This window comes from Dyadobacter soli (assembly GCF_900101885.1).
Lineage (GTDB): Bacteria > Bacteroidota > Bacteroidia > Cytophagales > Spirosomataceae > Dyadobacter > Dyadobacter soli.
The window spans coordinates 227,012-338,723 of record NZ_FNAN01000011.1 but is presented as its reverse complement, the minus strand read 5'-3'; the positions used below and the strand labels follow the sequence as shown (position 1 = coordinate 338,723).

Annotated in this window: 123 protein-coding genes (2 of these 123 cut by a window edge); 59 read left to right on the top strand and 64 right to left on the bottom strand. The window is 47.9% G+C overall.

Annotation, left to right across the window (positions count from 1 at the left end; genetic code table 11):
- A protein-coding gene (locus BLQ88_RS20085; protein WP_090153758.1) for a sulfatase-like hydrolase/transferase crosses the window boundary here: on the bottom strand, positions 1-359 show its beginning. Its footprint begins 634 nt before the window's first position; 359 of the gene's 993 nt are visible here — the first part of the coding sequence; the start codon lies at positions 357-359; its stop codon lies off the left edge, out of view.
- Between the two features lie 220 nt (positions 360-579).
- Between BLQ88_RS20085 and BLQ88_RS20080 the strand changes: the two genes are divergently transcribed.
- From BLQ88_RS20080 to BLQ88_RS20065, 4 genes are all read left to right on the top strand, one after another.
- On the top strand, positions 580-1,329 hold the full coding sequence (locus BLQ88_RS20080) for a DUF6882 domain-containing protein (protein ID WP_090153756.1): 750 nt from the start codon (positions 580-582) through the stop codon (positions 1,327-1,329).
- A gap of 136 nt (positions 1,330-1,465) precedes the next feature.
- Positions 1,466-1,804 (top strand): hypothetical protein, encoded by a 339-nt coding sequence (locus tag BLQ88_RS20075; RefSeq protein ID WP_090153754.1) that lies wholly within the window; start codon positions 1,466-1,468, stop codon positions 1,802-1,804.
- A gap of 32 nt (positions 1,805-1,836) precedes the next feature.
- Positions 1,837-2,043, top strand: a complete 207-nt coding sequence (locus BLQ88_RS20070) for a DUF805 domain-containing protein (RefSeq protein WP_090153857.1) — start codon at positions 1,837-1,839, stop codon at positions 2,041-2,043.
- 14 nt (positions 2,044-2,057) lie between these two features.
- Positions 2,058-2,381 carry a DUF805 domain-containing protein gene (locus BLQ88_RS20065; protein WP_090153753.1) on the top strand — a complete coding sequence of 108 codons (324 nt, stop codon included), beginning with the start codon at positions 2,058-2,060 and terminating at the stop codon, positions 2,379-2,381.
- Between the two features lie 248 nt (positions 2,382-2,629).
- Here the strand turns inward: BLQ88_RS20065 and BLQ88_RS20060 are convergent, their stop codons facing one another.
- The 5 genes from BLQ88_RS20060 to BLQ88_RS20040 all read right to left on the bottom strand — a co-directional run bounded on the left by BLQ88_RS20060 (position 2,630) and on the right by BLQ88_RS20040 (position 10,168).
- Positions 2,630-3,739: an aminotransferase class I/II-fold pyridoxal phosphate-dependent enzyme gene (locus BLQ88_RS20060; RefSeq protein ID WP_090153751.1), complete on the bottom strand. Its 1,110-nt coding sequence runs from the start codon at positions 3,737-3,739 to the stop codon at positions 2,630-2,632.
- Entirely contained in the window at positions 3,723-5,285 is a 1,563-nt protein-coding gene (locus BLQ88_RS20055) for an ATP-binding cassette domain-containing protein (RefSeq protein ID WP_090153749.1), read from the bottom strand. Before BLQ88_RS20055 ends, BLQ88_RS20060 begins: the two co-directional genes overlap by 17 nt.
- Complete coding sequence (locus tag BLQ88_RS20050) at positions 5,285-8,278, bottom strand: hypothetical protein (RefSeq protein WP_143016888.1); 2,994 nt, start codon at positions 8,276-8,278, stop codon at positions 5,285-5,287. The genes BLQ88_RS20055 and BLQ88_RS20050 overlap by 1 nt, the downstream gene beginning before the upstream one ends.
- Before the next feature lie 3 nt (positions 8,279-8,281).
- Entirely contained in the window at positions 8,282-9,382 is a 1,101-nt protein-coding gene (locus tag BLQ88_RS20045) for an extracellular solute-binding protein (protein WP_090153745.1), read from the bottom strand.
- Positions 9,383-9,727: 345 nt separating this feature from the next.
- Positions 9,728-10,168: a hypothetical protein gene (locus BLQ88_RS20040; RefSeq protein WP_090153743.1), complete on the bottom strand. Its 441-nt coding sequence runs from the start codon at positions 10,166-10,168 to the stop codon at positions 9,728-9,730.
- An 801-nt stretch (positions 10,169-10,969) separates the two neighbouring features.
- Here BLQ88_RS20040 and BLQ88_RS20035 point away from each other — a divergent pair.
- On the top strand, positions 10,970-12,289 hold the full coding sequence (locus BLQ88_RS20035) for a site-specific integrase (RefSeq protein WP_090153741.1): 1,320 nt from the start codon (positions 10,970-10,972) through the stop codon (positions 12,287-12,289).
- 591 nt (positions 12,290-12,880) lie between these two features.
- On the opposite strand, the gene BLQ88_RS20030 is transcribed toward BLQ88_RS20035, so the two are convergent.
- Positions 12,881-13,531 carry a hypothetical protein gene (locus tag BLQ88_RS20030; protein ID WP_143016887.1) on the bottom strand — a complete coding sequence of 217 codons (651 nt, stop codon included), beginning with the start codon at positions 13,529-13,531 and terminating at the stop codon, positions 12,881-12,883.
- Between the two features lie 583 nt (positions 13,532-14,114).
- Between BLQ88_RS20030 and BLQ88_RS20025 the strand changes: the two genes are divergently transcribed.
- Entirely contained in the window at positions 14,115-15,107 is a 993-nt protein-coding gene (locus tag BLQ88_RS20025; RefSeq protein WP_090153738.1) for a nucleoside hydrolase, read from the top strand.
- 618 nt (positions 15,108-15,725) lie between these two features.
- Here BLQ88_RS20025 and BLQ88_RS37390 read toward each other — a convergent pair.
- A complete protein-coding gene (locus tag BLQ88_RS37390; RefSeq protein WP_262485708.1) occupies positions 15,726-15,857 on the bottom strand; it encodes a hypothetical protein in 132 nt (43 codons plus the stop codon).
- Positions 15,858-15,929: 72 nt separating this feature from the next.
- Entirely contained in the window at positions 15,930-16,706 is a 777-nt protein-coding gene (gene xth, locus BLQ88_RS20015) for an exodeoxyribonuclease III (RefSeq protein ID WP_090153735.1), read from the bottom strand.
- Positions 16,707-16,801: 95 nt separating this feature from the next.
- Here xth and BLQ88_RS20010 point away from each other — a divergent pair, with 95 nt between their 5' ends.
- The gene (locus BLQ88_RS20010) at positions 16,802-17,275 is read left to right on the top strand and encodes a low affinity iron permease family protein (RefSeq protein ID WP_090153733.1); all 474 of its coding nucleotides are present in this window, start codon (positions 16,802-16,804) and stop codon (positions 17,273-17,275) included.
- Between the two features lie 75 nt (positions 17,276-17,350).
- On the opposite strand, the gene BLQ88_RS37560 is transcribed toward BLQ88_RS20010, so the two are convergent.
- The 5 genes from BLQ88_RS37560 to BLQ88_RS19990 form a co-directional block, all read right to left on the bottom strand.
- Positions 17,351-17,539, bottom strand: a complete 189-nt coding sequence (locus BLQ88_RS37560; protein WP_374754764.1) for a DUF6876 family protein — start codon at positions 17,537-17,539, stop codon at positions 17,351-17,353.
- A 35-nt stretch (positions 17,540-17,574) separates the two neighbouring features.
- On the bottom strand, positions 17,575-18,150 hold the full coding sequence (locus BLQ88_RS20005) for a dihydrofolate reductase family protein (protein ID WP_090153731.1): 576 nt from the start codon (positions 18,148-18,150) through the stop codon (positions 17,575-17,577).
- A gap of 40 nt (positions 18,151-18,190) precedes the next feature.
- Positions 18,191-18,622: a YybH family protein gene (locus tag BLQ88_RS20000; RefSeq protein ID WP_176885037.1), complete on the bottom strand. Its 432-nt coding sequence runs from the start codon at positions 18,620-18,622 to the stop codon at positions 18,191-18,193.
- 37 nt (positions 18,623-18,659) lie between these two features.
- Positions 18,660-18,968 carry a hypothetical protein gene (locus BLQ88_RS19995; protein ID WP_218132931.1) on the bottom strand — a complete coding sequence of 103 codons (309 nt, stop codon included), beginning with the start codon at positions 18,966-18,968 and terminating at the stop codon, positions 18,660-18,662.
- Positions 18,969-19,274: 306 nt separating this feature from the next.
- Positions 19,275-20,213, bottom strand: coding sequence for an NAD(P)-dependent alcohol dehydrogenase (locus BLQ88_RS19990; RefSeq protein ID WP_090153727.1), 939 nt, complete (start codon positions 20,211-20,213; stop codon positions 19,275-19,277).
- A 141-nt stretch (positions 20,214-20,354) separates the two neighbouring features.
- Between BLQ88_RS19990 and BLQ88_RS19985 the strand changes: the two genes are divergently transcribed.
- Positions 20,355-20,780, top strand: a complete 426-nt coding sequence (locus BLQ88_RS19985; protein WP_090153853.1) for a response regulator — start codon at positions 20,355-20,357, stop codon at positions 20,778-20,780.
- A gap of 63 nt (positions 20,781-20,843) precedes the next feature.
- Positions 20,844-21,236, top strand: a complete 393-nt coding sequence (locus tag BLQ88_RS19980; protein WP_090153725.1) for a response regulator — start codon at positions 20,844-20,846, stop codon at positions 21,234-21,236.
- Positions 21,237-21,264: 28 nt separating this feature from the next.
- Here BLQ88_RS19980 and BLQ88_RS19975 read toward each other — a convergent pair whose 3' ends face one another.
- From BLQ88_RS19975 to BLQ88_RS19970, 3 genes are all read right to left on the bottom strand, one after another.
- The gene (locus BLQ88_RS19975) at positions 21,265-21,663 is read right to left on the bottom strand and encodes a flavodoxin family protein (RefSeq protein ID WP_229212767.1); all 399 of its coding nucleotides are present in this window, start codon (positions 21,661-21,663) and stop codon (positions 21,265-21,267) included.
- Between the two features lie 6 nt (positions 21,664-21,669).
- Positions 21,670-21,849, bottom strand: coding sequence for a flavodoxin family protein (locus tag BLQ88_RS37240; protein WP_229212766.1), 180 nt, complete (start codon positions 21,847-21,849; stop codon positions 21,670-21,672).
- Between the two features lie 69 nt (positions 21,850-21,918).
- Complete coding sequence (locus tag BLQ88_RS19970) at positions 21,919-22,485, bottom strand: cupin domain-containing protein (protein ID WP_090153724.1); 567 nt, start codon at positions 22,483-22,485, stop codon at positions 21,919-21,921.
- A 202-nt stretch (positions 22,486-22,687) separates the two neighbouring features.
- Here BLQ88_RS19970 and BLQ88_RS19965 point away from each other — a divergent pair, with 202 nt between their 5' ends.
- Genes BLQ88_RS19965 through BLQ88_RS19955 form a run of 3 tightly spaced genes read left to right on the top strand, consistent with a single transcriptional unit; the run spans position 22,688 to position 23,903 of the window.
- Positions 22,688-23,098 carry a DoxX family protein gene (locus BLQ88_RS19965; RefSeq protein WP_090153851.1) on the top strand — a complete coding sequence of 137 codons (411 nt, stop codon included), beginning with the start codon at positions 22,688-22,690 and terminating at the stop codon, positions 23,096-23,098.
- Positions 23,095-23,538 carry a VOC family protein gene (locus BLQ88_RS19960; RefSeq protein ID WP_090153722.1) on the top strand — a complete coding sequence of 148 codons (444 nt, stop codon included), beginning with the start codon at positions 23,095-23,097 and terminating at the stop codon, positions 23,536-23,538. Before BLQ88_RS19965 ends, BLQ88_RS19960 begins: the two co-directional genes overlap by 4 nt.
- On the top strand, positions 23,535-23,903 hold the full coding sequence (locus tag BLQ88_RS19955) for a TonB-dependent receptor (protein WP_143016885.1): 369 nt from the start codon (positions 23,535-23,537) through the stop codon (positions 23,901-23,903). The genes BLQ88_RS19960 and BLQ88_RS19955 overlap by 4 nt, the downstream gene beginning before the upstream one ends.
- Positions 23,904-24,307: 404 nt before the next feature.
- Here the strand turns inward: BLQ88_RS19955 and BLQ88_RS19950 are convergent, their stop codons facing one another.
- Positions 24,308-24,700: a barstar family protein gene (locus tag BLQ88_RS19950; protein ID WP_090153718.1), complete on the bottom strand. Its 393-nt coding sequence runs from the start codon at positions 24,698-24,700 to the stop codon at positions 24,308-24,310.
- A 22-nt stretch (positions 24,701-24,722) separates the two neighbouring features.
- On the bottom strand, positions 24,723-25,871 hold the full coding sequence (locus BLQ88_RS19945) for an endonuclease/exonuclease/phosphatase family protein (protein ID WP_218132930.1): 1,149 nt from the start codon (positions 25,869-25,871) through the stop codon (positions 24,723-24,725).
- Positions 25,872-26,196: 325 nt separating this feature from the next.
- On the opposite strand from BLQ88_RS19945, the gene BLQ88_RS19940 reads away from it, so the two are divergent.
- Positions 26,197-27,165: an amidohydrolase family protein gene (locus BLQ88_RS19940; RefSeq protein ID WP_090153716.1), complete on the top strand. Its 969-nt coding sequence runs from the start codon at positions 26,197-26,199 to the stop codon at positions 27,163-27,165.
- 117 nt (positions 27,166-27,282) lie between these two features.
- Here the strand turns inward: BLQ88_RS19940 and BLQ88_RS19935 are convergent, their stop codons facing one another.
- Both BLQ88_RS19935 and BLQ88_RS19930 read right to left on the bottom strand, forming a co-directional pair.
- The gene (locus tag BLQ88_RS19935) at positions 27,283-28,053 is read right to left on the bottom strand and encodes an ABC transporter permease (RefSeq protein WP_090153714.1); all 771 of its coding nucleotides are present in this window, start codon (positions 28,051-28,053) and stop codon (positions 27,283-27,285) included.
- Positions 28,053-28,961, bottom strand: coding sequence for an ABC transporter ATP-binding protein (locus BLQ88_RS19930; protein ID WP_090153712.1), 909 nt, complete (start codon positions 28,959-28,961; stop codon positions 28,053-28,055). Before BLQ88_RS19930 ends, BLQ88_RS19935 begins: the two co-directional genes overlap by 1 nt.
- Before the next feature lie 203 nt (positions 28,962-29,164).
- On the opposite strand from BLQ88_RS19930, the gene BLQ88_RS19925 reads away from it, so the two are divergent.
- The 3 genes from BLQ88_RS19925 (at position 29,165) to BLQ88_RS19915 (ending at position 31,984) form a co-directional block, all read left to right on the top strand.
- Entirely contained in the window at positions 29,165-30,205 is a 1,041-nt protein-coding gene (locus tag BLQ88_RS19925) for a sensor histidine kinase (protein WP_176885035.1), read from the top strand.
- On the top strand, positions 30,202-30,900 hold the full coding sequence (locus tag BLQ88_RS19920) for a LytR/AlgR family response regulator transcription factor (protein WP_090153709.1): 699 nt from the start codon (positions 30,202-30,204) through the stop codon (positions 30,898-30,900). The genes BLQ88_RS19925 and BLQ88_RS19920 overlap by 4 nt, the downstream gene beginning before the upstream one ends.
- Positions 30,901-31,015: 115 nt before the next feature.
- Positions 31,016-31,984, top strand: coding sequence for a serine hydrolase domain-containing protein (locus BLQ88_RS19915; RefSeq protein WP_176885034.1), 969 nt, complete (start codon positions 31,016-31,018; stop codon positions 31,982-31,984).
- A gap of 82 nt (positions 31,985-32,066) precedes the next feature.
- On the opposite strand, the gene BLQ88_RS19910 is transcribed toward BLQ88_RS19915, so the two are convergent.
- From BLQ88_RS19910 to BLQ88_RS19890, 5 genes are all read right to left on the bottom strand, one after another.
- Positions 32,067-34,442 (bottom strand): ABC transporter permease, encoded by a 2,376-nt coding sequence (locus BLQ88_RS19910; RefSeq protein ID WP_176885033.1) that lies wholly within the window; start codon positions 34,440-34,442, stop codon positions 32,067-32,069.
- A gap of 225 nt (positions 34,443-34,667) precedes the next feature.
- On the bottom strand, positions 34,668-35,444 hold the full coding sequence (locus BLQ88_RS19905; protein ID WP_090153704.1) for an ABC transporter permease: 777 nt from the start codon (positions 35,442-35,444) through the stop codon (positions 34,668-34,670).
- Between the two features lie 3 nt (positions 35,445-35,447).
- Positions 35,448-36,365, bottom strand: a complete 918-nt coding sequence (locus tag BLQ88_RS19900) for an ABC transporter ATP-binding protein (RefSeq protein ID WP_090153702.1) — start codon at positions 36,363-36,365, stop codon at positions 35,448-35,450.
- Between the two features lie 122 nt (positions 36,366-36,487).
- Positions 36,488-37,165: a LytR/AlgR family response regulator transcription factor gene (locus BLQ88_RS19895; protein WP_090153700.1), complete on the bottom strand. Its 678-nt coding sequence runs from the start codon at positions 37,163-37,165 to the stop codon at positions 36,488-36,490.
- Positions 37,158-38,201, bottom strand: a complete 1,044-nt coding sequence (locus BLQ88_RS19890) for a sensor histidine kinase (RefSeq protein WP_090153698.1) — start codon at positions 38,199-38,201, stop codon at positions 37,158-37,160. The genes BLQ88_RS19895 and BLQ88_RS19890 overlap by 8 nt, the downstream gene beginning before the upstream one ends.
- 157 nt (positions 38,202-38,358) lie before the next feature.
- Here BLQ88_RS19890 and BLQ88_RS19885 point away from each other — a divergent pair, with 157 nt between their 5' ends.
- The 4 genes from BLQ88_RS19885 to BLQ88_RS19870 are packed head-to-tail and all read left to right on the top strand — an operon-like array spanning position 38,359 to position 41,285.
- A complete protein-coding gene (locus BLQ88_RS19885; RefSeq protein WP_090153696.1) occupies positions 38,359-38,964 on the top strand; it encodes an RNA polymerase sigma factor in 606 nt (201 codons plus the stop codon).
- On the top strand, positions 38,961-39,446 hold the full coding sequence (locus tag BLQ88_RS19880; protein ID WP_090153694.1) for a hypothetical protein: 486 nt from the start codon (positions 38,961-38,963) through the stop codon (positions 39,444-39,446). The genes BLQ88_RS19885 and BLQ88_RS19880 overlap by 4 nt, the downstream gene beginning before the upstream one ends.
- A gap of 21 nt (positions 39,447-39,467) precedes the next feature.
- Entirely contained in the window at positions 39,468-39,890 is a 423-nt protein-coding gene (locus BLQ88_RS19875; RefSeq protein WP_143016884.1) for a hypothetical protein, read from the top strand.
- Positions 39,891-39,911: 21 nt separating this feature from the next.
- The gene (locus tag BLQ88_RS19870) at positions 39,912-41,285 is read left to right on the top strand and encodes a S41 family peptidase (RefSeq protein WP_090153691.1); all 1,374 of its coding nucleotides are present in this window, start codon (positions 39,912-39,914) and stop codon (positions 41,283-41,285) included.
- Positions 41,286-41,305: 20 nt separating this feature from the next.
- Here BLQ88_RS19870 and BLQ88_RS19865 read toward each other — a convergent pair whose 3' ends face one another.
- Positions 41,306-42,229 (bottom strand): hypothetical protein, encoded by a 924-nt coding sequence (locus BLQ88_RS19865; RefSeq protein ID WP_090153690.1) that lies wholly within the window; start codon positions 42,227-42,229, stop codon positions 41,306-41,308.
- Between the two features lie 303 nt (positions 42,230-42,532).
- On the opposite strand from BLQ88_RS19865, the gene ccsA reads away from it, so the two are divergent.
- The 3 genes from ccsA (at position 42,533) to BLQ88_RS36475 (ending at position 44,068) form a co-directional block, all read left to right on the top strand.
- The gene (gene ccsA, locus BLQ88_RS19860; protein WP_090153850.1) at positions 42,533-43,237 is read left to right on the top strand and encodes a cytochrome c biogenesis protein CcsA; all 705 of its coding nucleotides are present in this window, start codon (positions 42,533-42,535) and stop codon (positions 43,235-43,237) included.
- Positions 43,200-43,472 (top strand): CcmD family protein, encoded by a 273-nt coding sequence (locus tag BLQ88_RS37235; protein ID WP_310590149.1) that lies wholly within the window; start codon positions 43,200-43,202, stop codon positions 43,470-43,472. Before ccsA ends, BLQ88_RS37235 begins: the two co-directional genes overlap by 38 nt.
- Before the next feature lie 77 nt (positions 43,473-43,549).
- Positions 43,550-44,068: a DUF5982 domain-containing protein gene (locus BLQ88_RS36475; protein ID WP_143016883.1), complete on the top strand. Its 519-nt coding sequence runs from the start codon at positions 43,550-43,552 to the stop codon at positions 44,066-44,068.
- On the opposite strand, the gene mobC is transcribed toward BLQ88_RS36475, so the two are convergent.
- Genes mobC through BLQ88_RS19840 form a run of 3 tightly spaced genes read right to left on the bottom strand, consistent with a single transcriptional unit; the run spans position 43,999 to position 47,662 of the window.
- Entirely contained in the window at positions 43,999-45,993 is a 1,995-nt protein-coding gene (gene mobC, locus BLQ88_RS19850; RefSeq protein ID WP_090153686.1) for a conjugal transfer protein MobC, read from the bottom strand. The genes BLQ88_RS36475 and mobC overlap by 70 nt on opposite strands.
- Positions 45,994-46,010: 17 nt before the next feature.
- Positions 46,011-47,285: a relaxase/mobilization nuclease domain-containing protein gene (locus BLQ88_RS19845; RefSeq protein ID WP_090153684.1), complete on the bottom strand. Its 1,275-nt coding sequence runs from the start codon at positions 47,283-47,285 to the stop codon at positions 46,011-46,013.
- Positions 47,273-47,662, bottom strand: coding sequence for a plasmid mobilization protein (locus BLQ88_RS19840; protein WP_090153683.1), 390 nt, complete (start codon positions 47,660-47,662; stop codon positions 47,273-47,275). Before BLQ88_RS19840 ends, BLQ88_RS19845 begins: the two co-directional genes overlap by 13 nt.
- A 372-nt stretch (positions 47,663-48,034) precedes the next feature.
- Here BLQ88_RS19840 and BLQ88_RS19835 point away from each other — a divergent pair, with 372 nt between their 5' ends.
- The gene (locus BLQ88_RS19835; protein WP_090153681.1) at positions 48,035-48,310 is read left to right on the top strand and encodes a hypothetical protein; all 276 of its coding nucleotides are present in this window, start codon (positions 48,035-48,037) and stop codon (positions 48,308-48,310) included.
- Between the two features lie 60 nt (positions 48,311-48,370).
- Here BLQ88_RS19835 and BLQ88_RS19830 read toward each other — a convergent pair whose 3' ends face one another.
- Entirely contained in the window at positions 48,371-48,841 is a 471-nt protein-coding gene (locus BLQ88_RS19830) for a JAB domain-containing protein (protein WP_090153848.1), read from the bottom strand.
- 402 nt (positions 48,842-49,243) lie between these two features.
- Positions 49,244-50,311 carry a DUF932 domain-containing protein gene (locus BLQ88_RS19825; protein ID WP_090153679.1) on the bottom strand — a complete coding sequence of 356 codons (1,068 nt, stop codon included), beginning with the start codon at positions 50,309-50,311 and terminating at the stop codon, positions 49,244-49,246.
- Here BLQ88_RS19825 and BLQ88_RS36770 point away from each other — a divergent pair.
- From BLQ88_RS36770 to BLQ88_RS19790, 9 genes are all read left to right on the top strand, one after another.
- Positions 50,310-50,471, top strand: a complete 162-nt coding sequence (locus BLQ88_RS36770; RefSeq protein WP_176885032.1) for a hypothetical protein — start codon at positions 50,310-50,312, stop codon at positions 50,469-50,471. The genes BLQ88_RS19825 and BLQ88_RS36770 overlap by 2 nt on opposite strands.
- 240 nt (positions 50,472-50,711) lie before the next feature.
- Positions 50,712-52,952, top strand: a complete 2,241-nt coding sequence (locus BLQ88_RS19820; RefSeq protein ID WP_090153677.1) for a lantibiotic dehydratase family protein — start codon at positions 50,712-50,714, stop codon at positions 52,950-52,952.
- Entirely contained in the window at positions 52,928-53,989 is a 1,062-nt protein-coding gene (locus BLQ88_RS19815) for a sensor histidine kinase (protein WP_090153675.1), read from the top strand. The genes BLQ88_RS19820 and BLQ88_RS19815 overlap by 25 nt, the downstream gene beginning before the upstream one ends.
- 102 nt (positions 53,990-54,091) lie before the next feature.
- On the top strand, positions 54,092-54,223 hold the full coding sequence (locus tag BLQ88_RS37385) for a hypothetical protein (protein ID WP_262485707.1): 132 nt from the start codon (positions 54,092-54,094) through the stop codon (positions 54,221-54,223).
- 85 nt (positions 54,224-54,308) lie between these two features.
- Positions 54,309-55,502 carry a hypothetical protein gene (locus BLQ88_RS19810; protein ID WP_090153673.1) on the top strand — a complete coding sequence of 398 codons (1,194 nt, stop codon included), beginning with the start codon at positions 54,309-54,311 and terminating at the stop codon, positions 55,500-55,502.
- A 13-nt stretch (positions 55,503-55,515) separates the two neighbouring features.
- Positions 55,516-56,079 carry a Crp/Fnr family transcriptional regulator gene (locus BLQ88_RS19805; protein WP_143016882.1) on the top strand — a complete coding sequence of 188 codons (564 nt, stop codon included), beginning with the start codon at positions 55,516-55,518 and terminating at the stop codon, positions 56,077-56,079.
- Positions 56,080-56,209: 130 nt separating this feature from the next.
- On the top strand, positions 56,210-56,710 hold the full coding sequence (locus tag BLQ88_RS19800) for a MauE/DoxX family redox-associated membrane protein (RefSeq protein WP_176885031.1): 501 nt from the start codon (positions 56,210-56,212) through the stop codon (positions 56,708-56,710).
- Between the two features lie 38 nt (positions 56,711-56,748).
- Positions 56,749-57,060 (top strand): hypothetical protein, encoded by a 312-nt coding sequence (locus BLQ88_RS19795; RefSeq protein WP_090153668.1) that lies wholly within the window; start codon positions 56,749-56,751, stop codon positions 57,058-57,060.
- Between the two features lie 156 nt (positions 57,061-57,216).
- The gene (locus BLQ88_RS19790; RefSeq protein ID WP_143016881.1) at positions 57,217-57,699 is read left to right on the top strand and encodes a hypothetical protein; all 483 of its coding nucleotides are present in this window, start codon (positions 57,217-57,219) and stop codon (positions 57,697-57,699) included.
- Here BLQ88_RS19790 and BLQ88_RS19785 read toward each other — a convergent pair whose 3' ends face one another.
- From BLQ88_RS19785 to BLQ88_RS36765, 3 genes are all read right to left on the bottom strand, one after another.
- Entirely contained in the window at positions 57,700-58,350 is a 651-nt protein-coding gene (locus tag BLQ88_RS19785) for a phosphatase PAP2 family protein (RefSeq protein ID WP_090153664.1), read from the bottom strand.
- 351 nt (positions 58,351-58,701) lie between these two features.
- Entirely contained in the window at positions 58,702-59,289 is a 588-nt protein-coding gene (locus BLQ88_RS19780; RefSeq protein WP_090153662.1) for a hypothetical protein, read from the bottom strand.
- 9 nt (positions 59,290-59,298) lie between these two features.
- Positions 59,299-59,463 carry a hypothetical protein gene (locus BLQ88_RS36765; protein ID WP_176885030.1) on the bottom strand — a complete coding sequence of 55 codons (165 nt, stop codon included), beginning with the start codon at positions 59,461-59,463 and terminating at the stop codon, positions 59,299-59,301.
- A gap of 941 nt (positions 59,464-60,404) precedes the next feature.
- On the opposite strand from BLQ88_RS36765, the gene BLQ88_RS19775 reads away from it, so the two are divergent.
- The gene (locus BLQ88_RS19775) at positions 60,405-61,178 is read left to right on the top strand and encodes a hypothetical protein (protein ID WP_090153660.1); all 774 of its coding nucleotides are present in this window, start codon (positions 60,405-60,407) and stop codon (positions 61,176-61,178) included.
- Positions 61,179-61,473: 295 nt separating this feature from the next.
- Here BLQ88_RS19775 and BLQ88_RS19770 read toward each other — a convergent pair whose 3' ends face one another.
- The 4 genes from BLQ88_RS19770 to BLQ88_RS19755 all read right to left on the bottom strand — a co-directional run bounded on the left by BLQ88_RS19770 (position 61,474) and on the right by BLQ88_RS19755 (position 68,118).
- Complete coding sequence (locus tag BLQ88_RS19770; RefSeq protein ID WP_090153658.1) at positions 61,474-62,088, bottom strand: TetR/AcrR family transcriptional regulator; 615 nt, start codon at positions 62,086-62,088, stop codon at positions 61,474-61,476.
- Between the two features lie 101 nt (positions 62,089-62,189).
- The gene (locus tag BLQ88_RS19765) at positions 62,190-63,551 is read right to left on the bottom strand and encodes a RagB/SusD family nutrient uptake outer membrane protein (protein ID WP_090153656.1); all 1,362 of its coding nucleotides are present in this window, start codon (positions 63,549-63,551) and stop codon (positions 62,190-62,192) included.
- An 18-nt stretch (positions 63,552-63,569) separates the two neighbouring features.
- Complete coding sequence (locus BLQ88_RS19760) at positions 63,570-66,782, bottom strand: SusC/RagA family TonB-linked outer membrane protein (protein ID WP_090153654.1); 3,213 nt, start codon at positions 66,780-66,782, stop codon at positions 63,570-63,572.
- A gap of 7 nt (positions 66,783-66,789) precedes the next feature.
- Positions 66,790-68,118: a TlpA family protein disulfide reductase gene (locus BLQ88_RS19755; RefSeq protein WP_176885029.1), complete on the bottom strand. Its 1,329-nt coding sequence runs from the start codon at positions 68,116-68,118 to the stop codon at positions 66,790-66,792.
- A 494-nt stretch (positions 68,119-68,612) separates the two neighbouring features.
- Here BLQ88_RS19755 and BLQ88_RS19750 point away from each other — a divergent pair, with 494 nt between their 5' ends.
- From BLQ88_RS19750 to BLQ88_RS19670, 17 genes are all read left to right on the top strand, one after another.
- Positions 68,613-68,846, top strand: coding sequence for a helix-turn-helix domain-containing protein (locus BLQ88_RS19750; protein WP_090153651.1), 234 nt, complete (start codon positions 68,613-68,615; stop codon positions 68,844-68,846).
- 123 nt (positions 68,847-68,969) lie between these two features.
- Positions 68,970-69,236 carry a hypothetical protein gene (locus BLQ88_RS19745; RefSeq protein WP_090153649.1) on the top strand — a complete coding sequence of 89 codons (267 nt, stop codon included), beginning with the start codon at positions 68,970-68,972 and terminating at the stop codon, positions 69,234-69,236.
- A 226-nt stretch (positions 69,237-69,462) separates the two neighbouring features.
- Positions 69,463-69,948, top strand: a complete 486-nt coding sequence (locus BLQ88_RS19740; RefSeq protein ID WP_090153647.1) for a hypothetical protein — start codon at positions 69,463-69,465, stop codon at positions 69,946-69,948.
- A 139-nt stretch (positions 69,949-70,087) separates the two neighbouring features.
- Positions 70,088-70,369, top strand: coding sequence for a DUF4134 domain-containing protein (locus BLQ88_RS19735; protein WP_090153846.1), 282 nt, complete (start codon positions 70,088-70,090; stop codon positions 70,367-70,369).
- Between the two features lie 25 nt (positions 70,370-70,394).
- Complete coding sequence (locus BLQ88_RS19730; protein ID WP_090153646.1) at positions 70,395-70,745, top strand: DUF4133 domain-containing protein; 351 nt, start codon at positions 70,395-70,397, stop codon at positions 70,743-70,745.
- The gene (locus BLQ88_RS19725) at positions 70,726-73,188 is read left to right on the top strand and encodes a TraG family conjugative transposon ATPase (protein WP_090153644.1); all 2,463 of its coding nucleotides are present in this window, start codon (positions 70,726-70,728) and stop codon (positions 73,186-73,188) included. Before BLQ88_RS19730 ends, BLQ88_RS19725 begins: the two co-directional genes overlap by 20 nt.
- An 18-nt stretch (positions 73,189-73,206) precedes the next feature.
- The gene (locus BLQ88_RS19720) at positions 73,207-73,884 is read left to right on the top strand and encodes a conjugal transfer protein TraI (protein WP_090153642.1); all 678 of its coding nucleotides are present in this window, start codon (positions 73,207-73,209) and stop codon (positions 73,882-73,884) included.
- Between the two features lie 7 nt (positions 73,885-73,891).
- Positions 73,892-74,539 carry a hypothetical protein gene (locus BLQ88_RS19715; RefSeq protein WP_143016880.1) on the top strand — a complete coding sequence of 216 codons (648 nt, stop codon included), beginning with the start codon at positions 73,892-73,894 and terminating at the stop codon, positions 74,537-74,539.
- A gap of 6 nt (positions 74,540-74,545) precedes the next feature.
- Positions 74,546-75,175: a hypothetical protein gene (locus BLQ88_RS19710; protein ID WP_090153638.1), complete on the top strand. Its 630-nt coding sequence runs from the start codon at positions 74,546-74,548 to the stop codon at positions 75,173-75,175.
- Between the two features lie 13 nt (positions 75,176-75,188).
- Positions 75,189-76,289, top strand: a complete 1,101-nt coding sequence (traJ, locus tag BLQ88_RS19705; RefSeq protein WP_090153636.1) for a conjugative transposon protein TraJ — start codon at positions 75,189-75,191, stop codon at positions 76,287-76,289.
- Positions 76,290-76,292: 3 nt separating this feature from the next.
- Entirely contained in the window at positions 76,293-76,910 is a 618-nt protein-coding gene (traK, locus tag BLQ88_RS19700) for a conjugative transposon protein TraK (RefSeq protein WP_090153634.1), read from the top strand.
- 4 nt (positions 76,911-76,914) lie between these two features.
- The gene (locus tag BLQ88_RS19695) at positions 76,915-77,298 is read left to right on the top strand and encodes a hypothetical protein (protein ID WP_090153632.1); all 384 of its coding nucleotides are present in this window, start codon (positions 76,915-76,917) and stop codon (positions 77,296-77,298) included.
- Between the two features lie 2 nt (positions 77,299-77,300).
- On the top strand, positions 77,301-78,593 hold the full coding sequence (traM, locus tag BLQ88_RS19690) for a conjugative transposon protein TraM (RefSeq protein WP_090153631.1): 1,293 nt from the start codon (positions 77,301-77,303) through the stop codon (positions 78,591-78,593).
- Between the two features lie 11 nt (positions 78,594-78,604).
- On the top strand, positions 78,605-79,438 hold the full coding sequence (gene traN, locus BLQ88_RS19685) for a conjugative transposon protein TraN (protein WP_090153629.1): 834 nt from the start codon (positions 78,605-78,607) through the stop codon (positions 79,436-79,438).
- A gap of 29 nt (positions 79,439-79,467) precedes the next feature.
- On the top strand, positions 79,468-80,256 hold the full coding sequence (locus tag BLQ88_RS19680) for a hypothetical protein (protein ID WP_090153628.1): 789 nt from the start codon (positions 79,468-79,470) through the stop codon (positions 80,254-80,256).
- Between the two features lie 10 nt (positions 80,257-80,266).
- The gene (locus BLQ88_RS19675) at positions 80,267-80,560 is read left to right on the top strand and encodes a hypothetical protein (protein WP_090153626.1); all 294 of its coding nucleotides are present in this window, start codon (positions 80,267-80,269) and stop codon (positions 80,558-80,560) included.
- 14 nt (positions 80,561-80,574) lie between these two features.
- The gene (locus BLQ88_RS19670; RefSeq protein ID WP_090153624.1) at positions 80,575-80,856 is read left to right on the top strand and encodes a helix-turn-helix domain-containing protein; all 282 of its coding nucleotides are present in this window, start codon (positions 80,575-80,577) and stop codon (positions 80,854-80,856) included.
- Positions 80,857-80,990: 134 nt separating this feature from the next.
- On the opposite strand, the gene BLQ88_RS19665 is transcribed toward BLQ88_RS19670, so the two are convergent.
- Positions 80,991-81,383 carry a transposase gene (locus BLQ88_RS19665; protein ID WP_229212765.1) on the bottom strand — a complete coding sequence of 131 codons (393 nt, stop codon included), beginning with the start codon at positions 81,381-81,383 and terminating at the stop codon, positions 80,991-80,993.
- 186 nt (positions 81,384-81,569) lie between these two features.
- On the opposite strand from BLQ88_RS19665, the gene BLQ88_RS37380 reads away from it, so the two are divergent.
- From BLQ88_RS37380 to BLQ88_RS19645, 5 genes are all read left to right on the top strand, one after another.
- Complete coding sequence (locus BLQ88_RS37380; RefSeq protein ID WP_262485706.1) at positions 81,570-81,695, top strand: hypothetical protein; 126 nt, start codon at positions 81,570-81,572, stop codon at positions 81,693-81,695.
- Between the two features lie 317 nt (positions 81,696-82,012).
- Positions 82,013-82,822: an SDR family oxidoreductase gene (locus BLQ88_RS19660; protein WP_090153623.1), complete on the top strand. Its 810-nt coding sequence runs from the start codon at positions 82,013-82,015 to the stop codon at positions 82,820-82,822.
- 102 nt (positions 82,823-82,924) lie between these two features.
- Positions 82,925-84,292, top strand: a complete 1,368-nt coding sequence (locus BLQ88_RS19655; protein WP_090153620.1) for an NAD-dependent succinate-semialdehyde dehydrogenase — start codon at positions 82,925-82,927, stop codon at positions 84,290-84,292.
- A 12-nt stretch (positions 84,293-84,304) separates the two neighbouring features.
- On the top strand, positions 84,305-85,093 hold the full coding sequence (locus BLQ88_RS19650) for an SDR family oxidoreductase (protein WP_229212764.1): 789 nt from the start codon (positions 84,305-84,307) through the stop codon (positions 85,091-85,093).
- Between the two features lie 93 nt (positions 85,094-85,186).
- Positions 85,187-86,131 carry a bestrophin family protein gene (locus BLQ88_RS19645; RefSeq protein ID WP_229212763.1) on the top strand — a complete coding sequence of 315 codons (945 nt, stop codon included), beginning with the start codon at positions 85,187-85,189 and terminating at the stop codon, positions 86,129-86,131.
- Between the two features lie 66 nt (positions 86,132-86,197).
- Here BLQ88_RS19645 and BLQ88_RS19640 read toward each other — a convergent pair whose 3' ends face one another.
- From BLQ88_RS19640 to BLQ88_RS37370, 18 genes are all read right to left on the bottom strand, one after another.
- Positions 86,198-86,986 carry a DJ-1/PfpI family protein gene (locus BLQ88_RS19640; RefSeq protein ID WP_090153615.1) on the bottom strand — a complete coding sequence of 263 codons (789 nt, stop codon included), beginning with the start codon at positions 86,984-86,986 and terminating at the stop codon, positions 86,198-86,200.
- Positions 86,987-87,031: 45 nt separating this feature from the next.
- Positions 87,032-87,214 (bottom strand): antibiotic biosynthesis monooxygenase, encoded by a 183-nt coding sequence (locus BLQ88_RS37555; RefSeq protein ID WP_090153613.1) that lies wholly within the window; start codon positions 87,212-87,214, stop codon positions 87,032-87,034.
- 280 nt (positions 87,215-87,494) lie between these two features.
- Entirely contained in the window at positions 87,495-89,795 is a 2,301-nt protein-coding gene (locus tag BLQ88_RS19630) for a sensor histidine kinase (RefSeq protein ID WP_229212762.1), read from the bottom strand.
- A gap of 95 nt (positions 89,796-89,890) precedes the next feature.
- Entirely contained in the window at positions 89,891-90,340 is a 450-nt protein-coding gene (locus tag BLQ88_RS19625; protein ID WP_090153610.1) for a (2Fe-2S)-binding protein, read from the bottom strand.
- 29 nt (positions 90,341-90,369) lie between these two features.
- A complete protein-coding gene (locus tag BLQ88_RS19620; protein ID WP_090153608.1) occupies positions 90,370-92,517 on the bottom strand; it encodes a xanthine dehydrogenase family protein molybdopterin-binding subunit in 2,148 nt (715 codons plus the stop codon).
- 33 nt (positions 92,518-92,550) lie between these two features.
- Positions 92,551-93,210 (bottom strand): hypothetical protein, encoded by a 660-nt coding sequence (locus tag BLQ88_RS19615; RefSeq protein ID WP_090153844.1) that lies wholly within the window; start codon positions 93,208-93,210, stop codon positions 92,551-92,553.
- Positions 93,211-93,405: 195 nt separating this feature from the next.
- Positions 93,406-94,092, bottom strand: coding sequence for a DUF2490 domain-containing protein (locus BLQ88_RS19610; RefSeq protein ID WP_090153606.1), 687 nt, complete (start codon positions 94,090-94,092; stop codon positions 93,406-93,408).
- 6 nt (positions 94,093-94,098) lie between these two features.
- The gene (locus BLQ88_RS19605) at positions 94,099-94,731 is read right to left on the bottom strand and encodes a DUF2652 domain-containing protein (protein ID WP_090153604.1); all 633 of its coding nucleotides are present in this window, start codon (positions 94,729-94,731) and stop codon (positions 94,099-94,101) included.
- Between the two features lie 15 nt (positions 94,732-94,746).
- The gene (locus tag BLQ88_RS19600; protein WP_090153602.1) at positions 94,747-95,139 is read right to left on the bottom strand and encodes a GlcG/HbpS family heme-binding protein; all 393 of its coding nucleotides are present in this window, start codon (positions 95,137-95,139) and stop codon (positions 94,747-94,749) included.
- 3 nt (positions 95,140-95,142) lie between these two features.
- Positions 95,143-95,457 carry a putative quinol monooxygenase gene (locus BLQ88_RS19595; RefSeq protein WP_090153600.1) on the bottom strand — a complete coding sequence of 105 codons (315 nt, stop codon included), beginning with the start codon at positions 95,455-95,457 and terminating at the stop codon, positions 95,143-95,145.
- A 104-nt stretch (positions 95,458-95,561) separates the two neighbouring features.
- A complete protein-coding gene (locus BLQ88_RS19590; RefSeq protein WP_090153598.1) occupies positions 95,562-96,230 on the bottom strand; it encodes a type 1 glutamine amidotransferase domain-containing protein in 669 nt (222 codons plus the stop codon).
- Positions 96,231-96,323: 93 nt separating this feature from the next.
- On the bottom strand, positions 96,324-97,016 hold the full coding sequence (locus BLQ88_RS19585; protein WP_229212761.1) for a helix-turn-helix domain-containing protein: 693 nt from the start codon (positions 97,014-97,016) through the stop codon (positions 96,324-96,326).
- A gap of 357 nt (positions 97,017-97,373) precedes the next feature.
- Complete coding sequence (locus BLQ88_RS19580) at positions 97,374-98,735, bottom strand: sigma-54-dependent transcriptional regulator (RefSeq protein WP_090153595.1); 1,362 nt, start codon at positions 98,733-98,735, stop codon at positions 97,374-97,376.
- Positions 98,736-98,762: 27 nt separating this feature from the next.
- Positions 98,763-101,402, bottom strand: a complete 2,640-nt coding sequence (locus BLQ88_RS19575; RefSeq protein ID WP_090153593.1) for a sigma 54-interacting transcriptional regulator — start codon at positions 101,400-101,402, stop codon at positions 98,763-98,765.
- Between the two features lie 840 nt (positions 101,403-102,242).
- Complete coding sequence (locus BLQ88_RS19570) at positions 102,243-103,046, bottom strand: SDR family NAD(P)-dependent oxidoreductase (RefSeq protein ID WP_090153591.1); 804 nt, start codon at positions 103,044-103,046, stop codon at positions 102,243-102,245.
- A gap of 155 nt (positions 103,047-103,201) precedes the next feature.
- Positions 103,202-103,450, bottom strand: a complete 249-nt coding sequence (locus BLQ88_RS37230; RefSeq protein ID WP_229212770.1) for an SDR family oxidoreductase — start codon at positions 103,448-103,450, stop codon at positions 103,202-103,204.
- Positions 103,410-103,703: an SDR family NAD(P)-dependent oxidoreductase gene (locus BLQ88_RS37375; RefSeq protein ID WP_262485712.1), complete on the bottom strand. Its 294-nt coding sequence runs from the start codon at positions 103,701-103,703 to the stop codon at positions 103,410-103,412. The genes BLQ88_RS37230 and BLQ88_RS37375 overlap by 41 nt, the downstream gene beginning before the upstream one ends.
- On the bottom strand, positions 103,633-103,947 hold the full coding sequence (locus BLQ88_RS37370; protein ID WP_262485705.1) for an SDR family oxidoreductase: 315 nt from the start codon (positions 103,945-103,947) through the stop codon (positions 103,633-103,635). Before BLQ88_RS37370 ends, BLQ88_RS37375 begins: the two co-directional genes overlap by 71 nt.
- Positions 103,948-104,053: 106 nt before the next feature.
- On the opposite strand from BLQ88_RS37370, the gene BLQ88_RS19560 reads away from it, so the two are divergent.
- Positions 104,054-104,395, top strand: a complete 342-nt coding sequence (locus tag BLQ88_RS19560; protein WP_090153590.1) for a winged helix-turn-helix transcriptional regulator — start codon at positions 104,054-104,056, stop codon at positions 104,393-104,395.
- Between the two features lie 85 nt (positions 104,396-104,480).
- On the opposite strand, the gene BLQ88_RS19555 is transcribed toward BLQ88_RS19560, so the two are convergent.
- The 6 genes from BLQ88_RS19555 to BLQ88_RS19530 form a co-directional block, all read right to left on the bottom strand.
- Positions 104,481-105,179 carry an NADPH-dependent F420 reductase gene (locus tag BLQ88_RS19555; RefSeq protein ID WP_090153588.1) on the bottom strand — a complete coding sequence of 233 codons (699 nt, stop codon included), beginning with the start codon at positions 105,177-105,179 and terminating at the stop codon, positions 104,481-104,483.
- Between the two features lie 188 nt (positions 105,180-105,367).
- Positions 105,368-106,294, bottom strand: coding sequence for a helix-turn-helix domain-containing protein (locus tag BLQ88_RS19550; protein ID WP_090153586.1), 927 nt, complete (start codon positions 106,292-106,294; stop codon positions 105,368-105,370).
- Positions 106,295-106,645: 351 nt separating this feature from the next.
- On the bottom strand, positions 106,646-107,203 hold the full coding sequence (locus BLQ88_RS19545) for a GNAT family N-acetyltransferase (protein ID WP_218132929.1): 558 nt from the start codon (positions 107,201-107,203) through the stop codon (positions 106,646-106,648).
- Between the two features lie 155 nt (positions 107,204-107,358).
- The gene (locus tag BLQ88_RS19540) at positions 107,359-108,258 is read right to left on the bottom strand and encodes an aminoglycoside 6-adenylyltransferase (RefSeq protein WP_090153842.1); all 900 of its coding nucleotides are present in this window, start codon (positions 108,256-108,258) and stop codon (positions 107,359-107,361) included.
- Positions 108,259-108,450: 192 nt separating this feature from the next.
- Complete coding sequence (locus tag BLQ88_RS19535) at positions 108,451-109,305, bottom strand: aminoglycoside 6-adenylyltransferase (protein ID WP_090153582.1); 855 nt, start codon at positions 109,303-109,305, stop codon at positions 108,451-108,453.
- 185 nt (positions 109,306-109,490) lie between these two features.
- Entirely contained in the window at positions 109,491-109,985 is a 495-nt protein-coding gene (locus BLQ88_RS19530) for an SRPBCC family protein (RefSeq protein ID WP_090153581.1), read from the bottom strand.
- A 131-nt stretch (positions 109,986-110,116) separates the two neighbouring features.
- Here BLQ88_RS19530 and BLQ88_RS19525 point away from each other — a divergent pair, with 131 nt between their 5' ends.
- Positions 110,117-111,091, top strand: coding sequence for a GlxA family transcriptional regulator (locus BLQ88_RS19525; RefSeq protein WP_090153579.1), 975 nt, complete (start codon positions 110,117-110,119; stop codon positions 111,089-111,091).
- Between the two features lie 7 nt (positions 111,092-111,098).
- On the top strand, positions 111,099-111,712 hold the 5' portion of the coding sequence (locus BLQ88_RS19520; protein WP_090153578.1) for a multidrug effflux MFS transporter. It continues 562 nt past the right edge of the window; the window shows 614 of its 1,176 coding nt (coding positions 1-614); it begins with the start codon at positions 111,099-111,101; its stop codon lies off the right edge, out of view.

Genomic DNA, 111,712 nt, shown 5'->3' with positions numbered 1-111,712 from the left:
TGCCTCACGGTGTCGTTATCGGGCCAGTAGGCGGGCACACGGTCGATGTCACCAAGCTTCTTGTTGCCCTTTGAAGAGCCGCTGCCGAATTCATAAGCGCGGTGCGGCTCATGGCCGCCATACCAGAAGCAGAACGGCTCGCCGGCTTTCCGCTCTTTCAGAAATGCTTCCAGGTTACCCGCATAGTCGACCGGTGAAATGGCGCTGGTAGGCGCTTTCAGTTTGAGGGAATTATAATGCTTGCCGGTCAGCAGCCTGGGCACGCCATCTTTTTCACCTGCATTTCCAGGCCACCAGCCCTGCTTCGCCACAGTAGTAAACTTTTCCAACTTCAGTTCGTCGGCCAATAGATACTCCAAAACGTTGACCGCCTGTTAAGGCAATCTCATCTGGCCGCGCAAATGCCCTAAAATCATGGATAAGAGAGTTCAATAAATATTCCTGCAACAAACGAGTATCAGAGAGGTTGATGCCTATATTTGTTTCTTGCCATGCCTTACCGTTTTCATGGACTTGTCCGCTTATTTAAGATTGGTTCACCGGCAGTTCACGTTTTAGGAAACCAGAATTTTAGTGATAATGGATTATGACTCATTTGCAAAAGAATGTATCGTTAAGTTAACGGCTTTGCAGAAACAACTTAGTGACGAATTTGATCTTAACGGGTATGCAAACTGGTTTTACAATCAAGCTACTGGATTGCTGACCTTTTCCACCGGCGAAATAGAGCTCAATTTCAGATTCTTCGAGGTTGGAAGCTTCTCTCACAAGTCAGGTACCTGGATGTGGTCATGGCACAACGAAAACACGTTAGGAAATGCCAAAGAAACAACTACGCAAGTTAAGGATTTTGGAACCGTGCATAATTTTGCCAAATTAACCGAGGGCTGTTTCTCAAGCGATGAATTTGAGGCCTGGGAGTTCACCGCTATTGCAGCCAAACTAACAAATGCAATTGGTGGTTACAGGCCCGTCAACGACGAAGGATTGAAGATCTTTCTGGTAATAACAGAATTTGTTGACAATGAAACTGCTAAAAGCATCAAGGACAAGTACATAGAATGTGGCGATCACGAATACAGAAGAGTGGCGTTTGTGTGCCAGCATCTGAATTTCACTACCAGAGTTGGTTTCGAAGAATCCTTTGAAACCTATGAAGGAATGGAGCTATCGGATGAAGATGACTTTCAGGCATGGTGCAACGAATGTGAGGTTGTAAGAGTTGCCGAAGACGGCTGGAACGATAATGCAATGGAATTTGCAAAAATTAGAGTAGTTTGTGAAGGATGCTATTTCAAAATGAAGACACTGAACCTCGAATCCGAATAGAAATCCGTTCACGGTTTCTACTCCGACACAGCTGCATAGGGTTAACGCAAAAAAATAGCTTTCCCACTTCTCAAAGAATCTTAGAGTTATGATTGAAGCTGAAAATTTATAGCTAATTCAAATCTCGTCTTTAAGTATGGACTCTAGAAATATTTTCATTTTAAGCAATACTTATCTGAGACAAGTCGCCTGGCAAAGGCAGGACGGGGAAGATTGGGTATACGTTGGGGCAGGAAATGATTTCGATTTGCTCAAAGCATGTGAAATCATACGTTCTACGGTAACTGGAAATAAGATTTTTTACGTCACCAGTTGGCATCAGTCGAAGGTTGTTATCCTGGATCATTTAATTTCATCGCCGAAGTCTAGTCTCGAAGGCCTTGATTTTCTGATGTGGGATCTTTCGTTTGAAGCGGTTGTCGAATTTCACCATATCGGAATAGCTCGAAAAGGATTTCGAAACAGCAGTTCTTGATCGGCCTCGCGCTCACTTTTGCGAACACCGACATGGCTAATATTTTACAACTTATCATTTTGATACCGTTGTTTTGGTTTCTACTGAACCAGGCTGCCAAGCGATCTCACGACAGAAACAATATTGGATGGTTCCAAATAATTCCGTTTTACTACCTTTGGATGCTGTTTGCTCGGGGCGATCCTGGCGAAAATGATTTTGGTCCAAGCCCGAAGCGGTGGGCAGAGCTACCCGCTTGAAACACTCTTAAATCATGTTCAAAAAACTATTCTCCTTCGAAGGGCGCATTGGGCGCGCTGAATATTTCTATTCCTACGCGGCTACCTGGGCTATCCTTTTTGGATTGCATATTGCCACTTTCACAATCCGTTGGGGCGTTGTCGTGGTCTTTGCAGGCTGTATCCCTCTGTGTTGGTTCATGTTGGCCCAGGGAGTCAAGAGATGCCACGGCACAGGCAATAGCGGATGGCTTCAGATCATCCCTGGATTCTTCTTTTGGATGTTGTTGGCTGCGGGCGACGCGGGGGACAATAAATATGGACCAAGTCCCAAGCAGCCAGCAGAACTACCAGCTTAAACTACCTTGCGCCATTGTAAAGAGGACAGTGACAGTTTAGACTTTATTCACTTCTGGTTGCTTGCCCAAAGTAGCAGCCGCTAAGTGAGCAATGTTGCTGCTGGTGAAACCGGTTGTAGTTTTCATCTATTCGTTCGATAAAATGCGCGCCTGTTCAAGTGGCTCAAATTAAATAGGCATCTAAGACACCTTCGCAATTAAGTGCGGTTCAACCCTTCCATTTCCACATTTTACAATGGGCGTAAGCCTCAATTGTACTTCTGATAGAGAGCAAAGACTGAGTCAAAAACGCAATCGATCTCCTTGCGAGAATGATACTGGTTGAATACAACACGCGCGCGAGAAGTTCCATATTTTACCGATGGATATCCTGATATTTTCAAGAAGACTTGCCTTGAGAACAGGAAAGTTTCAGCCTCTCTCGCAGAGCACCTTATTTGCAGATTCAGGCCAGTTATATGGTGATCCCCGGTAAAAGGAATCTTCGCTATCCGCAACCTCTCTCTAAAGTAGCTCGCAGAATCAAAGATTGCATCTCGTTCGGCCTTAAAATCCAAAGAAGCGCTCAAGAGCAACGTATTGATATCCCATATATACGGAGGTAACGGAGTGGAAAATATCCACGGTGAAGAGGCTTGCTCCAGCCATTCGATGGTTTCCGTTTGTCCTGTTATTATTGCCCCCACACTACCAAGAGCTTTGCTAAAGCCTAAAATTCGTATATCGGGACGCTGTCCATTCGGGGTATCCAAACCTCGATTTCCGAACATTCCAAAAGAATGAGATTCGTCAGAGATCAGAATCACTTTATCAGAATGTTGATTCTTTGGTGGTATTATACTTTGTTCACCGGTTATGCCTTCAATTGAAGGATAAATGATAGCAGTTCGACCCGGTCGATGGAATAGAGATTCCAATATATCTTCGTCGATTTTGAGAATACTAACTTTATCCTTGAATTTTCGTAATCCTTCGATTATTGAGTTGTGATTGTTAGGGTGGGAAATAATGTGCTCAAAATTATTTCCTACATATTCAGCGATGGCGTAATTAGCCGTCCAGCCGGATGATAGTGCTAGGCAGCGTTCGTAGAGCGTCAATTCGGCCATTACTTGTTCCAACTTTTCTTTGGAAGGATGGAGACCTCCTAAGTAGTTACTCCCCAGGCTAGCAAACAAGTCTTGACCTCCGACATTTAAAGCGTTGGCAATTCTTTCTCTAACATTTGCGTCCCAATTTAAAGCAAGATAGGAAGTTGAGCAGGCTTGTATCATTTCAGAGCCAGAAACAATCACACATGTTGGCGAGATTGGAATGACCAAATCGTAGACCCGCTTACTGTTATGATGCTGTTTCATTTTTTGCTTTGATTAGATATAAGTTGCCGTTATTCATTTCATAAATAGAATCAAAGAAGCTTTCGACGATATGATAGTCATGATCCACACAAATCAGAGATCCTTGTTGTTTCTTTTGTTCATTAAAGAGTCCTTTAATCAGAGAGAAAAACTGGTACTTTATTACTTTGTCTAGACCTGTGCAGGGCTCGTCTAGCAGCAGGAGATCCGGGTTGCTGGCCAGCGCTTGGCCTAACGCCACACGCTGCTTCTCTCCTCCACTTAATCGCTGACCTGTTCGTCGATTGCGCAATTCTCGACCCAGACCTAAATTTGTCAGTACCTTATTAACCAACTGCTTATCTTTCGAGTATAATGAAATGTTGTCCTCAACGGATATTTGATCGATAAGTATCGGTGATTGACGCAAATAAAACTGAGTATCCGGCTTATTCCACACTTCAACAAAACGACTGCTTAACATGCCAGAGAGCAGATTTAGTAGTGTTGACTTCCCGATTCCTGATTTTCCAATGATTAAAATCCACTCGTTCTTTGGCAACTGGTATTTCCCCTCTCGAAGTATCAATTTTGGCTGATCGCCAGGCACTGGGTACTCAAAGTCTCTTTTCAGATTTAGCGAGATGTTATCACTGGCACCCGTATTGCTCTTATACTTCGGTGAAAAAAAAAATTTGACATAAGGAAGTGTAACGTATCCAGTTTTACTTTTCTTATCCGTTTGCTTTTGATTAGCTAGATTACTTAAGCGTATATAGGCGTCTTTCTCAGGAGACTCCTCCTCGCCAATTTTGTCGGCGGCAATTTGGTAGCTCCCAGATACAGAATTCTGAAACACTGAAGGTTTCGAAACCATGAAAAAGCCCTCAGACTCAAACGTCTTTTGAATTGAAAATCGGATTTCATCATCTTGAAAGTTCCAAGTGATAGGTATTCCTCCCGATTGGCGCTCCAGTAGATCTTGTTTAATGTTTTCGGCTTGCTCCTCAAAAACAGTCAGATCGCAAAGGAAAAAGAGACCGGTAGGTCTAAGCGCTTTCTTTGCCCGCGAAATTAATAATTGCTGTTCGTCATGTTGAAGCAGATAGAACATGTCACGGCAGATTATGATGTCGTAAAATTCAGGATTCAGCTTATTTAACTCTTCTACCCCTCCCGAAGTGAAGGTGACCCTTTTCTGTAGACCGTTATCTTCAGCGTCTTTTTGGGCAATTTCTATTGCCGTAGGAGACAAATCGATTCCATGGCATTCGCTATCTTTTAAGATCGTCGCTAGCCGAAACACGAGGTCTCCCGTTCCGCACCCAAAATCAAGAATTTTTGCTCCTCTGGCCAAATGATAAATAGATGACCGTCCTACGATCTCCGCGGCAGCGAGCTCGGTGTTGAGGATCAGACCATCATCGAACCCTTCGGGAGTCACTTTGCTATCGGGGAAGATGGCAAAGTGAAGGTGTTTAGACCAATTTGTATTTTTCTGATCGTACTTGTTAGTCCAATATTCTTTGCGCTTTTCTTTCGCGGCTTCTCTTTGTTCAGGATTCATTATTGAAGAGTTATTTGCCCCAGGTAGATACTAAGCAGGGTGATTTGAATAAATAGCATAAGCCTAAAAATGCTTATTATCGATCGCGCAATAGAATTCGGTGGTGGGTTTATTGGCAACGCTATATGGGAAAAAGACATGAGGGCAGCAGATGCAATCTTTGGCACAGATCTTGCATTTGCTGATCTGGCTTCGATTACAGTGCAGACTATCCAAGTTGCAGCGAAATACAGAAAAAATGAATAGAGCGCCTTTTCTGGATGGATACCGAATCCCGTAAGCCAGTCGAGAAGGAAGGCTAGTATTGGCGACACGTCATCCATGTCTACTCTCTTCTTTAGGTACAACGCATCTTTGCCAATTCCTTCTTTATCTGAGCATATTCGTCCATTTGTTTGAAGGGCCAAAAAGAAGCTATTCCTCTCAACCGCAGGCTTTGACAGGTTATTCATTCCGTCTACGATATTCCGAGACATCTCCAGGGCACCAAGAATGTTCACGAACTTAAATGAAGGATCGATGCTGACGTTTTCATTCGGAATACATATTGAAATGTTGGGTAACTCAATGTCAAACATGCCTATTTTTACATTCTTTTTGACGGAATCTAAGGAATGTATGCGCAGGCTTGAAAGCAGATTTTTAGTGCTTTCAATGTTAGATAAACTTATTGAATGTAGCGATCCAGTGCGAACCGTCAATTCGCTTTCCAATTTAATATTCGAAAGGTCAACAGTGGTGTTCAAACTATCTATTGAGATCGTTGCCGCAGTGGGGCTTTCTATCGTTTCTACGTCGTTAAAACTGCATTCCGATAGTTTTAGTGTAAAGTTCTTTACTCGCTCTGCCTTACTGCGCAGCTCCATCTTCGCGTCAACGATATTTAAATTTCCTATATGTAGAATTGCTTCCGTGCTAATCTCGTCACCTTCAAACTGAAGATCATTAAAAAAGAAACTTGCTGACGATTCATGTTGAAGAAACTTCTTATTTAAATCAATTTTGACCTTGTTGGTTGTGACATGAGTAAGGTTCACAGTAGACCGGTCCGAGAGATGGAGTTCCATATTCGGTATTCTTGCATTCTCAATCGTAAGCTTTCCAACTGAGGAGTTCTCGTCAAGGATTAATTCAAACTTGCTAGGAACATTGGCTATCCGGCTTGAGCCCTCAATAGCAAAATTGATAAACGATAGGTCTGAGAATTTGATAATCGGAATGTTAGAACTAGCAGACTTTATCTCCTGGATAGAAATGCCTGCCATTTTTTTCTCATTTAATGGCTTGAATGTCACTGTATTTCGTGAGCCGGTAAACGTCAAGCTCTTGATAGAAAGCGTTGTCGAGGAGTCGACGTCAAGGTAGACTAGACAGCTTTCCGTATAGAAATTCAGGGACACCAGTTCTTGGCCGGAAACACGTAACACGATTTCATTTGTGGTAATGTCGAGGTTCTGATTTTGGCTTTTCAGAACTACATTTCTTTGTACTATTTGTTGACCGTTTGAAACCAGTGGTACCAGTATGACAACGAATGCCGTAAACCATTTTGGTAGTATTCCTCGCCATTTCTTGAACCTAAACTGATTGAAAATCAACCATAAAAAGGCGATCATAAGAATTACGATGGCCGAAAGAATTAGGCCGATAGTCACGCCGGAGCTAAGCTGTGACTTTGAAAAGCCCCGGATTTTTGCCGCGAGATAGTTTTCATTATTGCTCAGTAAATACTGGATTCCATCTTCTACCCATAGGAAGTAGAGTGTTAGCAAAGTCGCTGGAATAAGTAGTACGTAGTTACTTTTCTTTAAGAGTCTTAGCTTATTCTTAAATGGCTGTCCACTTTTCGAGACATTAAAAAAGAGCACTGCCTGATAAGAAATTTTATCGATTGGAATAAGCAGGCCTAAAAGGCATGTACAATAGATAATTGGGGTTACAACACCGGCAATTGTCAGAATAGTTTTATTGATGGCCAATGAAAGGCCCAAAACGCCATAGATTACAGGTGGCATTACCGCTCCAGCCATTAGAATTAGACGTAGTCTTTCGGTAACAATTGCACCTGTTTTCTCAAGTCGAGAATAAAGATAAATGGCTACGAGTAAGCAAGTAACGATACCGATTTTCAACCCGTCAGACATAAATGTCTTCAAAATATCTAAGACTTCCACTGTTTGGAAACTTAAATCCATCCCGTATAGCATGCCAGAAGCAGCAATGACAGTTGTAACCATAAAAGCTACTGCTGAAACATATGTTAGTTTATCGAGGGTAATAATGATTAAGTTAAAAGTTGTATCTAGCTTTTCAAGTATTGCTACTCGATTCTTAATGGCCATTCTTAGGCTGTACTCAATCACCCACAATGTGGCATGGTTGAGAAAGATTATAGCTGCAAATAGTGCGAGTACTAACGCAGACAGCCTTGCCTTAATGAACGGATCGAATGGTTCGTATTGGTGCAAAGCATATAAAATGCTCCAGTTTCCCATGTCTAGAAAGGATGGAGCAGCCACCATCGATTCAAAAAAAATAAAGACAATTGTAAATGTTGTCGCGATTGGCCTGAGGAGGATTAGAATCCCCAGTGTAACAATCGGAGCTCTTTTGCCGCCAAGCCCAAGGTCGGCCTCCGCTAGGTGCCTTAGATTTTTCACCTTTTGGGGAAAGTCAAACTGCTTTAGTAAAAACGCGCTCAGCCAAACATGGAAAAGAATTCCATGTGCAACTAACAGCAGCGCGCTTGCTCTAACAGCCCCGCCTAGAAGCCAAGCTGCTGAGTCAACTAAAATTTTAGAAAATAGAATTGGAGCAAAGAAGATCGGTACGGCATGGATAAGCTCAATCAGTCCGTTGCTCCTTTGTTTCAGCGCTAAGCCAATTCCTACGCCTGTTGTAAACAATGCACCGAGCAAAAAAAAAGCGAAATGTCGCTGTTCAATTGGCAATATCCTGTTTTCTAGAAAATCAAGTATTCCTGTTTCTTGCATAGCCTACTCTTTGATGCGCCAGTCTTGCCACTTTTTGTTAATCCAACCGAAATTTTTACTCCAAAACTTTTCATTCAGTTTCGCCAGTGATCGAGGATTAGACACCGATCCGGCACTTAGGAAATGAGAGGCGATTCTATCGTCAACCAAATTCCTTTCAGTTGGGAGCGCGTATAGCTGGCGTGTAGCGAATCCTTTTGCTGTGTCGATAACAGCTGGTGAATACGCATGCCGCAAAAACTCAAAAGCTATCTCTTTTTTTGTGCTGTTCGCGGGAACAATCCACCAATCCACGCTAATGAGAGCTGTGCCCGGATATATTCTTAATTTTTTGCATTCAGCTGGATTCATATTCTGACACAGGCTTCGGTATGCCGAGGCGGCACGTCCGGACCACGCAGCACATAATGTCGTCTCTCCATTTTCTAAGCCCTTTTGAATTTGATCTCCTGTTGTGTACCAAATTATGTGCTTCTTCAGGGAATCAAATTTGGCAATAGCTTCGTCAACTCGCTTTTCCAAATCTGGTCGACTCAGTTGCGGATCGTAAAGGTAACTTTCAATATTTCTTCCCTGCGCATTCAACGCGATTTCGATATTTCCAAGAGGAAAATCTCGCGCTCCTCTGGCTCCGGGATACTTTGCGACATCCCAAAACGAGCTCCAAGTGAGATCACCAGATGCTTCTTCAATGCCATTGTCCAGTCGGGCAGTTAATATATATCCATACTCCAGGATTGGAACAGCGTAGTTGTTCTTGAATTTTGGATTAATTGACTTGAATACGTCTTCTGGTATTGGAGAAAATATTTTTTCTTGGTTGTCTACATTTATATAATAATCCTCAACGTGGACCAAATCCCATGAATTTAAGTCTTTTTCGATCTTAGACGTCAAGGCCGCGTAGTCCCCGTCCCATGTACCCTCACTTATTTGAATTCCTGAACTCCGCGAGGCTGGCATTAACCAGTATTCCATTAAATCCTTTTGAAATTTACCACCCCAGGAGACAATTTTTAGTTCTTTATCTCTGTCGTTATCATGGCAGCCCCAGAAAAGCGCAGCAAGAAGTATACTAAACACGAGATTTCGCCGATTACCCATAATGTTTGTGTTTAAGATTTAAGAAAACGAGAGTTTATGGCAGATTCAATCAAATCGAAGATAGTCCAGATACCTTCTGCGTTGGTCATCTTTCAGCCCTTTAAACACCATCAGCAAAGTAGTGCTGAAATTATATTGCGGCAAGAGGTTTTATAACCAAGATGGATACAAGGTACGGCTGAGGAAGGAATGTGGTGCATGGTTTAGTAGGGTTTAGAATGAGCTTTAAATATCAGATTTTTTTAGTTTTCTCGCAACACCCATTTTCGCCCTCCATCAATGTTTTTAGCGAATTGTTTTCGATACTGCATATGTTTTGATAAGTTAAGTGACTTTCTATACCCTTTATTGATGTCGCTCCGAAAGGGTTTCTACCGGTATGGCAACCACGAAATTTTTGGAAAGTAGAACTTGGTCAAACGCCTGTAATATTTTAATGGCCTCCAGTCTACCGATAGATCTATCTTTTGAAAGTGTAGGCTCAATGTTCTCCCGAGCTATCACGGTGAGTTTATCAATTAGACGAAATTGCTGTCCGAAAAGCTTATCTCTGTATTCAGGTTCGAGGTCTGATGCCTCGAACTCCAAACGGAGCATGAGGTGCGCCAAGGTTGAGTCTGATACTATTCCAATTTCATCGGTGAGCCCATATGCTGCGGTCGTTGCGAGACACCCAAACAGAGCAGGCAGTATTTGTTGAAGCAAATTTCGCAATTCTTTCATGTTCTGTAGGTAAGGAGGTTTGGCAATGAAAATAACTAAATAAGGGAGAGATATTGTCAGCATCGATTAAAATTTTAAAAAAAAACTTATCTACTGGCATTTGAAATAGTCCGCTGCGACCCTTTCTATTTGAATGGCGTCGAATTCCCATTCTTTCGTGAGAACGCAACCAATTACAACTACGTGCAGCAAAAACATCCACTTGCCACGATGATAGTGTAAAATCGGATTGATACTCCGGTGATCCGTATACGCAGTATGGTTTATGTGCTCAAAACGTTTCACTTCCAAAGAATTCAAAAAGAGAGTTCACCTTGCTTTGGATTAATTTCAATTTTCCACATCAAAATTCTCTGGTGATTGTCGCATTGATTGTTCCAAAAGATATCGTGATAGTCTCTCTGGATGGGAGCCATTGATGGTAGACACGAAATGTGCAGCAATTATGCCAACTCGCGGAATTTTCATATCTTCGAAATAACAATTCGGTGCGCAAAATGCATCAAAACAAGCTAAAAGAATCGGTTACCGTTTCGGTTACCTGTTTTGAAGGGAATTGCAAACATTTGACATACAGGCTTTTTCAAGATCTAAAATGTTCCCAGCGGGATCACAGAAGGCGCACCAAGGTGCGCCTTTTTGTTTTAAAATGTATTCATTTTCAGCATTTTAGAAAAAAAGGCTATTCATTTCGAAACAAAGAAAATCAATGTATCTGGGACCCCATCTGGGACCCCACTCAATTGTTTAAATTGGGGCACCACGATTTTCTGAAACGACTTGTGAGAGAGGGTTTTAAGGAGCATCGATGTGTTTGTCGGCAATCCCGGCTAAAACGTATTGTTCACTTAAAAATGTTGAAAAATGAAAAGCAATCAGAAACTTTTTGTCCTGTTTTGGCTGAAAAAATCAAAAATCACAACTGATGGCACCGCGCCGGTTTATGTCCGTATAACGATCGATGGCCTAAGTGATGAAATTTCAACCGGGTTAAAAGCGCCGGTAGAACATTGGGACATTAAAACCAAAACGGTCTTGTATTCTGCCCCCAAGGCCAAAATTATCAATCAGAAGATCCATCAAGTCGAATTCGACTTAGACCGCCATTTCCTACTTCTTCAGACCCAGCATCAAATCGTGACACCACAGATGCTCAAGATTGCATTTACTGGAAAATCACCGTCGAGTAAAAAAGCCCTTTCGCAAGAGATACAACAAACTTTACAACATTCCTTGCTGGAAGCCTTCAATAGCTTTATCGAAAAATTTGAAGAACAGGTGAAACAAGATAAGCGCGACGGCGGCACACTTAGACAATGGAAAACTGCCAGGCGAAAGGTCGCAGCTTTTTTAAAAAATCGCTACAAGGTGAAAGATATCGACTTGAAAGATATTGAGCCCGGCTTTGCCGAAGATTTTTACGATTACTTGACCATACATTGCTCAGACACCATTGCAGAGGTTACCGCCAAAAAACATGTAAAACGGGTAAGACAGATTATAAAGCCTGCCGTAATCAGGAAGATAATTGCTTCCAATCCGTTAGATGGCTTTAACTGCTCCGCGGTTGAGAATGAGGTACAGCCACTCGAGATGCATCAGGTAGAGGCAATTTATCGCAAGCCCTTGACGGTTAAACGCATGATCGAGGTGCGGGATGCATTCATCTTTCAGTGCTTCACCGGTTTCGCCTATCAAGACATTTATGATCTTACAACCAAAAACATCATTAAAGTCGGTAACAAAGCAGAACCGTGGCTTATCAAGGAACGTGGAAAGACCAAAGTGTCACAACCAGTACCCATATTGCCGATCGTAGCAGAACTTATCGAAAAATATAAGAATCACCCCGTACGCAAGGTTACTGGCCGCCTAATCCCTGTAAACAGTAACTACCGCTACAACGTATATTTGAAGGAACTTGCCGACGTCTGCGGAGTGACCTTTGACGATGTTACCGTACGAAAACAAGAATTCAACACCCACCTTGCAAGACATACTTTCGCACACATTATGCTCAATAACGGCGTTCCCCTCGAAGATGTCAGCAGAATGATGGGACACCGGAGCATTCGAACCACGCAACGATACGCAAGGGTCAACCGGGCCCGTATCAGTGAAAGCGTTTTGAACGTTCGGACCAAACTATTTACGAAGGCCGGCAAACTTCGCGCAATCAAGTAGAGCTTAATGCGAAAGATTCTCCTATCTATTTGCAACACTGCTAAGTTAAGGAATCCCAGTATCGCAGGTCAGCCCTGCGATACTGTGTTAATCGTTGTCGAAGCATAACCGTTTGGTTGTCTCCGTTTTAACAGAAGGACCCCTCGGATTCGGCCAGGCCACTATTCGTTATTTTTCCGTATTCCTCAACTGGTAAGCCTTGTTGGCACTTTTGATTTTTCGATAGCTTCTTGGGATAATCTGCCGCCTCTAACAAGCTTTGCGTGCGCCACCGTATATCCCGCTGTGCAAGAAAGTCACAACGACCCTTTGCATTCGCCTATGTGCCCGCCCCCCATTGCTCTTCTTGGAACCAGTCGGACAAGTGTTCACTACTGGCCGGTAACTTGCCTGATTCGCACGTCGAGAATGCTTTACAAAAACTCAGAATTGGCCACTAGGTTTGCGCGCCGGGAAAGACCCACAAGCACTCAACATCATTAGTAGCCAGCTTCTGTTGACATTCCTATTTGGAAGTTAAAGACATACGAGCAGACGCACAACTTCACATGAGCGTTTTCTGTGCGAATCAATGTATACCAGCTAGAATGCTCATTCTACAATAAATCCAAAGCTTTCATCTAGCCCCTGGGGCAGGATAGGATAAATTTCATTGATCCGGTTGTTCCTCGATTTGATACGAATCATTGCGTTGTATTTCTCGGAATCGCCCAGCATGCAAGTGCCTTTGGGGACCACTTCTTCGGTCTGCAAAAATTCGATCGCCGGATAAATATCGTATGCCCCCTTTTTCTTAGCGACAAAACCAATGTCGAGGTTCCAGAATCCGCCTTGATTAACAGCGTCGAAGCTGTAAGTCGCGGTTTGTTTCCCGGTGCGGACGAAAGTATCAAAATAAGTTTGAAATACTCGTACAATGGTCGTATCCATCGCAAATGGTGAAGTGCTTGTGAAGGAAGAAGCTGCCGAAAGTCTGAAAAACAGGCCCAGCCGTCCATGAACGCTCATGGGTCGGCCGCTCAGCGAATCCATCATCGTTTCGGGGATATGCGCGCGGATGAAGACCGTATCGCCGATGCTCATTTGCTGTGAGGCGGTCCAGATTTCGGCTTCCTGATAGCCAAATTTATATTTCTGGGGAATGTAGGTTTTACATTTCGTCTCAAAAATGTCTAGGCCAAGGAAATTGCATCCCGAACATAACAGCAATAAGGCCCAGACTAAAAAGTAGACATGTTTCATAGCAGCTGTTTTATGGCCCCGTCGATGAGCCAGGTTTATTTTAAGTTGCAAAAAACGAACCAGCCTGTAAGGTCTAAAATCCGTCCGTGCTCATTTGGACTAGGCGATTTACGGACAAGCATAGCCAATGCGCATTAGATTTCCCTCCGATGCAACCCGCAGAAAATGTTCCGTATGAGTTAGGTGATTTCCATCCAAAGTAATTCCCTTATCACGCAATATTATCAGTGTCGCAGGCAATTTGTCCGGATTGCAAAGCGAGCAAGCAGAACGAAAGCCAAATTGCTATGTTGTTCAAGTTTAAGCCTCTTACTGATTGATATTATGGATACAAAGAAACGACAGATTATAAATTTAGGCCTTGTCCTACGACATAGATTCGTCTTGTCGTAGGACAAAATTCCAGGGTAGCCTAGCAGCTTGACGAACATATCTTTATCCTCTTCTGCTTCTTGCTTTCACAACGTTGGAAGTTTTCAGCGACGTCGGCGCGCCCGTTTGGTTAGAATGGCGTTAACCACTGCTTTCTTGTAATCGGTGCTATTGCTGGCGCCTCGCTTACAAGCATCAATAATTCGCTACAATGAGCTGGATACGCCTTTTACGCTTTATTTTCCTTTCGGTATTCTGGGGTTTCAGGCAGGTAAATGCCCAGACACCCAAGCTTCCCGCTGTCGCTGTGATTCTGGATACGGATATGGATTCGGACGTAGACGATGTTGGCGCGCTTGCAATGCTGCATGCTTATGAAAAGCAGCGTATGGCCCGGATATTAGGGATCATCGTCACAAGCGATGATCAGTACAGCGCGCCATGCACAGATGCGATCAACAGATGGTTTGGCCATAATGACATACCGATCGGGGTGAGCCAAAGAGATTCGTTACGCAGCTTTTCAAAATATACCAGGCAAATTTCCGAGCGCTTTGCCAGCGGGTTCAACACGAACGCGGACGGAGAAGACGGTACCGCTGTATATCGAAAGCTATTAGCCAGAGAACCCGATTCCAGCGTGGTCATCATTACAATCGGGCACCTGACAAGTCTCGCCCGGCTGTTAACTTCCGGTCCAGATTCGATAAGCCCGTTAAGTGGAAGCGCACTGGTGAAAACGAAAGTGAAACACTGGTCATGTATGGGCGGTCAGTTTCCCGAAGGAAAAGAAGCCAATTTCTACCGGCCAGATCCGGCTTCTACGATCTTTTGCCTTTCCAATTGGAAATTACCTGTAACTTTTGCTGGCTGGGAAATAGGTAGCCAAGTTGTTACGGGTGGTCAAACCTTTAAGTCAAACAGTAGTACAGACAGTCCCATTTATCAAGCGTATCAGCTCTACAACGATTTTAAGGGACGTGCCAGCTGGGACCAGTTGGCTATCTTGAAAGCGATCGAGGGTGTTCAGCCCTACTTCAAAGCAAACCATGATGGGACTTGCCAAGTCGCCGCTGACGGTAGTAACCGTTGGGTATCCCCTTCAAACGGATTGCACGCTTACCTTAGCCTTCACGCGCCCGCAGACAAAATCCGAGAAAGGATCGACTCGCTGATGTCGGGCAGTGCAAACGGCGCGAAATAGGTATCCTAACTCGCTGCTTATCAGCTCCATGCACTCACCGATTTTCAGGCACAAGGAAAGGTGTTCCTGCACGGATTTAGCGTGGAAAGCGCGCCAAATACTATGAAAAAGATTACTGGCCTCTTTGAACACATGGCTTAGAGCAGGCCATAACAATTCTCTTTATCAGTTTTTCAGCAGCGTGTTCGGCCCCGATCAGATTTAGCCGGATAGCGATTTGCCGGTATTGGATGGCATCTCCACATGCCGATTACTGAGAATTGAACCGTGAGGAAAATTTTGTTACCCTCCTCATTCTGATGCTCGTTATGTATTAAAACTAAGTTAGGAAACCTAGTCTCCCTTTTTATGTTTATGAGGTTTAAGCGAAGGCGTGTTGCCTGGTGATTCCTTGTTGTCACGCTGACGCTTGTCTGGTTTACCTGTCGAATCTGCGATTCTTTTCGGTCCTGGTTTGATACCCATGATAATCAAATTTAGTGATACCGCATATCCAAAAAATATTATACCACACCTATCAAGTGAATACAAATCAGCAGGAATTTGGTTTTGGTTAGAACATTTAACCATATGGCCTCGAAGTTTCATTAGAGAATATGACCAGTTCCAAGTTCTGTCTTATTCCTTCGCTCTCTTTTGTTCAAAAAACGCGCGGGCCATTTTGAGCCCGGTAGCTATGGCGATCCCTTCTTGTGTCCCGTCTTCAAGTAACGCGTTAGCAATCTCAACCGCTTTCTCGCGGATTTTCATTGGCTGGTTTTTGTATGATTGCGGGTGATCTCCGTTCTGCCATGGCATAAGTTTCAGATTTAAAGTGAACATCTATTCATCGGCTAGCTCGATCCAGACCGGCGCGTGGTCGCTGGCCTTCTCCCATCCCCTCACATGCCGGTCAACACCAGCGGCAACGAGCCGCGTCGCAATTTGTGGGCTCAAAAGCAAGTGGTCGAGCCGTAAACCCGCGTCGCGGCCGTAAGCATTACGTAAATAGTCCCAGAAAGTATAAATTCTTTCATCGGGGTGAAGATGACGGACCGCGTCTGTCCATCCCTGACGGGTCAGCTCCTTGTATGCTTTGCGCGCCTGGGGAAAAAACAAAGCATTGTTCTGCCAGCGCTCTGGATTGTAAACGTCCAGCTCAGTCGGGATCACATTGTAGTCTCCGGCCAGCACGACCGGCACCTGTTCTGAAAGCAGGTATTTCGCATGCTTTTTGAGCCGCTTGAACCACGCGAGTTTATAATCGAATTTTGGGCCTGGCGCAGGGTTGCCGTTGGGAAGATAAAGGCAGCATATGAGCATCCGGCCAGCGATCGCCTCGATATAACGGCTGTGGTCGTCACCGGCATCACCGGGCAGCGTGTTACGGACCTCTTGCAGCTGGATTCCCTTGGCCAAAATGGCTACCCCGTTCCACATCTTTTGACCATGCCAAATGGCGTCATAGCCCAGGGCTGACAGTACGGACATGGGAAACTTATTATCAGGCGCTTTCAGCTCTTGCAGGCAAACGATGTCCGGCTGCTGCTCGGCAAGCCAACGCTTGAGCACTGAAAGCCGACCATTGATGCCGTTAATGTTGAATGTGGCAATCTTCATTTTTGGGCGAGCGTTTCTGGCAACCACTTCTAAAAGCGTACCATTGAGCACTGGCACGGAATTATCATTACATGCGCGCAAATACTGTCCACCATATGAAAAAGCTTAACGGCCTATTTGAGCGCATGGCCAATCATGTCACCGCATGGACGGGGAGCTCACCCGCATTTCTGGCCGCGTTTGCTATCGTATTAATCTGGGCGGCGACTGGCCCGCTATTCGGATACTCTGAAACCTGGCAGCTGGTCATCAATACCGGAACAACGATCGTCACCTTCCTGATGGTATTCATTATCCAAAAGTCGCAAAACAAGGAATCCAAGGCGATCCAGCTGAAACTCAACGAGCTGATCGCTGCAAGCCGGTGGGCCAGTAACAGGATGGTAGACATAGAGGATTTGACCGAGGAAGAGCTCAATGTGCTTCATAAATTTTACCAAAAGCTATCAGACGAGTCTGAAAAGGATGAAGACATACATAAGTCACACTCGATCGATGCGGCCGATTTAATTCAGAAGGAAAAGCAACGCTTCCAATCAGGACAGAAAAAAGATGATAACGCATCCTAAGCCCATTCCCCATCGCCTCCAGTTCTGTTATCTCAATATGTTGCTGGCTGCGTCCTTTGACGCAGCCGCCGGGGCTTAATATTCACTTGGAAGTAAGACTACATCGCTGAATACGTAAATTTTGATTTCTGCTAGCGGGAAGTCGGTAAAAGGGATCTTTTTTGAGCAAAGCATACGGCCATTGCCATCCTCGCAATGAAGGGTGCCCGTGGATTGTTTCAGGTCAACGCTGAGTATCCAGACTTGAAATTCTTCTGTTTTCACCCGTGGATGAAACTGCTGGAATGCGATTTCGTCGATCAGCCAATATGCGCCGGCCGGTACGAAATTAATGTGATGCCTGAGGGGTAGCTTCTGCTTTCAACACAATCCAGCGGTAGCTGTTGACCGGTCTGAGCAAACAGCGGCCTGCCAGCTCCGAGCAGTATCGGCACAACCCGTATCTGGAATTCATCGATCAATCCGGCCTGCATGAGCTGCTGGGCAACTGATAAACTCCCCCAAAGCACCATGTCTTTTCCTTGCTCATTTTTTAGATGCCGGATCGTGCTGGTGAGCTCTGCATCGATCACCTGGCAGGCTTCCCATTTTCCCCAGGGAGCCTCGCGCAAAGTCTTGGAGAACACAAGTTTGGGCGTCTGGTTGAGCCGGTTTGCGATCAGTTCGGTTTCCGGGTCCACATCGGGCCAATATTCCACAAACATTTTGTAGGTGTTCGCGCCCAACAGGATGGTACCGATCCCGTCCATAAATTCAAGCAGTTCGGCATCCGAGCCCTCTGCGTATTTGGGGCTGCTAAAAAAGTCTGTGGTGCCATTTCGGTCGGCGGCAAAGCCGTCCAGACTGACCCATTCTTGCAAGATTACCTTTCTCATGTTCAGAGTATCGATTGTAATTGGATGGACTACTTAACGTTTACCAGGGTTTAAGATCACTGGCGGCTTTTCCACTCCCGTCCATATACATCGGAAAGGACTGGTGCTGGTGCGCAACTTTCCATTGTCCGTCGATCTTTTGGAAACCCAACGTCTCGCGGTACCACATATTTGTGTATGTGCCATCAGTCCGCATTCCCTTTAAATGGTCAAGACTGTGGCAGAAGGCGACCTGATCACTTGCGGTGACTTCCAGTTCCTGGTAGCTCAACTGTATCGGTCCTTCAAATGTATCAAACCACTCCTTGATGCCCGGCGCGCCGGGGGCGTTCTCACTCGTCTTGAAGCGCAACGGCGGGTTCAAAAGGTACATCACCGACTCGCGCGCGAAAACCTGGATCGATGCATCGACATCCTTGCTTATGATCGCGTCAATCATCCTGTCTTTGATAGCGATTATTTCCTGCTGCATTGTAATAGCATGTTTGATAGAATTTTTCAGCCTGGGTTCAGGCTTCTTTATTTTCGATTTTTGCGCCCGGCAGCTGCTCGTCGAGCGACTGCCGGTATTTGACGCAACCGCGCATAAACTGGGGCCAGGGCGGCACAGCGACATCGATCGGTACTTGTTCCGGCAACAGTTCCCAAAGTTTGGGATGGTGCCAGCACAGATCATGTCCGGAAGCGTCGCGGTGCTCCCTGATCGCGCCGCGCAACTTTTGGACTTCCGCGGCAAGCCATTCGGCACTCTTTTCTTTCAAATCATCATCGAGCTGCTGCATATCGATCTGTTTCTGTTGATCAGCGTCTTCTGGCAAATTCTGATTTGTGTCCTGCTGTGAGCCGATTTTCAACCGTCAAGCATCACTTGACAGTTGGCGGCTCAGCCAAAACGTACCGAATAAACCGGTTTTGAAATTCTGCGTCGCTTTCCTTCTTTGCGTTCAGTGGTAGTTTCCTGCTTAGAAACAAACGGGTTCGTGGTGATATAGATCTGTTCGGAATTGGAATCTGGCTTGGTATTCATGGTCTGGTTGTTTGAGATGAAGTATTGGTTTGTTTTTGGAAGACTGGTGTAAAATCATGCCAGTTGATTTGCCGGCGGCACTCGGTAGCCACTGTTGCTAAATTTCAATGCCCACTTTTCCTGTAAAGCTTCCTTGCTCTACCAGCTGGTGGGCCAGCGCAAGGTCTTCCATTTTGAACGTATGGGAAACACAAGGTTTTAACTTCCCGGATTCGATCAGCTGCGCCAGCTGGTGGAGCTGGGCGCTGTCGGGCTTAACCACCACCAGCTTCATCCTTTTTTGAAACGCCAGGTCAACAGCCGCCTCTATCGCCCCTCCCACGCTGTCCGCGCCTGCCTTTGTGCTCACAAAAAGACCTTCCTGCGTCAGGCTGTCTTTAAGGTCTGAAATGGTGAAGTGGCCGCTGGCATCAAAAATCAGGTCAAATTGACCGTCAGAACGGATTTTTTCGCTATCATAATCGATCACATGATCTACGCCGATTTGCCGGGCAAAATCCGCGTGCTCCTGGCTGCATGTGCCGGTAAGCGTACAGCCAAAATGTTTGGAGATCTGTACGGCTACCGAACCGACCCCACCGGTGCATCCAGTGATCAGTACGTTCTGGCCCGGTTGCAGTTTTCCTTCCACCATCAGCCCTTGCCAGGCGGTCAGCCCGACAAGCGGTAAGGATGCGGCCTCAACGAATGAAATATTGGAAGGTTTTGGTGCCAGGTTTTCCGCTTCGGCCACAAGCATTTCCGCATACGCCCCGCCTTTGACGGCGCTAAGCATTCCGAAGACTTCCATGCCGGCTTTGAATGAGGCGTTGTTGGATTTGACCATAATACCGGCAAAATCAGCGCCAAGTACGTGTTCTCCAAATAGCCCGGTAATAAGCCGGGTCTTTCCCTGCCGTACCAGCGTGTCGACCGGATTGACCGACGATGCCTTATTTTGGACCAAAACCTGGCCGTCTTCCAGTTCTGGCGCGTCAAGTTCTCTTATTTTGAAATTCTCAGGCCCACCATACCCGGTAATAATTGCAGCTTTCATATAATTTTAGATAAATGAAACCGGTCCTGATAGCAAAAGTGTGCCGCGATGGCCCCATATTTGAAAGGGAATGGGAATAAGCGTGCAATGGTATCCGTTTTTTCGGAAATCTTCTGTTGCCCTAAACCAAAGCAAGCAAGTATGGCACTCAATGGCCCGATTGTGATCATCGACGATGACGATGATGATCGCCACATGATCTATGAATTGCTCGACGACCTTAAAGTCACAAATCCGGTCCGCTATTTCGAACACGGCGGGGCGGCAATGGACTATCTGCAAACAACGAGCGAGAGCCCGCTGCTGATTCTTTGCGACGTTAATATGCCGGTCATGACTGGCCTTGAACTACGGGACCGGATCGATCAAGATCCTTATTTGAAACAAAAATCAATCCCTTTCATCTTTCTGACTACTTCGGACGATCTGGCTTTGATCAAGAAGGCCTACGCGGCCACAATCCAGGGATATTTCAAGAAGTGTTCTGACTTTGACTCCGCAAGAAGTGATCTGGCCTTGATGATTGCCTACTGGAAGCGGTGCCTTCACCCCAATCATCATAAGTAGCTTCTGGCACGTATTTTTTGTTTCCGACGCCCCAAATGCTATTTACTGGACATTGCATGCAATATGGGAAACAAACAACTTTTGGTCATGATTGACGATGACAGTGACGAACACGAAATCTTTAAAATGGCCGTCGATGACCTGCACCAATCTTTAAACACACTTTTTTTCTACGATTGCGAATCAGCTATTGAACACTTCTCCCAGAGCACGGCCGTTGCTCCCGGTTACGTTTTTATGGATTTTCGGTTACCTAGGATTGATGGGGACAGCTGTTTGCAAGAGCTTCAAAGGCTTAAACAGTTCGATGAACCGCTGTTGGTCATATTTTCTTCTTCGCTGCCAGGCGACTGGCGTGAAAAGCTCCTGAATGTCGGCGCAGACGAATTCTTAGAGAAAACATCTTCTATTGAACTGCTCAGCCAGCGTATAGCAAACCTTATTGAAACCAGCTAAATACTCGTTACCAAGGAGGTGTCCTTTCTCAGCCAGCTCTTGCTGAACCGATTAGCTGCTTTGCCATCTTTTCAGCCGTGTCTGAGTACTGCTTTTCATACTCGTCCATCAGCTCCTGTTTGGAAGGACGCTCTTGCTTTTGATGCTTGTCGGAGATGACCGATAGCGAAGTGTACGGCGGGGTCTTAATGCCGATCGCACCAAAGAAGTTGGTGATGCTTCCGGTAATATGCTGTGTCCCATCCGAATCTCCGGTGATCAAAATCCCGTCTGTTTTCCCGTCGAGCACAGAGCCCTTGCCTGCCAGGATATCGTCATGGATGTGGTCCAGCCGCTCGATAATTTGCTGAATTTGCGAGCAATGGTTTCCCCACCAGATCGGGGTCGCAAATATGATTACCTCCGAGGCGACGAGCTTGTCAAGCACCGCTGGTCAATCGTCGCCTGGTCCCATATCAGTGTAGGTGCCCGGCAGGATATTCAAATCCACCAGTTTGATAATTTCGGTTTCTGAGCCGTGCTTGCCGATTACAGAGGCAAAGAACTCGGACAGGGTCTGTGTGTTAGAGATGCCTTCTTTTTTAAGTGTACCCAGCAGGATGGTGGTTTTCAAAGGTCGGTTGTTTTGGTATGCCCCCTAGTGGCAAACATGTACCAAGACAATCCCACCTATTTTGTATTTTCAATTCAGTTTCAGCGGCGGGCCCACCACTTTCATTTCATTGGCCTCAAATATCGTGGCCACTTCCGCCTGGCTAGGCTCGTGGTCTAACCCTGCCATGCTCACAAAGAAATCTTCCAGCTTACCGGCAGGCTGCAAGATGACCAGCATTTTACCTGTCGCCGATGCCTGCGTCCATGAATGTGGCACTGCGCGCGGAAGAAAAATGGTTTCTCCTGCGGCCAGGCTAAACCGGTCCTCTCCGACCAGGAATTCATATGCGCCCTCTAAAACGTAGAAGACTTCATCTTGCGCAGGGTGCACATGAAGCGGTGTTCCCCTACCCTGACTTAGTGAGGTTTGCTCGAAGACCGCCAGTCCGCCACTCGTGTCGCTTCCGGAAATTTTAACATCGAGCACATTGGCATTAACGCCTTTGAGCCTGATATGCCCATGTTTGCGGCCTTCACCGGCCTTGGCCTTGAATGCGTTGCTGATAGGTGCGGTAAATGTTCTGACTTTGCTCCACGCGAGCGCGGGCAGCATAGCCATTGCCCAGACGCTAGCCAGGAATGTTTTTCTTTTCATGACGGTCAGTGAAAGCTTTGCCCGTTGGGGCCTTTTAGGATTGGATGCATCTAAAATATCGATTTAAACGAGCTTAACAACCAATCAATCAGAATTTTAACGATGATTTTATTTAGCGTACGAATTGGTAAAAGATACAGATACCCGCCTGGACATTACCAGGAGGAACGGTTTTTTCGATCCTAGGGCAAAGCGAAAAAAAATGAACAAAAACAATTCGAAAACAGCTGCCAGAGTGCTGCTCGGGGCTGGCCTGATCTATGCCGGCGTTAGTCACCTGACTTTTGCTAGAAGAGAGTTTCGTGCGCAGGTACCTGATTATGTACCGCTCAGCAAAGACGATACGGTCGTTTATTCGGGCATCGCCGAAATCGCGCTGGGTACTGCGCTGGTGATCGCGCCGCAAAAATACCGCCGGGCGGTTGGCCGAATTGCAGGCCTTTTCTTTACGGCTGTCTTTCCCGGCAACACCGCCCAATACACCAAGCGGCGCAATGCATTCGGCCTGGACACAGACAAAAAGCGCCTGATCAGGTTGCTGTTTCAGCCCGCACTAGTCGCATGGGCATTGGAAAGCACATCACCAGTAAAACCAACCAATAAGCTCCCATGATAGATCAGCGAATAACAGTGCTGACATTAGCGGCTGACGATTTGCCCCGGATGCGGAATTTCTACGAAGGGGCGCTGGGATGGAAACCGGTGGCTGCCAATGACGATATTGCCTTCTATCAGATGAATGGGTTTCTGCTTAGTATCACCGGCCGCAAGTTTATTGCTGAATTAATCGGGATCAGCCCGGAAGGCAGCGGTTTCAGGGGTACTACGATTTCCTACAATGTAGCAACCGAGCAGCAGGTCCGGGATATTTATGACGATTTAAAAAGCAAGGGAGTAAAAATTCTCACGGCACCGACTGCTCCGCCTTTTGGAGGCCTGTACTTTTATTTTCAGGATGTGGAATCGAACGTGTTGGAGGTGGCCTGCAATGATTTTATCCCTATGGATGCTGACGGCAACGCGCTGGGCCATAAACCGATTGATCAACTGTGACCCCGCGATTCCGGCATCAAGGTTATAAGCTTTCGCTGACGCTACCTGTTAATCAAATGAATGAAAGCCAGCTCAGAAATGGAATCGTAACTGTTAACATCTATGATTCTTTTACAAGCAAGCAGTACAATGATGCGCTCAATACTGAGGCTCCAACCGAAGATGGGAACAATGGAGCCATTCCTTCATACAACATACTTAATATGTCAATGAATTACAGATGGAAAAGCTGGGGCATTGGCGCGACAATCAATAATCTGTTGAATGCAAAATATTTTACGCATCGATATGATTTTTGGGGCGGTAAATTTCCCGGAGCGCCAACGACTGTTAATGTCAAGCTAAGCTACAGGGTGCATAAATAAATTTAGAAAAATCCAGCTACCCACATTTTATGGGAAAATCGAGTAGAGAATCCATTCTTAATTAAATTAAAGGAAAAACGCTACTCTACCTCTGGATCAGGTGGCGCGGTTGGCTAAATCTCTGGAAAGGGCCATCTAAACTGGCACAGTCGGATAATACCGGCCTCTGAGCCATTCAACAGCAATGCTCTGCGCTCCTTGTTCGCTGATGCTGCACAGCGATCGTAATGCAAAAGTATTTGCGCTAATTATAGGTCAAACCGAAAGGCTGCTTCTCAAATAGGAGTAGCCTTTCGATAACTAGTATTCGCTTGAAAGCAATACGAGGAATTACTCATGTAAGTTTCGATGATCTGCAATGGAAAGTCAGTGAACGAACATGTACATACATCTGATGCAGAACCCTACTCAGCCACCAGATTAATGTTAGGGTGCTCGCCAATGATGCTAAGGATTATATCAAAGTAGGTCTGACCAGTTCCTTGCTCAAGGGCAGCTAGCTTCTCTTCGAACGTCTCCCTACTGAATGGGGAGTCCGGCTGCAATTTCTGAGCATAGTAGTCCCTGGTCACATTGTATCCGAGCGCTTTCTTGCTTTTTTCAAAGTCCCTCCAGATTAGATCAGCATGCTCACCTCCCTGGATTTCACCATATCCTCCGTAAAGCATGTCACTAAAGGCGTCGAGGCTGTCGGAAATTTTCCAATCTTCGGATTGCATAAATACCCGGTTTATCTCCTGATAGAATGAAGGGATGTCCTCGATCCTGCTGCCGCTGATAACTATCTGTTTCTTCATTCCAATACCGTATCGCTATTTTTCAAGAAGGCTTTTTCGAAGTTTTACCTCCTGCCGCATTTTTTGCCGGCGCATCGACGACCTGATCATCTTCCTGAGGGGGCACGGCCCGGTACCGCAGATAGGCGTCAGTATGATCAATTTTAATTTCCACCCACATTGGCAAATGATCTGACATCTGAAACGTCCGGTAGTAGGTCTTGTAGTATCCGGTTTTATCTTTTCGGGGATTTCCTTTTGAATCTGTATGATAGTCATCTCCCATAACGGACTCGTAAAGAGCTTCGTCCTGCTTTCGGTATACAGTTTCAAAAAAGTCTAAAACGCCTGCTTTTCCTGTCGTCTCGAAGCGGTTTTCCCTGACCATGAATGCGATCTGATCGTAAAATTTATTCTTTGGAGCGTTACTGCCCGGCAATGCCTGGATTTCCTGCGGCACAATAAAACCAGCATCTGTAATCGCTGTCATTGTCTGGTCGGTCTTGCTGAAAATATTAAAGTCGCCTAATAGCACTAAGTTGGGCGACCATTCATACTGGCCTTTTGCCTTGGAAGCCATCGCGGTGGCAAGATTACGAATTTCCTCGATGCGGTTAGGATCGTCTGCTGCACTTTCGCCGTAAAGGATGTGAACGGTAGTGAGCACAAAATCAGTCCAACCTGCTTTAAAGCCACACATAAATGGTGTCCGCACAAGTTGCTTGCTTGGAGTGTAGATCGTTTGCTTGGTATCGGGATCTTTGGTCTCCATGGGAGGGAGCACCATTTCTCCCGCTAGCCCGCCGAATTTAACCTTTCTGCTATCAAAGACAAAGGCAAGCCGCTCTTCATTGCCTTGCTTGCCTTCTGTAACGTCCGTAACGATATACTCCCAGTTGCTACCCAGGATTTTCATCAGCTCTTTAAGAGCCTTAAGATCTTTGCGAACTTCCTGCACAGCCACCAGATTAAATTTCGAAATGATTTCGGCAATGTAGTACAGCGCCTCGGGCCTTCGTCCTCCGTATTTCGGCGTTCCAAATTCCCGGATATTCCAGGTGGCCAAAAGCAAATTACTTTCAAGATCCTTTTGAGGGATTTCGCGTTTGAGCTGCTCTCTTAGTTTGAGAAGCCGGTCCACAGTCCGGATTCCCTCAGAGGTATTGGTTTGAATGTCTTGATAGAAAGGCATGGCCGTTGCTGTTTGATAAAGTCAGTCCAAGATAAGAATCACACCGATACACAATCTCGCACAGTCGCCAAATCGGTCGAACTTACTTATTTAACGTAATTGAACTTGCTAAGTCTGTTGGAACTGCCGAGTTGTACGGCCGACAACGCTCGACAAAAGCTCCCAATTCAATGACGAGATTTTCCCAGATAGTTTCTTTTAGTCCAATGGGCCGACGGAAAATGGACTGCCCCTCTTCTAGAGGTAAGGCGCTTTGAAAGGCCACTCTCTGTTAATTCTTGAATTTTGATTGACCGACCAAAACTAGCAAATCTGCAATTTCATCATGACACGAAGAGAATTTCTTGCCGCCGCGGCTGCCACTAGCGTGGGCTCAGCGTTGTCGGCAGCCAGCGCTGAGCACCTCCCCAAGCTCCCGATTATCGACACTCATATCCATCTTTTCGACACCAACCGTCCGCAAGGCGTTCCCTGGCCTGAAAAAAGCGATAAAATCCTTTACAAACCGGCTCTCCCAGCTCGCTACCGGGACATCGCCGTTCCACTGGGCGTTACGGGTGCTATCGTGGTGGAAGCGAGCCCTTGGTCTGAAGACAACCAATGGGTACTGGACTTGGCAGCCAAGGACAACATTATCGTTGGCGTAGTTGGTAATCTCGAACCAGGTAAGCCAGAATTTGGCAGACAACTTGACCGCCTGGCGAAGAACCCTCTTTTTCGAGGCATTCGAAATGGAAACCTTTGGGGCCATGATATTTCCAGCCAAACCCAGAACCCGGCATTGATTTCAGATCTGAAATTGATGGCGCAAGCTGGCATGGTGCTCGACACTGCAAACCCTAATCCTGCCCTTATCGAAGCTATCCTCAGGATCACCGATCAGGTGCCGGATTTGAAACTGGTAATAGACCATTTACCTCAAATGGCCATTCCCGAAGACAAGAAAATCAGAAGCGCCTGTGAAGCCAATATGCGCGAGATAGGCCAGCGGCATCAGGTATATGTAAAAGTTTCCGAAGTGTTGCGAAAGGTCGATGGACAAATTCCGACCAGGCTGGAATTTTACCGTCATCGGTTGGATGAACTCTACGACATTATTGGTGAAGACAGACTGTTGTATGGCAGCGACTGGCCCAACAGCGATCAATGGCTTCCGTTCCACGAAGGACTGACCCTGGTACGTCAATACTTCATGGAAAAAGGGCCCGCTGTTGCAGAAAAATACTTTTGGAAGAATTCAATCGCAGCATATCAATGGCAAAAGCGCGACCAAAATCAACCCTGGTTCAAGTAGCTGGCTGTCGCAAATCGATACATTCATTTGCTGCAAACGCCGGCCAATGCTGGGGCCGGAACAATGGAGCCCAGTTTACTATTGGGGCATTACGATTTCTCAATTGAAAAGCAACTCTTACGCTATGAAGGATTTTCTGAATCGAAGAAAGGCCAACATCGAAAACACTATAAAATATACTAGGCTAACCCATTGAAAGCCCTCAAAGATTCCCTTGTCAGGCGCTGGAACGTAGTTTAATAACATTATCGGGTATGCATATGGGAAGAAATCTGCGAGCCCTCCTTTTCCGTTCATTAGCACAGCCAGGGCTATTCCTGCCAGACCGACACCCAGTGTCGAAACCAGATTCTTCACCCTGAATCCCAACCAGAAATGAATAGCAACAATCGCAAGGATAGAGATACTAACATTGATAGAAAAATCTAACAATGTAAAAAAATTGGGATTAAAGCCAAGGAAGTTCAGCTGAGCCTTGTACATGCCTATTATTTGCCCAGCCGTGTAAGTAAAGAAGAAAGACAGTATCAGAAATGCCGCTGCCATGGTCAGCACTGCGAGGTACTTCCCGAAAAAGACAACTGCTCTTGAAACAGGAAGAACCAATATTTGCTTCCAGGCATTTGCTTTATGCTCAATTTGAAAACAAAGCCCTATCATCAGGATCAAGTACAATGGCATAAAAAGGATTAAACCGTTGAATGCCCGGGCATATAGTTCATCCCAGGGGTTCACATTTGCAAGTGGAACAAAAAGCTTCCAATTGTAGACGTAGGTAATAACAATTACAGCTGGAATTATGGCCGCACCCAAAACAGTGAGCCAGTAGGCAAACGTTCTGCGTAGCTTGATTAGCTCGGTCACATAAAATTCAATCAGGTCTTTCATCAGCGGTTCACCATTTTTAAAAAAATATTCTCCAGATCGTTTGCAGTTGCTGCAAGGTGATAGACATCTAACCCTGCATCGCACAACAGACGACAGATTTGGGCGGTCTGAGCTTTGCTTGAAGCCTTCACAGATATTGTCTGCGCTGTATTTGCTTCAACCTGATAGTGATCTTTGAGTACCAATGCTGCTTTGCCGTTATCATTGGTCTGCAACAAAAGGGTTGAATCCTGAAAAGAGAGCGATTGCAAGGCTTGCATTGTTCCCTGGAATACGAATTGTCCCTTGCTGATAATTCCGATGTGCGTCGCGACCTTTTCCACTTCGGCCAGGATATGACTCGACATCAAGATGGTCGTTCCGTAATCTTGGTTGAGTGTTTGCAACAGCTCTCTTACCTGAATAATGCCATGCGGGTCAAGGCCGTTTGTGGGTTCGTCTAAAATCAAAAGTTCGGGCTTCCCCAGCAGCGCGACAGCCAGTCCAAGTCGCTGCTTCATTCCCAGCGAGAACTCTCTGACTTTAATGCGGGCCGAAGCAGTGAGGCCAACGATTTCAAGTACATGGCTACACATACCTGGGTCTAGCTTGCGGATCCTGCGACCAATTTCAAGGTTTTCCACAGCAGTAAGATGCTCATAAAGCGACGGCGTTTCAATCATCGCCCCTATCCTGGAAAAGAGCTGCCAGCTTTTCCGTGAGACAGGCTGGCCAAAAAGCGCTACCGAGCCCGCGTGAGGCGACAGTAGTCCGAGCAGCAAGCGTATAGTAGTGGTTTTACCTGCCCCATTAGGGCCCAGAAATCCATAGATCTGCCCGCTACCAATATCCAGACTGATGCTGTTGACAGTTTTTACTTGCGGCACATAGCCAAAACTCAGCGAAGTTGCGGAAACAACGGTGTTCATTTACGATTTCTGTCTGTTTGCATTAATTTCGGACTGCCATCATGTGCTTGATTTACCTCTAAGCCTGAATACAATTTACCTGCTTCATGATTGTGATGAAAAGTCCGGGACACAGACCCTATATTCGATGCCCAACGGGCGCTTTTCGGTGCCCAAACCTTCGGGCCGGATAAGGGAGGAATTGACCAATGAACCAGAATTACATGAAACCTATTGACCTGCTGGTATCAAAACTACTCTCGTCAAAGACGGGAGTCCATATGATTTTCTGTTTAGCGTTTGTTGGTATTTTCTCAATTCCTGTTGTCTTGAGTGGCAACAATCAGGTAGGATTCGCCGGGCTTTGCTGCTGTCTTTACTTGCTTTTTTGCACCTACCTCGGCCGCTGGCTAGCAAAACTATCGACTCGGCGTACCCCAAAGGGATCGATCGCATTGCTGGGGTTGGTCGCCTTTTCCTTCTGGACAGTATTGGGAGCATTTGGGGCAGGTCTTCTGTTTAAAGCAGAACCCTACATCCACTTTTCAGAATATCTGGCAATTAGCTTTCCTTTGGTCGTCCTATTTGGAGTGCTAGGGGGATCGGTCTATTTGGTCAGAGTCAGTTTGACCCGCCAGATCAAAGATGCCAGTCTGCGCCAGCAGCAGCAGCAAAGTGAACTTGAACTGCTTGTCTCGCAGCTCAGCCCGCACTTTTTGTTCAATACGCTTAACAACATTTACGGGCTCTCGATGACTCAGCACGAAAGGGTCCCCGCCTTGCTTGTAAAACTTTCTGACTTGCTCAGATACTCGCTCTATCAAACAAAACAGCCGTTTATCCCGATCTGCAACGAGATTGCCTACATTAAAAATTATATTGCCTTTGAGCGACTGCAAACCGATGAAAAAATCAGCTTCCGACAGAAAATAGAAGACATCAACGATCCGGACCTTCTGATCGCGCCAATGGTGCTTATCGTCTTTGTGGAAAATGCATTTAAACACTCGCGGCACGATCAAAGCACCTCACCGGCAATTAGCGTCAGACTCGAAATGTCAGATAACTGGCTGCTTTTTGAGGTCATCAACACCTATTCGGTCGCCAGCCAGCATCATGAAGTAAGTGTTGAATCGTCCGGAATGGGCCTGACTCACACGCTTCGCAGGTTGAAACTTATCTATGGGAATGATTTTCGGTACGATGTCGATAAGCAGTTTAACGAATATAAAATAAACCTTGCGCTCAGGATTATTACGCCATGATAGATTGCCTGATTGTTGACGACTCGCCTATCGCGCGGGATATCATTGCCGGATTCTGCGGCTTTTCGCCTAAACTCCGCGTGCTCGCCAGTTTGGGGCAAGCCCTGCTTGCCCGTCAGGAATTGGAAAGATCGAAAATTGATATCCTGTTTCTGGATATCAATATGCCTGTTCTGAGCGGTATCGAGCTGGTACGAACCTTGCCGGAACGTCCTCAAATCATTTTTACCACGGCTTACAGCGAATATGCTGTCGAGGCCTTCGAGCTGTCTGCATGCGACTATCTTGTAAAGCCCTTCTCTTTGGAGCGTTTCATCAAAGCCACAGATAAAGCAATCCAAAATATCGAGAACCAACAAGGATCGGGCCTCTCAACGAGCAGGTTTTTGTTCGTAAAAAATGACAGGGCTACTCACCGCGTCGACACTGAAAAAATACTCTATCTGGAAGCCAACAGGAACAGCACCAAAGTCGTCACAGAGGACGGTACGCTTTTAAGCAGTTTGTCGCTATCTGTGATAGAGAAACAGTTATCGGCAGCTCAGTTCGTTCGGGTACACCGATCATTCATTATCAGCACCTCGAAAGTTACCAGCTTTCAAAACAGTAAGGCCTTTATCGGAAAAAATGAAATTCCGCTGGGAGAAAACTACAAATCCGGATTTACAAGAGCCATCGGACTGGAAAAGCTTTAACCAATAGACTATCAGGCATTCGATGCATCATAGCCTTACACTCAAAAAGTTCATCTTACATTTGCTGTTGATCCTCGTGGTTACACGCGCGAGCGGCCAGAACAAATTACAGCAAATGGATCAGGACCTGGTAGCAGGCTTGTATCCAAACGTGCATAGCGTTCTGGTGTCCCAAGACAGCAAAACCCAATATGAGCGATACTTTAACGACTACAATGCTGATTCACTGCACGATACACGCTCTGCATTTAAGTCGATCACCAGCCTGCTGATAGGCATCGCAATCGACAAGGGTTTGATCAAAAGTGTAGATCAAAAAGTATCAAGTTTCTTTCCAGAGGACACTGCATTTGCCGCTGACCGCCTGAAACGTCAGATGCGCGTCAGGGACCTGCTTGAAATGCGCAGCGGGTTTGACTGCGAAGAGTGGAACGGCACCCGTGACTGTGAATCGGAAATGGAAAAAGCGCAGGATTGGGTAAAGTTTTCACTTGACCTGCCAATGAAAACCCCGCCCGGGACCGCGTGGGCTTACACATCTTGCGCGAGCATGGTCCTGGGCGGGATCATTGAAAAAGCCAGTGGCATGCCGGTAACGCAGTTTGCCCAGGCACATCTGTTTTCAAAGCTGGGCATCACCCGTTACCGATGGACGGCCGACCCTTCCGGACATGGAATGACTGCGGGATCTTTTTTCATAAGACCGCAAGACATGCTTAAAATCGGGCAACTTGTACTTAGCAAGGGCAGATGGCAAGGAACACAAATCGTCTCGCGAGCATGGATGCAAGAATCAACACAAGCTCATATCCTTATCCCGGAAGGCTCATTTGTAAAAACTAGCAGGTCGAAGGCAGCCGTCCCGCAGCAAGTTTACTACGGCTATCAATGGTATAATGAAGTGATTAAGACAACTTCTGGCATGAGCTTTCCGGTGATTTTTGCCTCGGGAAATGGCGGTCAATACATTCTAATCATCCGGCAGTTGAAGATGGTTATCGTCTTCACTCAGGGAAACTACGGCAATAGAACTGCGAAACAAGCCTTTGATGTCGTGGCTAAATACATTCTGCCATCCAATTAAGCTACGTGTAAGAAGGTAATGCATCTTCAAAGTTTAAAGCAACACATGCCGAACACCAAATTTCCTAATCAGACCGGGAAGGCTACTCAGACCTGAGCGTATCTGCCGGATTACTCATCGCCGCACGGTAAGATTGAACGCCAATTGTCGCAAGACCGATAAAAAGCAGGCTAAGCAGGCACCTGACAAAAGCCATTGGCCCCAGCGCGGTATGGTAGGTGAATATCCGAAGGAAAAGCCCGCCGAGCACATAGCCGATCGGCAATGCGATCACGGACGCTACCAGGATGAGCTTCACAAAACTTCCGCTTAAAAGCGCCATGATCTGCGCAACACTCGCGCCCATCACCTTTCTGATGCCCACTTCCTTAACTCGCTTTTCGGTGGTGTAGGTCACCATCCCCAGAAGGCCCATACCTGCAATCAGAAAGACAATCAGCACAATAACCCCTGTGAAACGCTGATCTCCTCCTTCGGCGTAATCTTCGTAGAGCTGGCTTTCATACCAGGAATAGACAAACGATTCGCGCGGGTAAAGCCGCTTCCATGCACCGGCTAGCAAGGCCTGAATACGCCCCTTGTCTGCCTGCTGATCTACTTTGACCGACATAACCTTCATTTCAGAAACGTCATATGCCAGCACGAGCGGCGCTACCGGCAGCTCATAGCGCATAAAACAGAAATTTTTCACGACCCCGGCCACCTGAACGCTGGTCTGGTTGAGCTTGATTGTCTGGCCGACAAGATCCTTTGGGGTGTCAAAACCCAGTACTTTCGCGGCCCTTTCATTGATGACCACGAAACGTCCGACACTATCCTGGAAAGTTTCGGGCAGATTTGATCCGGCAACGAACTTCAACTGCATATTCTCAATAAAACCTGCATCGGCAGCGTAAATGTAGGTATCCTGAGCAACCGAAGGATTACTGTCAGAGCCAGTTGTGGAAATCTTGGCCTTTCCAGACCCTTCGTTAAGTGTAGCCGAGGTGAGCCCGACGCGTTCCACGCCGGCCATTTTTGATAGTTCGGCCGCCAGTAGCCGGAAATCTTTTCCCGCAACAGGTATATTGACGATCCCCTTTCGGTTGTAGTTTTCATTGTCGGTTGCCATATACTCAAACTGGCTGTTAGAAATTCCCGTAAATGTCATGAAGACCAATGCGACCACAAACTGGATTACCACCAGCGATTTCCGGAAGCTAATTTTACCCAGACTGGATGGTCCCAGGTCTCCCTTGATAATTTGTGCAGGCTCGTATGCCGACAAAATCCGTGCAGGTAGAAATCCGGCGAGCACACCTGTCAGCAGGGTGAAAACGATAAAAGACAGCCACAATGCCACCGTGTCGTTAACCTGATAGTTCAGCCAGCGGACATGCATGTAAGATTGGAAAGTGACCAACCCTACGTATCCGACACCCAAGGCTAAAAAAGCGATGACGATAGTCTCGATCAAAAACTGCAAGATAAGCTGCCCACGTTTGGCGCCAGCTACTTTGCGCACACCCACTTCCCTGCCGCGGCTCAGTGAGCGGGTCAATGTGAGGTTCACGTAATTAAACCCGGCCAAAAGGATCACGATGAATGGTACAAGCAAACTGACCCCAATTTTCCAAAGAGGTTCTACATATGGATTGTTCAGCAGCCCTTGGGAATCCAGCGGAATATCTTCCAATGGCTGGCTGCGAAATGTGTGCTTTTTAACGTCTTTAAATGTTACTAACTTATTATTCGAAGCGGCAATTTTGCCGATGGCGGCGTCCAGAGCCGCCTTTGTGCTACCCTTTGAAAGAAGGACGAATGTGTATGTATTGTAATCCTGCCAATTATCGGTGGCAATATTGGGGTTAAGCTCCTTGAAACTTGCCATCGATAAGACCATGTCCGACTTCAAATGGGTGGTGAACGGTTCTATCGGAGCAAAAACGCCAGAAATGGTAAAAACTCCCAGGTCCGGGTTGGTGAGCGTTTTACCAACCGGATCAGCGTCGCCGAAAAACCGCTCGGCCATTTCCTGGGTCAAGACCACCGTGCGCGGCGCGGTGCATGGTTTACCGCTTTTAAGTTTGAAGCCAAATATGTCAAAATAGGCAGGATCCACATACATCCCGCTGACATTCAAAGACTTTATACCGTTATTGAGATTCCCACCGAAATTCCTGACTACCCTGGCTGACTTTGCGACCGCGCTCTGCCCCAAGTTTAGCTTTTCGCCCAGCGGCAAAGGCGAAGATGCCAGCGAATAGAGCTTGTCATCGTTTCCTGTTGCATCGGTAATAATGCGGAAAGTACGGTCCGGATACGGGTGAAAAGAGTCTTTCTCAAAGCTGGTTTGCACCTGCATCAATTGCAGAAAACAAAAAGCCATCGCCAGCCCCAGCCCGACAATATGAATTACAGAGAAGAGCTTGTGTTTCCACAGATTGCGAATCGCGATTTTCAGGTAGCTTTGAAACATGTTGGCAAGTCTAAGCATTTCGATATGCTCATCCGCTAAAATAAGTATACCTAAATTTCAACAATCTAATTACCAAATAGTTAAACAATAACCTAAGCAATTTAACCGTCCGGAAGCGAACAAAGCGGGCGCTTGGCATGATGATAACCTGCCGGCGCACGCTGAAAAATACAAAGCTAAACTGATAAGTTTTTAATGCCGCTTGTTTTTACCGGCCGCACCTATCTATCCCTTCTCTGCTAGGCGGCTTATGTCGAAAAATGAGGCGATAAGGGCTAACACCAGCGCCGTAATCGAACTTACCAAGAGCACAATAAGCTTGGCGGGCTCTTTGTCAAAATTGATGAAAAACATAAATGCAGAATAGACGTATGGATAGTAAATTGATTTGTCCCAGTCCATCAGGATGATACCGGTGATCCATAAACCCAGCCCGAACCCGAGCGGGATAACAAAGTTGCGGAACCGAAGGCTCAGCCAGTATTGGATGACCGAAATTGCCAGGCTGCCAAGGTAGATCCGGCTTGAGATCAGTAGCAGATTCTTCCAGTCGATGCTTTCAATCACCAGTTTATAGGACGCGTTGATGCTATGTACCAAAAGGCCGGAAAGTATCACAAAGCAATCAAAGCAAATGATGTAGCATGGCACCAGGAATTGAATCACCAGTAGTTTTGAAAAGAAGATGTCTGCAAACGAGCGGGGTGAGGCATAGATCTGTTTCCAGGTGTTATTTCGAAATTCGATCTGCACGACAAGATTTGTAATCAATATGATATACATGGGCAGAATCACGGCTGCAACATTTTTCCAGTTGAAACGACAGAAAGTGAGCCAGGGAGTCTGTTCAAATTTCGTTAAGAGTATCTCGGGCCTCTCTAATAGAATGAATGCGTTAATCGCTGGTATGAAGGCTGCGGCAAGGACGGTAAGCCACAACGCGAAGCTTCTCTTTGTCTTAATGAATTCTGCCCAAGTGTTGGCTAAAAATCTTGTTTTCATCGCTTATGCTGAAATGATTTGAAGGAATAGTTTTTCAAGGTCGTTGCCGGCTACGCCCAGGCGACTCACCCTGACTCCGCCGCTGACAAGCATGTAATTGATCAATGCGGCCTGATCCGCATCCGGGCAGACGACCTGGACGGCAAATCCGTGTTTGGGCAAGACCTGAAAATGAGTTGAAAGGATCTGCTCTGCCCTTGTGAGCTTATCCACTTCAATTTCAAGCAGCGACTGCTGTCGCTGCAAATTTTGGAGTCCGGCCAAAGTTCCCTGGAAAAGCAGCCTGCCCTGATGAATGATGCCAACGTGAGTCGCCAGTTTTTCCACCTCTGTGAGCAGGTGGCTCGAAACCAACACAGTCTTTCCCTGATTCTGGCTCAGATCACGGATCAGTTCACGAATCTCAATAATGCCATTGGGATCCAGGCCGTTGGTGGGCTCATCCATAATCAGCAGCTCAGGATCATGTAGCAGTGCGACAGCTATCGAAAGCCGCTGCTTCATGCCCAGCGAGTAGGCCTTCACCTTTTTGTGGGCGGCATTTGAAAGGCCTGTGATGCTTAGTACCTTCTCGGCCCTGCTTTTTGGGCAATCGTAGGCGCGCCGGAATACTTCCAGGTTTTCCTGGCCGGTCAGATGAAGGTACAGCGATGGCTGCTCGATCAGCGATCCGGTGCGCCGCATGATTTCGATGCGACTGGTGTGTAGCTGATGCCCGAAAAGACGGATTCCGGGATTTTCACAGCGAAGCAGTCCGAGCAAGAGGCGTAGCGTGGTTGTTTTGCCGGCCCCATTGGGTCCGAGAAAGCCATAGATGCTCCCGGCGGGGACGCTAAGATTAATGTCGTCAAGGACCTTTTCGCCGCCGCGGAAGCAGTAAGACAAATGATCCGTTTCAATAACGGCTTGTTTGATTTCCATAGTTGTTTTGATTGTCAGTCAAAGAAATACGCGGTATTTCACAACAGGAAATAAAATCGCCAACAGGTCTTTTTCACCTTCGAACGGGGCGGGATAACCGGCCAAAATCCAGGCACTACCGCTCAACCAATCCGTCTGAACAATTCTTCCCGAAACAAATCGCCGATCGGTACTTTTGTTTCGCCTATCCAGATGGTGCTGCGTTCGATTGCAGTGATCTTTTTAAGCGCAATGATGAAAGACCGGTGCACGCGCAAAAACTCTTTCGCCGGAAGCTTTTCCTGAAATGCAGTCATCGTGGTCAAGGTCTCTATCGTATGATCCGGCGTGTGAACGGCCACGTAATCCTTTTTTCCTTCCAGAATCAAAATTTGGTCAAAATCCACACGGACCATTCGGTGTGCGGACCGGATAAAAAGGTATTCTTGCCCGCGTTCGGGCAGCGTCGCCAGGCGGGATTGCACTTTATGTATTGCCTTTAGAAAGCGCTCAAACGAAAACGGTTTCACCAGATAATCGACCGCGTCATTTTCAAATCCTGCCAAAGCGTACTGCGGATACGCTGTCGTCAGTACGACCAACGGCGGGCGGGTGATCGCCTGCAGAAAATCCAGGCCATTGACTTGCGGCATATTAATATCAAGCAGCAGCAGGTCGCATCCGGCCGCGTTAAGCATTGCCAATGCGTCCAATGCTGATGTAAAAGAGGCCGACAGCTCTAAAAATGGGCATTTAGCTACGTAGCTCTCAATGATTTCCAGAGCCAGCGGCTGATCGTCAATGGCGATACATTTAATCATGACCGGACTTACTTAAATGAATGGAAAGGTCAGCAACAAATGAATGCTGATTATCTTGCAACGAAAGTTGGTGTGCCAAAGGGTAAAGTAGCGCCAGCCTGCGACGAAGATTAGCGACACCGACACCTCCTGAAAGCTCTGGCCCTGCTGCCCGAAAACCGTTTTCGGTATGAATCTCGAGCAAGCCACCCTTTATGCTTACCGTAATCAACATAGGTAGTGATCCGTGTTTAAACACATTTTCGACAAGGGGCAAAAGTAGCAATGGCTGGATGAGTATGCCTTCAATCTCTCCGGAGGTCTGAAATTGAACTCTTTCCTCAGATTTACCACCCATCTCGTGCATTGCAACATACATACGCAGCATTTCGATCTCCTTAGCAAGCGGTACCAGCTCGGCGTTGGTCTCATACAACAAATAACGCATCATCTCGGAAATCCGCAGGATCACAGCCGGCGTTTCGGCGGCCTGCCGGAGCGAAAGTGCATATAAATTGTTAAGCGAATTGAAAAGAAAATGGGGGTTGATCTGCCCTTTCAGTACTGCGAGTTCGGATTTCAGGTGCTCGTTTTCCTTCTCTTTGTCTTTGCGCAGTTTTTTCTGCCAGTCCACCAGAAGCCGGACAGCAAGGCCCAACAGCGCAAAGACGGCGTAGTTGCTGACTTTTGTCAGCAAAGGTAGCAGCTGGCCCTGTTGAATGCGTTTGAAGAAAGTTTCGCCTGGGAGCAAAAGATCCTCCAAGCCACCCGCCACGCTCGCCATCAATAACGCGGCCATCAGGTTCACGGTCAAAAAACGCGCTAAACTCTTTTGCGGTAACGTTTGTGGAACCAGGTAATGATAATTTAGGTAAAAACTGCCTGCGTGCATCGCAAATGCAAGTCCATAATGCACGCAAAACACCATGGGGGCCATCCTGGCAAAGTTTCCATAAAACACCATGGTTGCGTAGACTCCCCACACAATTAAATGCGCCAGTGCCGGCAGTTTTCTTTCCAGCAGCGGCTGCCACGCTTCTGTTGTCGGTTGAATCATCTGCGATATTACCGATTTACCCGCTCTCTGAAAAAAAGCAGGGCCAACTCCGTTTTTTCGCCTGCCAACAGACTGATTCTACCGACGGTTATGATCCCGGGGAGTAATGCGAAACTTTTTGCAACTTTTTAGCGCATAGCCTGTCCAATCACCAGCTATGGACCAGAAAGAACCTTACAGACCCAGCGACCGTCAACTCGTAGAAAGGGTGCTCAGCGGCAACACCAGGGCTTTCGGTATGATTATTAAAGATACTGAAACGCTGGTGGCGCAAATCGTGTTCAGAATGATTGCTGGCCACGACCAGCGCCGTGATGTTGCCCAGGACATTTACGTGAAGGTCTTTCAAAAGCTGGAGAGCTTCCGGTTTCAATCCAAACTTTCGACATGGATCGCGCGAATCGCCTACAATACCTGTATAAATCAACTAGAAAAGAACAAGTCAACGCCATCTCTGCTGGTTGATCAGATACTGTATGAAACCAGCAGCGAGGACGATACTTCTCACTGGGAGCCTGCCGACGCAAGTGACCTGGTAGATGAGCTGATTCAGGAAGAATTCTCAGGACTACTTCAATCCGCATTGGAGAGATTGCCGCCGCTATATAAACTGCTTATTACACTGTACCATCAGCAGGAATTGAGCTATCATCAGATCTGCGAGATTGTTGCCCTTCCGGAAGGGACCGTTAAAAGCTACCTGTTCCGGGCCCGCAGAATGCTCAGGGACCGCATACAAACTATTTACAACCAAGGAATATGAAGCCAGAAGAACATTTAACAGACGATGCTATTCAGCAGCTCGCATTAGGAGAAACAATAGTCGACTCTTCCATTAGCGCTCATGCGGGTAGCTGCCCGAGTTGCGCGGCTCAGGTAAGGCTTTACCGGCAGATTAACCTCAGTTTGGCTAGGATTCCCTCCGAGGCCTTCGACTTTGAGCTTGCACCGCTTGTAATGGCAAGCCTATCGGCTGAAAAATCCTCAACCAAGACTGATTCAATATTCGCCTTCTTTATCGCAGCAGTCGGCATCGCCGCGGCGGGCGGTCTGCTCTGGCAAATCCATGCCAGTTTAGAGATTAAATTGTTCGCAGCCCGCCAGGTACTGCTTGATGGGGTGATGCTGATAGGTGGTCTGCTGTTCCTTTTTCTGGCATTTAGCGCCTGGCAGAGCTATGCCCGAAAAATTGGAAAGCTAAATGAATCGAAAGTCTTGCAACAATTGTCTGCGGGAGCTGTCTAACCTGAAAACGAGCTTAGAACCATGAAATCCATACTTTCACTTATATCCTTGATATTCCTTCCCGCGCTGGCTGTCGCCCAGCCTGTAAGAACAATCTATGTCGACCGCGACCAGGTGGCCCTTGCCGTGACTTTGCTGCTGGTTGTTTTTGTGCTCGGATTTCTTTTAGAGCTCACCAACCGGTACTTCCGCTACCGCATTAAAGAAAAGATCCTCGAATCAGCTGTGACAGATGAGCTCGCAGCGCTTATTCTGCAACCAGACCACAAGGAAAAACTTCGGTCATGCGTGAAATGGCTGGCAATCTGGCTCGGATTGGCGCTGGGCCTGGCGGCAGTGGCGCTGACTGGTGCAGCTGACTGGGCTGCGGTGGCCATCATCTGTTTATGTTTGTCGGGCAGCTTTCTAGGCTACTACATTTTCCTTAAAAGAACTGATCACTAACACTTTCTAAATCCATCAGCCATGAAGTATTTTTCAACGCCCGTTCTGCGGGTAAGGGTTTTTACTGTCTTTTTGACCATAATATCGCTGCCGATGGGATGGGCTTGCGCTCAATCTAACCCTGACTATGATTTTAATCGGATGCTGGAAGCTTCTGCTGTTAGAGAGGACTTTAGCGCTTTTCGCGCGGCAATAGATCAGCATCACCCCGACCTTTATCGCTACCGGTCAAAGCAATCCCTGGACGGCTTGCTGGACAGTTGCCAGGCAAGCATAAAAGGCCCGATGAATCTGGTTGAATTTAATAATCTGGTGCGCTATGCGGTAAGCGCGATTGAATGTGGTCACACAAGCGCAGGCATGACAGGTGAAATGATGGAACAATACGCAGTAAGCACTCCTGTGTTTCCGTTGAAGCTCTGGTTTGCAGGTGCACGGGCGTTTGTGCTTTGTAGTAAAACTGAAAACGCGCCTGCCGGTTCGGAGATCCTCTCGATTGACGGTGAGCCTATTGAGCAGATACGTCAGAGACTGATGCGCTACCTTCCATCGGATGGCAAGATCCAGACCAAGAAAAACGCGACGCTGAACAACGATGCATTCGTGCTTCTCTACAATTTCGTTTATGGGGCAAAAGCGAGCTTTCAGGTAAGCTTGATCCCTCCCGGGGCGAGCAGCCGAGAAATTGGCCTTCAGTCAACCGGGTTTAAACAGACGCTTTGCCCGGCTTACAAGACAGGCATTAATGGAAAGCCACTTGAGATCACCTACCATGCCGGCAGCATAGCGCTGCTGGGTATCCGAACATTCACAGAGCCTGACATGCCTGCCTTCTTAGAAACAACATTTCAAGCGCTCGCACAAAAAGATGTAGATCATCTGATCATTGACCTGCGCGGCAACGGGGGCGGTCAGGACATGTACGGCGCATTGCTTTACTCCTACCTGACCACCGAGCCGTTTCGGTACTTCTCAGCCCTTACATCCAGGGAAAAACCGGTCATGACCACCAGTGATCATGCCGGGCTTGAAGTCCAGCAACCCTCCAAAACCCGGTTTACGGGTAAAGTCGTCATTCTCACTGACGGAAGGACATTTTCTACGGCAGCGGACTTTTGCGCAATAGCCCGCAGCAACGGCCGCGCTGTCTTTGTCGGCGAAGAAACCGGCGGTGGCTATCAAGGCAACAATTCGGGAGGGACTCTCAGGCAGACCCTGCCCCATACCGGTCTTCAAATATCGGTTCCGACCATCCGGTATACGAATGCTGTCAGACCGGGCCAGCAGACAGGTCAGGGCATAATACCTGACTACCCGGTTGCTGCCTCTGTTTCGGATATGCTGGAAGGCAGGGATACACAACTTGAAACAGCCATTCGAATCTGCAATGATTGATCCCCAGCGAAATTCAGCATTCAATGTTTGCGCTTCAACCGGGGGACTTGAAGGTAAAAATCCAGGGTCATCGCAAGACCTGACGGCCTTACCGGCAAGGCACCCTCGACAAGCTTGGTAGTTATGTTTTTGCGGTAGCCCACCGAGAGTTCAACCCCTGCCCAGTCTCCCAGCCTCCGGTTATAGCTCATACCCAAATCCACATCGACGCGTCTGTAAACAGAGGGCGACGGCAATGCCGATGGATTTGTGTAGTAGGTTCTTGTAACAGATTCTCCGCGAAGATAAATGATGTCATTTCTGGACAGGTTTTGTCGCCATGCGACCCGCTTAGGCAGCATCATCTCAATTCCTGAGTGTGACGAAAAATTGTAGTTAAAGATAAAAACAGGCAAAATAATCATCTTATAGCTTTGATTGACCATTATACCGGCCCCGATTTCCTTGTCGACGGACTTTTTCCTTAGAAGAGCTGCCGAGACGGTGTAATTGAGCGGAATATCTTTCAGAGAAAGCTCGGAGGAGTTACCGCTCTTGTTGAAATGCGAGGTAGCAACCACCCATAAGGCGCTATCCAGCCTTACGAAGGAATTCAAATCCAGCCCGTAAGAGCGCAGGTTCCATCCTGCCATGCTCCGGATCGGATTTTCACCAGCCGATTTTGATTCGAACTGCTCAGTCCGGTAGTTGGGTCCAAGAAGCACCGTCACATTTTTAGCATGCACGACCGGTAGCCATGCACGGACAAAGTATTCTTCATAGGTGTAGGTTTTCGGGCCGGCGTTTGCAAAGTTGTAGACCTTACCGGGAGAATGCGTATTTCTGAACGTGATCCATTTGGACGGCGCCATTCCCGAAAGCCCGGGCTGTGTCGACTGGCAAACGGCATGGCCACTGACAAGGCATAAGAAAGCGGCAGCCGCTTTCCGGCAAAAAGAAAACATAGTGTCTTGCTTAGATACGTGTAAGGAACTGGCCTTCTGATATTTGACACCCGGAAGACCTCGTATTTGGCAAACATTTTCCCACGCCTGTAAAGTTCCATGCTACACGCTTTCAAGCAACACCAACAACAAGCTTTATAAATAAGCCCGAAAGCATAACCGCAGTAATATATACGTTCTTTAAAAACAATTCAGAATTCAGTTTAAGCTTTACGTTTTTGAACCTTTATATGTGTTCTGAAAAGTAAGAAAAACCTAAAACCCGGCTTTTGATAGAATATTTTAGAAAACACTATGGCATATTTGAGGCAATATTGGTGGAAATTTCTTTCAGTACTAATTCTCTTCTACGTTTTCGTTGCCGGCCTGATTAATTCAGTCCCCCGCCTGCCGATCCTGAATGAAACGATACGGAATTCATTCTACCATCCGCCTTTGTGGATTGCTATGATGACCCTGCTGCTACTGTCAGCGGTTTTCTCTATTCGGTTTCTAAGCAAGGGAAAGATGCTCGATGATTTGTGGGCCATTGAATTCGCCAATACGGCAATACTGTTCGGCGTGCTAGGCTGCATCACCGGATCGGTTTGGGCATATTTTGCCTGGGGCGATTTCTGGCCCAATGACCCGAAAACCAATGGTGTGGCAGTCGGGATGCTGCTCTATGTGGCATACTTTATACTTCGTGCTTCATTTGAAGATGAACTAAGGCGTGCCCGGGTGTCAGCAATCTATAATATTTTCGCGTTTGCCATGTTCATCCCGCTTATCATGATCCTGCCGCGTTTGACCGACTCGCTGCATCCTGGCAATGGAGGTAATCCGGGATTCAATCAATACGATCAGGACAAAAGCATCACCATGATCATTCGCCCGGCATTCATCGGCTTTACCATGCTCGGTTTATGGATTACCCAGCTCAGGTTCCGCACGCGCCGGATAGAAATAGTGCTTGACGACCAGCAGGTAAATGAAAAGATCAGCCAGACCTGTATTTCCAATGAATAGTTTATCTAAATATGCAGCACGATTCTGTTTCCTGCTTTCGGCGCTGCTTCCTTTAGTATCCAATGCCCAGCCCCAAGGCCCGGTGGCCAGATTACTTCGGCAGGATGGTAAGCTATGGGTGGTGATTACAGTGATCGCCATCGTGCTTACAGGGCTTCTTTTCTATTTGTCGAGGTTGAACAGAAGGGTGAAGCGTCTAACAAGGAGCGAGCGGCATAAGCCGGGTCTAAACTAGCATTCCAGAAATTCGAATTTTGAATTCGAAATATCTTCAAAGTCGCCGATTAGTTTGCCTGAAAAACAGGTTAACATATGAAGCGTCTACCAATATTATTTGCGGTTCTGCTGGCGGCAAACCAAGCTTTTGCGCAAGGCGACAGCACCTCATACTTTGAGTTCCGTAAGATTTCTGAGAGTGATCTGGCAAAAAAACGGGAGGGCACTTTCGTGACAGGTCTTCCCGATTTTTCCTCTGATCCCGTCGCGGATTTTGGCTTTGGCGCCAGAACGAACATCTTTTGGAATAGCAAGCGGCAAGACCGTCTTTTCGCCTATAAGCCGCTGGCGTCTTCATCTTCTGAGAACCCTATCAGCGGCCAAGCGATGATCTTGGCGTGCAAAAACCTGGGATTCGACAATTGCTTGAAATACGGTGGACACAATCACCAATTCATGATGAGGTGCGACATTCCGGTGAAACCACTAGAGCTGTATTTGGATACAAAGTCGATAGGCAGGCAATTGCAAGCTTCGATGCAAAATCACTTCCTTTTTTTGACGACAAGCAAATGCTGCAGTGCAGGATCCTGGTTGATTTGTGCCAGCACCTGATCGACAATTTCCTGGACATCCTGCTTAATTTGGGAGAATGTCCTGCGAACCGCATCAGACGACACCTCTCGCACGGAAGGTATGGGTTTGAAAGCGTCCTGCTCGGCAGCAAGCGCCTTGTGATCATTGATAATCCGGCAGTGAAACGCTTTTAAGGGCATAAGCTCGTCGGGATTGTCGGCAACCATACCCACGAATTCGCCCGAGCTTAGCGCGGCGATTTTGGATGCGGGAACTGCCAGATCTAGCTGCATCGAGCTGGCCACAGTGGTGTCTGTCCGGTTAACCGAAAGTACGGTTCGCCCCTGCTGTATCTTGCCAAAACGCTCGGACAGCTGCTTGGCTGTTTCGCCCGAGACTTGCCCGCTGATCAGATTTCCGGTGATGTTCATCAGTACGTCAGCCTGCTCCTTTCCGTAATCCTTCCTGAGCTGACTGAAGTCCTGCACAGCGAGCGTGGTAGCTACTTTATTGGAGCGGGCGGTGGCAATCAGTGAGTCAATATTATTGAGGTAAATGGTGGGAAACTCGTCAAAAATCAGGCTGCTTTTTAGTTTTCCTTTAGTGTTAACCAGTTTAATGAGCCGGGTAACAAACAGTGAAACGACTGCTCCATAAATTTGCACTTTTTGAGGATTGTTTCCGATACAAACAATTTTCGGCGAATCGGGACTATTTATATCAAGTGTCAGATCATTTCCCGATAAAACGAAATACAGCTGGGGAGATGATAAACGGGCAAGGGCAATTTTGGCCGAAGCGATCTGGCCTTCAAGCTGCTCCATGGCATCGTTCTGGTACGCACTGATAAAAGGGTTAACCAGCACCTCGATCTCCTTTTCGGTTCGTAGCACTGAAAAAAGCTGCTCATAATCGGTTTGCATAAGCTCGATTACATGGGGTAAAGTGCAGTATTCTCCATCCTGGTACCGCCTAAGAAACCAGATAACGGCTGTTAGAAAATTAATCGAAGATTCCACAAAGAAATCCCCTTGCTTTTTGATCCATTCCCGGTTGAGGCCCATCAGAATTGTCCTGGCCGATTCTGCAGCATCGGTGATATCATGCATGCTGGCTGGCTCCAATGGGTTACAGCGGTGGGTTTTTGACAGGTCATCGAAATTGATGGTATAGAATGTGGGGGCAACCTTATAGCGAGCTTTGTTTTTTAAGTAATTATTATAGGCGATCACCGACAGGTCGTCGAATTTAAAATCGTAAATGAAAAGTGAAAACCCCTTCCTGATATGCTGGCTGATGATGTGCCGGATGATAAAATAGCTCTTACCCGACCCGGGTGAGCCCAAAACGAGCAGGCCGCGGAAGGGGTTGATCAAGTTAATCCAGCTCTTTCGCCGCTTGCCTTTCAGGCTGTATTCGGCAGGAAGATTGACCGAATACTGGTTTTCAAGCAGCCGCTCCTGCTGGGGGAAAGATTCATTCTCACTGTTAAAAATATCCCCGCCGAGCTTGATCTGAATTACCCTCGACAGCAGCGTTGTTCCCGAAAGAACCATCACAAAACCCAGCGAGCAGCTCAAAATATACGCCCAGGCAAGCGTGGATAAATCTGCTCTGAATAAGAGAACTCCACCAGATGCCCAATAAATTAATAGGCCGGGCAGTAACACGTTAAGGCCAGTTTGTAAGCTCATATCCTGTTGCTTTCTGCCCTTTGTTCCAATCAGCGAAACGATTAGCAGGCCCAGCGAGATCAATTTGGATTTAGCCATACTGCTAAACATCCCGGTTTTGATGATGTTTACTAAAACACGGTCTGTAAAGGAGCTGACAAGGTGATGGCTGGCAAAAAAAGCGTAGCAACTATAATAAAAATGCAGCGCCAGGATGGCGATGGCAATCAGCCGGGTCATCTCAGAGATGCGCGCCAGGGCTTGTTGATTTTCTGATGTTTGCGAGGCCATTGTGTTATTTTTTTAGGCTACAAAGATTTTCTTCTGGTCTTTTTTTTGGGTTGGCGAACCGGATACGGCACGGTGGGATCGCCCCTCTGTGACTGCAAAAGTTCGCTCAGGAGCCTTGTTGTATCCTGATCAGCCTCTGGCATACCAAGGGGCCTGCCACCTGGTTCAGAGTCTGTTTCCAAGCTGACACGCTCCCGGATTTGCAGCGGCGGAGTATGATGAATTTGCGCTTGGGAAGCTATCGAATCAATGGCGGCTTGTACAGCCTTAGCACTATAGGGTTTGCCCAGATCGCTGCCGTTAAATACAGTTTTGGTCCGGTGGTCAACATAAGTCAGACCGTAGAGCACACCGCTGTCGCTGGCCCGCTTAACCAGCGTTACCCCCTGCTGGCGCAGGGCGGTAGAAAATGCCGAAAGCGACGGCGTCGAGCGCCTTGCAAGGGTCATGTCGATCGTATTTCTTAATCTGACTGAATGCTTTTTGCGCTGAATAGCTCCTGCTTCAAATCGCGCCTGCAACCGCCCAAGGGTTGGTTTAAAATAAAAATCGCTGGCCTTGATGGGCACTCCGAGCTTTTCTCCATTCGGCCCGAGCACCCTGAAAACCAGTCCTTGCCGCTGCTGGATGCGTGATCCCTGACCGCCTGTGTCTGCAAGCACCCGGTATTGAGCCAGCACGGCATTAAGCTCGGAAACAGAAGTGAAATGATATTCTTTGAGCACGGTCTGTAAGACGTTCGAAATGGCCTGCTTGGTCTGAGCCCTGCCGTACTCGACGATTGATGCGGGCACCGGCGAGAGCTTAAACACCGATCTTTTATGGTCCTCCGCCCGGACAAGTCCATAATCGTTTTCGATTTCTTTTCGGGCCACTTCCGAGCGGATTTTTCCGATGTTATGTAATTTGATGTTGCTGCCGTCGGGCCGGATGTTAGTCGTGACAATATGTACGTGTTGGTGCCCGGCATCCAGGTGCTCATACAGCAAGTATGGCTGGTTTTCAAAGCCGATCTTTTCCAGGTAAACCCCTGCAACCTCTTTGAGCGTAACCGTATCCAGGCGGTCCTCCGCAGCGAAATTCAATGAAATATGAAGCGTGTTGACCTTTATGCGCGTGTTCAGATCGATCAGATCCTGCAACCGCGAAAGCTTCTGATGAAAGTTAAGATCATCGGCATCACGCGTGTAATAGCCCGCATCGATGCATTTGGCCACACCGCGGGTTACCTTATGCTCGTTGTAGTTGACAGCTTCCCTCAGGCTGGCCCCGCTATGGATTACCGCGACCATTTTTGTGATAGTTCAGTGATCGACCGGGCAGCCTGCTCGATGTGGGTAATTAGCCTTCTGCGGTCGAGCTCGTAGGTGAGAAGCCACTGCTCAAAGTCTTTAATCCGGGCAAGGCTGTTAAGTTTTTTTACCGCCTGATTGTAGTTTGCGCCTAGCCTGGATAGCTCAGTCCGAAGGCCGGCCAGCTGTTCTGTAAGCGCATCTGTCGAGGCGTCCCGGGAAAGGATTCTTACAGGCTTTCCCAGCAACTTCCGTCTGGCAAAGTCGCTAATTTTTCGATCTGTGGTTCTGGAAAACTGCTCTGAAATCTCAGCAAATTCCTCCTCTGTCAGTCTGACGTTGACCCATTTGGTCCTTTTTTGCTTCCCCTCTTCCATGGTCTTCACTTTTACTTTTTCAGGTCACTTCTACCAAAGGCCACACGAGTTCCGAGTGAGTGGCCCTGCCCCTGTGGCAGCCAGATCCATTGTTACACGCGGCATGCCGCGTGTAACAATGGTACATCTGGCCAACCACTGGAATGACAGGTGGTTGCAGCGCCCGGCGGCGCTCGTAGGTTACCGAAAGGCGTCTGCGAAGTTTTACCAAAGCTGTTTCAAAAGCTTTCGCTGCCCGCTGAACCCGTTATGACCAGGGCGAAAATAAGGCGCGATCCGCCTAGAAAAATGACCCCTTTAAATTCTAAATGGGTGAAAATCAGCACTGCGCCATTTCTTTGCGACTGTTCACAAAACGATCAAAACCATTTTATGGAAACAAAAATTGAGATCCGGATGCTATTTGAAACATTGCTTTCAAGCCCGGGAATGACAGACCAGGTAAAACTGGAACTAAAGGTTTCACGCCAGACGGCGCTGCTACTGACCACTGCTGTTAAGGCGGGCTTATCAGCTGCCAAAAACGAAAACTCGCTGTTGTCTTTCGCCGAAGCTTCGGCGAGCGCCGAGCTGAACGGGGTGCTGGATGCGATCCTTGAAAAGGCTGGGCTTACACAGACAAGCAAAAAGCTGGCGGCCTTAGGTTAACCCTCCAAAGCGAAAAACTCGCCTGACGGGTCAGGCGAGTTTTTACGTTCTTCGAAGTCATCAGAGCTGTCCTTGCTCTGCGAACGAGTAGAACCCTTCGGCTGTCAGAATCAGGTGATCTAATAATTCTATCTCCATCAGTTGGCTGACTTCCTTGATGCGCAGCGTCAAAAGGCGGTCCTGAGGGGAAGGCAAAAGCGTTCCTGACGGATGGTTATGGGCGAGAATGATACCAGTAGCCGATGCCTTAAGGGCCGCTGCGAAAATCAGCCTTATATCGGCAGTCGTTGAAGTGATCCCGCCACGACATACGTTGTAGATACCCAGCACCAGGTTACCCCGGTTTAACAGCAGTACTTTAAACTCTTCGATAAAACCCAACTTTCCGGCATTCCAGCTGCTACGGAGAATCCCGTAAGAGCTGGCCGGAGAAGTTACTTTCGGACGATCTGTGACCTTGTAGGACGGTGTGTAGATCAGCTCGATTTCTGCAACCTGAAAGCAATCCGAGAATTTTTGAGTGGTTTCCATAATCATTTACGGTTAAGTGAATTATGGTGCACCCATTGGGGCAGGCGCGATAAGGCGCGCAAAGCAACGGAATAAATGAAAGGTCGCGGGATGGGATCACACCGAATGCTTTGCATTTGATGTGATCGTGTTTATGCCGGAAATTTTGCGCGGCTTCCATCGCGGCTGAGCCCTAACTTTGCATCGTAAGAAGCGATACCGCCTTTTAATTCCGCTTTGCGCTATTCAGCCGCAAAATTCAACAACAAAAACGCCCATGAGCAGCGCATTCGCGACTCTGGAAAGTGCCCGCTGCTCATACCGCAAAAATGGCCGCCCCCGGTTGGGGCGGCCACGATTTTTCCGCCAGCTACCACTAGACGCCGGTGCAGATTATGTGTCTGCCCCGGCGCTTACCAAAAGCTAATTTGCGTTAAAAATATCAGGGCCGTAATCTGAAAACCCTTGACATAAGTTAAAGGCAGCCTGTCCACGTTGGGCGGCGTTACCTCCCAGCAGGATTGACGCTAGTTTATCTTCCCCGGTTTTATAGCTACGCACAATCTGAAAATAGCCGGTGACCGCATTGTATGCGCCAAATACGGTTCCTTCGGTGGTAGGAAGGCACTGGTCGGGGCTAGTGAAGGCGTACTGTAAAACACGGTCTACTGTATTGTTGAATTGGGATGAGAGCTGCTCAAAATTGCCATCCTGAATCTTGCCCAGCGTCTCCTTGCCGGATGCCATGGCCATTTGAATCAATTTTTTGAGTTGCCCATCGGTAATTTTGACCTTGGCCCAACGGTTAAAAACTGCCTCGGCGTGAACTGATGCTTTGGCAGCGAGTCCCATTAGTTTGTGCGCCTGCGCAAGCCTCTCTGTGGCGCTTGCTGTATGGCGGATTCTGACGGCCGAACTGACCGCGTCCATTGCGGCGCCAAGTGTATTCTGACAAACTATTCGCACCGGCGTGAATGCAACTGTGATGCTGCCAGAGCCGTCATGAGAATTTGTCAAAAACAGGTACTGCTCGATCAGATCGTCCTTGCCGACCACGATATGATCGTCAATTTTGGCAGTAATAAAAATCCGCTCTCCTGCTCCAAGCGCCCCCGCCGTTTCGTAACGAATCCCTTTGCCGTCTGCGATGCTGTCAAAAAAGGTGAATGCATCCTGGTTCTGAACGATCTGGTAGCCACCTCCGACCACACCCAGAGGCTTTCCCGTATCAGCACGGCTTGTCGCGTAGTAGCCCGGCACAGTGGTTAGCTCATCGGGAAAAATTGTGATGTTCTCAGGCAGCTGCTGATGAATCTGGCTGGTGAAAAGTGGGGTCTTGACTACCTGATAATCCAGACCTGCATGCTGGATTGCCTCGCCGCTAGACTGGCAGCCGTCAACGATCTGACCCAAACCATGCCACGGCTTTTCCTTGACCGAAAAAAATGCGTGCTTACCTGTACCTTGGTTGAAATGAATGTTGTGCGACATGAGCTTAAAGATTTTGAGTGAAAAAATAAACCTGATCTTCCGCCCTTGTTTTCAGGATCTGACTGCCAAAAAACACCATGGTTTTGACCCAAAGAAAAACAAGAAAAAAAGAAAGCTCAGCCCCAATCCAGGCCCTGTGGGCCAAAAGGAAGCGGAATAAGGAAGCGGGCAGGGCCCGGCGGTTATGCCGAACATTTTTGGCTTTCCATTACAGCGTCATGACCCGGCCTGGATTAGCTTAGCTGCACTTTTGGGCTTGTTTCAGGGCAAAACCTGACAATTCGCTATACCAGATTCCCCGGCTTTCAGCCCCGATTTTCCAGCCTTGGGCCCAATTCGTTTGCCGGTTGCTAAAAAAGAAAGTCATTGAAAGTTTGTAACCTTTCATTGACAAAACACCATGACAGTACTCAAATCCCACCCTTTGGCGCTTCTGAGAAGGCCATTGCTACCTGAAAGCTTGCTCGGATCGGTCAACCGTGCTTTGTGCGCCGACCCGGCCTCACTGGAAGCTCAGATTATCCAGGTGATGAAAAACCTTGATTTTAAAGAAGCCGTTTACCTGGCCTCCCCCGAACTTTACCAGCTTGCCAAGAACCTGGTGGAAACAGGCCGCGTGCCGGGCAAGGAAAAAGTTTTGCTGGCGCTTTACAAGTACCTGATCCGCGCCTGCACCCGCAGCACCCCATTTGGGCTTTTTGCAGGATACACGATCGCCGGCCTGGCGCAAGCAACCAACATCAGCTTCGACGGAAACCTGAAAAAGCACGGCATACTCTCTGGCCAGGTGCTTGAACAAATCGGCGCCAAGCTGGCCGGTTGGGATGCACCTTCAATGCAGGGCATGATCGGTGTTAACACCAGCTTGTACGAGTGCGGTGCGAGTTACAGGTATACAGCCAGGACGGCCGTTTCAACTCAAAATTCAACAGGGCTTGATTTCCGGCAGATCGAGGGCAATCAAATCCTGAGAACGGTCATTGAATTTTGTAAGCCATCAGTAGGCCTGCAAGTCATTACTGACAAACTGACAAGCATAGGGTTAAGCTCGAAAGACAGCCGCGATCTGATTCAGACCCTGGTCCAAGAACAGATCCTGACCACTGGCCCGGAGCGCCCGCTGAGCCTAACTGGCTACCAAAAGCAGCTGGCTTCCAAGGCTGCCACCCATGCCACTGGTGAGATCTTCTCAGCCTTTGAAAAGATGCAAGACGCGCCAATGCGCGGAGCTGACCGCTTCGCGGGATTGACAACTGCACTTGCGGCCGCTGATATCGAGTCAAACGCTCCTGTGCAGATCGATCTTGAATTTGGCGCCCAACGGTGCCAGATAAGCAAAAATGCGGTTAGCGGGATTCTCAAACAGCTCGCAAGGCTGCTGTCTGATAGGGCATCGCCTTCAAGTGGCCTTTTAACCAGCTTTATCCGGCGGTTTTCGAATCGCTATGAAATGCAGCTAGTTCCATTACCGCAGGCCCTTGATCCGGATACCGGCATCGGCTACGGTCATCTGATCAGCCCGTCCCCGCAAAACGAGCAGGTTATGAATCTGCTTAGGCAAGATCAGCCAGCCAGCAATGCCAGTCTGTTCCCCGCTGCATGGATGGAAAGAGCCTACTTTCAGGCAACGGCCACGCGGGGCACGGTATACATGTTGACAGAACAGGACTTGCCCGACGCGGTCAGCAGAAACATAGAGGGCTTTTCTATCCTGGGAAGTATAATCGCCAAAAGCCAGGGCTGTCTTGACAAAGGGGAATATTTATTTGAACTCAAAGGGATTTCAGGTCCTGGTAGCGCGGGGCTTATCGCCCGATTTGCTGATTCTAATCCAGAACTTTGTCAGGCGGTGAGCCAAATGGTAGAATCCGAGCAGACAGATTACGCCGCGGTGGTTTTTGCCGAGATTGCTTATGCTGCAAACGGTGCAGCGGGCCACGTGACGCGGCGCCCGCCGCTTAACCAATATCAAATTTGCTTTTTGACTGGGACCGAAAATGAGATGATCCCACTCGAAGACATTATGGTAGGAGTCAGAGATGGCAAGGCTATACTATTTTCAAAATCGCTGGGCAAGAGGGTGCTGCCCCGGCTGAACAGCGCCCATAATTTCGCCAGCGGGCCCCCGATTTACCGCTTTTTATGTGATCTGGCCAGTCTGGATGCACCTACCCTGTTTTGGGACGGCGCGCTGCCAGCCAGTTACCCATTTTTCCCCCGCGTGCAGTATGGTAGAATCGTTGTCTCAAAAGCGCAATGGCATATTGGCAAATCATTACTGGCTGACATCCCTGAAAGCCCGGATTCACACAAAGCCTGGTGGAGCAAAGTGCGCAGATCGCTTGGGATCCCAAGAATGGTTTACGCCGGGCAGCATGACCGTCAGCTGATTATTGACGGCAACTGCCATGTGGCAATCCGCCTGTTGATCGAGATGCTGCAAAGTCAGCAGGTAGTGCGCCTGACTGAGGTGCTGCGCGCACCCGGTCCCGGACTGCTAACATACAAAGGCAAAAGCTACCGTAATGAAATTGTCATTCCCGTCCGTTCGGCTGGCCATATACGCACCTACCAGGATCTGAAAAGGTCCGAATTTGCCAAAAACAATGTCGTGACTTGCCATCAGGGCTGGTTGTTATAGCCTATCACCTGGCTTACTTTATTCCGGCTTTCGGCGGTGAGCTGCCTGCGTGGCGGCTTGTCAACTCCTACTTTATCTACTATCTGCGTTTCATACCGGTCTTTTACGCGGGGTTGTGGCTGTTTCAAAATCTTCGAAGTGGTGATAGCCTGGTAAGGGTGCTGAGCCTAACCATGCTGGGGCTTGTCACTGTGATGCACCTTGCAAGCACGTTTGTATATTGGCTGCTCGACAAGTGGTATGGACTAGGGAATCTTTCCGAAGCATTTAAAAAACTGGGAAGTCTTTACCTGAAGGAGCCTTCCATGCGAAGCTGGCAGGATTGGCTTGTGTTTGGCTACGATTTACAGGAGCTGCAACTGCTGTTATTTCCAGTCGGACTGAAAATGCTCCAGTACGGCCTGTCCGAAGGCCAGAAGAAGGCAGCGATCGAGCGTCAGCAAATAGAGACTGAGCTCAGGCTGCTCAAATCCCAACTCGAACCACACTTCATCTACAACGTGCTTCTGTCCGCCTATGCTTCGGTTGTTCCCGTCTCAGGCCGTGCGGCGGGTTATCTGAACAGGCTCGCAGGCCTTCTCAGGTACACGCTCTATGAGACTTCATCGGGGTTCGTGCCTTTGAAAAAGGAGCTTGCAAGCCTTAGGAATTACCTGAAACTGGAAACGCTGCGATACGGAAGGCGCCTGAATATTAAGTGGGAGCAGTCCGGCCCTGTGGCCGGCGCCGGATATATTCCGACCCTGGTACTGATCTCGCTTGCAGAAAATGCAGTCAAACATTCAGCCGATGCCCACACCGGACCAAGCCAGATCCACATCAAGCTTGAAGCTACCGAGCAGGAGCTACACTTTACGATTACCAACAATAAGCCCGCGCGAGCTGTCAAAAGACCCAGGCAGGGCCTAGGTCTGCCGACCATCGAGCGCCGGCTGGCGATGCTCTATGAAGGCGTATATCCCTACCAGTTTGAAATCCGGCAGAACCAGCTAAGCTACGGCGTCGTGTTGCGAATCCCGATCCTTGTTTCGATCTAAAACCAGGCATTTTGTCCCTGCCCAGGCGGATTTGAGCCCAATAGATAGGCAGTAATTGATCTAACTGGTTGCTTTGCTACTGTCACCAAAACAGTCTGAGCAATGAAAAAAGCGAGAAAACCCAAACTGGCGATCCAGACGCTTGCCATCATCCCCACAGAGGCTAAGGGCCCTGACGGCGATGATCCAATCACCACCAGCGGCACGATCTGTACACTGCCTGGCAGGCTTTAAGTAGCACCCGCAAGCCCGGGGCCGAAGTGACCACCTTCGGCTTCCGGGCATTTTTCGTGTTAAAAATGATTAAGCTACCAATCCTATGCTCGAACAAAACTACTCGCTTGAATGGCTGGATTTCATCATCAACGTTACCCTGAACATCGCCAAGACCGAGATCGATACGCTCTCAGACAAGCAGTTGCAAACCATTGTCGCCAAAGCTGACGAGGAAAAAGAGCGGCATGTCAAATTTTTAAAGCAGCAGGGTTTTCAACTCGATTCCCGGCGGAAAATGCAGCTCCTGGTCGGCCAGTACCATGCAAGCCTTGTGATGCTACTCGACCAGGCCTACGAGAACGCTTCCAGAATCAGTCCAACTCACCAGCGGCTGCAAACAGCCCTTGAAAGTATTTCGGGTTGCCTGGATGAGCTGCTGGGCTTTGTCGAAGACCGGTTCAGCGACTTTCTCAGTCTGGACGAACGGGTTCCGGCGTCCTACCTGGCCCAGATCAAAAAGGAGCTCTCCGACCGGTTAGAAGCGCTCCGTCTGGAATTGTTTGTCAGGATTGACAACAGAAGCCTGACCGATATTATCGTTCAGAGTCTTCACCATTTCATTTACGATTCTGAGAAAAGGCCAATCTCCTTCCGCGAGGTGTTCTATAAAAAGGAACTGGTCTCTTCGCTTGAAAAGATCAGCAGTGAAACCGATGAAACAAGGCTTCATCAGGCCATTATTGAGCAGCTGGTCTACCTGAATTTCAACAGCCGCGGATTTATGAACTACTTCACCCAGAAACTGGCCCAACGGATCAATGCTTATGGCCCGGTCCACGAAAAAATGACGCAGCTCCTTTTGAGCTATAAGGAATTCAACCAGATGCATCGCAAAGCAGGAGTCAAACTGAGCCCTCAACACGCCGACCTAAAGAAAGTGCTCGGAAACTGGTTTGCCCAGGAAATCACCTATCTGGAAAAAAAGCACCAGTGGGACGTTTTGCCGCTTCAAAACCAGCAGCCAAGTAAAGAAAAACCCGAGCCCTTTAAAGTAATGTGCTTTCTTTCTGTGGATCAGTTGGGGCTAATCCTGAGAGCCCTGGACGCTCTCAGGATCGTTAAATCCAAATCCCTGAACAGTTTCATACAAAGCGTAGCGCCTTACCTTTCAACACCCAGGAAAGAAGAGATTTCTTATGAAAGCCTGCGCAACAAGGCCTACACTTTCGAAGCAGGCGACAAAGAGGTGGTAATCGGCACACTAGAACGGATGATCACCTGGATAAGGGAATCCTGAGAATGTCGCTGCTATGGCCATGCCCCAAATGATCGATTACCTGTCAAGCCACTATGCGCTCAGCGAAGAATTTCGCGCTTCGCTCAAATCTGCGCACTTCCAGAAGACCTACCCTAAAGGCCACATAATTTACCCTGGCAAATCCTTTTACAGCATCTATTTCATTAACAAAGGCCTTGCAAAAGGCGCTTACGAAAGCCAGGACGGCAAAGAGCATATCACCCGGCTCTGGCAACAGGGGCAAGCTATGTTGCTTGGCCCCCGAAACCCGGCCCCCAGGTACGGTCAAGACCAGATCGTGTTGTTGGAAGACTGCGTGATAAGCGGCATTCAGCCCGCCGCAATGATGTCTATCTACCAAACTTTTCCCGAAGCGGCCAAGTTGGCCAGCAAAATTCTTTTAGAAGACATTCGCCTGGCAGCTATTAAATCCATGCTGTGCGCGCTGCCTGCCCTGGAAGCCTATACCAGGTTTACAACGCTGTTCCCAGCCGAGCGGTTCTTGCTGCGCGATATTGCAGCTTACCTGGAAATCACTCCCAGTACGCTCAGCGAGATCAGAAGAAAACGGAATTAAATCGACTACAATACGAAAATCAATTTGTAACCGGCTTTCGATTTCCGCAGTAGTTCAAAGTTTTATAAGCCGAAATTCACCAATGATCCGGAAAGATCATGCCTCAAACAATTTTAGATTCTCAACCCCTATGAACAGAAGCCTTATCATCAGGTTAATCACCGCGGCACTTATCATTCTGTATTTCTACACGGCCCTATCAAAGGTAATTGACTATGAAAAGTTTCGGGCGCAGATGCTCAATCAGACTTTTCCGTCCTGGCTTTCGCACCTTGCTTTCTGGCTGCTACCACCGGCTGAGCTGTTGGCTGTGTTGCTGCTGGTCAACCCTTCAATGCGGCATGCCGGGCTGTGGCTTTCGACACTGCTGATGACAGCCTTCACTGGCTACATGGGCCTTGTACTGCTTGATTTTTTCAGCCGCCGCCCGTGCAGCTGCGGAGGGGTGATAAGCAGTTTGAGCTTTGAAAGCCATTTTTTATTCAACCTTTTCTTTCTGACGCTCTCAATCACCGGCCTGATGCTGGCCAGACGGGAAGCTTCTTCGGATAACATCAAGCCGGACGCAGGCACAGGCAGCAAGTCTGCCCCGCGTCCGCCAGGCGCTGCCGAAAACCTGAAAACAGAGTAGGCGACAATGTTCACTTTTCACATTTTAAACTTACAGTTATGAAAAAGTTCAGAATCGATTATTTGCTGGCGGCCTCTTTGATGCTTGCAGGTGGTATGGCAGTCTCAAACACGATAGGCGCGCCAAAAACCAAGGTCTTAACCCAGACTTGGGTCAGAACAGGCACGCCTGCGCAGCCCAACCGGGACAACAGCTGGGAGATCGGATCACTTTCCGAGTCTTGTAACGCGGCCGAAAAACTCTGCAAAGGCGTTTTCGAAGACGGATACAATCCTAATGCCCACACCGACGCTGAAAACACCGCTGCCAACCAAAGCGGGTCCATTCAGACCGGATACGTGCCTGAATAATCTGGCTGCTTGACAGAGCGCGGGCGGAAGCCCCTGCCCGCGCCTGTTTAGTTCTATCTATATGCTACTAAGACAAAGCCATCGCCGGCATTGCAACGACAGCTGATCTGCGAGGTGTCCGACCCAAGGTTCTTTGCCGCATTCACTTAAAATCCTTTGGCCCCAAGCCAATTTTTTCTCCCTCCCACCCTCTCGCCCAAGCCCTTTCCGCAAACCGGAAGCGGGGATTTCACCCTGGATATGACCGGGTGGGAGCAGCTAGGCCCAGCTTTTGAAATGATACGCAATAGTGACATGGCAAGTGGACGTATGGATGAGAGGGCCCCTTTACTGATCCACAAATGGTTTCCGGGCGGGCATTTGTATTTCTATGTGGCCTATCCCTTAAAGATGCGTTTGATTGGCCTTGGGAGCCTGAATGATCTGCATAAGTTTCACTGGCTCAAGGCAAAATATGGAAAGGTAGAGTCAGGTTCTGACGCCTATTACATCACCCCTTCCAATAATTTCCAGGATCCGGCAGAAATCTACCAAAACCTTTTCTCCACGATCGATAAGCCGGTTGTGATCCGCCAGCTTCGCGGGGGTAAAGTTGCCCGCTACTGGTTTGTCTACCGTTTGAGGTGCGCAGGTAGCTGACTACCGCTGGCGCGACAAATAAAAGTGGCCGAGCGCAAAAAGACAGACGATACCGATCATAAAGCCCGCCAGCACGTCAGTCAACCAATGCGCGCCCAGGTAGACCCTGGATATGCCCACCAGAAAGATCATCGCAGCAGAAAAGACCGCGACCGATGTCCTGACCGCAGTGGGCAAGGTTTTCTGATTGACCATGACAAGGATCAAGAAGCCGAAAAAGACGGTGTAAAACAGCGTGTGCCCGCTTGGAAAACTCTGATACCTGGCTTTTTCGATGATCCGCACCAGGTCCTGGGTTGGTCCAGGCCTGTTGATGAGTATTTTCAGCGACCAGCTAATCACACCGGAGATAAGGGTGAGCATGAAAAACATCGCCTCGCGCCTGCACTTCAAAAAATAGAACAACCCGGCGACGCCTGTAACCATCATGACAGAGTATGGCGGATTGCCCGGCCAGCTGACTGCACGCATGAAAGTATCGAGCAATGCATGGCTTTGCTCCTGAACTTCCTCCGACACTTCTAAATCAACCATCGATGGAGGCAGTGCCGTGACCAGATAGCCCAGCAATACGAAACCCAGGATTAGAAGCATAACTACTGTTACCAGCAGCCGCCTCTTACTTTTTAATACTGTTTCCAAGAAATCCATAACAAGATTGGCTTTTTCAGGAAACTATCAGGCAATTTTGAAAAAATTCTAAAGACCTAAGGCAGTCTACAGGCGGATACGCTATTGTCAGTTAGGGATGACCGGTATTTGCGCTTGCAAGACGCCCAGCCCGCTGTACAGACTAAGTCCATTGCTTAAGGGGCATCTCAGATTGCCCTCCCTGGGGCTGGGAACACTGGCGATTTGGATAAATTCTAAGCGGGAAAGTACCGCCGATCAGCGTAGGAAAGCGAGCAGCTTCTTACACCTGGCTGGAATGAAAGCCTGCCATCAAAAATTATTTTAACCTTGGCCCGCGCATACCGGCCGCCTGTCGCCAATAAAAATTCATTATGGCCACTCGACGCCTTGCCTTGGAATAAAGAAGCCTTTTATGCAGTTGGGATTTCTGATGCAGATTTGAATATGGTTCTTTTCATGGAATCCAGCGCCGTCATATAGCTCCCCGCCTTCTACAAACACACCCCTGACAGAATCAAATGGAGTTCCATTGGACTGGCTCTGGATCAGATGTATATTTTCAATGACAGCACAATCGAGCTCCCGGAGCAATTTTTCATTGGAGCCCTTCACATCTTTGTTGCGTGGGACCTGACCGTTACTGGTATTGGCGGCAGTGACTAAGTTGTCGTAAGACATTTTCGCCAGGCGCAGATATTGTGTATCCAGAAGGTCCAGACACTGGCCCAGGTCAATAACCGCCCCGAGCACAGCAGGAGTCTTAATTTTTTGTGTGGGATGATTGCTGGCAAAATCCAGGGCCCTTTCGTGATTGTTCTCCCAAAAATACAGACCTCTTCCCAGCCAATCATAGATAGAGCTACTCGGAGTCATAGGCTCTCCAAACACGATACTATCCCTTACCTGCTGTTCACATCCATGAAAACCAATCAACAGGCCGGGCCGGGCAAAATACATACGGAGGCATTAACGCGTTGCTGGTGTTTTTTTAGCATTTTGACCCTTTTTGCCGACAAACGAGTCAAAAACATTGAGCTCACGCAGCAAAGAATCGGAAGCCTCCTTTTGAGTAACCAGCTTGCGTTGGTTCTCCAGTTTTTTTTCAAGCTCTTTAAATTCTCTCAGGCTCATCTCGCTTCCTGGGTTAAATTAAAAATATGCACTAAGCAAATATACAACAATGCAGTAATCCCTCGCCGTTTCAGCAAACTTTTGCCCGTTCGGCACGTTCAACTTTGGCCTTATGCCTCGCATCGCAAAGTAAACATAGATAGAACCAAATAAATTCTTGGCTATTGAATCGCTTATACCCCTGGCGCACACTATCCACCCGTTGTCAAGTTGGATCTAAATGAGTAAATTCGCATACTTCGAAGAATCGACTCCTACCCCATCAACGCTCCATTTGGTGCGCAGGGTTTTCTTTTGCCAATTTTTCCCATCTTGGAAGGGGGTAAAGTAAAACTTTACCCCCTTCCAAGATGGGATTCCGGGTATGCTATGCGCTGTCTGCAGAGAAACTCTTTTATTTTACCCTGCCCTACTGATAAAACCAGTGATTCCCAGAATAGATCATTGCATGCCAACAATGAGGATTCACTTGTCAAGTTTCGCAGAGCCCAGCTATAAACCTAAGCATGATCTCTAACTGTTAACGTTCGAAATGAGCCTGCCGGGTACAGGTTGCTATTCCGGAAGTTGATCGAGCCTGAATTTATTTTAGGATCATCTCGGGTCCTTACCTCGTTTAGTGCAGGTAGCTCGGTCAATGCCATAACTGATCCTGTGACAAGCCAGCTTAAATCAGCGCACAAAAACAGCTAACAGTCTGCGGTTAGCAAATTGGGCTAAAAGATCCCATTAAATAAAATTGAGAACCGGTCCATTGCTTTATTTCTTAAATTTTAAAAGCAGTGAAATACCAAGGTCACTTTCGACAGATCGCCTGAGTACACTTTGCTGCTCATAGCTATCTAATACGGGATTGGTCGGGACATTGCTTTATAAAGCATTTCCTCACTAAATCCGACATACCTGACTGGTAAGAAATCATTCAACTAACACCTCCTTCTATGAAAGCGCAAAACTTTATCAAGCAGTTAGCAGACCAGCGAAAAGAAGAAAGAAATGAGCTGGTCATCTCTTACCTTACCCTAAGGAACCTGATCGGATTTGGCGGTATGCTGTTACCGATAGCTCTGGCGGTGCGCCCCGCCAGACCATCGGAATATTATTTCGGGTTTGAGCCTTCCATAAGCGACTACTACTATACGGATAGGGGCGATATCCTGGTAGTGATTTTATGTATTATAGGCGCATTTTTGATCACTTACTACGGTTATGGCTTTTATGAATGGTTGTTAACTTTCCTTGCGGGCATTTGCGGAATCGGCGTAGCGTTTGTACCAACCAAAATTGGGTGCGACCGGTGCCTGCTGAGTGTACATACCGAGCACGGAGGCGTTTTTAAGACATTAGCCGGGACAGGATGGCATTTCGCCTTTGCCGCAACCTTCCTTCTTAGCCTGGCTATCATGTCGCTGGTGTTTTTTACCCGAGGCGACGATAGTGCAGCTACCGAAGGTAAAAACAAACAAAAAGCGATCAGAAACCGTGTTTTTAAAATATGCGGCTGGGTGATCATCGGCTCACTTATCATACTGGGGATTTACTTTATCCTTCGGCGCATGATAGGCCTGGATGTCAAACCCTTCCCGATAGTTTACGTCTTCGAAGCTGTGGCTGTTGAAGCGTTTGGTTTTTCCTGGCTGGTAAAAGGTCAAACCCTATGGCCGGACGGCGAACATTATCTGAAAAAGGGAATAAATATGCTGAGTCAAGCCTAAAAACCCGCCGGCTAATCCCTATCTTATTCTAAAATCTTACTAACCAGGGACGCCTTCGAAAAGTGACAAAACAAAGCAGAGGAATTGTTTCTGATTAAAAGCGCGGCTTATATCCGGACTTACTGGAAAACTTAGTTTGTCAACCCACACTACTGGTAAGCATACGCAATTCTATTCCCGGCTTTTGTGCTAACCCACGGAAGGCTAAAAGGAAACCATTCATCGAATGCTGTCAAGCGGTCTAATGGCGCCATAAAACCCTGTCCAGCTCTAATAAAAACGCTTCAAGACGCTGCTAGCACTGCTGACCCAACACGGCCTTCACGATGTCTTCAATAAGGATTTCGACCTTCTTTTTGGCACCTTTCGAACGCAAGTCTATGCCCACGGCCCGCCCGTGGGCTATTGCAAGGCCAAGATAACAGATTGCGCTGTAGACGAGCGCTATGAGTGAGCTGCGCAGAGGTTCGGAATCGGCGCTACCGGAACTGCTCCTGACCTTTATTGCCAGGTAGTCCAGTAAGGCCGAACTGGTCAGCTTTCCTGTCACTACCTCTCGCCTGAGTATCTGTTGGCAGGAGGAGTTTTCCCAGACCTGGCATAACACAAACTTTAATGCGCCAGCAAGCACCTGCTCTTCACTTTGCCGGCAAGTGCCGTCATCAACGGCGTTCAAAAACTCACAGGCCGGTGGGAGTAGATCAGACACAGCCGTGAAATACTGCTCGATCAGATTTTCAACGGATCCAAAATACCGGTAGACAAGTACTTTGTTGACGCCCGCCAAATCAGCTACCAGCTGGGTTGTTACCCTGGCGGTTCCACCTGCGGAGATGATCTGCCCTACCGCGTCGAGCATTTTTTGGCGGGTCCTGGATTTATCGCGTTGCTTAACTTTCTGTTGCTTCATGGCCAGTATTATTAAACTGAACCCTACCCCTTCCAGGTCTTGGAGAGGCAGGGCAACTTATTTGGGTGCTTGTTCAAAGACTATATAAGGCAACAGATCAGTTAACGCGGGTTTGGGCTGATGCCGCTCAGTGCTATTTCAGGATCCGGGATTGGAAGCGTGTAGCGGTTATCACCGGGCAAAAGGCTGATGGCGCCACCCGAAGTAAGCCGCTGCAAACGCACAGCAAGTGCCGGGTCTTTGTTCAACCGGCGCAGGTCAGTCCAGCGTAGCCCCCTTGCGACAAGCTGCTTACGCCGCTCTGAAAGCACCAGGTTCAAAAGGCTGTCCTGACCTGCAACCAGCTCCTTAAAGGTGCCTGCCTTAAAGCGCTGCTTTAAAAGCGCGTTCAGATCCGAGAGCGCCGCAGTGCGCTGCCCGGCACGCGCATAGCACTCGGCACGTATCAAATACAGCTCATCGGTAGCCAGGCCAGCAAAAAGTGTCGCGCTGCCCAGATAGCTGCCTTTGAAGCCAAATACCCCGCCTCCGCGATCGACAAAGAAGCAGGTCTTTCGCAGATCGTCTGGCGCGTAGGAACGGTAAAGGCTCGAGTCTACACCCGTCTGTGTCAATATGGGAAGATCCATTCCAGGCATAGAGGCGTGAAAAATAATCTCCGGATTCAGCCCGGTAAACATGGCTGGAAAGGGCCGGCGGGCCGATGCGTTCAGCGTATTATAGTCCAGCAATTTATCATGCAGACCAAGGGCTTTACTGGCGTAAATCAGCGCCTTGCCGTATTCGCCCATGCTCAGATAAATCCGCGCTAAGAGCGCCTTTGCCGCCACGCCAGACGGGCGATTGGTAAACCCTACAGGCCCGGTTAGCAAGGCCTCCGCCTTTGAGAGGTCGGAAAGAATCTGATCATAAGTAGCTTGAAGGGTGCCACGATCAGAAATCTGATTTACATCCGCGGTCAGCCGCAGCGGAATGCCGGGCAATGAGCTGGCGCTGCTACTATCGTAGGGCGCGCAAAATGCCGCAGCCAGGTTGTAATGGGCAAATGCCCGAAAAAAAAGCGCGCTACCCTGGATGCTGGCGTACTGTTGCTGGGAGGCGCTGTCTGCCTGAATCGATTCAAGACCTGAAAGCACCACATTGGCATAAAAGATACATTTGTAGGGCAAATCCCAATCCTGGCTTGATTTGCCCTGAAACGGGTCCCTTTCCCAAAGATATACGCCGCGTTCTGCGGGCGGCAGCCCGTCTATCGCCACGGGCAGGCAGTAAAAATCGTCTGTGGCCAGTGCCTGCATACCAGGAGAGGTGTTCATCCCTTCAGGCACCGCGTCAAGCAGCGCCTGATAGTCTGAGAGCTGGCCAGGCACCAGCAGCCGCTTGTCCGGCTTTTGCTCCAAAAACGAAGGCTCGCAGCTCACAAGCAAGCCTGCGCAAAATAAGATCATCCAATATTTTCTCATGTCCGTAAGATGTCTGAGTTAAATGTTTGCCCGAAGTCCCAGGGCCAGGCTTTTGGGTGGAGCAGGCCCCAGCATGTAATCCGGGTCAAGGGGCCCTTCGGCCTTTTTCCAGATCAGGCCGAGGTTGTTAGCATACAGATAGAGCTGCATGCTGCCGAAGGGAAGTTTTTTATTTTGCTCCCGGGAAAAGGAGTAAGTGAGGTTCACGTCCTGAAAGCGGATGTGATCCCCCTTTTGCACCAAAACATCTGAATAAGTATAAAACTCGGTGCGCGCTACATTTTCGGTAAGCGGCATTGAAGGCACATGGGTAACGTTTTCATCGCCCGGTTTTTGCCAGCGAAAGCTGTAATCCGCGTGCCCCCCAGCGCCGGAAAGAATGCTACCATAGTCCACAGAAGCGTAGCGCACCGCATAGCCTAGCCGGAAGCTTATATTTGCAGACAGCGAAAATCCCTTGTATTCAAAAGTGTTGCGGAGCGCGCCAAAAACGCGTGGGCGTGCTGCGCCATTATAAATCAGCCCATCCAAAGTGGCTGACGATTTGATCGCCGTGTAATCCTTGCTTACCTCCCCATCCAGATAACCCTGCGGGTCACCACTAGCAGGGTCAAGGCCCGCCCACTTGTAGCTGTAAACGGCGTACAACGGCTTTCCTTCTGCCGGCACCAAAGTGCCGCCGGCCAGGTACGCACTGGCCACCGAAGTCGGCTTAATCAGATACCGGCTGACGCGGTCTGCCGCATAGCTAAGCAGTAAATCCGTGTCCCACCGTAGCCCCCCTTGCAAGTTATGGGTGCTCACAGAAAGCTCTGCTCCCCTACCCTTTGTGTTGGCTGTATTTCCCCTGAGAACGCTCACACCCGTCTGCGCGGCCAGCGGCACTGCCCCAATCAGGTCAACACCCTTTTTAAGGTAGTATTCAAAGGTCCCGGAAATACGGCCGCCTTTAGTTTTAAAGTCCAGCGCGAAATTGATCATCCGCACACGCTCCCAGCGAAGTTCGGGATTAGGCGGGTTGGTGATCGAAGCATACGGCAAGCCGGTCCCAGAAAGGTTGGCACCCAGGTAGGTAGCAGTCGTGTAGGCAGACACAGTCTTATCCACGTTGCCATTATAACCGTAGGTAGCCCTAAGACCCATTTGTGGCAGCCAGGCGAGTTTATAGAATTTTTCCTGGCTGAGCTTCCAGCTTAGTCCTGCCGAATAAAGAGGCACCCCTTTCTGATTGGCCCTGACTCCAAAAAGGTTGGACTGGTCAAGTCTTGCGCTGGCCGAGATCCCGTACCGGCCCGCTAGCATATAGGTCGCATTACCGTACCAGGAGATGTAGCGGTCTGCCAAGCCAGATAGCGAGGCCGGGTCTGGGATACGGTTGTTTTTTGAGGAGGGATTTACAAAAGAGGTAAAGTTGGTCAGGTAGTCGATCTGGACGCTGCTGGCCAGCTGATCATTATAGCCGTAATAGCGGCTTGAATATCCATCTGTATCCAGTTTTCGAAACTCGGCTCCGACCAGCGCATCGATGCTTCCACCTCCTGCAAGCTGTTTATTCAGGTTTAGTTGACCGCGAAGGTTGTGGCCTGCCGCGGAAGCGCTAGAAATGTCAAGAATGTCGCCTACCGGGACAGGACGGATCAAAGATCCGTCTTCGGCAATGGAAGTAAAGCGGTTGACCAGATCACGCACGGACCAGCTGCGTTGATCCTGACGGTTGCGCCGCTGGTTTACCGTGTTCAAATATTGGTAGAGCACATCGGCCGATAGCCATGGCGTGACCCGGTAGGTCAGCTGGGTATTCATCCGGTAGTCAGTTGCCCGGATACGGTTGTCGGCTCTTTCAATTTCGGACAGCGGGTTAAACCCCCAATCCAAAAGCCCTTTCTGGCTGGCCTGCTGCAAGAAGCGCTCGCGGTAAAGATGGGTCACCTTCAATGGCTCGCCGTTCGGACCGACAAGGCTTGCATATGGGTAGAGCGGTTTTCCTGCTGAGATGTTCAGGTCCGACCCGTCAAGCGCATTCTGAAAAGCAGTCGAATTCGAGTAGTAGAGCCCGGTTGTAAGCTCTATTTTCCTGGCGAAAAGTAGGTAGGTATTGGTCGCATTGACAGTAAAACGAGATGATTTATCTCCCACCAGGCTGGAAATGCTCTTGTCATAGCCACCCGAAACAGCGTACCGCTGAAAGGCAGTCCCACCGCTAAGGCCGACAGAGTACTGCTGATTGATGCCGGTCCTGCTTAGATGCTTCCGGTAGTCGTTTCTGACATCGTTTGCCCGAAGCGATTCAATCGCTGAGTTCACCTGCTCAGAAGTGAGCTTACCATCCCTTCCGGCAATCAGTAGCTTCACGACAGGGGTCAGCGCGATTTTCGCATCACTGTTTTCAGCTGATTTATAGTAGCCTCTTTCAAAGAGCATCTTTTCGATGTCTATGTACTCGCCCGTGCTGATCTGAGGCTGGTAAAACACGTCGGGCCTTTCGCTGAGAGTTACATTCGAGTTGAAAGAGACCTGCATCGGGCTGCCAAACTTTCCTTTCTTGGTAGTGATCACAATCACGCCATTTCCGGATTGTGCCCCCCAAATCGAGGCTGCGGCTGCATCTTTCAGGATGGTGACGCTTTCGATGTCGTTGGGATTGATCTGGGAGACATCTCCTGTGTAAGGAAAATTATCCAGTACGATCAGCGGATCCTGCCTGGCAAAGATCGTGCTCTGGCCCCTTATGCTGATCGCGCTTTGCGCGCCCGGGCGCACTACTCCGCTACGGTTGACGACCAGGCCAGGGACAACATCTTCCAGGCGTGAAAGGATATCTGCGCCCACCCTTCGGTTCAAAAGCTGCTGGTCAACGCGGGAAAATGATCCGGTGGCACGCTCAGCGGCGATGCTCTGATAACCGCTGGATACGACCACCTCAGCCAGCTGTCCCAAATCCGCAGCAAGAACAATTTGCAGCGTCCCCTGGAGCCTACCGTCAAGTGTAATCTCTTTTTTCTGATAGCCGATAAATGAGACGACCAGCACAGTCCCCGGACCTGGGGCGCGAAGCCGGAAGCTACCAGAAGAGTCAGCAGTAACCCCGACATTTTCTCCTTTCAATACAACCGAGGCGCCCGGCAAGGCCAAACCGGTCTGATCCGAGACGCGCCCGGTGACACTAAAACCCTGGGCAATTGCAGAAAGCGGAAGGCAGCTTAAAAGCAGCATGTAAAGATATGTTTTCATCGGGCTTCTAGTTTTTATCGCTGATCACCAATACCTCTTGCTCGGTCTGCTTTTCGACAAAGGCCAGCCCGAAACGCGACAGCTGCCGGTTCATCGCTTCGATGTCTGAAAGCCCGGCCTCGACATCCATATCGATGGGGGCATTAAGCCCTGTCTGATCAACGATGGTGAGCTTGTGACTTTGCAGCTGGTTGAGCCTAGCTACAAGCCGCGCGGGCGAAACATTGCGAACCTTCCATCCCATACGTCCTATTTCCAGAACCGGCGCGCCGCCACCACTTTCAATCACTCCACCAGCGCCCAGCCTGACCAAGGCGAGTGATTGCCTTTTTTCGCAGACCACCTCTGCGGTGTATTGCGGGAAGAAATCCCGGAGCTGGCCCTGCATGAGCTCATTGGTTTTCTGCTGAAAACTTGCCGGTACGATGATCTCATAGCAAAAACCGTTTCCATCACGCATCCAGTCCAGGTAGCGCTCTCCGTAGAGCTGAGAGGAAAGTTTAAGGGAGTCCCTGGTGACAAGCCTTACATTGCTTTCATGAAACCAGCCTCCGGGCTTGCCGTAGGCAATCCGGTAAAGCCAGATCCTGGCGCAATTAGTGATAGTGATCCGCCTTCCTGAAAGAGAATCAATTTTCCAGGAGAACCCACCTGGGATTCCAGGCACGTACTTGGAGAGTACCGAGTGGTAGATAAGACGCGCTCCATCCCCACCGTTGCTGCCTGCCAGAAAGGGCTTCTCAGCGCTGTATGCAGTTCGCTGCTCGTCTTGTTTCTGGGTCAAAACAGCGTTTTTTGCCAGGAAGGCATTGATCTTAGGAGCTGTAATCTCCCCCATCTCAGTGACTGCGCGAACGACACCCGACTCGTCAATCCAGACGTAATGCGGGATAGAACTGTGGTAAAAAAGCTTGTGAAGCAAAGTATCACCGACCACTGTCGGTAGCTGTATACGTTTACCATGGCGACGCGCATATTTGTCCAGGAACGCTGTAACTTTGCTTTCGGGTTCAGAGGTCACAGAAAGAAAATAGGCTTTCCCTTCAAACTGCTTTTGCAGACTGTCGATGCGCGGAAGCATTGTTACACATGGCGCGCACCAGGTTGCCCAAAAGTCAATAATGAGCAGTTTCCCTTTAAAATCAGAGAGTTTGACAGTGGAAGAATTCATATTCATCACACGAGAAACGGTCACCTCTGGCAAAGTGTCGCCAATTTGGAGGGCACCCGCCGACTGCGCTTTGGCAGGACGCCATAGGCACATCAGGAAATAGACAAAGGCCAGATAAAATAGATAGGGCACTATCCGCCCTAATGAAGACAGAACTGTTTTCATGAACATTTGGAATTGGGAGTGAAAGATGAAGGTGAAAACTCCGACAAAGGGAGACTGCCACACTGCAGAACAGTCGGTAGCACTCCCAATAACAGAGCGAACTAAAACGAGCCGATCATTGAGGCTTGCGGATCACTAATTTGAAGATCAAACGATTACTCATAAAGAAATAGATAGTCTGACTTAACATGTCGAAGAATTGTCTCAAACCCATTTCAGTCAAGAATAGTTATGCTGTACCTGAGGGAAATGGTTGAGTTGAAAACGAATTGGGTTGCGGCTGTGACTTAGAGACTCATTATTTCACCTTTGGATCCGTGCTATACCATTTTGCTCCTTAAAACAGTGGTTATACTCGAAGGAATTCAAAATGTATCACTTACTGGCCGAAATGCTTAGATCCAAACGAGAAAGAATAAAACAAATATACAAAAGTAAACTAAACATAGCTATAGCTATGTAGAAAAATAATTCTCTAAGTATTCTTTCGCCGGATGGAGAAGCCTAATGAATTTGAGCAATACATCATTGACAAGGTGAAGGAACGAAGGTTGGCTTTGGGCATGACCCAAAAAGACCTATCTTTTTTACTTGACGTTTCCGAGGGCTATGTGGGGCTGGTCGAAAGTTCAAAAACCGATGACAAATACAGCCTTCGGAGATTGAATGATCTTGCCAAAATACTTCAATGCTCGCCAAAAGACTTCTTGCCGGAAAATCCACTATAGGTTGTTGATAAAGCTTTAGAGAGAAAGGCAGCAGCTCATTCCTTTAAATAATTCCTGGCAACCGGCTAATATCTAAAACCGCATATATGCACAATTGCGACGTAGCTTGTATTCAAAAAGCTAATGGAGCAAGCCTATCTCATAATCGGGGAAGTTCATGATTTCGAAATTTCTGATTATATACCCCATCTCGGCTGGATTTCCAGTCAATATCTCATCAGAAAAATCTACACTGAAGCAAGCTCGCACAACTTTTTCCTGCACGATGAGCAGGCCAACCGTCTTTTTGAGTTTTCCGCCTTCGAGCCATCTTCCCTGAATTCCACAGAAAGTTATCAAGAAGTAATTAACCTTTTCAAATCATTCCATCCTGAAATCTTTAATGATTAACTGACCTGATGAGCTTTATTCCAGCGCATGTTGTACCCATACAGAATCAAATTCAGACGACCATACATCTGCCGCTACCTCTTCGAAATCCATTCAGGGTTGCAAAAGGGTTGCAATAAAGTTGTACTTTTTTGCAACCCTATCTGGCCGGTTACTTTGCATCATACATCACAGGAGCTATTAGCCCCGATGATGATCTCGAACCAATTCGTAACCATTTTCAGTCATGGTCAAAGAAAGCCCCTGGCATTACTATGCCCTTGCCGTCGCGGCAGTAATTGCGCTCTACTACGGGTGGGTCGCTCTGAAATTCTACAAGACAGAAATCAAGAAGCTGTTTAGCCCGAGGTCAAACCAGAATAGCCGCTCAGACCAGCCAGTTTCAGAAACGCAGCTGGATGAAGAGCCGCCCTTGGACGATAGCGACCAGGATGCTTTCAATGAACCACCCGCCTGGCAAAACGAGCAGTTGTTTGCTGACGTTGAGAAATTAGTCGACCATCTGAGCGAAGAAATCGAGGAGGCGCATCAGAAAGATTACACCAAGCAGGATTTGATCCAAATGCTGCAACTGATTCTTAAAGAATACAAAATGCTGAAAGGCACCCCTTTCCAGATTGCGGTAAACAACCGGATCGATGCCGAATGCGCAAAATATGGCTCCATACACCTTAGCGAGGGTGAGAAAAGAGAGGTTTGGAGTATGGTGTGATGGACGCCCTGCCGCCGTTTGGCCCCTTCCGTTTTGACGGAGGGGCGCCATCAGGCGGTCAACAAGAAGCATGTTCAACTTAAACGGATAGAGGAGTATGAAAATGAGGAGCAAGAATCCACGGGCATGGTACGCCCTGATGTTGACACTTGCCGCAAGCGCGGCATCAATGAAGGCCTGGGCCCAGGATGGTGCAGCCGGTATCCAGGAAGCCGATTCGCAGGTCAGGTCCTATTTTGAGCCAGGCACCAATTTGATGTATGCGATCGGCGCCGTTCTCGGACTGGTAGGGGCCGTAAAAGTTTTCCAAAAATGGAACGCGGGTGATCAGGACACTGGCAAAGTCGCTGCTGCATGGTTCGGTAGCTGTATTTTCCTGGTAGTTGTAGCTACCGTCCTGCAATCGTTCTTTGGTCTGTAAGCCATCACGTATATCTTAGTGCGTAATGGCCCGGATCACCTACGAAATCAATAAGGGCATCAACCGGAGCATTGTCTTCCGCGGGTTAAAGGGCCAGTATATCTGGTATGCCGGCGGGGCAATGTTCACGGTGATGATCGCCTACGCACTGATGTATGTGCTGGGAATTAATACATACCTGTGCCTGCTGATCTCCTGTTGTCTTGCCGCGGGATCGCTCATGCTGATCTTTCAACTCAGCGAAACCTATGGTGAGCACGGGCTACTGAAAGCTTATGCGGCCAAGAAAATCCCCACTCGGGTGAAGGCAACTTCGCGGGCCGGTTTTATTTCAAAATCCAAAAATGTTACTGCCGATGGAAAAGCTATTAGATGAAATGCTACCTATTATGGATGTCGAGCACGATTTAATCCTTTCTCGTCAGGGAGATGTAACGATCGTTTTCCGGGCGCAGCTTCCTGAGATCTTTACGCTTTCCGAGCCCCAATATGATGCTTTTCATCAGAGCTGGATCAAAGCGGTCAAAGTGTTACCCAATCATGCCGTGCTACACAAACAGGACTGGTTTTTAGCTAACCGGTTCACAGCAAATCGGCGTGAAGCGGCAAGCTTTCTAAGCCGGTCGAGCGATCAATTCTTTACCGGCCGGCCATACCTAGAACACGAGTGTTTTGTAATGCTGACCAAGTCCCCAGGCGAGAGAAAGCTATCAAATTCACTGACCAGTAATCTGCTAAGAACCTCGATCGCTCCCAAACAAACGCTGCGTAAAGCCATCCTGGATGATTTTCTTGATAGCGCAGGGCAGTTCAAGCGAATCCTGGAAGATTCAGGTATGATGAGGCTGGCCCAGCTTCGCGACAAGGACCTTCTCAGTCAAACTCGCAGGGCAGGTCTGATCGAGCGATACGCTTTTCTTTTGACCGCAAACGATCAACGCCTGCTGCGCGACATTACATTTGAGAAAGGCATCCAGATCGGAGACCGCCGCTGCAGCCTGTACACACTCGCTGACGCTGCCGATTTGCCAGGACTGTGCAGCGCAGCTACCACCTACGAGCGTTACTCGACTGACCGGACAAAATTCAGCATTGGTTTTGCGACACTGTTGGGCGAACTGCTGCATTGTGACCACATTTACAATCAGTATATTTTTACCGCCGATAGTGAAAAAACGCTTAAAAGGCTCGAAAGTAAGCGCCTCAGATTGCAATCGCTCTCGTTATACGCAAGAGAAAACAGCCTGGCGCTGGACGCGGCCAATGAATTTCTCAATGAAGCGATTCGCGAGCAGCGGCTTCCGGTAAAAGCGCACTTCAACGTACTGGCATGGACAGACGATCATTCATCGGTAAAAGAGCTTAAAAGCCGCGTGTCCTCCGCACTTGCTCAACTGGACACTTCCGCCAAGCAGGAGTCGGCTGGCGCTCCCCAGATCTTCTGGGCCGGAATCCCTGGCAATGCAGCTGATTTCCCCATTAATGACACATTTGACACCTTCGCTGAGCAGGCAGCATGCTTTTTAAACCTGGAAGCCCCCTACCGATCTTCGCAAGGACCATTCGGGATCCGGCTTGGAGACCGGCTGACAGGAAAGCCTGTGCTAGTCGATATTTCAGACGAGCCTATCCGGGCGGGTATCTGCACTAACCGCAATAAGTTCATTCTGGGGCCCTCCGGCAGTGGTAAAAGTTTCTTTACCAATCACATGGTCAGGGCCTATTACGAATCAGGCGCGCATATCGTGCTGGTGGATGTCGGTCACAGCTATAAAGGCCTGTGCGATATGGTCTCGGGCTACTATTTTACCTACGATGAGAAAAACCCGATCCGTTTCAACCCGTTTTTCATTGCCGAAGGGGATGTGCTTGACACCGAGAAAAAAGAGAGCATTAAGACGCTGCTGCTTGCGCTGTGGAAGAAAGACGATGAAACTTTCAAGCGCTCTGAATATGTAGCTCTTTCTGTTGCGCTGCAGCGGTACTATGAGCACGTAGGAAAAAGCTCCATTTTCCCCTGCTTTGACACCTTTTACGAGTTCCTGCAAAGCACTTTCATTAAAGTGCTGCAAGAGGACAAGGTTAAAGAAAAGGACTTTGACATGGGCAATTTCCTGTACGTTCTAAGGCCTTACTACAAAGGAGGAGAATTTGATTACCTTCTTAACGCTCGGGAAAACATTGATCTGTTATCAGAGCGTTTTATCGTCTTTGAGCTTGACAACATCAAAGAACACCCAATCCTTTTTCCGATCGTAACTATCATCATTATGGAGGTTTTCATCTCCAAGATGAGAAAGCTTTCCGGCATCAGAAAGGTAATACTGATAGAAGAAGCCTGGAAGGCGATAGCAAAAGAAGGGATGGCCGAGTACATTAAATACCTTTTCAAGACAGTCCGTAAGTTTTTTGGAGAGGCGATTGTGGTCACCCAAGAGGTCGAGGACATTATATCCTCCCCGATTGTCAAGCAGGCGATCATCAACAATTCGGACTGCAAAATCCTTTTGGATCAAAGCAAGTACCAAAACAAGTTTGACCAGATCCAGGAGCTTCTCGGCCTAACCGAAAAAGAAAAATCGTTAGTGCTTTCAGTGAATAAGGCCAATGACCCGCTGCTTCGCTACAAGGAAGTATTTATTAGTCTTGGCGGAATGCTCTCAAAGGTCTACCGGACCGAGGTTAGTATGGAAGAATATCTGACCTACACGACAGAGCAAACAGAAAAACTCAAGGTGCAGCAGTACGCCCAGAACCTGGGTAGCATGGAGGCAGCAGTGGGCGCCCTGGCGAAAGAAATGCGGGAAAAGAATCAGTAAACCAAATACGAGACCAATATGGCTAGGAAACTATTTCTTCTGATGCTGGTCTTCTTTCTAGCCGCTACGCCCTTGAAAGAAGCGCACGCAGCAATCCCCTGGGCTGAAATTATCAAACAGGCGGTTAAAAGGGTGGTCCGGGCTTTTGACCTGCTCGTCCAGCGAAGGCAGAACAGGCAAATCAGGCTTCAAAATGCCCAGAAGGCGCTTGAAAACACGATGGCGAAATTGAAACTCGATGAAATCGAGGATTGGGTGAAAAAGCAGCGGGACCTTTACCGCGAGTATTACCAGGAACTAAAAAAGGTCAAAGCGGTCGTGAGCTATTATTTCCGCGTAAAAGCGATCGCAGACCGTCAGGCGCAGATTGTCAAGCAGTACCAAACCGCGTGGGCGCTTTTTAAAAACGACAAGCATTTTACTGCATCGGAGCTCTCACAGATAAGCACCGTTTATGAGGGCATGCTCGAAGAGACGGCCCGAAGCGTCGAACTTCTCGAACTGGTAGTCAAATCTTTTGCGACCGAGATGACCGATGTCAAGCGGCTTGAAATCATCGAGCACGCCGGAAAGGCAACGGATCAGGTCTACGATGAGCTAAACTCATTCAATCAGGAAAACAAGCTGCTAAGCCTTTCCAGGGCGAGAAATGAGTTCGATGCCAAGGTGGTCAAAGAGCTGTATGGGATTCAATGACAATGATATGAAAAAGAAAACATTGCTTCTGGCCATATGGCTGACTCTCGCCTTGACGAGCGCACAGGGACAAAAGTTCAAGGAATGGTTCCGTCAGAACAAGACCCAGCGGGAATACCTTAAAGAGCAGATCGTGCAGCTCAAAATCTATCTCGAGCTGACCAAGGAAGGCTATAAAATCGTAAAAAAGGGTCTTGCAACAATCCACCAGATCAAAAACGGCGAGTTCAAACTTCACAAAAACCGTTTTGATTCGCTGCTGATCGTAAAATCTGGCATCACCTCGCTCTCCCGGCTGCAACACATCACGGATCTACACGGAAACATCAACGAGCTGTGTGAGATGATGCCGGCGAAAATCTCCCGGTGCGAGGCAATCGAGGATCAACAAAAAAGACAGATGCTCACAGCGCTTAAAACCCTGTATGATGACTGTCAAACACTAGTCAATGGCTTCTTTGCTGTCATCCGAGACGATCAGCTTCAAATGAGCGACGATGAAAGGATCCAGCGGATTGAAGTGCTCGATAAGGAATTCGAAGACAACTATTTGTTTGCACAGAGCCTTCGTCGGGATTTTCTGATGATTTGCAAAGTCTCTGCAGACGAACTTAAAGCTATCCAAAACAGGCGCGCACTGCGCGGCATAGAGTAGGACGATATGAAAAAGCTGATGCTATTTTTTCTGCTGGGCGCTGCCTCCCTGGCCCCCTGTAATGCGCAGACCCAGGAGGTGACCCAGCTCATCCTCAACCTTGAAAAGCTCAGGGAGCTCAGAAAGATCCTCAAAGAACTTAAAAAAGGTTACGACATACTTTTCGAGGGGTACACCAAAATCAGGGATCTATCCCGTGGTAATTTTAAGTTGCATGAAGCGTTCCTGGACGGGTTGCTGCAAGTAAGCCCAGGGGTGAAAAGCTACGGACGTATAGCAGATATCGTTAAGATGCAATTGGAGATCTTAAATGAGTGCCGCACTGCCCGCGCTGGCCTTGCGGCCTCGGGAAGTTTCACAACAAAAGAGCTTGACTATCTGGCTCAGGTTTACTCGGATCTGATTGCAGGAAGCATTAAGAATCTGGATGCCCTTACAAACGTTATCACTGCCAAAAAACTGCGGGCATCCGACGATGAGCGGCTTGCAATGATCGATCAGATACATAGCGAAATGTCTGAAAAGCTCGTGTTCCTTCGCCATGTGAACAGCAACAACAGCCTATTAGCCGCCCAACGCAAAGACGAGCGCGCCTCCATTGAAACGACCGAAACGATTTACGACATCAAGCCCTAATCAAAGCTCCATTATGAAACGAACAATTTTAACGCTGCTACTGGCAGCGGCTGGAATGCTACTGCCCAGCCAAGGCTTCTGCCAAGGTTATGAAGCGCAGATCCGTGGATTGAACGGCGTGCTTGATGAGCTCTACTCGGAGATGCTTCCGCTGTGTGAAAAGCTCATCAGTGTCGGCCGGGGGATTGCCGCCTTCGCTGCGATCTTTTACATCGGTCACAGGGTGTGGCGCCATATCGCCTCGGCTGAGCCGATCGACTTTTACCCGCTGCTGCGGCCTTTTGTGATCGGGTTTGTGATCCTGATCTTCCCTGCTCTGATTGCGCTGATTAATGCAGTGCTCTCCCCTGCCGTCAGAGGCACCTCAGGTATGGTGACTGATTCAGACAAGGCGATTGCGCTGCTATTGAAAAAGAAAGAGGACGCAATCAAAAGCTCTCAATTCTGGGAGATGTATGTGGGTGATGACAGCAAAGGAAACCGTCAAAAGTGGCTCCGGTACATGTACGGTGATAGCTACTCGGAAGGCTTTGCCGACGGGATTGCCAATGACATTAAGTTTTACATGGCCAAGCAGAGCTACAATTTCCGAAACTCGATCAAAGCGGCGTTAAGCGAAATCCTGCGGGTCATTTTTGAAGCGGCAGCGCTCTGCATCAACACACTCAGAACCTTCTACCTGATTGTGCTTGCAATCATCGGCCCGCTGGCATTCGGGATCGCAGTCTTTGACGGCTTCCAATTCACTCTGACTAGTTGGATCGCCCGCTACATTAACGTCTTCCTATGGCTTCCAGTGGCGAACATTTTCGGGGCCATCATTGGCAAAATCCAGGAGAAAATGATTGCCATGGATATCCGGCAGATCGAAGGAACAGGAGACACATTCTTCAATGCGCACGATATGGCCTACCTGATTTTTTTGATCATCGGTATCGTCGGCTATTTCTCAGTGCCATCTGTTGCCAGCTACATCATTCATGCAGGCGGCCCAAGCGCGCTATTACAAAAAACGACCAACCTGCTTGCCGGTACCGCCACAAGTGCGGCCCGCATCGCAGTACCCTCCGGCCCGCTGATGACGCCCTCGCGAAGTTCAACCAAAAACCAGTAAGCCATGTTCACCAAAACACAGGATATAGAGCGCGCCTTCCGCCATATCCGCAGCTTCACATTTATCGTATTGATATGCTGCGCGCTGACTACGTCAATCTCAGTCTATGTTGCTGTTGACTCAGCCGGTAACTCCGCCCAAAGGGTTTACATACTAGCCAGCGGAAAAGTGCTGGAAGCGTACGCTTCGGAGCGTAAAGAAAATATCGCAGTTGAAGCCAGGGATCACGTTGCTACTTTTCACAGGCTGTTTTTTAGTCTTGCGCCCGACGATAAAGTAATTACCGCGAATATTTCCAGGGCGCTATATCTGGCCGACGGCTCAGCAAAAAAACAGTATGAGGACCTTCGCGAATCCGGGTATTATACCGGGGTAATTTCAGGAAATATCTCCCAGGAGCTCACAGTAGACAGTGTCAAAGTCGACGCTTCCGCCCAGCCCTACTTTTTTGAATGCCGGGCCGTGCAAAGAATTGTTCGCCCGACGAGCATCGTCTCGCGCAGCCTTGTCACTCAGGGCTATCTCCGGCCGGTCGAGCGAAGCGATAACAACCCTCACGGTTTTCTTATCGAGCGGTGGGCGACAACTGAAAACAAAGATCTTCAAATTCAAACCAGGTAAAGATATGTTCTATCGATTCAAACCCCGCAAATCACCGGCTACGTCCGATCAACAAACCGAAAGGCTAAATGCAAAGATCCGTGACATGCAGCGCAAGTGGGCCCAAAGCCTTCAACAGGGCGCAGAAAAGCTTCCAAAACATCGCCTTAAAACCATTCTTATTCTGGCTGGGATATTGGCCAGCGCAGCCGCCAGCTTTCTACTTTACGACGGGCTGGCAAGCCAGCCCCCAACAATTCACCGGTTCAATCTCAGCATACCCACGCTCGCAGAGCCAATCTTGGTTCCCAAGGGCCCGGAGCGGCAACAGGCTCTGGACGATTACCTGGATAGCCTCGAAAAAGCGCTCATCCTTGACAGTCTACGAAACATAAAAATCAAAAAATAGCCATGGAACATTTAGCTCACAGCGCAGAGTTTCTGCAAAAACGAAAGTTTTACACCTACCTGCCCCTTCTGGCTCTCCCATTTCTGACCTTCATCTACTGGGTACTGGTCGTTAAAAACCTTAACGGAAATAACCAGGCGGCAAGCTCATCGATCGGCCTGCAACTAAGTCTTCCAGCGGCCAATCTCGAAAAAGACAACGGGATGGATAAGCTAGCTTTTTATAAGAAAGCCGACCAGGATTCAGCCAACTGGATAAAGCAAATCAAAAGAGATCCTTACCGCTTGCAGGAAAATCTAACAGCGTTCGACTCGACAGGCTCGCCGCTTATGGGACTTGGCGCTCCGGGTCAAAATCCGAAAAACAAAAACATAGCTGCATCTGGCCAACAGACCAGTGAAGCGATAGTCCACCAAAAGCTTCGTGATCTGAACAAAGCTCTTACCACTAGCCAAGAGCCATCCTTTGAGCGCCAAAACGCAAACACCAACGATTTGTCACCCGATCAGCCTGCGATCGCAAAATTGGAAAAAATGATGGCGGGCATTGGCAGCCAGGATCTGGCTGAAAGCGAGGATCCAGAGATGGCCCGGCTCGACAGCATGCTTGACAAGCTGCTTGCGATCCAGCAGCCCGGCCAAAACCCGGATCAATCCGGTCCTGAACCGCAAGTAAACAAACAGCCAGCCCTCTCAGTTACAAGCGGCAGAAGCAGCGATATCGTTTCGCTGATCACCCCTGGCTCCAATGACTCTGCCCAAGTCGTATCGGGGCAAGCTGCGCAAACCGGCTTTTATGGTCTGGAAGGTGAGCCCGAATCAAAACCAACCGAAGGTATCACCGCAGTCATCGAAAACACGCAGGAAATTGTGACTGGGGCAACCGTGCAGCTCAGGCTTACACGCCCAATTTTCTTGTCATCAAGCCCTGCTCCAATAAGCGGTTTTGTGTATGGTGTCGCCTCGCTTTCCGGCGAGCGGTTAAAAATCAAAATCAGCTCTCTCCGTTCAGGCGAGCAGATACTGCCAGTCAACCTACTGGTCTATGACCTGGATGGCTTGGAAGGCTTGTACATCCCGGGCGCGCTATCGCGTACTGTGACCAAACAGGCACTGGGTAGCCAGGTACAGGGATACGACCTTGACGTGGGCGGCGCTTCAATGGGAGCTCAGGCAGCTTCGGCAGGCATTCAGATGAGCAAGTTGCTGCTGGGGCGCAAGACAAAACTCACACAGGTAACGCTCCGGCAAGGATACAAAGTCCTGCTCAAAGACGCCAATAATATAAATCCGTAAACAAAGCTACCATGCATTCAATCATCAAAACACCAAGTCAGATAATGGCGGTGATCATTTTGATCCTGGCAAAATCAATCGCCATCGCCCAGGAAAACCAGATTTTTGTCATCGAGCCTCTTCTCATCGAAGTAAGCTCAAACCAGACGGTCGCCATAAGTTTTCCGTCTGCGGTAAAGGCTGTTGATCGCGGCAGTCCGCAGCTGCTCGCCCAAAAAGTAAAATCAACAGAAAACGTACTGCTGATTAAGGCGGCAAGCCCTGAGATGAAGCCAACGAGCTTGATTGTGATTACCACAGACGGGCAGCTGCATAGCTTCGAGGTTACCTATCAAAGTGTCCCTTCTGCGACTAGCGTGCAGCTATTACCACGCCAGCACTCGGTGGCGGCTGTCCTTTCCGGCCAGCAAGGCCAACGTCGGCTCGACTCATTGATCCGCATAGCTAAGGAGTACCAGTCGAACATCAGGCGAAAAAGCAGCGCTGGAAAGGTTACGGCAACGCTGGACGGCCTGTTCATCAAGGAAAACCTAATGCTACTCAGGTTAAAGCTGGAAAACGCCTCCCCTATCAACTATGATATTGAGACGATGCGGATATACATCCACGATAAAAAACAGATCAGGCGCTCAGCAATCCAACAGCAAGAAATTCTGCCAGTCGCAGTCTCTGATACGATCAACCAAATCAAGACGACAGAGCAGCAAACGATTGTGCTTGCTATTCCAAAGTTGACCTTGACCAGCCGCAAAAGGCTTTCGATCTCGCTGACCGAACAAAACGGGGCAAGACAGCTAACTATCCATGTCAAACCCCGGCAAATTAACCGGCCCGCTACACTTTAAAAATCATCAACCATTAAACATCAAACGTCATGAATCAGAAAAATCTGGACTACCTCAAAGACCAACTCAAATACTCCGGTTTTGGAGAGGAGCTGCAATCCAAGCTTGCAGAGAACCTTCAAAAAGCCCAGAACGAGTTCAGCATCAAACATGTGAGCAGCTACGGGAAGGACGAACTTTCGGTTTCGCTTAACTTTAAGAAATCCGCAAACTCAGACATGTATTTTTTTAACAACTACCGGGCAGAACTTCAAAAGCCTGGTGCCGAAGCGAAAGTAAGTCAAACCTTCTATATCAATAACGAAGGCAGAAATATTACGCAGAAAGAAGCCTACAACCTACTCGATGGCAGGTCTGTCAACAAGGATCTTGTGAATAAAGAAGGTCAATTTCACAACGCCTGGTTAAAACTGGACTTTAAAGAAACTGCTGCCAACAGTAATTACAAGACGCGACAATTCAGCCCGCAGTACGGTTTCGAGCTGGAAAAAGCGGTGGCAAAATTGCCAATTAAGGAACTTGCCGACGATACTGCGAAGGTCAGGCTCTTTGAATCCCTGGAACGCGGCAATCGCCAGGCAGTAACATTTACAACCGATCAAGGCGAACAGAAACGGTTTATTGAGGCCAACCCACAGTTTAAATCGGTCACCGTCTACGATGAAAACCAAAAACGCATCAGGCAGGCAGAGGATCAAGGCAAATCGCAAGGAAACAAAGAATCGCTTAAAGAGGATACCAGTCAGAAAAAAGAGAACACGGTAGCTGATGATACGGGCGGTGAGAAGACCGGAAAGAGAAAAGGTGTGAAAATGTAAACCAGACAACATGGCACTGAAAACACACCTGGTCGCTTTTTTTGCCAAAGCAATAGACGACCCCCAAATTGGTACTGCTCATATTTCCTTGTACCTGGCCATCGTCAGTCTTTGGCAACAGCAGGGCGGCAAAAGTCCGCTCCTGTTGTTTTCCAAATCAATCATGAAAACAGCAAAGATAGCAAGCTCGGCAACCTATGTCAGACTTATCAGAGCACTCTGCGAAGGCGGCTATCTGGCCTACGAGCCATCATTTTACAAAAGAATTCCAAGCAAGATTCACGTGCTGCCACTTGACAGCTGAAACCTGTTTCCACTATGAATATCGAGATTATAACCAGAGAGGACTTACAAACACTCAAAGCTGAAATCCTTGCAGAAATCCGGCAACTACTTGGCAAAGACAAACGCATCACCGAGGAACCATGGCTGCGAAGCTACCAGGTGCGGCGTCTGCTCAATGTTTCTTCGGGTACGCTACAAAACCTTCGTATGCAAGGCCTTCTCACCTATACGAAAGTTGGTGGAACACTCTTCTACAAACGTGAGGACATCGATACAATGCTTTCAACTACCAATAAGAAGACAAAGAGCCGTTGAGACCTCCCCGGGGCGGAGCTACAACTGGTTGCCAATGCAGCTACCAAAATATCTGCCGATACTTCGAGCGGTTTGAAAACTTAGTCCGTTTTTCTTCAAATTTCTATAAGTTATCTTATGAACTGTGTTAAAAGTCAAGGATAAGCGCGAAAAACTGGTTTGTAGTTTGGGTCAAAATTCTGATCAAATTTGACTACCGCAAATGCCTGCCTGAGCAGCTTGTTGACCACAGCAATCAAGGCAACTTTCGATGCTTTACCAGCCGCTTTTAATCGATGGTAGAGTTCTCGACAAGATTTATTGTGTTGAATTGCGGACCATGAAGCGACATACAACATGCTCCTTAACTGGCCATCACCGGTCTTGCAAATGCCTTTAACAGAGTTTAGCTTTCCAGATTGATAAATAATTGGCGCTACCCCAATAAACTTTGACAATGCCTTCGCAGAATGGAAGTGCCGGAAGCCGCCAGTCACTTCAATCAGTGCAGTTGCAATAGCTGTCGAAATACCCACGACAGAGGTCAAACGTATGAATTCCTGGTTAAAATCAGCCTTGGTCAATCCAGGGAAGCCTACAATTCCAGGGAAGCCTACATGAGGTTCACATCGATAACTTCAAACGTTGTTTTAGCTTCCCATTAAACCTGTATAAAAATTAAGCAAGAAAGCATCTGGCGATTACCTTTGCGTACCCTAACCATTGCAACCTCTATGCATTATTTCAAGCAGTTTTGGAGGAAAATTCTCACCATTGCGATATTTCTATATGTGTTGATTGCCGGCCTGATCAACGATGTGCCGCGCCTGCCGATCCTGAATACTCGTCCGTTAAAGTAAAAATCTGACAATCAATACCATACATCGCAAATTATGCCACTCACCTAATCATTCACCGTATTACTTGAATCGAGCTGCAACACTCAAAGATAGTATACTTGCCCCCCGGGTTAAGGAATAAAACCCTGTTGTCAACCTCTTCGTTCGCCGCACAAATTGAAATATCAATTCCCCAAAACCCCAGTTGGCCATTTTTATAAATCATTGAATTTGACATAAATACGGGCAAAATATACATTGAAGTTGACCGAGTTATCCCGGTATTTTGGGCAGTAATTCAATGGTCATCATTCAATATCTAACACAACCTTTCAATTATGCCGAAAAATAAAACAATTCTGATCACGGGTGCAGGCTCTGGACTTGGGGAAGGTGCTGCGATTGGCTTGGCCAGGCAGGGGCACAAGGTAATAGCTGGTGTGCAAATCGATCCGCAGGTTACTACGCTGCGCGACAAGGTAAAAGAGCTGGGCCTGGAAAATAACCTGCACGTGATACGGCTGGATGTTCTAGATCCATTCGATGTCAATTCTGCGCTTAGATGGGATATAGACATTCTGGTCAACAATGCAGGGATCGGAGAGACAGGGCCGGTGTCGGAGACTCCCATAGAACTGGTGAAGAAAAATTTTGAAACCAACGTTTTCGCTCCGTTGGTTCTCTCGCAGAAGTTTATTGCAAAGTTTGTGAAGGAGAAGAAAAAAGCGAAGGTAATATGGTTGTCGTCGATGGGCGGCCTGTTTACGCCCACGCATTTTGGCGTGTATTGTTCCACCAAGCATGCATTGGAAGCGTTAGCTGAATCGATGAAGGAAGAACTGGCGCCTTTTGGGATTCAGGTGCAAACGATCAACCCGGGTGCGTTTTTTACAGGCTTCAACGAAAGGATGCTGGAAACGTCTTTCCGCTGGCTGAACGAAACAAACTTTACAAAAACGGCCGATTTGCAAGCTTCTATCGATGCGCAGGTCAACGTTCCCGACTGGAAACTAAACCCGCAGGATATGATTGATGAAATGGTGCGGGTCATCCCTGCCGAAACCGGCAAGTTTAGAAATGTATTTCCGCCATTTGTCGAGGATATGCTGAAAGATTTGCACGCCAAGGCATGGCTAAACACTATATAGAAAAAGTGAGACCTGATTTTTGCAAGTCTCACGCGTATTCAATATCTGCAAGCCTGTTCAGAGCACAACGTACATTCTATATCCCTCTAACTAACAAAAATTATGGGAATTGTTTCAATTAATCCGGCTACCGGTGAAGAGATTAAAGTTTACAATGAACTAAGCCTCGATGATTCATTCCAAAAGCTTGCCCTTGTCAATCAATCCTGGAAAGCATGGCGTAATTCGAGAGCGGATGAAAGAGGTTCGCTTCTAAGAAACATGGCCGCTGTGCTCAGAAAGAGGAAAAAGGAACTCGCCGTGCTAATGGCCAATGAAATGGGTAAGCCGGTAACGCAAGGAGAAGCCGAAATAGAAAAGTGCGCGGTTTGTTGTGAGTACTATGCCGAATATGGTGCACAACACCGGGCCGACAGGCTGGTAACAACCGAAGCTTCAAAAAGCTACGTCTCCTTCCAGCCAATCGGAATGATTTTAGCGGTAATGCCGTGGAATTTTCCATTCTGGCAGGTTTTTCGTTTCCTGGCGCCAGCGCTTTCGGCTGGCAATTACGGCGTTCTGAAACATGCGTCCAACGTGCCGGGCTGCGCCCTGGCAATCGAGGAGATTGTGAACCAGGCCGGGTTTCCCAAGAACATCTTTTCAACACTTCTGATCGGTGCCGAACATGTCGCGAAGATCATTCAACACCCGCTTGTGAAGGCTGTAACACTAACAGGCAGCACGAATGCCGGGATAAGGGTTGCCACCACCGCCGCATCCGTTCTGAAAAAAACGGTATTGGAGTTGGGCGGAAGTGACGCGTATGTAATCCTAGTAGATGCAGATCTGGAACTTGCAGCAGAATCCTGTGTGGAAAGTCGGCTCATCAACAGTGGGCAGAGTTGCATAGCAGGCAAGAGATTTATTGTCGAGAAATCGATCGTCGAAGAGTTTACCGCTTTGTTTCGTAAAAAAATGCAGGCTAAGCGCATGGGTGATCCGCTGGATGCGAACACGGATGTGGGCCCGCAAGCACGTGCAGATTTGCGTGACGAGTTGCACAGCCAGGTATTGCATTCCATTGAAAAAGGCGCGAAATGCATTCTCGGAGGTAAGGTGCCGGCAGGGGATAATGCATTTTACCCTCCTACAATACTGACCTCGGTAACACCCGGAATGCCTGCCTACGACGACGAGCTTTTCGGGCCTGTGGCATCTATTATCACCGCCGAGGATGAGCAGGACGCCATTCGGATAGCAAACGACACCGTTTTCGGCCTTGGGTCGGCGGTGTTTACGAAAGATATAGCAAAGGGAGAACGTATAGCCGCCACCAAACTTCAGGCCGGATCGAGCTATGTAAACCACCGTGTGCTGTCCGACCCACGTCTTCCATTTGGTGGCATTAAAACTTCCGGCTACGGCCGCGAACTTGGTGATTTCGGAATGCATGAATTCATGAACATCAAGACGATATATATCAGGTAGGCCAACCCCAATTTGATCATTTTGCGCCTGTTTTTGAACCCAACTAAAATTTTAGAAATGGAAAGCAATATAAAGAATAAAGTGGTGGTAATCACCGGTGCAAGTAGCGGCTTGGGGGAGGCGACTGCCAGACACCTCGCCGAGCAGGGAGCAATGTTGGTCCTCGGCGCCCGACGGACCAATCTGTTGGAAAACATTGTCAAAGAAATCGTTTCGAATGGAGGCTCGGCGATTTATCAGGCTGTTGACGTGACCAGAAAAACAGATGTTCAGGCACTCATAGATGCAGCCTTGCATACTTACGGGAAAGTGGATGTGTTAATCAATAATGCAGGTATCATGCCGATTGCGCCTATGACAGAGTTGCGCACGGATGAATGGGACGACATGATAGACATTAATCTCAGAGGTGTACTTTATGGCATAGCAGCCGTGTTACCGGTTTTTCAAAAACAAAAATCGGGACATATTATCAATCTCGGCTCGGTTGCCGGGATCAAGGTATTTAGTCCTGGCGGCACCGTTTACAGTGGCACCAAGTTTGCGTTGCGTGCGATCAGCGAAGGGTTGAGACATGAACTGGATGCCACCATTAGGACGACGATTATAGCGCCGGGTGCGGTAGAGTCTGAATTAAAGCACGGTACCAGCCATGCAGAGAGTTCAGTTAACGTCAAAAAGTTCTATAAGATGGCTATTCCGGCTTCTTCTGTGGCCCGTGCGATCGCTTTCGCGATTGAGCAGCCTGCCGATGTGGACATTAATGAAATTGTAATTAGACCGACCGCACAGGAATTCTGAACTTTCTCGCCAGACATGATTGTCAGAAAGTTTCTATCGGCCAAATCGATTCTGGAATTTACCGGACATTACATCATATGGCTCGCGTGCTGGATGACAATCGTGGCCATCACGCTTCATTTCTTTGGTGGAAAATACGTGGTTATCCCCTGGTTGGTTCTTCCATTGGTAGGTACAGCGGTGGCCTTTTATGTTGGATTTAAGAATAACCAATCCTACGACCGCCAATGGGAGGCCCGAAAGATATGGAGCGAGATCACTAACGACAGCCGCAAGTTCGCCGGAATGATCCGGTATTACCAATCGGGTGAGCCTGGTGTTCATTCCAGCGAAACCATAAGACGGACCGTCGCTTTTCGGCACATTGCATTCCTCTATCAAATGCGCGAGCAGTTACTTGTCCCTGCGCCCTGGGAACACGTGAGTTTGCATAATACTTGGGGAGTCGGCAATGCCAACAGGCGCCGGCGTTCCAGGTTAGGCGAGCAATTCAGGGAGGAGCTGGATGCATTTCATAGCCGAAATTATCTTTCCGTGGAAGAAAATGACAATCTGAGTGTGTACAGTAACAAAGCGCTGCAAATTCTGAATACGCAGATGGAACAAATTCAGATGCTGCTCGACAACAACCAAATCAGCATGATCCAACAGATGGAAATTCAGACTATCGTCTGCAACTTTTACGATAGTCTGGGCAGGCTTGAACGAATTAAACAAACCCCTTTCCCAAGAAAATACGCGACTTTCAGCTTTTTGTTCGTGTGCATTTTTATTTTCCTGCTGCCATTTGGCATAATAGGTGAACTGGCCAAAAACAGATTGGAAATTTGGCTGAGCATTCCCATTGGCGTCATTATTGGCTGGGTTTATCTCACCATGGAAATGATTGGTGACTATTCTGAAAATCCTTTCGAGGGGTTACACAACGACACACCTATGCTCTCCATTTGCCGCGCCATTGAAATTGAGATCCTGGAAATACTCGGTGAGGTTGATTTACCAGAACCGGTCTGGCCAAAGAAATCTATCTTATTTTGATGAAGGTTGACACTGCCCGTCCGGGAGTCGCCACGAACTGGCGGTCCTCGGACATTTTTGGCTATACTATTTTGTCAACCAAGCCTCGACTGCCCTTGAGAAGTCGGCTACGTCGATAGGATGGCGACTGGTAATGAGGTTTCCGTCGACCATGACCGGCACATCGGAAACAATTCCGCCGGCGTTTACCAGATCTGCCTGAACGTTCCAGTAACCAGTGAGCCTTCTTCCTCTCAGGATATCGGCTGACGCCAGTACAACGGGCGCGTGACATATCGCGGCAACCAACTTTCCGGATTTGTTGAATTCCTTGATAAACCGCAACACATCTTTGTCGAACCGCAAATTGTCCGGATTCCAGGCTCCGACGGGGATAAAAATGGCGTCGTATTCGTCCACTTTAATTTGATCCGCGGTACGATCGACCTTCACCCATCCGACGGGATTCAGATACTGGATGGCCATGATGTGGTCTTTTGCCATTTCAGGTGTGCTGAGGCCGTATCTTTCCGGGGTAGGATTGAATTTAGGCGCCACGATATCAACCTTTGCACCCAGCTGGCGAAAATACCAGACCGGGCCAAGCATTTCTATTTCTTCAAAGCCGTCGGCAGCAATTACCGCCAGCCGCTTGCCTTTCAAAATAGTGTTGTTTTTCACAGGTGTAAAGAAAAATGCTTTTAACCCTTCGTTGCCTGGTGCATTTAACAGCTGAGATACAGGCATAGATGCAACGGACGCGTTGGAAGAAAGCTGATTGATAATTTCAAGCTGGACTACGTTATTCTGCGCGTTTGAAAATTCGGCATTTAAAAGAATCAACAGGCTTGCGGTAAGTTGAAGTTTCTTATTCATCAGGATTGAATTTAAAGTGGTAAAGATGTTGTTTGTTCGTTGTTATCATTCGCGTGTCATTGGGGCGATCTCCAACAAGGTATGTAATACGAATTGCGCATCGCGGCCCTCGATTTCAGATAGCTGATATGTTATCACACCGGCCTCTGCACGGAAGTGCGGCATTGCTTTATAATAGAGGTCTCTGAATTGCTGTTGAGTGCCTGATTTGGCGTCTACAAATAACATAATTGTAAGTGGCCGGTCCTTTTTTGCAGCAAGAGCGCGCCATGCGTTCCGGTTCAGTGGACGCTGACCTGACGTTTTTGGCTTCCAGGGCCGGGCTGACCAAAAGACATAGTGTTAAAATTAGTCCGGCCACAAGCATTGCCGGTCTGAAGTAGTGCTGGATCATGTCAAAACGGGATTATTATTCAAGCAGGGGTGTTCGTCCACTATGTAAATTTTGACAACAATCACTTATAAGACAATGTAAAATCTGTCGCACTTGAGGTAGAAACAGACCCTGCTATCCGAACATCGAATTACTGATTTTCTCCTGCTCATTTACTTCATATTTCAGAATGAGCGAAACCTTGGTACCGCCCCGGTTTTCAAACACGATCCTGGCGCCCAAATCCTCGCTTAACCCTCTCATGAGCTGAATTCCTAGCGAACTTTGGTGATTGTAGCTGCTCTCATCCCAACCAATGCCATCGTCCTCGATTTCTAAAATCATCTGATTTCCTTCCTTGTGAAGCGAGACTGAAATTGTACCTCGAAGATTCCGTGGAAAAGCATATTTAAGTGCGTTTGTTACACCCTCATTTACGATAAGTGCCAGAGGAATAGCAAGTGCCGTTTGTATTTTAATGGACTCCACCTTTTGCACGATAGTCACTCTGTTACCGATGGAAAATAATTCGAATAAAAAGTTAAGAAAATCAGTAAAGTAACTTTGCATATCGACGGTCTGCATATCATCGGATTGATATAACTTCTGATGTATCAATGACATTGCATAGATTCTGTTTTGACTGGTCTCCAATGCCTTCAGGGCGTCGTTGCCAAGGAATGCGGCCTGGCTCTCTAGTAGACACATAATTGTATGAAGGTTATTTTTTACCCGATGATTTACCTCTTTAAGGAGCCACTCTTTTTCACTGATTAAATGTTCTAACGCGATGTTCTTGCTGGTAATAATTTCATTTTTCTCTTTGATTTCGCGGCTGCTTTTGATGTTCTGATTATATTTTGAAAAGATCAGGCCGGCGATGATAGTTACCAATACTGTAATGGCGACAGACGTAAAAGTTGTCAGGCGTGCATTTTGTACCCGATCTCGTTGCATATTGACGTTCTGGTTAAGCAGCCTTATATCCCGGTCCTTTATCTTGATCTCGTCTTCACGCTGCTTGGCTTCAAACATTTCACGAAGTTTTTGGCCGTTTTCTTCACGTATTCTTTTCAGTTCAAAATCATTTAATGTACTGCACGCACTTAAATGCTTTAAAGCGTCGTAGTAGTCTCCTTTGGCAGAATCTGCGAGGTATGCCATGAGTTGTGCATGCAATACATCACCGTTGGGCAGCGATTGTTGATAATTAAGCACCCGGTGTAGAAGAGGAGCGGCCTTAGCATACTGCTTCATATCTATGTAAAGCTCTGCCAACCCCTTTGTCAGCACCAGCTTGGGTATTTTATGTTTTGCACTTATTCGACTTGCCGCTAAATAATATGTTTCAGATTTATTGAAATTTTTCATTTGTCGATAAATCCTGCCCATAATGATGTTATGGTAAATTTCATCCGAGGGGTTCTGAGGCGGTGTGTTTGCAATTAAAACGCTCATTTGTGCAAGGTCTCTTTCATAATCATCCGTTTTGGCTAAAATATATTCAACGTTAGATAGAAATTTTGCGTCGGAAAGATCATGGAGTCCAGCTAACCGTCCATAATGCTTGATTGCAAGATGAATGTAGTTGTACCCGTTTCCATATTCGTCGTTGTCCGCGCATATCAGTGCGTGATTCGCATAAATATCTCCGGCCATAGCCGAGTCGCCAGACCCTTTCATTGCTTGGATGGCTTCAAGTGAATAATACATGGATTTGAATTGATCTCCCAGGTAAAATTTATACTCACTTAAAGCCATATACGTCGTCTGATAGAATGTGCTTTTAGCTTTCTTGAATCTTTTTACAATTTCCAGCAATTCTGTTTCAGCCCGGGGATTTTGCTGTTTCGCGTGCACGAGCGCGGCAATCTGGCGTCCCTGGATTTCCCGTACAGTGTCGTGCATTTGGCTGGCACTTTCAACAGCATCGTCGGCCAGCGCGAGCGCCCTTAACCAGTCTTTCTCCTTGAAATCGTTGTCGGCATCGCAATAGGCGTAAGCAAGTCTGAGTTGTAAATCCAGCCTACGACTTCCTGCCAATTCCAATAATGTTGTTTCTGCCTGCTGAAAATCCGATTTGTCAATGGCGGCTAATGCAATAATCGTAGCGGCACGTTGCCAGGTATCATTTTCCTTTCTGGCGGCGTGCCCCTTCTGCGCCGCGCGCGCATAGGCTATGGCCTTATCCAGGTCCTTGTACCGCTTTCGCGGCTTGTTGTAATATAGATTCGCCAAATCGATCAACGCGTCTGATCGGACATGGTATGATGTAGACGGGTTTTGCACCAACATCACTAAATGGGGCAAGTGTTTTTCCGCAATGACCGGCTCGCTGGGAAAAAACTGGGCGCGGGCAAATTGAGGTGAAAGGTACGAACATAACAGCCATCCCAAATAGAACAGCCTGTTGCGTAATAGTGGTGATCTGTTCATAACGAAGGGGGCTAATGAACAAAGGTATAATGACAAGTGAAAGAGGAAGTTAATGCCAAATACCGTTACTTGCAAATCTAAGTGGTAATACAAATTTATTTTCTGGCAGCGAGGTGGATGGCCTCTCTTATCCGCTTGTAAGTTCCACAGCGACAGATGTTTCCGGACATCGCGTGATCGATGTCTTTATCGCTCGGAGAAGGGTTTTCGCGTAGGAGAATGGTCGCCGCCATGATCTGTCCCGACTGACAATAACCGCATTGCGGCACGTCGACTTCTTCCCAAGCATGCTGGACAGATTTGCCGATCGCGTCGTTCAAACCTTCGATCGTAACGATATCCTTACCCTCGGCCCGGGCTACCGGGGTGATACATGACCGGATGCCCGCGCCATTGAGATGAACCATACAGGCGCCGCATTGAGCCGCCGCACATCCGAACTTTGTTCCGGTAAAGCCAAGAATATCGCGTAGTACCCACAGTATGGGCATTTCCGACGGCACGTCCACATCATAAGTGACGCCATTAACTTTCACTGTGATCATAGCGAATATTTTTTTGTGTTAAACCAAAACTAAATATTGCTGTATACGGGCAGCGTCCTGATGCGTTTGCCTGTTGCAGCGAAAATCGCATTGGTCAGGGACGGCATTACCTGCCCCACCGCCGCTTCCCCAATGCCGCCGGGCTTTTCACGGCTCGGCACAATATGCGTCTCCACCTCCGGCATCTCCTCTATACGCAGGGATTTGTAATCATAGAAGTTGCGCTGGACAATCTTACCATTTTTAAACGTGACTTCGCTGTACAGCGCTGCGGACAGCCCGTGTCCGACGCTGCTTTCGACCTGAGCTATAATACCATCAGGATTAACTGCAACGCCGCAGTCTACTACGCAGGTCATTTTATGGACTTTCACCGATTTGCCATCGACGCTTACGTCGGCTACCAGCGCCGCAAAGCTTCCCATACCTTTGAAGGCGGCCACGCCCATGCCGCGCCCTTTCGGCAGCTGTTTTCCCCAGCCACTCTTCTGCTTGACAAGCGTTAGTACATTTGCAAGCCTGGGTTCGTCATGGTAAAGCATCAGTCGGTAATCAAGGGGGTCCTTACCGGCGGCATGGGCCAATTCGTCCGAAAGGCTTTCCATAGCAAATATCGTGTGACTCAGTCCGACGGCCCGCCAGTTGTCAATCCCGAATGGTAGCACGGGAGCATTGACCTCGATTTTCTTATCAGCGAGGGCGGCAACGTGTGCAGCATCTTTCATGCCTTCAACAGAATATTGGTCTACACCGTTGATTACCGCTACTTTTTCGAACGGACCGCCTGTCATCACTGATTGTCCCACGCTGATCTGCTTCCATGCGACAGGTTTACCGTCTTTGTCCAGGCCAACCTTGAACCGGTGGAGAAATGCGGGTCTATACCGTCCACCCTGAATGTCATCTTCGCGCGTCCATACAGTTTTGACAGTCTTTCCGGAAGCTTTCGCAACCTCAACCGCCTCCCGGACATAGTCGGAACGGGTAATGTTTCGCCTGCCAAAGGATCCGCCCAGGAACATGGTATTGATAAACACGTGTTCTTTGGGTAATCCGGTAATTTCGGCAGCGGCATTCTGGTCGTCTGTCTGTGTTTGCGTACCGGTCCATACCTCACACTTATCTAGACTGAGCCTTACGGTCGCATTCAACGGTTCCATCGGCGCATGTGCGATAAACGGCTGGTAATATTCGACCGCTACCACTTTTGCCGCTGAACCCAGCATCTTCTCGACATCTCCTGCCTCCACGGCTACGATGCCGCCCTCATCAGCCCGGCTCTTGTAATCGGCCAGAATCCCTTCGCTACTTAGCCCTGCATATGCACCAAGGTCCCACTGGACATTCAATGCGTCCCGCCCCCGTTTTGCTGCCCAGAAATTGTCGGCCAGAACAGCCATGCCCTGCGGAATGGGCACTACCTGTTTCACACCAGGGACCGCAAGAGCCTTTTCGCGTTCATAGCTTTTAATGCGGGCGCCTTCTATCAGGTTCCGCGCGACTACGGCCACCAACGCATCTGGTTGGCGTACGTCCAACCCGAATATGGCCTTCCCGCTGCATTTGTCGGGCGTATCAAGCCGCTTCATGCTTTTTCCGATAAACTTCCAATTAGCCGGATCTTTCAACGGCACATCGGCTGGAATTGCCAGTTTCGCCGCATCTTCTACAAGATCACCGTAGGCGATTTTCCGCTCTCCAATCTGCACCTGGCCGTCTTCTGTGCGACAACTTGCCATATCTGTTTTATAGCGCGCCGCGGCCGCCTGCACGAGCATGTATCGGGCCGTGGCGCCCGCCTTGCGGTACCGATCAAACTCGGAGACCACACTCGTAGAACCACCTGTGCGCTGTGTGGCATACATGGTGTGATAGTAGTCGACGGCGGCAGGTGCATGTTCGGCGCTGATTCTCCGCCAATCTGCATCGAGTTCTTCGGCTATCAGCATGGGAAGGGCAGTCCAGATGCCCTGACCCACTTCGCAACGGGACAGCAACACTTTGACGTGTCCGTCCGTGCCGATCATGAGGTAGGAGTTTGGTTTTAGCATCCCGTTCTCCGGCTCGGCTTGCCCTTTCTTGCCGCCATATGAATAAAACGGGATGAGCAACCCCGTTGCCATTACGGCGCCGGCCCTGAAAAATTCACGCCGGTTAAAGTTCAGTGCATCTTCCATTATGGTTATCAGGTTTAAGTCCTACAAGCCGGACTATTTGTCGGGGAGTACAGCTCCTTTTTCGATCCATTCTTTCACTTTAGCTACAAATTCCGCGTGGGACAGTGGTGGTCTCGTTCCGTAGGTAAAGCTGTGACGGACAAGGCGGTCAGTTTCCACGTGCTCGATAAACCGCTCCATTGTTGCGAAACCTGTGAAGCTGGAATCTTTAAAGCTGGCAGCCAGTGTCCGGGGGGACTTTCCTTCAAACACCATTTTCCTGTGTGCTGGAGGCAAATGCCACGTCGGATGGCTCGGAGGCATGTGTTCTCCTTCGAGCTCACCGGTTTGCGGCTGATGGCAGTTAGCGCATTTATTCGCATACAGGCCTTTGCCGTCCGGTCCCCGGGTTACGCCTTGCGGATGTAAATGACTGTCATCGCCCTGAAACGGCGTATCGCCTTTCGGATGGCAGTTCATACATCGTGGATGCATAAATACCCTGTAAGCTTCCAGGAAGGCTTTCTTTGATTCATTGGCTCTCCGGTCGGCAGCATCGGACGGAACCTGGCGGGTAGGAAGTGCTTTATCGTGAGACGATACATCTGTAAGTGCGTCCTTCGGCGACCTGCCTGCCTCGACCACATAGAATACGAATGTGATTGCCGTAATGACGATCACTTTCCCTGGCCGCCGCGTGAATATCTTCTTCATAAGCCTTTTTATTAATTGAAACAGGTCTTGAAATGAGAAAGGCGCTTGCATACCTGACGTCGCCAGTTATACGTAACAGCAAATCCTGGCCTCCGGCGTGGTGGTGGTTTGCGGATCAGGCATTTGAATAATCCCTAAATTACCCCATAAAGACAGGGCAATTCAATGTACTTTCGATTTGATTTGATGTCAATTTCAATGATGTTTGCCCGGCGGCAGCCGGACTGTTGCCATTATGAAGAAGAGGTTGAGTTTCCCGCTAATTCGATCGCTCTGGCGTGCATAGCTCACATCAAGCACAACTCTTTTGCATAGCGTAAGGAGACATCCTGCTCCAATCCGGTTTCTCGAAAAGTCACCTCTGTTAAATGAGTAGCTAAACTCGTCTACTAAATAGGGTGAGAATTGCGACGCATTACCAAACGACAACATCAATCGCACACGGTTTCGGTAAAAGTGCATGTCGTCGGCATTGGTAATAAACCTGTTCCATACGAGCCCCCTATTTTCGATCAGCATTTTTCCTACGGGAATCCTAGCGGTAAATCCATTCATTAAAGTCCACTCCTCTACTTCACGGTTGGTAACATCGATGTACATGAAGCCTATGTTTACGTCGAAATTGGGCTTGGGCCTGATGATAAAATTTCCATAACCGAGCATCAGCTTTTGTAAGGGGTTCCAGCCTAATTGTGCAAAACCATATTGTTTTTCCGAAATCTGGTAATTGACTGCCGGCATTAACCAAAAGGCGTAAGGATCGGCCCCCTGTGCTTTTACCCGTGGCATAACGGCTATCGCCATGCAGAGGCTCACCAATAAGTGTAGGTTGCGCACATGGTTTGTTCGGTTTTTTCCTACGGCTGGAATGTCTGCTAACATGCGGAATTACATTTCAAGACCGGTTTTGGCAAAGTCAAAATACGTATAGCATACATGAACTATATCTCCATTGTTGTGGCAAAGACTTTGCGACTGAATGCCTGGCGGCAAATCTTCGAGCCTCACCGGATCTGCCGAGCTAAGCAGGTCGGCGGTCAACAGTGCATAGGAATGGCTGGCAACTTCATTCTTCAATAGTACATGCGCGTCGACTACGGCTTTTCCATACAGTTTTTTGAAACCTTTGAGATCGTACTCGGCAACTGGGCCGTAATGCGCAATCAGTTTTAAGGACAGATCATAGGTCACACCCAGCGCCCTGTTGATATGGCCTAGCCGCACGTTGAATGCATTGAGCATTCTTTTATATTGTTCCAGCAATTCAAACGCTGAGGGCGGAGGACCATATTTATAAAAAAATATCGCATCACCCTCTATTTCCGATATGCTGAATAATAAGTTGTTCTGATCAATAATGGCCGAAAGCAACTCGTAGGTGATGCGGCGACCGGTTGCAAAATCCGTATTGTGCACAAAACGGGTAAAGCCACTAATATCCGGAATGAAAATCGTCCCCATCTCAGGAACGATTTCGCTCAGAGACAATTTGAAAAGGGGGGTATTTTCGGAATCGGTCATAAGGGTAAGTCGTTTTTATCCGGCGCTGCCAGCGGTTGCGATGGCGAAATCTTCTTCAAGGCTGCCGCCTGACACACCTATGTACGCCACAATTTGCCCCTGACGGTATACTGTCATTCCTCCCGGAAATGCTACGAGGCCACCGTTGGTGTTCACCATGCCAAATGTCCTCTTTTCAGGATCGAGAAACTTTCCGACACCTTCCGAATTCATTCTGAAAAGCATGGATGTCCGCGCCTTGCCGATCGCAATGTCGATAGAGCCAAGATAGGCTTCTTCCATGCGGTAAAACAGTTTCAAATGCCCCCCGGTGTCGATCACTGCAATGTTTACGGGTACTTTTATTTCGTGGGCCTTACGTGCAGCGTGATGTGCGATTTCAAGAGCCAGTTCTGCTGTAATTTCCATTTGTTAGTTGGGATAAAAATCGTCCAAAGTTATTTCTCTCGCAAGAATCACTTCCCGGTTAACGAGCCTTGGAACAATTTCCTGAACTACGAACTGCTGGAAATGTTCGGAATTGCGATGGCTTGTCAGCGCCGTTTCATCGGCATAGCCTTCCAGTAGCACGATTAGGTTGGGATCGGCATTGCTTTGAAGTACATTGTAAAAGAGGTTACTCTCTTCTTCTTTACTTTTGATGGCAAGTTGGGAAAGCAGGCTCAGCACTGTTTTCAGTTCTCCAGGTTTTACTTCCCATTTGGCAATTGTGGTGATAGCACTCATAAGATTTAGAGTTTGAAATTATCATGAATGGTAGTTCCAGAATGCTGATTGACGAAACCGGAACATCTTCCCCCGGCTGACAGAAGAAGATGTTCTTAAATATTTCAGGCTTCCAAAATCCCTATGACTTTTTCGGCGACCCCGCTGGCGGACGCAGGATTTTGTCCCGTAACCAGCCTGCCGTCCTGAATGCTGTACGCTTGCCACGGGTCTACGCGGCTATATTTTGCCCCCCGTGATTTCAATGCGGTTTCCAATTCAAAAGGAACATCCTCCTTCGCATAATTTTCCTCCTCGGCAATGCTGAACCCGGTAACGCTTTTGCCGTCCACCAGATAAGACCCGTCTTTGAGCTTCACGTTGATCAATGCAACCGGGCCATGGCAAACCGCGCTCACTACGCCGCCTTTGTCGTACATAGATGAAAGGATCTTCTGAACGGTCTGATTTTCAGGCATATCTACGACAGGAGCGAGCCCACCCGGAACGAAAACGGCGTCGTACCCATCCACAGTAACACTCTCAATGCTTTGTGTGTTTTTAAATTTTTGTGCCCCGTCATCATTCAGAAAGGCAATGTTGGTCGGATCGTCCAGCTCCACCATATCGATGGGTGCCTCTCCGCCCTTCACACTGTAGATGTCGATGTCATATCCCTGTTTTTTAAACGCTTCGTAAGGGTGGGCTACTTCCGTAAGCAAATTTCCTGTGCGGCGGTGCTTGGGTCCGATGACATCTGCACTGGATACAACAAATAGAATTTTCTTTTTCATAGTTGAAACGGGTCTATAATGTGAATGATAAGTGATTACTGCGAAACGATAGCGTGCATACGCACGTTGGAAAGCTGGTTTTATTTCAGCTGCTCAGGCACTCTCCATGATCCTTTTCCGATAGTCGGTAAAATTGCAGCCGCAACCGATCTTGAAGAATTTGCTGAAATGGGCGGCGTCGTTAAAGCCCAACTGGTAGGCGACCGTCTTCATGCTGATTCCGTGGACGTTGGCCATCCTTTGCGCTTGCACCAACAGGCGTTTGCGAATATTTGCTCCGGCCGACATTCCGGTCTCCTGCTTGATAATCTGGTTGAGATGATTCGGGCTGACGGCCAACTCGTCGGCATACTCGCTCACCTTTTTGTTGACGGAGTATTGCTGTTCGAGCAGATCAAAGAACCTGCGGGCAAGCACCGAAATGTCCGTTCTCAAAGATGATCTCAGTGTGACCGAGGGGCGTCTGAATAAATAAATGAGCATGATTTTCAGATAACCCGAGAGAACTTCGTCCTGCTTACCGCCCGCGTTTATCAGTTCCCGCCGCATGAGTTGGACAATGCGTATGACAGCGGATGTAGTCCAGTTGTCTATTTCAAAAACTCGTGACGCACTGTTTACAATATTGGGGTAAGGTAAATCCGATCCAACAGGCATTATACCAGCCGAAAGACGTAATACCAAACCATCCAGGATAGCTTCCGAAGACCTGATTTCAAAGGTCTGTCCCCGCGTCAGGAACACGATCGTTCCGGCTTCAGCTTTATAGGTCTCTAGATCATGCATGATGTACAATCGCCCTTTCCTGACCCAGATTATTTCTACGACCTGATCCTTTCTAATCGCTGGCCGATTGGAAAAATATGCTTCATTGAGCGCATAGATTTCAAGATGTTCACTTTTACAACTGGCTGTTTGTGACTGCCGAAAAGCAGTATTTGGGTAAACCGCATAGCTTATCATACAATATTCAATTGGGTGCAGATTAACTATTACAAAATCCTTGCCAATTGATAATACATTGTATTTCAGATACTTAATTAAAAAAATAGGTTCGCTATAACATCGGTATTTCGCTATTTATTGCAAAGTGGCGAAATGTCGTTCCCGTTCGATCGCAGAGTACAAACCAGTTTTACTATTCTATATCCCAAGTTTTTTCATGCGCGATTTCAGCGTAGAACCGTTAATGGCGAGCAATTCCGCTGCACCTCCGGGACCGTAGATTTTCCAGTTACATTGCCGGAGCGCAGCCAGAATATGGTCCCTTTCACTTTCGGTCATCGTTTTAACTCTCAGGCCCTTGCTTGTTTCTCCTGTAACGGAGGGGCCGGGCACCTGAACTTCGCCGATCTGGTTGCCGTGGCATAGCAGAATGGCGCGGATAATGAGATTTTCCAGCTCCCGGACGTTTCCCGGCCAGTCGTAATGAGTTAAGGTTTGTCGTACTTCGTCAGAAAATCCGGTAATGTTCTTGCCGAATTTTGCGGCGTTCATTTCCAGAAAATAAACTGCCAGTGGCATGATGTCCGATTTCCGGTCCCGGAGGGCTGGTAAGTTTATAGGGAAAATGTTGAGGCGGTAATAGAGATCCATCCTGAACCTTCCGTTCGCCATTTCTTCTTCCAGATTACGGTTGGTCGCGGCCAGTATCCTGATATTGACCTTCTTCCGCTTGCCGCCAATCGGCTCGATTTCCATTTCCTGCAAAACTCTTAGAAATTTCACCTGGAGATCGAGCGGCAGTTCCCCAATTTCGTCCAGGAATACCGTACCGCCGTCGGCTTGCTCAAACTTACCGATCCTCTTTTCCGTGGCGCCTGTGAAGCTTCCCTTTTCGTGCCCAAACAGCTCCGACTCGACCAAATGCGGGGGCATGGCCGCACAATCCACTACTATCAGTTTACCCGAACGCCTTTCGGAAAGTTCATGTATGAACTTGGCAATAAGCTCTTTGCCAGTTCCGCTTTCGCCCAGGAGTAGCACCGGCACATTGGTGTCCGCCACCGTTTCGACGTTCTTCAATAAGGCCTGGATAGCGCCGCTTTCTCCGACGATTTTTTTAAGCTCCCTGTCGCGGACAGGATTATTAGAGGTCTTTTTGGGCTTGGCCTCATTATCCTTTACCATCACTTTTTGCGAGTGGTGATACCACGCGATGTCGAGCATTGCCAGCACATCGCGCTCACGGAAAGGTTTTATCAGAAAGCCGTAAGGTCCTGTCATTTTAGCTGCGGTGAATACACTTTTGTCCGAGTTGGCCGATAAGTATACGAAGGCGATTCCGCGCGCTTTGAGAATATGTGCCAGGTCTATCCCGGTCCGCTCACCTTTCAAAAAGATGTCAAGAAGTACCAGGTCTGGTACCTGCCTATCGATGATTGCCAGTGCGTCGTCTACGGACCTGGCAATGGGCAGGACATGGTAATCAGCCTTTAAAAGAATGATTTTTAGGTTGTTGGCTTCGATAAACTGGTCCTCGACGATTAATAGTGTATCCTCCATGGATTTCTGTCGTTGCTAGTGTTGGTACTAAGGCCGCATCTCCCGTTTCCTGATATCAAGCCGCTTCATTTTGGAGTTGAGAGTACTGGGTGGAATCCCGAGCAATATTGCGGCGCCGTTATGGCCATTAACCCGCCCATGGCACATTTTAAGTATCCTCACAATATGCTCGCGTTCGTTTTCATCGATCGTTTTAATTTTCTTTTCAAGATACATACTTTCATCGTTCCTATCCGAATTAGCTACTGGAATGTCAAAGGTCTTCAATGTATCTCCCTTGGTAAGCAATACGCTTCGCTCGATTGTATGCTCCAACTCGCGGATATTTCCTGGCCAATTGTACCGCTGCAATTCTCGTAAAGTACTTGTATTCATAGATCTTATTTCTTTTCCGACCTTCGCCGCGTACTTGGAGATGAAATGACTTGCGAGAAGCGGAATGTCGGAGATCCGGTCGCGAAGGGGCGGAATGCGGATCGGAAAAATGTTGATCCGGTAATACAAATCACTCCGGAATTTCCCTGAGGCAACTTCTTTTTCCAGATTCCTGTTCGTGGCAGCGATCACTCGAACGTCGACCTTGATAACCGCCTTTCCACCCACTCTTTCTATTTCTTTTTCCTGAATTGCCCGCAGAAGTTTTCCCTGCAAATCCAGCGGCAGCTCGCCGATCTCGTCAAGAAACAATGTGCCATGGTTTGCCAGCTCAAATTTGCCCAGCCTGCGTTCTGATGCGCCGGTGAAACTTCCCTTCTCATGGCCGAAAAGTTCAGATTCGATCAGAGTAGCCGGTAATGCTGCGCAATTCACCTTGACCATTAGCTTCGATTTTCTAGGCGAATTATTGTGTACCGATCTTGCAACGAGCTCCTTCCCCGTGCCGGTTTCGCCAAGGATCAGGACCGTGCTGTCGGTATATGCAACCTGCTCAACAAGTTTATGGATAGTCTTAATGCCCTGGCTACTGCCGATCATATCCGAATTATTGGCGGATGTTTTCAATTCTTCTTGCAAATAGATTTTTTCGTCTTCCAACCGCTCCTTCAATTTACTGATTTCTGCCAGTTGCGCTGAAATTTTGTCCGTTGCAAGCATATTGGATGCGACGATTGCGAGCTGAGAACAAATGCTCAGATACAATTCCTCCCGCTCTTTAACCAATTGTATCCGGTGGCTCGAAAATGTGAGCAAACCGATCACCTCTTCACCTATACGCAGCACGCTTCCACCCATGGCCCTGATGTCGGAAGTTTCGATTACCTCTGCAAAATAAGGGTGTTCCGAATAGGCCTTTTCGAGATCGCAGGCATCAAAATAGCTAACCCCGGTTCCGGCGAGAATAACATTGTAGATCCCATCGTGATTCCTGAACTCGGTAGTGCGCGCCTTAAATGCCGGGTGACTGGCAAAAATTGATTCATCATCAAAAAGAACAGGAAATCTGAACGAATGGTCTTCGGAAAGCGACCAAAGTAGAAAGTCATCAATTTCAAAAAGATCGTGCAGGTGATCTTTAACCGTTCTAGCCAAATTAGCCTTGTTTCTAATGGAGGCAATGCTATTGCTGAATTGAATCAAACGATTCTTTTCCAGTTCACGACGTTCATATTCCAGACTTGTGAAAACGTTCTGAGTCGCGGAAGTAATCATTTTAGCAACGTCCTTTACCATTTGCATTGCGTTTGGTGATAATGGACGATTGTGGTCAAAAGCAAGGAGCCAAACGCCCGGAGCATCTTTTGCATCGGAAAATCTAACCATAGCAACCTTTACGATGCCGGCGTCAGAGACTGCTTTCATATAACCGGGCAGAGGGCTGGTTTTTGCAAGTTCCTCAATGTTGTAAATGACCGGACCTTCGCCCGGCAGCATCCTATCCACAAATCCGTCATCGATTTTGTTCCTGGCCATGGCATCCCCGTTAACAAAATGCATTTCAGATACCAGCTTATCAGCAGGATGATTGTCGTTCAGCGTAACGAACATCGTATTCCTGAATCCGATAAACTTAATGGTATACCTGTCGATTATTTCGAGCAATTTCTCAAAACTCCGGACCGACGCGATGGCATTTCCCAACAAAGCCAAAGCTTCTAGTTGAGCCATCCGCTCATGTAGCCGCTCCTGAAATAGATTATCGCTTAACAAAACCTTCTCGCGCGCAAGAACGTCGATAAGTACCAGATTTATACTCACAGATATTAACATGAGCATCTTAATATCGTAGTCGCCCAAAGACGATGCGTCCGTGAATAACAGGAATAGGTTGCCAATAAAATCATTTCCCTGCCGCATTGGAAATACAACTATCGCCGAACCTACTGGCGGTATCGAAGAGAGATACTTACCGAAACGCCACGTTTGCAATCCGTCTCGGATACGAAATTCGGCGAAGTCCTCATTACCTTCCGTCAGTAACACCTCGTCCGTAGACAGGCTTTTGAGGAGAACATGTTGTAAAAAGAATGGACTTTCCCGGAATGGATTGGGCATCTGGATCAAATTGTATAGCATATTATCATGACAGTCCAATGAAAAAATAGCCCCCTCACAGTAAGATAGTGCAGCCTTCAACGACGTATTAAATATATCGGCCAGATGAGTTATCTGCTTGACAGACAAAAGATCTGCTGATATCTTTTTTAGAATGTCTTCGCTCTCTTTCATTTCAGTTCATGGTGAGGTAAGTGGGTTTCAATTGAGGCAGATTTTGAAAAACGATTTGCCAAACGACATAGCAATCACAAATCCCTTGCCATTAAATAACTGTTTAATAATCAGAATATTAAACAACTTTCAAAGTAGGCGATTGTCATGAAATGTCGTGATTTCCAAATGGATATCGCGATATTTCATGACTTTGGATAGCTCAGTTTCCAAAGATCCATGAATGCACTTGACAGTGGGTGGACATTAGCAATGGATGTCCTTCTATTGGGCCCGGGTGCTTCCAACGGTCCAGACAACAATAATTTCCGGCTCCATCAGGCGAGAATTGGAGGAAACTATCCTGCATTTTCGAGCCAGGATTCCTTTGCTCGAATTTATATCTCTCACCCATTAAGGATTTGCCTAGACCGAATACTTCTATGCCACCGAGTGAAATGCAATTGTGTCGACCAACGATAATTCTAAAATCCTCAGGGAAAGAAAGGCCGAATCTCAGATTCAAACCAAAATAGGAACTGCACTCGTCATATTTGTCCCCCTTACAGACGACCGTTTAAATGTGGTCGCTTGCAGCAAGGCATAAGTTACATTTTAAGGTGTACACTCTCACCTAATATGAAATAAAACATGCCTAGAAGCGACCAATGGCAAGCTTTCTACAGGACATTGAATTTTCACTTTAACGACCGGATTTTTAGACCTGGCTAGGTGATTACATAATTTTCCTACACCTATGTATCTCTCTAAGCTAAAAAAGCGGTAACGCCGCGGCGATACCGGTTTATCAGCATCCAGGGAAGTGCTGGTTACACAAGTAAGAAAGAACCAGACGATGAATCAAAGCTTATATCCTCCGCTGGCTTCGATCACCTGCCCGGTCACCCATCGCCCTTCATCACCTGCCAGAAAAGCGACTACCGCCGAAATTTCCGAAGTTTCGCCAAATCGGCCTAGTGCGGTATCGCCTTCAATTGTCTTCACCATGTCGGCATTCTCACGCACGGCCGCATTCCTATCTGTACGTATCCAGCCAGGCGCTACGGCATTCACTGTAATGCCGCGCTGGCCAAGTGTAATGGCGAGGGAATGAGTCAGGTTGTTGGTCGCCGCTTTGGCAGCAGAATAAATCGGCGCTACTGCCATCGGCCGCGTCGCGGCACCTGAGGAAATGTTGATGATGCGGCCACCGTCAGAGACGCGGTTCAATGCAGACTGGACGACAAAAAATGGCGCGCGTGCGTGAACGGCAAACATAGTATCCCAGGTTTCGGGCGTAGCGTCGGAAAGGCCGCCCCAACCGGAGTTCCCGGCATTGTTTACCAAGATGTGCAATGCATTACTTCCCGTCCGCTTGCTGAATTCACTGTCGAGCTGCTCGAAAAGAGCCGGGATAGCCGCAGCATCGGTCAAATCCGCACAGATTGCGAAGGCACGGCCACCTGCTTTCTCGATTTCACTTACAACCTGCTCTGCTGCACCTTTACTTGCATTATAGGTAATGGCGACTAATGCGCCGTCGGCTGCGAGCCGTTTGGCAATGGCCGCGCCAATGCCCCGTGATCCGCCGGTTACCAATGCGGTCTTTTTCGATAACGGCTGAGCGGCCAGGCCTACATTCGTTGCTTCAATTTCTGTTGACATGATTTATTGATTTAATGTTTTGACAAATTTCCGCAAATGCGTGGCCGCGGGCTTTGCCATTTTACCGTATTGCTTTGCCAGAAAAATTTTAGCCCGGAGCAGGAAGAAGCGAAGTCGTCCGGTCCGGGCTAAGTTTTAGGGCACTCTTTTGCTTACTACTTTAAATGGTACTGGATAAAACCGCCATCGACAGCGATGTCTGCGCCGTTGATGTAGGCTGCCCCATCGGAAGCGAGGAACAGCACGGTGCCTGCAATTTCCTCGGCAGTTCCGACCCGTTGAAGCGCAGTTGTGGAAGCCAGGTATGCTACTGCTTCTGGTGGCGCAACGCTATCCAGACCAGGCGTTTGTATCGGGCCTGGACTAACAATATTGGACACGTACTTTCTTTTCAGCCAGTTCATTTAGCGCAATGTGTGCGATCTTGTTCAAAGCCCCTTTGGTTGCTGAATAAACCCCGGTGCCTACCGCTGCGCCTGTTGCTACCCCCGAAGATGTAAATATCACCGAAGATCCGTCAGCCAGATGTGGCATCAGCTTTTGAAGGGTAAAGAAATGACCTTTGACATTGGTGTTGAATTGCGCATCAAAGTCCGCTTCGGTAACAGTTGCAATCGGGGCGAACGTGGCTGTTCCGGCATTCAGAAAAAAGCACATCCAGCTTTTTCCCGCTTTCTTCAATAACCTTTACTAATGCGGAAATCCCATCCAGGTTTGAAGTATCGGACACGACAGTTGTCAAATTGCCGCTGTTAATCTCGTCGGCCGCCTTATCGAGATTTGCCGCACTTCTGCCGGTTATCCATACACTTGCTCCTGCGTTAATAAACGCTTTTGCCGTAGCGAGGCCAATGCCCTGGCTGCCTCCGGTTATGACTACATTTTTGTTTGTGAAATCCATTTTCTTGTTTGTTAAAATATTACTTCCACAAACTTAGTGCGGGTTGGTATATTTTAGTAACTTCATGGTCAAAAGTAACAGTATATATCCGGTAACCAAGTAACTGATGACAGAAGAACCTTGCCACAAAAGAGACATCCGGGCGATCCACGACGCCATGTACGTCCTGAATGGAAAATGGAAAATATCCATCATTTCATCTATGTGCTATTACAGCGAAAGAAGATTTTCAGAGATACTGAATGATCTCGACGGGATCTCCAACAAGCAGTTAAGCAAGGAGTTAAAGGAATTAGAGCAGAATAAGCTCGTGAAGCGCACAGTGCTGGATACCCAGCCTGTTTCAGTAAAATATAACCTGACCGAATATGGTTGGTCCTTGCAGAACATCATTTATGACCTCTCAGATTGGGGCGCAAAGCACAGAGAGGTAATTATGAGTGAATGAAACCAACAAAGCCTTCAAGATCGACGACCTTGAAGGCTTTGTTGGTTTCATTACATGGATGTATCAGCGCAGCAAACAGTGATCTTCAAACTAATCCCTCCCGAAAGATGGGGCCGGGATTTGCTTCAATGACGGAAACACCCAAACGGACCAGGTCAGCATCTCCTGCGTACTCGTGATTGGCAACATGGTGCATCAACACGCCGAGCTGCTCAATGGAACGGGCAGCTTTGAGAAGGCCTGCATTTACTGGTTTGAACCCCGCATCAACGATCAGCCCTCGGGTAAGCTGAGCCGCTGCCTGATCGTCGCTCGCATAAAGTATATTGGGTTGCAGCGGTGAGCCTGACCATGCCGCCGCTTCCAGCACAGGTGCCGGTAAGATATTGAATGCTTTAACTACCCGGGCATTTGGCAGCCGTGCCTGCAAAACCTCCGCAGTAGAATTGTCCCGCATGAAATCCAGGTCATGGTAGTGTTCAAATTGAGCGTTGACGCCCCGTGGGTTCATCGTTTCAATGATCACTTTACCATCCAAAGCATTCCCTGCTGCATTCACAACTGCATCAAGCCTTGGCCAATAAACGGAAAATAATAGGACATCGCCGAATTCAGCAGCTTCCCGGATCGAGCCATACCTGGCCTTGTCGCCCAATTCTTCGAGCAGCGGTTCTAATTTCCAAAAATCACCATCCTGCGCGATCATCAGTTCGTGTCCGGCAGCAGCCCATGCCCTTGCCAGGCGGGCCCCGATGTTTCCGGTATTCAAAATTCCAATTTTCATTTTTTCCTCAACTTTTAGTTTAACCTTCTCTACACCCCTTACAAAGGGTCTTTACAAAGGTCAGCTTCTAAATGCTTCGGAAATTTGCCGTTTTGAGGTTATTCATTGCCATTTTAAGGCTGTCGGTGTTGGCTTATTTGGCTGCAATTCAAACAATCCTAGCGTCAGGACTGGTCTGAAAATCATCATTAGTTGTTAAACGACTTTCTGAAATCCAGTGGCGATAACTTCGTTTTTGACTTGAATAGTTTGGTGAAAGACGACGGGTGCCCAAATCCCAAGTCGTAAGCAACCTCGCTGACTGAGAGGTTGGTGCCCGATAATTTTTCTTTTGCTTTTTCTATAAGTTTTTGGTGGATTACCCCCAACGCACTTTGGCCGGTAACCGACCGCACCATATCGCTCAGGTAGCTTGGCGATACGTTTAAACGTTCGGCCAGGTAATGCACCGTCGGGATGCCATCGTTCAGCGTCTTGTCGCCCGTCAGGTATTCTTCCAGAATGTCCTCCATCTTTTGTAAAAGATCGCTGTTAACTATCTTTCTGGTTATGAATTGCCGTTTGTAAAAGCGGTTGGCATAACTCAGCAGCAATTCGATTTGTGCAACGATCACATCCTGGCTCACCTCATCGATCCGGCTGTCTAGTTCCTCGCCAATGTTCTTAAATATGGTGACAAGTGTTGCCTGCTCTTTCTCGGAAAGGTGTAAGGCCTCATTGGTGTTGTAGGAGAAAAATCCATATTGCTTTATTTTCTTTGCCAGCGGATAATTCCAGAGAAAATCCGGATGGATCAACAGCGTGAACATCGACCAGGAGTCGGCTACATCATATGCGCATGCGCCAATAACCTGGGTAGGCGCAACGAAAGTCATCCCACCATCTGAATAATCGTAGTAACCCTGTCCATACTTGGATTTGCCGCTCATGCCGAAATTGCAGGTGATTCGGTAAAACCCCGAGACGACAGCGCCGGAAAAATTGTTTTTGGGTATCTGATGTTTCGGCCAGTCGATCAGGCTGATCAATGGGTGCGCCGGAGCCGGCAAACCGTGGTCGCGGTGTATCTCTGAGAGCGTCCGCTTGTTGATAATGGCTATTTTACTCTCTTTCATGAACTTGTTTCGTTAGCCCCAAAGATCAGCCATTTCTTCACCCGAATTTTAGCTGTTTTGCGGCAAGGCTTTGCCATATTAAGCTCAACTGTCATATGAGTTTATGGTTTTGCAAATGGGTTTAACAGCAACAAACATCGAATTACAATTTAACGTGCCCATCTGCACGGTATGATGAGCGATTGATGGCTACTTGTGCGGCTTCATATGCAGCCAGGGAATCTATCGTCGGATCACTAAAAATTACTAATGATGGCATTATTTGAAAGGACAAGATCGTATCAATGTTAGAATGCAGAGACCTGAAGCTTTCACGAGGCCATGTCCAAGACTTATATTGATCGCTGCGTCTTATTCCCTCACTTCGCGCCCGGCGCGAACTTCATCATAGTAGGTTTGGGAAATTTTATAGTACCGCGTTGGATAACCGAATTCATCATTTTCCGTGAAAACGTATCGGAATCCAAGTTTTTTTAAGATATTTTCCGAAGCGGAATTTTCTGGATCAATCGAAGCATAAATCGCCTTTAATTTCAACACCTCAAAACCAAACGCTACCATACCATTGCTGGCCTCTAAGGCAAATCCCAGGTACCAATGCTGTTTGTTAAGTGCGTATATCAATTCGATCTTTTGGATTTGTTTTGAGTAAACAAGCCCGCAGTACCCGATTAGAAGATTACTGTATCTATCAATAATGGCATAGTTGCCAAAGCCCCTAGTCTTGTAATTGTTTTCTGTTACTACAAGCCACTCTTTAACCTGGTCCAATGTCAGCGGCTCGCTGTTGCCGACATATTTCATTACTTCGCTATCACTGCAAATATTACACAGATCCATCAAGTCATCAGCTTTGAGGCGCCTTATTAGGAGCCTGGATGTTTCAAATATAACTAGTGGATTGGTCATGTTATTAGTTACTGTCGCACTGGCGTTCGATTGGATCTGTGGCTGCTGGCATTCACCAAAATTTGTTACTGATATCAACGATCTCCTTTGGACGGCGGAGTTTCCAGGTGGTAGTCTGTGTTTGATGCGATTGATTGCTGTTTTATATCGCATTGTTAATAAATCCTTTCAGCATCAGCCGATAGGTTTTCTATGTGTTGTAGATGCGCGCGCAAGTTTCTGTCCCAACTTAATGGATATTCAAAACCCAGTTGCGAAGCGATAAATTCAGCACAATACCGGAATAAATCCATCGTGGCAAAGGTCGCATGCCATATCGCGGGTAAGTTCGCCGCAGGATAGGTTGCAAGAAGTTTTTCGTATAAATCAGGTTCCAGGTACCGCCTATAGAATTTCCCGGACTTACCGGTATCTACCTTGAAGTCATGCCGGCACCCTATGTACCAATCCAGCATTTGCAGCAGTGCCGCGCGGCTTACCTGATTCAACAGCTCCTGAACATAAATCACCTCGCCGCGCCAAAGTGCCTTGCCCAGGCTCCCGCTCGTAAACCAGAACTCGTTACAGCAATCCGTAAATGACAGGGGGGAAGGTTTTTCTATCCAGTAACTGGCATCGCTCGAAACCGGCAAAGGGCTTGATTCAAAAATGCGAACTTTGTCCAGAACCACCTTACACAAGCTATCAGAGGTAAATTGATCAAGTTTTTGCAAGGGTGCTATCAATAGATCAATCCGGTTTCCATCGGTAAAAAGCATCAGGTAGGAAAACGCTCCTTCAAGTTCAGGTGAGGGAGGATACAATTCCATAGCTTCCGGCAACTGCATGATCATCCTTTCGCCAAAAACATCTACCCAGCCAGGGTCTTGCATAAAGGGTGCCAGGTCTTTGACTACATAGATAATGTCAAAATCCTGAAAAATATCAGGTGTTACATTTGGATTTGACCTGGATCCATCCTGCAATACCGCAAGAATGCGATCGTCGTTACGGGCGACTTCCAAAATGAGCTCCATCATTTCCGAAGCATTTCTGCTTTCTGTATTATTAGCCATAGTCAAAAATTTAAATCTCCCTGAATTATTAAACATTCGCCAACGGGACTCCATACTTCACTTTGTATTCCAATGGCGACATTCCGAAATGATTCCTGAACATTTGGCGGAATGCCTTATCGTCGATACAACCGCATTCATGCATAATGCAGGAAACGGTCTTTCCCGTTCTTCCGTTATCATACATGGGCTTCAAATTGCATGCATCTCACGTTGCTGCTTTATGTATTGGTGGGTCCTCTGTATTTCACCTGTATCAGTGGGAAAACGAAGTTTCTCGCCGACAGCCACTGATAACCAGGCAAAAATCTCTGCCATATTGCTTAGTGCTTGCCAGTTTTCCTTAAGGTCCGCATTTGCATATGTGGCCAGCACCCGCTCATAAAAGTCTTCTCCCAAGAATTTTGAGATATATTTTCCTGATTTACCAAAAGGTTCTGAGAATTCGGTAATTGTGCCGATTTGCCAACTGATCATCTTCATAAACATCGGCCGTACTACCGTTTCCATCATTTCTTTCGCGTATGGAATCTGACGACGGGCCAACCCCTTGACCACATAAGTGCTTACCCACCAAAATTCGTTACAAGTGTCTGTGAATTCCTGTAATGCGGGCACTTTGATTTGATAGTCTGCCGTGGATGGTTCTGGCAAATTTGGAAAAAGTCCATCCTTGTCGAGCCAGCAGATGGTTAAGCTATCCGGCCAAAAATTAGGTCGAACTAAGTCAATTGGATATAGTGTCAGATCGATTCGATTACCATCTTTAAACAACATCAGATAGCCAAAGCTATCTTGACTGCGCTCTCCGATAATCATCTCGTCAGGTAGCTGTTTTATAATCAATTCTCCGAAGACATGAATCCAATTGTGATTAACAGAAAAGTCTTCAATAGCCTGTACGATAAAAACCACATCAAAATCCTGATATTTATCTGGTGTCACGTAAGCGTCCGCCCTTGAACCATTTAGTAATACAGCACGAATGCGATCGTCTTTCTGCACTATTTCCAATATCAATCTTTTTATTTCCGTGTTGCTTCGCATATGAAATCAATATGTTAGGGAAAAAGTTGGAGATATGGACACATTCTAACCAACTGCATCTAGTTACCAGTGTCGATGCACTGCATTTTGCAGCGTATCGGTTGCTGCCAGTAGTGGTTGTAACCTGATGCGAAGCTATTTGCCAAGATAGCATCGACATGCAGCCATTTGCAAAACCATAGAAGTTAAATGCTGTGCTGGCCAGGCCATGGTTTTCCCTTTCCGGTCTCACAATACAATTTTAAGCTTCTCAAAAACTGCCCCCACGTATAGCTGCATTCGGCAAATGTGGCAGTGTAGTCGCCCCAGTCATCTTGATGGAAATGGAGCATTGTGGCAGCCGGCGCGGGGTTTTGTTCTATCTGTCCCCGGATTTCAGGATTTGTTTCCAAAAGTGCGGCATTATCATTCTGCACTAGCGTAAAGAGGATCGTTGTCCCGATCCATTCATGATCGCCTTCAATGCACTTCCATTGCACCGTTTGCGCTGGGGTCAGGTTTTCGATCTGCATGCGCTTTACGTACCCATTGGCGAAAGGAAAGCTGGCTATTGTACCAGGCTCTGGGATTGCCTGCACATTGGGTGTCCACCACGCCGAAAGTCCTCCGCTTGTAGTAAGTGCATCATAAATATGCTCAGGTGTAGCTGCAATCAAAAGTGTTTGTCGGATGTTGGGCATTTCTATGATATTTAAATGTTTTGACAAAAATACACCGGAATCCCTGCTGAAAATGAGGCCATATGGACAATATTCGGGTCGATGTGGACATTTGAAACTTCTATATTTGTCCCACTCAAAATACATGGAGTATGCAGCATCAAATCGTTTTTTTGGTCCCGGAAGGTCTTGTCAATTGGGGCAGCATTATCGCCGTCAGCGAGATCTTACAATGGGCCGATGACCACTGGCAAGGTCGCGGCCGTAAAAAGCGCCTAAAAATGTTCCTGGCCGTGCTTAACCAGGAAGCGACCGCGCCGAAAATGCATTTTCCGGTACTCAGTCAAATGAACATGTACGAGATTACTTCGCCCGATATGATCATTATCCCATCATTGTCCCAACAATACAAGTCAATACTCGGCAGTGGGCGTGCGTATGTGGATTGGATTAATAGACAGCACTTAAATGGAGCAGAAATCGCCAGCATCTGCACTGGCGCATTTTTGCTTGCAGCGACTGGCCTGGTTGATAAGATGCCATGCGCTACGCACTGGGATGCTGCCGATGAGCTACGGGATATGTTTCCAAAAGTGCAGGTTTGCCTGGAAGTATTGACTGCTAACAAGGGCATTTACACAAATGGTGGCGGCTACTCTTTTTTAAATCTTGCACTGTTCCTGGTAGAAAAATACTTTGATCGCCCTACTGCGATCCATTGTGGCAAGATGTTTCAGATCGATATTGGCAGGAGCACTCAATCTCCGTTTGCAATTTTTGCTGGCCAGAAGACTCACGGCGACCCGGTGGTAATCAAAGCGCAGGAATATATTGAAGAGCATATTAGCGAGAGGATTTCACCTGAGGCCTTGGCAACAGAGTTGGCAGCAAGCCGTCGCAACTTTGACCGAAGATTCATCAAAGCGACCGGTAACACATTGATGGGATACATTCAGCGGGCAAGAATGGAGATCGCAAAAAAAGCATTGGAAGAAACGGACTGCCATGTTTCGGACATTATGCTGACCTGCGGGTACAATGATGAAAAGGCGTTCCGGGAAGCTTTCCGGAAAGTTGTCGGGCTTTTGCCACTGGATTACAAGGCACGCTATCGACGTTTTTCGTAACGAAACTATGAAGTACAAAGAATTTACAAGCTTTTCGGCTTGCTGCATGATACTAACCGCTATTGGTATCGATATTATGCTACCCGCTTTTGCGGAAATTAGAAAACATTTCAGTCTGGAAGAAAGTACTTCCGGCACACCATACATCGTCACAGTTTTTTTTGCTGGTCAGGCGTTACAACTAGTTTTTGGCCCGCTTTCTGATTGTTATGGAAGGCTTCCAATACTCCGTATCGGTTTTGCGCTTTATATTGTTGCAGGTCTCGCCGCGGCATTGTCAAATAGCATGCCTGTTATGCTAGTCTGGCGGTTTGTCGGCGGTGCGGGTGCATCGGCGGTTTTTATGACGACCATCGCCGTTGTTAGGGACCATTTTTCGGGTGATAAGATGGCGCGCACCATGTCCCTGATATTCACGATATTCCTTTTTACGCCCGTCGTGGCGCCATTTCTTGGCGCAGCCATTTTGACTTGGACTTCCTGGAAATTTGTTTTTCTTACACCGCCGATTTTCGCCGTGATTGTTGCCATCTGGTCATTGCGTATGAAGGAGTCGCTTCCACCATCGCAGCATATCAAATTAAATTCGCGCAGCCTGGCAATCTCATTTTCTCAGGTGCT

What these genes read in the sequence shown, in the direction of transcription:
- BLQ88_RS20080 (WP_090153756.1), top strand. Translation starts at nt 580, where the DNA reads ATGGATTATGACTCATTTGCAAAAGAATGTATCGTTAAGTTAACGGCT.
- BLQ88_RS20075 (WP_090153754.1), top strand. Translation starts at nt 1,466, where the DNA reads ATGGACTCTAGAAATATTTTCATTTTAAGCAATACTTATCTGAGACAA.
- BLQ88_RS20070 (WP_090153857.1), top strand. Translation starts at nt 1,837, where the DNA reads ATGGCTAATATTTTACAACTTATCATTTTGATACCGTTGTTTTGGTTT.
- BLQ88_RS20065 (WP_090153753.1), top strand. Translation starts at nt 2,058, where the DNA reads ATGTTCAAAAAACTATTCTCCTTCGAAGGGCGCATTGGGCGCGCTGAA.
- BLQ88_RS20060 (WP_090153751.1), bottom strand. Translation starts at nt 3,739, where the DNA reads ATGAAACAGCATCATAACAGTAAGCGGGTCTACGATTTGGTCATTCCA.
- BLQ88_RS20055 (WP_090153749.1), bottom strand. Translation starts at nt 5,285, where the DNA reads ATGAATCCTGAACAAAGAGAAGCCGCGAAAGAAAAGCGCAAAGAATAT.
- BLQ88_RS20050 (WP_143016888.1), bottom strand. Translation starts at nt 8,278, where the DNA reads ATGCAAGAAACAGGAATACTTGATTTTCTAGAAAACAGGATATTGCCA.
- BLQ88_RS20045 (WP_090153745.1), bottom strand. Translation starts at nt 9,382, where the DNA reads ATGGGTAATCGGCGAAATCTCGTGTTTAGTATACTTCTTGCTGCGCTT.
- BLQ88_RS20040 (WP_090153743.1), bottom strand. Translation starts at nt 10,168, where the DNA reads ATGCTGACAATATCTCTCCCTTATTTAGTTATTTTCATTGCCAAACCT.
- BLQ88_RS20035 (WP_090153741.1), top strand. Translation starts at nt 10,970, where the DNA reads ATGAAAAGCAATCAGAAACTTTTTGTCCTGTTTTGGCTGAAAAAATCA.
- BLQ88_RS20030 (WP_143016887.1), bottom strand. Translation starts at nt 13,531, where the DNA reads ATGAAACATGTCTACTTTTTAGTCTGGGCCTTATTGCTGTTATGTTCG.
- BLQ88_RS20025 (WP_090153738.1), top strand. Translation starts at nt 14,115, where the DNA reads ATGAGCTGGATACGCCTTTTACGCTTTATTTTCCTTTCGGTATTCTGG.
- BLQ88_RS37390 (WP_262485708.1), bottom strand. Translation starts at nt 15,857, where the DNA reads ATGAAAATCCGCGAGAAAGCGGTTGAGATTGCTAACGCGTTACTTGAA.
- xth (WP_090153735.1), bottom strand. Translation starts at nt 16,706, where the DNA reads ATGAAGATTGCCACATTCAACATTAACGGCATCAATGGTCGGCTTTCA.
- BLQ88_RS20010 (WP_090153733.1), top strand. Translation starts at nt 16,802, where the DNA reads ATGAAAAAGCTTAACGGCCTATTTGAGCGCATGGCCAATCATGTCACC.
- BLQ88_RS20005 (WP_090153731.1), bottom strand. Translation starts at nt 18,150, where the DNA reads ATGAGAAAGGTAATCTTGCAAGAATGGGTCAGTCTGGACGGCTTTGCC.
- BLQ88_RS20000 (WP_176885037.1), bottom strand. Translation starts at nt 18,622, where the DNA reads ATGCAGCAGGAAATAATCGCTATCAAAGACAGGATGATTGACGCGATC.
- BLQ88_RS19990 (WP_090153727.1), bottom strand. Translation starts at nt 20,213, where the DNA reads ATGAAAGCTGCAATTATTACCGGGTATGGTGGGCCTGAGAATTTCAAA.
- BLQ88_RS19985 (WP_090153853.1), top strand. Translation starts at nt 20,355, where the DNA reads ATGGCACTCAATGGCCCGATTGTGATCATCGACGATGACGATGATGAT.
- BLQ88_RS19980 (WP_090153725.1), top strand. Translation starts at nt 20,844, where the DNA reads ATGGGAAACAAACAACTTTTGGTCATGATTGACGATGACAGTGACGAA.
- BLQ88_RS19970 (WP_090153724.1), bottom strand. Translation starts at nt 22,485, where the DNA reads ATGAAAAGAAAAACATTCCTGGCTAGCGTCTGGGCAATGGCTATGCTG.
- BLQ88_RS19965 (WP_090153851.1), top strand. Translation starts at nt 22,688, where the DNA reads ATGAACAAAAACAATTCGAAAACAGCTGCCAGAGTGCTGCTCGGGGCT.
- BLQ88_RS19960 (WP_090153722.1), top strand. Translation starts at nt 23,095, where the DNA reads ATGATAGATCAGCGAATAACAGTGCTGACATTAGCGGCTGACGATTTG.
- BLQ88_RS19950 (WP_090153718.1), bottom strand. Translation starts at nt 24,700, where the DNA reads ATGAAGAAACAGATAGTTATCAGCGGCAGCAGGATCGAGGACATCCCT.
- BLQ88_RS19945 (WP_218132930.1), bottom strand. Translation starts at nt 25,871, where the DNA reads ATGCCTTTCTATCAAGACATTCAAACCAATACCTCTGAGGGAATCCGG.
- BLQ88_RS19940 (WP_090153716.1), top strand. Translation starts at nt 26,197, where the DNA reads ATGACACGAAGAGAATTTCTTGCCGCCGCGGCTGCCACTAGCGTGGGC.
- BLQ88_RS19935 (WP_090153714.1), bottom strand. Translation starts at nt 28,053, where the DNA reads ATGAAAGACCTGATTGAATTTTATGTGACCGAGCTAATCAAGCTACGC.
- BLQ88_RS19930 (WP_090153712.1), bottom strand. Translation starts at nt 28,961, where the DNA reads ATGAACACCGTTGTTTCCGCAACTTCGCTGAGTTTTGGCTATGTGCCG.
- BLQ88_RS19925 (WP_176885035.1), top strand. Translation starts at nt 29,165, where the DNA reads ATGAAACCTATTGACCTGCTGGTATCAAAACTACTCTCGTCAAAGACG.
- BLQ88_RS19920 (WP_090153709.1), top strand. Translation starts at nt 30,202, where the DNA reads ATGATAGATTGCCTGATTGTTGACGACTCGCCTATCGCGCGGGATATC.
- BLQ88_RS19915 (WP_176885034.1), top strand. Translation starts at nt 31,016, where the DNA reads ATGGATCAGGACCTGGTAGCAGGCTTGTATCCAAACGTGCATAGCGTT.
- BLQ88_RS19910 (WP_176885033.1), bottom strand. Translation starts at nt 34,442, where the DNA reads ATGTTTCAAAGCTACCTGAAAATCGCGATTCGCAATCTGTGGAAACAC.
- BLQ88_RS19905 (WP_090153704.1), bottom strand. Translation starts at nt 35,444, where the DNA reads ATGAAAACAAGATTTTTAGCCAACACTTGGGCAGAATTCATTAAGACA.
- BLQ88_RS19900 (WP_090153702.1), bottom strand. Translation starts at nt 36,365, where the DNA reads ATGGAAATCAAACAAGCCGTTATTGAAACGGATCATTTGTCTTACTGC.
- BLQ88_RS19895 (WP_090153700.1), bottom strand. Translation starts at nt 37,165, where the DNA reads ATGATTAAATGTATCGCCATTGACGATCAGCCGCTGGCTCTGGAAATC.
- BLQ88_RS19890 (WP_090153698.1), bottom strand. Translation starts at nt 38,201, where the DNA reads ATGATTCAACCGACAACAGAAGCGTGGCAGCCGCTGCTGGAAAGAAAA.
- BLQ88_RS19885 (WP_090153696.1), top strand. Translation starts at nt 38,359, where the DNA reads ATGGACCAGAAAGAACCTTACAGACCCAGCGACCGTCAACTCGTAGAA.
- BLQ88_RS19880 (WP_090153694.1), top strand. Translation starts at nt 38,961, where the DNA reads ATGAAGCCAGAAGAACATTTAACAGACGATGCTATTCAGCAGCTCGCA.
- BLQ88_RS19875 (WP_143016884.1), top strand. Translation starts at nt 39,468, where the DNA reads ATGAAATCCATACTTTCACTTATATCCTTGATATTCCTTCCCGCGCTG.
- BLQ88_RS19870 (WP_090153691.1), top strand. Translation starts at nt 39,912, where the DNA reads ATGAAGTATTTTTCAACGCCCGTTCTGCGGGTAAGGGTTTTTACTGTC.
- BLQ88_RS19865 (WP_090153690.1), bottom strand. Translation starts at nt 42,229, where the DNA reads ATGTTTTCTTTTTGCCGGAAAGCGGCTGCCGCTTTCTTATGCCTTGTC.
- BLQ88_RS37235 (WP_310590149.1), top strand. Translation starts at nt 43,200, where the DNA reads ATGAAAAGATCAGCCAGACCTGTATTTCCAATGAATAGTTTATCTAAA.
- BLQ88_RS36475 (WP_143016883.1), top strand. Translation starts at nt 43,550, where the DNA reads ATGAAGCGTCTACCAATATTATTTGCGGTTCTGCTGGCGGCAAACCAA.
- mobC (WP_090153686.1), bottom strand. Translation starts at nt 45,993, where the DNA reads ATGGCCTCGCAAACATCAGAAAATCAACAAGCCCTGGCGCGCATCTCT.
- BLQ88_RS19845 (WP_090153684.1), bottom strand. Translation starts at nt 47,285, where the DNA reads ATGGTCGCGGTAATCCATAGCGGGGCCAGCCTGAGGGAAGCTGTCAAC.
- BLQ88_RS19840 (WP_090153683.1), bottom strand. Translation starts at nt 47,662, where the DNA reads ATGGAAGAGGGGAAGCAAAAAAGGACCAAATGGGTCAACGTCAGACTG.
- BLQ88_RS19835 (WP_090153681.1), top strand. Translation starts at nt 48,035, where the DNA reads ATGGAAACAAAAATTGAGATCCGGATGCTATTTGAAACATTGCTTTCA.
- BLQ88_RS19830 (WP_090153848.1), bottom strand. Translation starts at nt 48,841, where the DNA reads ATGGAAACCACTCAAAAATTCTCGGATTGCTTTCAGGTTGCAGAAATC.
- BLQ88_RS36770 (WP_176885032.1), top strand. Translation starts at nt 50,310, where the DNA reads ATGAGCTTAAAGATTTTGAGTGAAAAAATAAACCTGATCTTCCGCCCT.
- BLQ88_RS19825 (WP_090153679.1), bottom strand. Translation starts at nt 50,311, where the DNA reads ATGTCGCACAACATTCATTTCAACCAAGGTACAGGTAAGCACGCATTT.
- BLQ88_RS19820 (WP_090153677.1), top strand. Translation starts at nt 50,712, where the DNA reads ATGACAGTACTCAAATCCCACCCTTTGGCGCTTCTGAGAAGGCCATTG.
- BLQ88_RS37385 (WP_262485707.1), top strand. Translation starts at nt 54,092, where the DNA reads ATGAAAAAAGCGAGAAAACCCAAACTGGCGATCCAGACGCTTGCCATC.
- BLQ88_RS19810 (WP_090153673.1), top strand. Translation starts at nt 54,309, where the DNA reads ATGCTCGAACAAAACTACTCGCTTGAATGGCTGGATTTCATCATCAAC.
- BLQ88_RS19805 (WP_143016882.1), top strand. Translation starts at nt 55,516, where the DNA reads ATGGCCATGCCCCAAATGATCGATTACCTGTCAAGCCACTATGCGCTC.
- BLQ88_RS19800 (WP_176885031.1), top strand. Translation starts at nt 56,210, where the DNA reads ATGAACAGAAGCCTTATCATCAGGTTAATCACCGCGGCACTTATCATT.
- BLQ88_RS19795 (WP_090153668.1), top strand. Translation starts at nt 56,749, where the DNA reads ATGAAAAAGTTCAGAATCGATTATTTGCTGGCGGCCTCTTTGATGCTT.
- BLQ88_RS19785 (WP_090153664.1), bottom strand. Translation starts at nt 58,350, where the DNA reads ATGGATTTCTTGGAAACAGTATTAAAAAGTAAGAGGCGGCTGCTGGTA.
- BLQ88_RS19780 (WP_090153662.1), bottom strand. Translation starts at nt 59,289, where the DNA reads ATGTATTTTGCCCGGCCCGGCCTGTTGATTGGTTTTCATGGATGTGAA.
- BLQ88_RS36765 (WP_176885030.1), bottom strand. Translation starts at nt 59,463, where the DNA reads ATGAGCCTGAGAGAATTTAAAGAGCTTGAAAAAAAACTGGAGAACCAA.
- BLQ88_RS19775 (WP_090153660.1), top strand. Translation starts at nt 60,405, where the DNA reads ATGAAAGCGCAAAACTTTATCAAGCAGTTAGCAGACCAGCGAAAAGAA.
- BLQ88_RS19770 (WP_090153658.1), bottom strand. Translation starts at nt 62,088, where the DNA reads ATGAAGCAACAGAAAGTTAAGCAACGCGATAAATCCAGGACCCGCCAA.
- BLQ88_RS19765 (WP_090153656.1), bottom strand. Translation starts at nt 63,551, where the DNA reads ATGAGAAAATATTGGATGATCTTATTTTGCGCAGGCTTGCTTGTGAGC.
- BLQ88_RS19760 (WP_090153654.1), bottom strand. Translation starts at nt 66,782, where the DNA reads ATGAAAACATATCTTTACATGCTGCTTTTAAGCTGCCTTCCGCTTTCT.
- BLQ88_RS19755 (WP_176885029.1), bottom strand. Translation starts at nt 68,118, where the DNA reads ATGAAAACAGTTCTGTCTTCATTAGGGCGGATAGTGCCCTATCTATTT.
- BLQ88_RS19750 (WP_090153651.1), top strand. Translation starts at nt 68,613, where the DNA reads ATGGAGAAGCCTAATGAATTTGAGCAATACATCATTGACAAGGTGAAG.
- BLQ88_RS19745 (WP_090153649.1), top strand. Translation starts at nt 68,970, where the DNA reads ATGGAGCAAGCCTATCTCATAATCGGGGAAGTTCATGATTTCGAAATT.
- BLQ88_RS19740 (WP_090153647.1), top strand. Translation starts at nt 69,463, where the DNA reads ATGGTCAAAGAAAGCCCCTGGCATTACTATGCCCTTGCCGTCGCGGCA.
- BLQ88_RS19735 (WP_090153846.1), top strand. Translation starts at nt 70,088, where the DNA reads ATGTTGACACTTGCCGCAAGCGCGGCATCAATGAAGGCCTGGGCCCAG.
- BLQ88_RS19730 (WP_090153646.1), top strand. Translation starts at nt 70,395, where the DNA reads ATGGCCCGGATCACCTACGAAATCAATAAGGGCATCAACCGGAGCATT.
- BLQ88_RS19725 (WP_090153644.1), top strand. Translation starts at nt 70,726, where the DNA reads ATGGAAAAGCTATTAGATGAAATGCTACCTATTATGGATGTCGAGCAC.
- BLQ88_RS19720 (WP_090153642.1), top strand. Translation starts at nt 73,207, where the DNA reads ATGGCTAGGAAACTATTTCTTCTGATGCTGGTCTTCTTTCTAGCCGCT.
- BLQ88_RS19715 (WP_143016880.1), top strand. Translation starts at nt 73,892, where the DNA reads ATGAAAAAGAAAACATTGCTTCTGGCCATATGGCTGACTCTCGCCTTG.
- BLQ88_RS19710 (WP_090153638.1), top strand. Translation starts at nt 74,546, where the DNA reads ATGAAAAAGCTGATGCTATTTTTTCTGCTGGGCGCTGCCTCCCTGGCC.
- traJ (WP_090153636.1), top strand. Translation starts at nt 75,189, where the DNA reads ATGAAACGAACAATTTTAACGCTGCTACTGGCAGCGGCTGGAATGCTA.
- traK (WP_090153634.1), top strand. Translation starts at nt 76,293, where the DNA reads ATGTTCACCAAAACACAGGATATAGAGCGCGCCTTCCGCCATATCCGC.
- BLQ88_RS19695 (WP_090153632.1), top strand. Translation starts at nt 76,915, where the DNA reads ATGTTCTATCGATTCAAACCCCGCAAATCACCGGCTACGTCCGATCAA.
- traM (WP_090153631.1), top strand. Translation starts at nt 77,301, where the DNA reads ATGGAACATTTAGCTCACAGCGCAGAGTTTCTGCAAAAACGAAAGTTT.
- traN (WP_090153629.1), top strand. Translation starts at nt 78,605, where the DNA reads ATGCATTCAATCATCAAAACACCAAGTCAGATAATGGCGGTGATCATT.
- BLQ88_RS19680 (WP_090153628.1), top strand. Translation starts at nt 79,468, where the DNA reads ATGAATCAGAAAAATCTGGACTACCTCAAAGACCAACTCAAATACTCC.
- BLQ88_RS19675 (WP_090153626.1), top strand. Translation starts at nt 80,267, where the DNA reads ATGGCACTGAAAACACACCTGGTCGCTTTTTTTGCCAAAGCAATAGAC.
- BLQ88_RS19670 (WP_090153624.1), top strand. Translation starts at nt 80,575, where the DNA reads ATGAATATCGAGATTATAACCAGAGAGGACTTACAAACACTCAAAGCT.
- BLQ88_RS37380 (WP_262485706.1), top strand. Translation starts at nt 81,570, where the DNA reads ATGCATTATTTCAAGCAGTTTTGGAGGAAAATTCTCACCATTGCGATA.
- BLQ88_RS19660 (WP_090153623.1), top strand. Translation starts at nt 82,013, where the DNA reads ATGCCGAAAAATAAAACAATTCTGATCACGGGTGCAGGCTCTGGACTT.
- BLQ88_RS19655 (WP_090153620.1), top strand. Translation starts at nt 82,925, where the DNA reads ATGGGAATTGTTTCAATTAATCCGGCTACCGGTGAAGAGATTAAAGTT.
- BLQ88_RS19645 (WP_229212763.1), top strand. Translation starts at nt 85,187, where the DNA reads ATGACAATCGTGGCCATCACGCTTCATTTCTTTGGTGGAAAATACGTG.
- BLQ88_RS19640 (WP_090153615.1), bottom strand. Translation starts at nt 86,986, where the DNA reads ATGAATAAGAAACTTCAACTTACCGCAAGCCTGTTGATTCTTTTAAAT.
- BLQ88_RS37555 (WP_090153613.1), bottom strand. Translation starts at nt 87,214, where the DNA reads ATGTTATTTGTAGACGCCAAATCAGGCACTCAACAGCAATTCAGAGAC.
- BLQ88_RS19630 (WP_229212762.1), bottom strand. Translation starts at nt 89,795, where the DNA reads ATGAACAGATCACCACTATTACGCAACAGGCTGTTCTATTTGGGATGG.
- BLQ88_RS19625 (WP_090153610.1), bottom strand. Translation starts at nt 90,340, where the DNA reads ATGATCACAGTGAAAGTTAATGGCGTCACTTATGATGTGGACGTGCCG.
- BLQ88_RS19620 (WP_090153608.1), bottom strand. Translation starts at nt 92,517, where the DNA reads ATGGAAGATGCACTGAACTTTAACCGGCGTGAATTTTTCAGGGCCGGC.
- BLQ88_RS19615 (WP_090153844.1), bottom strand. Translation starts at nt 93,210, where the DNA reads ATGAAGAAGATATTCACGCGGCGGCCAGGGAAAGTGATCGTCATTACG.
- BLQ88_RS19610 (WP_090153606.1), bottom strand. Translation starts at nt 94,092, where the DNA reads ATGTTAGCAGACATTCCAGCCGTAGGAAAAAACCGAACAAACCATGTG.
- BLQ88_RS19605 (WP_090153604.1), bottom strand. Translation starts at nt 94,731, where the DNA reads ATGACCGATTCCGAAAATACCCCCCTTTTCAAATTGTCTCTGAGCGAA.
- BLQ88_RS19600 (WP_090153602.1), bottom strand. Translation starts at nt 95,139, where the DNA reads ATGGAAATTACAGCAGAACTGGCTCTTGAAATCGCACATCACGCTGCA.
- BLQ88_RS19595 (WP_090153600.1), bottom strand. Translation starts at nt 95,457, where the DNA reads ATGAGTGCTATCACCACAATTGCCAAATGGGAAGTAAAACCTGGAGAA.
- BLQ88_RS19590 (WP_090153598.1), bottom strand. Translation starts at nt 96,230, where the DNA reads ATGAAAAAGAAAATTCTATTTGTTGTATCCAGTGCAGATGTCATCGGA.
- BLQ88_RS19585 (WP_229212761.1), bottom strand. Translation starts at nt 97,016, where the DNA reads ATGCATGATCTAGAGACCTATAAAGCTGAAGCCGGAACGATCGTGTTC.
- BLQ88_RS19580 (WP_090153595.1), bottom strand. Translation starts at nt 98,735, where the DNA reads ATGGAGGATACACTATTAATCGTCGAGGACCAGTTTATCGAAGCCAAC.
- BLQ88_RS19575 (WP_090153593.1), bottom strand. Translation starts at nt 101,402, where the DNA reads ATGAAAGAGAGCGAAGACATTCTAAAAAAGATATCAGCAGATCTTTTG.
- BLQ88_RS19570 (WP_090153591.1), bottom strand. Translation starts at nt 103,046, where the DNA reads ATGTCAACAGAAATTGAAGCAACGAATGTAGGCCTGGCCGCTCAGCCG.
- BLQ88_RS37230 (WP_229212770.1), bottom strand. Translation starts at nt 103,450, where the DNA reads ATGAACTGGCTGAAAAGAAAGTACGTGTCCAATATTGTTAGTCCAGGC.
- BLQ88_RS37375 (WP_262485712.1), bottom strand. Translation starts at nt 103,703, where the DNA reads ATGTGCTTTTTTCTGAATGCCGGAACAGCCACGTTCGCCCCGATTGCA.
- BLQ88_RS37370 (WP_262485705.1), bottom strand. Translation starts at nt 103,947, where the DNA reads ATGGATTTCACAAACAAAAATGTAGTCATAACCGGAGGCAGCCAGGGC.
- BLQ88_RS19560 (WP_090153590.1), top strand. Translation starts at nt 104,054, where the DNA reads ATGACAGAAGAACCTTGCCACAAAAGAGACATCCGGGCGATCCACGAC.
- BLQ88_RS19555 (WP_090153588.1), bottom strand. Translation starts at nt 105,179, where the DNA reads ATGAAAATTGGAATTTTGAATACCGGAAACATCGGGGCCCGCCTGGCA.
- BLQ88_RS19550 (WP_090153586.1), bottom strand. Translation starts at nt 106,294, where the DNA reads ATGAAAGAGAGTAAAATAGCCATTATCAACAAGCGGACGCTCTCAGAG.
- BLQ88_RS19545 (WP_218132929.1), bottom strand. Translation starts at nt 107,203, where the DNA reads ATGACCAATCCACTAGTTATATTTGAAACATCCAGGCTCCTAATAAGG.
- BLQ88_RS19540 (WP_090153842.1), bottom strand. Translation starts at nt 108,258, where the DNA reads ATGGCTAATAATACAGAAAGCAGAAATGCTTCGGAAATGATGGAGCTC.
- BLQ88_RS19535 (WP_090153582.1), bottom strand. Translation starts at nt 109,305, where the DNA reads ATGCGAAGCAACACGGAAATAAAAAGATTGATATTGGAAATAGTGCAG.
- BLQ88_RS19530 (WP_090153581.1), bottom strand. Translation starts at nt 109,985, where the DNA reads ATGCCCAACATCCGACAAACACTTTTGATTGCAGCTACACCTGAGCAT.
- BLQ88_RS19525 (WP_090153579.1), top strand. Translation starts at nt 110,117, where the DNA reads ATGCAGCATCAAATCGTTTTTTTGGTCCCGGAAGGTCTTGTCAATTGG.